This is a genomic window from Paraburkholderia gardini, assembly GCF_907164545.1.
GTDB classification, from domain to species: domain Bacteria; phylum Pseudomonadota; class Gammaproteobacteria; order Burkholderiales; family Burkholderiaceae; genus Paraburkholderia; species Paraburkholderia gardini.
The window spans coordinates 1-115,343 of record NZ_CAJQZB010000009.1; the positions used below are offsets into that span (position 1 = coordinate 1).

The 115,343-nt window shown below is 63.1% G+C and carries 95 protein-coding genes and 3 pseudogenes (1 of these 98 running past the window's edge); 26 read left to right on the plus strand and 72 right to left on the minus strand.

Annotated features, from left to right (window positions below):
* The 7 genes from LPA37_RS08750 to LPA37_RS08780 form a co-directional block, all read left to right on the plus strand.
* A partial coding sequence (locus LPA37_RS08750) for a helix-turn-helix domain-containing protein (RefSeq protein ID WP_229012301.1) occupies window positions 1-706 on the plus strand: 706 nt, incomplete at its 5' end.
* A gap of 218 nt (window positions 707-924) precedes the next feature.
* Window positions 925-2,802, plus strand: a complete 1,878-nt coding sequence (locus tag LPA37_RS08755; RefSeq protein ID WP_229012302.1) for a feruloyl-CoA synthase — start codon at window positions 925-927, stop codon at window positions 2,800-2,802.
* A gap of 45 nt (window positions 2,803-2,847) precedes the next feature.
* The gene (locus LPA37_RS08760) at window positions 2,848-3,987 is read left to right on the plus strand and encodes an acyl-CoA dehydrogenase family protein (protein WP_229012303.1); all 1,140 of its coding nucleotides are present in this window, start codon (window positions 2,848-2,850) and stop codon (window positions 3,985-3,987) included.
* A gap of 30 nt (window positions 3,988-4,017) precedes the next feature.
* Complete coding sequence (locus tag LPA37_RS08765) at window positions 4,018-5,202, plus strand: lipid-transfer protein (RefSeq protein ID WP_229012304.1); 1,185 nt, start codon at window positions 4,018-4,020, stop codon at window positions 5,200-5,202.
* A 27-nt stretch (window positions 5,203-5,229) separates the two neighbouring features.
* Window positions 5,230-5,670, plus strand: a complete 441-nt coding sequence (locus LPA37_RS08770; RefSeq protein ID WP_229012305.1) for a MaoC family dehydratase N-terminal domain-containing protein — start codon at window positions 5,230-5,232, stop codon at window positions 5,668-5,670.
* 12 nt (window positions 5,671-5,682) lie between these two features.
* Window positions 5,683-6,099: a MaoC family dehydratase gene (locus LPA37_RS08775; RefSeq protein ID WP_229012306.1), complete on the plus strand. Its 417-nt coding sequence runs from the start codon at window positions 5,683-5,685 to the stop codon at window positions 6,097-6,099.
* Window positions 6,100-6,125: 26 nt separating this feature from the next.
* Window positions 6,126-6,950 carry an SDR family NAD(P)-dependent oxidoreductase gene (locus LPA37_RS08780; RefSeq protein ID WP_229012307.1) on the plus strand — a complete coding sequence of 275 codons (825 nt, stop codon included), beginning with the start codon at window positions 6,126-6,128 and terminating at the stop codon, window positions 6,948-6,950.
* Between the two features lie 284 nt (window positions 6,951-7,234).
* On the opposite strand, the gene LPA37_RS08785 is transcribed toward LPA37_RS08780, so the two are convergent.
* The 23 genes from LPA37_RS08785 to ehuA (LPA37_RS08895) form a co-directional block, all read right to left on the minus strand.
* Entirely contained in the window at window positions 7,235-8,179 is a 945-nt protein-coding gene (locus tag LPA37_RS08785; protein WP_229012308.1) for an electron transfer flavoprotein subunit alpha/FixB family protein, read from the minus strand.
* 10 nt (window positions 8,180-8,189) lie between these two features.
* Window positions 8,190-8,939 carry an electron transfer flavoprotein subunit beta/FixA family protein gene (locus LPA37_RS08790; RefSeq protein WP_229012309.1) on the minus strand — a complete coding sequence of 250 codons (750 nt, stop codon included), beginning with the start codon at window positions 8,937-8,939 and terminating at the stop codon, window positions 8,190-8,192.
* A gap of 38 nt (window positions 8,940-8,977) precedes the next feature.
* Window positions 8,978-10,138: a CaiB/BaiF CoA transferase family protein gene (locus LPA37_RS08795; protein WP_229012310.1), complete on the minus strand. Its 1,161-nt coding sequence runs from the start codon at window positions 10,136-10,138 to the stop codon at window positions 8,978-8,980.
* Window positions 10,139-10,281: 143 nt separating this feature from the next.
* The gene (locus tag LPA37_RS08800) at window positions 10,282-11,838 is read right to left on the minus strand and encodes an acyl-CoA synthetase (RefSeq protein WP_229012311.1); all 1,557 of its coding nucleotides are present in this window, start codon (window positions 11,836-11,838) and stop codon (window positions 10,282-10,284) included.
* 63 nt (window positions 11,839-11,901) lie between these two features.
* Complete coding sequence (locus LPA37_RS08805) at window positions 11,902-12,696, minus strand: crotonase/enoyl-CoA hydratase family protein (protein ID WP_229012312.1); 795 nt, start codon at window positions 12,694-12,696, stop codon at window positions 11,902-11,904.
* A 60-nt stretch (window positions 12,697-12,756) separates the two neighbouring features.
* Window positions 12,757-13,758 (minus strand): acyl-CoA dehydrogenase family protein, encoded by a 1,002-nt coding sequence (locus tag LPA37_RS08810; protein WP_229012313.1) that lies wholly within the window; start codon window positions 13,756-13,758, stop codon window positions 12,757-12,759.
* A gap of 26 nt (window positions 13,759-13,784) precedes the next feature.
* On the minus strand, window positions 13,785-14,942 hold the full coding sequence (locus LPA37_RS08815; protein ID WP_229012314.1) for an acyl-CoA dehydrogenase family protein: 1,158 nt from the start codon (window positions 14,940-14,942) through the stop codon (window positions 13,785-13,787).
* A 43-nt stretch (window positions 14,943-14,985) separates the two neighbouring features.
* The gene (locus LPA37_RS08820) at window positions 14,986-16,554 is read right to left on the minus strand and encodes an acyl-CoA synthetase (protein WP_229012315.1); all 1,569 of its coding nucleotides are present in this window, start codon (window positions 16,552-16,554) and stop codon (window positions 14,986-14,988) included.
* A 36-nt stretch (window positions 16,555-16,590) separates the two neighbouring features.
* Window positions 16,591-17,526, minus strand: a complete 936-nt coding sequence (locus LPA37_RS08825; protein WP_229012316.1) for an SDR family oxidoreductase — start codon at window positions 17,524-17,526, stop codon at window positions 16,591-16,593.
* A gap of 72 nt (window positions 17,527-17,598) precedes the next feature.
* Window positions 17,599-18,786, minus strand: a complete 1,188-nt coding sequence (locus LPA37_RS08830) for a lipid-transfer protein (protein WP_229012317.1) — start codon at window positions 18,784-18,786, stop codon at window positions 17,599-17,601.
* Window positions 18,787-18,811: 25 nt separating this feature from the next.
* Complete coding sequence (locus tag LPA37_RS08835) at window positions 18,812-19,951, minus strand: acyl-CoA dehydrogenase family protein (protein WP_229012318.1); 1,140 nt, start codon at window positions 19,949-19,951, stop codon at window positions 18,812-18,814.
* Window positions 19,952-20,052: 101 nt separating this feature from the next.
* A complete protein-coding gene (locus LPA37_RS08840) occupies window positions 20,053-22,836 on the minus strand; it encodes a LuxR C-terminal-related transcriptional regulator (RefSeq protein WP_229012319.1) in 2,784 nt (927 codons plus the stop codon).
* A 226-nt stretch (window positions 22,837-23,062) separates the two neighbouring features.
* Window positions 23,063-24,379: an MFS transporter gene (locus LPA37_RS08845; protein WP_229012320.1), complete on the minus strand. Its 1,317-nt coding sequence runs from the start codon at window positions 24,377-24,379 to the stop codon at window positions 23,063-23,065.
* Window positions 24,380-24,452: 73 nt separating this feature from the next.
* Window positions 24,453-25,184 carry a ribonuclease activity regulator RraA gene (locus LPA37_RS08850; protein WP_228982316.1) on the minus strand — a complete coding sequence of 244 codons (732 nt, stop codon included), beginning with the start codon at window positions 25,182-25,184 and terminating at the stop codon, window positions 24,453-24,455.
* Between the two features lie 17 nt (window positions 25,185-25,201).
* A complete protein-coding gene (araD, locus tag LPA37_RS08855; protein WP_228982319.1) occupies window positions 25,202-27,010 on the minus strand; it encodes an L-arabinonate dehydratase in 1,809 nt (602 codons plus the stop codon).
* 98 nt (window positions 27,011-27,108) lie between these two features.
* Window positions 27,109-28,284 (minus strand): porin, encoded by a 1,176-nt coding sequence (locus tag LPA37_RS08860; RefSeq protein WP_228982321.1) that lies wholly within the window; start codon window positions 28,282-28,284, stop codon window positions 27,109-27,111.
* 213 nt (window positions 28,285-28,497) lie between these two features.
* Window positions 28,498-29,541 carry a LacI family DNA-binding transcriptional regulator gene (locus tag LPA37_RS08865; protein ID WP_229012321.1) on the minus strand — a complete coding sequence of 348 codons (1,044 nt, stop codon included), beginning with the start codon at window positions 29,539-29,541 and terminating at the stop codon, window positions 28,498-28,500.
* Between the two features lie 181 nt (window positions 29,542-29,722).
* Window positions 29,723-31,030: an MFS transporter gene (locus LPA37_RS08870; protein WP_229012322.1), complete on the minus strand. Its 1,308-nt coding sequence runs from the start codon at window positions 31,028-31,030 to the stop codon at window positions 29,723-29,725.
* A gap of 223 nt (window positions 31,031-31,253) precedes the next feature.
* Entirely contained in the window at window positions 31,254-32,045 is a 792-nt protein-coding gene (gene eutA, locus LPA37_RS08875) for an ectoine utilization protein EutA (RefSeq protein WP_229012323.1), read from the minus strand.
* Between the two features lie 3 nt (window positions 32,046-32,048).
* Window positions 32,049-32,708 (minus strand): ectoine/hydroxyectoine ABC transporter permease subunit EhuD, encoded by a 660-nt coding sequence (ehuD, locus tag LPA37_RS08880; RefSeq protein WP_228982329.1) that lies wholly within the window; start codon window positions 32,706-32,708, stop codon window positions 32,049-32,051.
* A gap of 4 nt (window positions 32,709-32,712) precedes the next feature.
* Window positions 32,713-33,372 carry an ectoine/hydroxyectoine ABC transporter permease subunit EhuC gene (gene ehuC, locus LPA37_RS08885; protein WP_228982331.1) on the minus strand — a complete coding sequence of 220 codons (660 nt, stop codon included), beginning with the start codon at window positions 33,370-33,372 and terminating at the stop codon, window positions 32,713-32,715.
* A 73-nt stretch (window positions 33,373-33,445) separates the two neighbouring features.
* Entirely contained in the window at window positions 33,446-34,288 is an 843-nt protein-coding gene (ehuB, locus tag LPA37_RS08890) for an ectoine/hydroxyectoine ABC transporter substrate-binding protein EhuB (RefSeq protein ID WP_228982333.1), read from the minus strand.
* 69 nt (window positions 34,289-34,357) lie between these two features.
* Window positions 34,358-35,260, minus strand: a complete 903-nt coding sequence (ehuA, locus tag LPA37_RS08895; protein WP_324251773.1) for an ectoine/hydroxyectoine ABC transporter ATP-binding protein EhuA — start codon at window positions 35,258-35,260, stop codon at window positions 34,358-34,360.
* A gap of 392 nt (window positions 35,261-35,652) precedes the next feature.
* Here ehuA (LPA37_RS08895) and doeA point away from each other — a divergent pair, with 392 nt between their 5' ends.
* Together doeA and LPA37_RS08905 are read left to right on the plus strand one after the other, a co-directional pair.
* Window positions 35,653-36,873, plus strand: a complete 1,221-nt coding sequence (gene doeA, locus LPA37_RS08900; RefSeq protein WP_228982334.1) for an ectoine hydrolase DoeA — start codon at window positions 35,653-35,655, stop codon at window positions 36,871-36,873.
* Window positions 36,874-36,934: 61 nt separating this feature from the next.
* Complete coding sequence (locus tag LPA37_RS08905; protein ID WP_228982337.1) at window positions 36,935-38,029, plus strand: alcohol dehydrogenase family protein; 1,095 nt, start codon at window positions 36,935-36,937, stop codon at window positions 38,027-38,029.
* A gap of 141 nt (window positions 38,030-38,170) precedes the next feature.
* Here LPA37_RS08905 and LPA37_RS08910 read toward each other — a convergent pair whose 3' ends face one another.
* From LPA37_RS08910 to ehuR, 7 genes are all read right to left on the minus strand, one after another.
* On the minus strand, window positions 38,171-39,568 hold the full coding sequence (locus tag LPA37_RS08910; protein ID WP_229012324.1) for an aspartate aminotransferase family protein: 1,398 nt from the start codon (window positions 39,566-39,568) through the stop codon (window positions 38,171-38,173).
* 41 nt (window positions 39,569-39,609) lie between these two features.
* A complete protein-coding gene (locus LPA37_RS08915) occupies window positions 39,610-41,118 on the minus strand; it encodes an NAD-dependent succinate-semialdehyde dehydrogenase (RefSeq protein ID WP_229012384.1) in 1,509 nt (502 codons plus the stop codon).
* A 143-nt stretch (window positions 41,119-41,261) separates the two neighbouring features.
* Window positions 41,262-41,753 (minus strand): Lrp/AsnC family transcriptional regulator, encoded by a 492-nt coding sequence (locus LPA37_RS08920; protein WP_228982345.1) that lies wholly within the window; start codon window positions 41,751-41,753, stop codon window positions 41,262-41,264.
* Window positions 41,754-41,760: 7 nt separating this feature from the next.
* The gene (gene doeB, locus LPA37_RS08925; RefSeq protein WP_229012325.1) at window positions 41,761-42,798 is read right to left on the minus strand and encodes a N(2)-acetyl-L-2,4-diaminobutanoate deacetylase DoeB; all 1,038 of its coding nucleotides are present in this window, start codon (window positions 42,796-42,798) and stop codon (window positions 41,761-41,763) included.
* An 85-nt stretch (window positions 42,799-42,883) separates the two neighbouring features.
* Window positions 42,884-43,912 carry a cyclodeaminase gene (locus LPA37_RS08930; RefSeq protein ID WP_228982350.1) on the minus strand — a complete coding sequence of 343 codons (1,029 nt, stop codon included), beginning with the start codon at window positions 43,910-43,912 and terminating at the stop codon, window positions 42,884-42,886.
* Complete coding sequence (eutB, locus tag LPA37_RS08935) at window positions 43,909-44,913, minus strand: hydroxyectoine utilization dehydratase EutB (protein WP_229012326.1); 1,005 nt, start codon at window positions 44,911-44,913, stop codon at window positions 43,909-43,911. The genes LPA37_RS08930 and eutB overlap by 4 nt, the downstream gene beginning before the upstream one ends.
* A gap of 164 nt (window positions 44,914-45,077) precedes the next feature.
* Window positions 45,078-46,475, minus strand: a complete 1,398-nt coding sequence (ehuR, locus tag LPA37_RS08940; protein ID WP_228982407.1) for a MocR-like ectoine utilization transcription factor EhuR — start codon at window positions 46,473-46,475, stop codon at window positions 45,078-45,080.
* A gap of 229 nt (window positions 46,476-46,704) precedes the next feature.
* Here ehuR and ehuB (LPA37_RS08945) point away from each other — a divergent pair, with 229 nt between their 5' ends.
* The 4 genes from ehuB (LPA37_RS08945) to ehuA (LPA37_RS08960) all read left to right on the plus strand — a co-directional run bounded on the left by ehuB (LPA37_RS08945) (window position 46,705) and on the right by ehuA (LPA37_RS08960) (window position 49,879).
* The gene (gene ehuB / locus LPA37_RS08945) at window positions 46,705-47,559 is read left to right on the plus strand and encodes an ectoine/hydroxyectoine ABC transporter substrate-binding protein EhuB (protein WP_229012327.1); all 855 of its coding nucleotides are present in this window, start codon (window positions 46,705-46,707) and stop codon (window positions 47,557-47,559) included.
* 105 nt (window positions 47,560-47,664) lie between these two features.
* The gene (gene ehuC, locus LPA37_RS08950) at window positions 47,665-48,324 is read left to right on the plus strand and encodes an ectoine/hydroxyectoine ABC transporter permease subunit EhuC (protein ID WP_228982359.1); all 660 of its coding nucleotides are present in this window, start codon (window positions 47,665-47,667) and stop codon (window positions 48,322-48,324) included.
* Complete coding sequence (gene ehuD / locus LPA37_RS08955; protein ID WP_228982365.1) at window positions 48,321-48,980, plus strand: ectoine/hydroxyectoine ABC transporter permease subunit EhuD; 660 nt, start codon at window positions 48,321-48,323, stop codon at window positions 48,978-48,980. Before ehuC (LPA37_RS08950) ends, ehuD (LPA37_RS08955) begins: the two co-directional genes overlap by 4 nt.
* Before the next feature lie 71 nt (window positions 48,981-49,051).
* Window positions 49,052-49,879, plus strand: coding sequence for an ectoine/hydroxyectoine ABC transporter ATP-binding protein EhuA (gene ehuA / locus LPA37_RS08960; protein ID WP_324251774.1), 828 nt, complete (start codon window positions 49,052-49,054; stop codon window positions 49,877-49,879).
* A gap of 28 nt (window positions 49,880-49,907) precedes the next feature.
* On the opposite strand, the gene LPA37_RS08965 is transcribed toward ehuA (LPA37_RS08960), so the two are convergent.
* From LPA37_RS08965 to LPA37_RS09015, 11 genes are all read right to left on the minus strand, one after another.
* On the minus strand, window positions 49,908-50,615 hold the full coding sequence (locus tag LPA37_RS08965; RefSeq protein WP_228982411.1) for a transcriptional regulator NanR: 708 nt from the start codon (window positions 50,613-50,615) through the stop codon (window positions 49,908-49,910).
* A 145-nt stretch (window positions 50,616-50,760) separates the two neighbouring features.
* Complete coding sequence (gene oiaK, locus LPA37_RS08970; RefSeq protein WP_228982366.1) at window positions 50,761-52,146, minus strand: 3-oxo-isoapionate kinase OiaK; 1,386 nt, start codon at window positions 52,144-52,146, stop codon at window positions 50,761-50,763.
* Window positions 52,143-53,387, minus strand: a complete 1,245-nt coding sequence (locus tag LPA37_RS08975) for a ribulose-bisphosphate carboxylase large subunit family protein (protein WP_229012328.1) — start codon at window positions 53,385-53,387, stop codon at window positions 52,143-52,145. Before LPA37_RS08975 ends, oiaK begins: the two co-directional genes overlap by 4 nt.
* A gap of 51 nt (window positions 53,388-53,438) precedes the next feature.
* Entirely contained in the window at window positions 53,439-54,269 is an 831-nt protein-coding gene (locus LPA37_RS08980; RefSeq protein WP_228982368.1) for a phosphogluconate dehydrogenase C-terminal domain-containing protein, read from the minus strand.
* A 41-nt stretch (window positions 54,270-54,310) separates the two neighbouring features.
* On the minus strand, window positions 54,311-55,681 hold the full coding sequence (locus tag LPA37_RS08985) for an MFS transporter (RefSeq protein ID WP_229012329.1): 1,371 nt from the start codon (window positions 55,679-55,681) through the stop codon (window positions 54,311-54,313).
* A 183-nt stretch (window positions 55,682-55,864) separates the two neighbouring features.
* Entirely contained in the window at window positions 55,865-57,886 is a 2,022-nt protein-coding gene (apnL, locus tag LPA37_RS08990) for a D-apionate lactonase (protein WP_229012330.1), read from the minus strand.
* Window positions 57,883-58,983 carry a Gfo/Idh/MocA family protein gene (locus LPA37_RS08995; protein WP_229012331.1) on the minus strand — a complete coding sequence of 367 codons (1,101 nt, stop codon included), beginning with the start codon at window positions 58,981-58,983 and terminating at the stop codon, window positions 57,883-57,885. Before LPA37_RS08995 ends, apnL begins: the two co-directional genes overlap by 4 nt.
* 3 nt (window positions 58,984-58,986) lie before the next feature.
* A complete protein-coding gene (locus LPA37_RS09000; protein WP_228982373.1) occupies window positions 58,987-60,054 on the minus strand; it encodes an ABC transporter permease in 1,068 nt (355 codons plus the stop codon).
* Between the two features lie 48 nt (window positions 60,055-60,102).
* The gene (locus LPA37_RS09005) at window positions 60,103-61,677 is read right to left on the minus strand and encodes a sugar ABC transporter ATP-binding protein (protein WP_229012332.1); all 1,575 of its coding nucleotides are present in this window, start codon (window positions 61,675-61,677) and stop codon (window positions 60,103-60,105) included.
* Window positions 61,674-62,330, minus strand: coding sequence for a DUF2291 family protein (locus LPA37_RS09010; RefSeq protein ID WP_229012333.1), 657 nt, complete (start codon window positions 62,328-62,330; stop codon window positions 61,674-61,676). Before LPA37_RS09010 ends, LPA37_RS09005 begins: the two co-directional genes overlap by 4 nt.
* A 61-nt stretch (window positions 62,331-62,391) precedes the next feature.
* Window positions 62,392-63,330 (minus strand): D-ribose ABC transporter substrate-binding protein, encoded by a 939-nt coding sequence (locus LPA37_RS09015; protein ID WP_229012334.1) that lies wholly within the window; start codon window positions 63,328-63,330, stop codon window positions 62,392-62,394.
* 521 nt (window positions 63,331-63,851) lie between these two features.
* Here LPA37_RS09015 and LPA37_RS09020 point away from each other — a divergent pair.
* The gene (locus LPA37_RS09020) at window positions 63,852-65,663 is read left to right on the plus strand and encodes a chloride channel protein (RefSeq protein WP_229012335.1); all 1,812 of its coding nucleotides are present in this window, start codon (window positions 63,852-63,854) and stop codon (window positions 65,661-65,663) included.
* 24 nt (window positions 65,664-65,687) lie between these two features.
* Window positions 65,688-66,710 carry an SAM-dependent methyltransferase gene (locus tag LPA37_RS09025; protein ID WP_229012336.1) on the plus strand — a complete coding sequence of 341 codons (1,023 nt, stop codon included), beginning with the start codon at window positions 65,688-65,690 and terminating at the stop codon, window positions 66,708-66,710.
* A 318-nt stretch (window positions 66,711-67,028) separates the two neighbouring features.
* Here LPA37_RS09025 and LPA37_RS09030 read toward each other — a convergent pair whose 3' ends face one another.
* The 6 genes and pseudogenes from LPA37_RS09030 to LPA37_RS09055 all read right to left on the minus strand — a co-directional run bounded on the left by LPA37_RS09030 (window position 67,029) and on the right by LPA37_RS09055 (window position 71,721).
* Complete coding sequence (locus tag LPA37_RS09030; protein WP_229012337.1) at window positions 67,029-68,654, minus strand: methyl-accepting chemotaxis protein; 1,626 nt, start codon at window positions 68,652-68,654, stop codon at window positions 67,029-67,031.
* Between the two features lie 112 nt (window positions 68,655-68,766).
* A complete protein-coding gene (locus LPA37_RS09035; RefSeq protein ID WP_229012338.1) occupies window positions 68,767-69,894 on the minus strand; it encodes a porin in 1,128 nt (375 codons plus the stop codon).
* A 194-nt stretch (window positions 69,895-70,088) separates the two neighbouring features.
* Window positions 70,089-70,202: pseudogene (locus tag LPA37_RS09040) on the minus strand (winged helix-turn-helix domain-containing protein); the annotation flags it as partial.
* A gap of 56 nt (window positions 70,203-70,258) precedes the next feature.
* Window positions 70,259-70,333, minus strand: a pseudogene (locus tag LPA37_RS27880) (hypothetical protein); the annotation flags it as partial.
* 42 nt (window positions 70,334-70,375) lie between these two features.
* Window positions 70,376-70,618: pseudogene (locus LPA37_RS09050) on the minus strand (ABC transporter permease subunit); the annotation flags it as partial.
* Between the two features lie 89 nt (window positions 70,619-70,707).
* Window positions 70,708-71,721, minus strand: a complete 1,014-nt coding sequence (locus tag LPA37_RS09055; RefSeq protein ID WP_228982389.1) for an ABC transporter substrate-binding protein — start codon at window positions 71,719-71,721, stop codon at window positions 70,708-70,710.
* Window positions 71,722-72,032: 311 nt separating this feature from the next.
* On the opposite strand from LPA37_RS09055, the gene LPA37_RS09060 reads away from it, so the two are divergent.
* Window positions 72,033-73,334 (plus strand): YihY/virulence factor BrkB family protein, encoded by a 1,302-nt coding sequence (locus LPA37_RS09060; protein ID WP_229012339.1) that lies wholly within the window; start codon window positions 72,033-72,035, stop codon window positions 73,332-73,334.
* A gap of 402 nt (window positions 73,335-73,736) precedes the next feature.
* A complete protein-coding gene (locus tag LPA37_RS09065; protein ID WP_229012340.1) occupies window positions 73,737-74,891 on the plus strand; it encodes a porin in 1,155 nt (384 codons plus the stop codon).
* Between the two features lie 186 nt (window positions 74,892-75,077).
* Here the strand turns inward: LPA37_RS09065 and LPA37_RS09070 are convergent, their stop codons facing one another.
* The 16 genes from LPA37_RS09070 to LPA37_RS09145 all read right to left on the minus strand — a co-directional run bounded on the left by LPA37_RS09070 (window position 75,078) and on the right by LPA37_RS09145 (window position 96,692).
* Window positions 75,078-75,965, minus strand: a complete 888-nt coding sequence (locus LPA37_RS09070; RefSeq protein ID WP_229012341.1) for a proteasome-type protease — start codon at window positions 75,963-75,965, stop codon at window positions 75,078-75,080.
* 138 nt (window positions 75,966-76,103) lie between these two features.
* Window positions 76,104-76,904, minus strand: coding sequence for a transglutaminase family protein (locus LPA37_RS09075; RefSeq protein ID WP_228982395.1), 801 nt, complete (start codon window positions 76,902-76,904; stop codon window positions 76,104-76,106).
* 13 nt (window positions 76,905-76,917) lie between these two features.
* On the minus strand, window positions 76,918-77,868 hold the full coding sequence (locus LPA37_RS09080; RefSeq protein ID WP_229012342.1) for an alpha-E domain-containing protein: 951 nt from the start codon (window positions 77,866-77,868) through the stop codon (window positions 76,918-76,920).
* 143 nt (window positions 77,869-78,011) lie between these two features.
* Complete coding sequence (locus LPA37_RS09085; RefSeq protein WP_228982400.1) at window positions 78,012-79,421, minus strand: circularly permuted type 2 ATP-grasp protein; 1,410 nt, start codon at window positions 79,419-79,421, stop codon at window positions 78,012-78,014.
* Between the two features lie 415 nt (window positions 79,422-79,836).
* Entirely contained in the window at window positions 79,837-80,280 is a 444-nt protein-coding gene (locus tag LPA37_RS09090) for an HU family DNA-binding protein (protein ID WP_229012385.1), read from the minus strand.
* A gap of 318 nt (window positions 80,281-80,598) precedes the next feature.
* On the minus strand, window positions 80,599-82,059 hold the full coding sequence (gene pdxR / locus LPA37_RS09095) for a MocR-like pyridoxine biosynthesis transcription factor PdxR (protein WP_229012343.1): 1,461 nt from the start codon (window positions 82,057-82,059) through the stop codon (window positions 80,599-80,601).
* A 41-nt stretch (window positions 82,060-82,100) separates the two neighbouring features.
* A complete protein-coding gene (panE, locus tag LPA37_RS09100; protein WP_229012386.1) occupies window positions 82,101-83,039 on the minus strand; it encodes a 2-dehydropantoate 2-reductase in 939 nt (312 codons plus the stop codon).
* 132 nt (window positions 83,040-83,171) lie between these two features.
* Complete coding sequence (locus LPA37_RS09105) at window positions 83,172-84,356, minus strand: thiolase family protein (protein WP_229012344.1); 1,185 nt, start codon at window positions 84,354-84,356, stop codon at window positions 83,172-83,174.
* A gap of 44 nt (window positions 84,357-84,400) precedes the next feature.
* Window positions 84,401-85,852, minus strand: coding sequence for an efflux transporter outer membrane subunit (locus tag LPA37_RS09110; RefSeq protein ID WP_229012345.1), 1,452 nt, complete (start codon window positions 85,850-85,852; stop codon window positions 84,401-84,403).
* 10 nt (window positions 85,853-85,862) lie between these two features.
* Window positions 85,863-87,452, minus strand: coding sequence for a DHA2 family efflux MFS transporter permease subunit (locus LPA37_RS09115; protein WP_229012346.1), 1,590 nt, complete (start codon window positions 87,450-87,452; stop codon window positions 85,863-85,865).
* A gap of 19 nt (window positions 87,453-87,471) precedes the next feature.
* Window positions 87,472-88,557, minus strand: coding sequence for an HlyD family secretion protein (locus tag LPA37_RS09120; protein ID WP_229012347.1), 1,086 nt, complete (start codon window positions 88,555-88,557; stop codon window positions 87,472-87,474).
* Between the two features lie 93 nt (window positions 88,558-88,650).
* Window positions 88,651-89,076 carry a MarR family winged helix-turn-helix transcriptional regulator gene (locus LPA37_RS09125; protein WP_228983659.1) on the minus strand — a complete coding sequence of 142 codons (426 nt, stop codon included), beginning with the start codon at window positions 89,074-89,076 and terminating at the stop codon, window positions 88,651-88,653.
* Window positions 89,077-89,139: 63 nt separating this feature from the next.
* Window positions 89,140-89,562 carry a MarR family winged helix-turn-helix transcriptional regulator gene (locus LPA37_RS09130; protein ID WP_229012348.1) on the minus strand — a complete coding sequence of 141 codons (423 nt, stop codon included), beginning with the start codon at window positions 89,560-89,562 and terminating at the stop codon, window positions 89,140-89,142.
* 136 nt (window positions 89,563-89,698) lie between these two features.
* A complete protein-coding gene (locus LPA37_RS09135; protein WP_229012349.1) occupies window positions 89,699-90,589 on the minus strand; it encodes a transglutaminase family protein in 891 nt (296 codons plus the stop codon).
* On the minus strand, window positions 90,586-93,171 hold the full coding sequence (locus tag LPA37_RS09140; protein WP_229012350.1) for a circularly permuted type 2 ATP-grasp protein: 2,586 nt from the start codon (window positions 93,169-93,171) through the stop codon (window positions 90,586-90,588). The genes LPA37_RS09135 and LPA37_RS09140 overlap by 4 nt, the downstream gene beginning before the upstream one ends.
* A 26-nt stretch (window positions 93,172-93,197) precedes the next feature.
* Window positions 93,198-96,692: a transglutaminase family protein gene (locus LPA37_RS09145; protein ID WP_229012351.1), complete on the minus strand. Its 3,495-nt coding sequence runs from the start codon at window positions 96,690-96,692 to the stop codon at window positions 93,198-93,200.
* Between the two features lie 289 nt (window positions 96,693-96,981).
* On the opposite strand from LPA37_RS09145, the gene LPA37_RS09150 reads away from it, so the two are divergent.
* Window positions 96,982-98,052 (plus strand): zinc-binding metallopeptidase family protein, encoded by a 1,071-nt coding sequence (locus tag LPA37_RS09150; protein WP_229012352.1) that lies wholly within the window; start codon window positions 96,982-96,984, stop codon window positions 98,050-98,052.
* An 82-nt stretch (window positions 98,053-98,134) separates the two neighbouring features.
* Here the strand turns inward: LPA37_RS09150 and phaP are convergent, their stop codons facing one another.
* Window positions 98,135-98,545, minus strand: a complete 411-nt coding sequence (phaP, locus tag LPA37_RS09155; RefSeq protein ID WP_229012353.1) for a phasin family protein — start codon at window positions 98,543-98,545, stop codon at window positions 98,135-98,137.
* A gap of 315 nt (window positions 98,546-98,860) precedes the next feature.
* On the opposite strand from phaP, the gene LPA37_RS09160 reads away from it, so the two are divergent.
* On the plus strand, window positions 98,861-100,291 hold the full coding sequence (locus LPA37_RS09160; RefSeq protein ID WP_228983673.1) for a cytochrome P450: 1,431 nt from the start codon (window positions 98,861-98,863) through the stop codon (window positions 100,289-100,291).
* Between the two features lie 36 nt (window positions 100,292-100,327).
* Here LPA37_RS09160 and LPA37_RS09165 read toward each other — a convergent pair whose 3' ends face one another.
* On the minus strand, window positions 100,328-100,864 hold the full coding sequence (locus LPA37_RS09165) for a carboxymuconolactone decarboxylase family protein (RefSeq protein WP_228983674.1): 537 nt from the start codon (window positions 100,862-100,864) through the stop codon (window positions 100,328-100,330).
* A gap of 221 nt (window positions 100,865-101,085) precedes the next feature.
* Window positions 101,086-101,397, minus strand: a complete 312-nt coding sequence (locus LPA37_RS09170) for a hypothetical protein (RefSeq protein WP_229012354.1) — start codon at window positions 101,395-101,397, stop codon at window positions 101,086-101,088.
* A 273-nt stretch (window positions 101,398-101,670) separates the two neighbouring features.
* Here LPA37_RS09170 and LPA37_RS09175 point away from each other — a divergent pair, with 273 nt between their 5' ends.
* Complete coding sequence (locus LPA37_RS09175) at window positions 101,671-102,294, plus strand: ABC transporter ATP-binding protein (RefSeq protein WP_229012355.1); 624 nt, start codon at window positions 101,671-101,673, stop codon at window positions 102,292-102,294.
* A 36-nt stretch (window positions 102,295-102,330) separates the two neighbouring features.
* Here the strand turns inward: LPA37_RS09175 and cynR are convergent, their stop codons facing one another.
* Window positions 102,331-103,242, minus strand: coding sequence for a transcriptional regulator CynR (gene cynR, locus LPA37_RS09180; protein ID WP_228983680.1), 912 nt, complete (start codon window positions 103,240-103,242; stop codon window positions 102,331-102,333).
* Window positions 103,243-103,296: 54 nt separating this feature from the next.
* Here cynR and LPA37_RS09185 point away from each other — a divergent pair, with 54 nt between their 5' ends.
* Window positions 103,297-103,563: a hypothetical protein gene (locus tag LPA37_RS09185; RefSeq protein ID WP_228983683.1), complete on the plus strand. Its 267-nt coding sequence runs from the start codon at window positions 103,297-103,299 to the stop codon at window positions 103,561-103,563.
* A 15-nt stretch (window positions 103,564-103,578) separates the two neighbouring features.
* Here LPA37_RS09185 and LPA37_RS09190 read toward each other — a convergent pair whose 3' ends face one another.
* The gene (locus LPA37_RS09190) at window positions 103,579-104,637 is read right to left on the minus strand and encodes a LacI family DNA-binding transcriptional regulator (protein ID WP_229012356.1); all 1,059 of its coding nucleotides are present in this window, start codon (window positions 104,635-104,637) and stop codon (window positions 103,579-103,581) included.
* Window positions 104,638-104,838: 201 nt separating this feature from the next.
* Here LPA37_RS09190 and LPA37_RS09195 point away from each other — a divergent pair, with 201 nt between their 5' ends.
* From LPA37_RS09195 to LPA37_RS09215, 5 genes are read left to right on the plus strand one after another with little or no spacing between them, the layout of a single operon-like run.
* On the plus strand, window positions 104,839-105,861 hold the full coding sequence (locus tag LPA37_RS09195) for a TRAP transporter substrate-binding protein (protein WP_228983687.1): 1,023 nt from the start codon (window positions 104,839-104,841) through the stop codon (window positions 105,859-105,861).
* A 40-nt stretch (window positions 105,862-105,901) separates the two neighbouring features.
* Window positions 105,902-107,785: a TRAP transporter large permease gene (locus tag LPA37_RS09200; RefSeq protein WP_229012357.1), complete on the plus strand. Its 1,884-nt coding sequence runs from the start codon at window positions 105,902-105,904 to the stop codon at window positions 107,783-107,785.
* A gap of 25 nt (window positions 107,786-107,810) precedes the next feature.
* Window positions 107,811-108,350 carry a VOC family protein gene (locus LPA37_RS09205; RefSeq protein WP_228983689.1) on the plus strand — a complete coding sequence of 180 codons (540 nt, stop codon included), beginning with the start codon at window positions 107,811-107,813 and terminating at the stop codon, window positions 108,348-108,350.
* Window positions 108,347-109,633, plus strand: a complete 1,287-nt coding sequence (locus LPA37_RS09210) for a ribulose-bisphosphate carboxylase large subunit family protein (protein ID WP_228983690.1) — start codon at window positions 108,347-108,349, stop codon at window positions 109,631-109,633. Before LPA37_RS09205 ends, LPA37_RS09210 begins: the two co-directional genes overlap by 4 nt.
* The gene (locus LPA37_RS09215) at window positions 109,630-110,982 is read left to right on the plus strand and encodes a four-carbon acid sugar kinase family protein (RefSeq protein ID WP_229012358.1); all 1,353 of its coding nucleotides are present in this window, start codon (window positions 109,630-109,632) and stop codon (window positions 110,980-110,982) included. Before LPA37_RS09210 ends, LPA37_RS09215 begins: the two co-directional genes overlap by 4 nt.
* A gap of 192 nt (window positions 110,983-111,174) precedes the next feature.
* Here the strand turns inward: LPA37_RS09215 and LPA37_RS09220 are convergent, their stop codons facing one another.
* The 4 genes from LPA37_RS09220 to LPA37_RS09240 all read right to left on the minus strand — a co-directional run.
* The gene (locus LPA37_RS09220) at window positions 111,175-112,545 is read right to left on the minus strand and encodes an MFS transporter (protein ID WP_229012359.1); all 1,371 of its coding nucleotides are present in this window, start codon (window positions 112,543-112,545) and stop codon (window positions 111,175-111,177) included.
* A 618-nt stretch (window positions 112,546-113,163) separates the two neighbouring features.
* The gene (locus LPA37_RS09225; protein WP_267478162.1) at window positions 113,164-113,931 is read right to left on the minus strand and encodes a phytanoyl-CoA dioxygenase family protein; all 768 of its coding nucleotides are present in this window, start codon (window positions 113,929-113,931) and stop codon (window positions 113,164-113,166) included.
* A gap of 433 nt (window positions 113,932-114,364) precedes the next feature.
* Window positions 114,365-115,006, minus strand: a complete 642-nt coding sequence (locus LPA37_RS09230; protein ID WP_228983312.1) for an alanine racemase C-terminal domain-containing protein — start codon at window positions 115,004-115,006, stop codon at window positions 114,365-114,367.
* A gap of 267 nt (window positions 115,007-115,273) precedes the next feature.
* Window positions 115,274-115,343: the final stretch of a hypothetical protein gene (locus LPA37_RS09240; RefSeq protein ID WP_228883678.1), read on the minus strand. Its footprint extends 116 nt past the window's final position; 70 of the gene's 186 nt are visible here — the last part of the coding sequence; the start codon falls outside the window, past its right edge; the stop codon is at window positions 115,274-115,276.

The window sequence follows — 115,343 nt, forward strand, 5'->3', positions numbered from 1 at the left end:
CGCGCGCCGCGATCATGTCGAGGCGCGCGAGGCCGCTACATCGTCGGGCACCGTCGCGGAAACCCACGCGATGGCGGAACGCTCGCATGTCAACTGGTGTATCGCCCACGAGGATTTCGACGGCGCCGCGAGCCGGCTTCAGGCGCTGATTCCATTCTGCGAAACGCGTGGCTGGCAGCGACACGTGGCGCATTTCCAGATGCAGGCCGCCGTTGTCGATGCGCGGCGCGGCCGGCCCGACGCCGCGCGTCAGGCGGTGCTCTCCACGTTGCGCCGGGGCCACCGGCTCGGTCTGGTACGCAGTCTGCTCGACGCCGATCCCGGTGCGCTGGATCTCATTACCGAAGTGGTGCAGGGCGAAGCGCACGATCCGGTTCTGTCCTTCTATGTCAACCGGCTGCAGGCTGCGCAGAACGCCACTGTCGCCAGCGTCGCGGAGCCTGCGGTACAACCCGGCAGCAGGAGCGCGCCCGCCACTGGCGCCGAGACGCTCAGCGAGCGCGAAACGCGGGTTGTCGGCCTGCTTGCGCAGGCGTTGCCGAACAAGAAAATCGCCCGTACGCTCGGCATCTCGCCGGAAACCGTCAAATGGCACCTCAAGAACATCTACGGCAAGCTCGGCGTGACGAGCCGTGACGAAGCAGTCGCGCGCGTGCGCGACCTCGAACTGGGCTCACCGGCCGCTGGCAGCGACGAGGCCGGCTGACGCGCCTGCGTCACTGCCAGGTCGGCCACCCGCGCCACCCGCGCGCCCGCCGTTCCGGTTCGGCTCCTGCCCGCTACCCACCTTGGGTGGTCCACTCCCGCCTCCGACCCACTATCCTGTAACTCAAGGGGTCACGCGTAGCCGTTGACGGCACGCACGCCCCACAAAACAAACGCTGGTGCGCCATTTCGCGCACTGAAGCTCAGGAGACAGGCGTAATGACTACGCTCATGGCGAGTGAATACACAGCAGCCCCTTACCGTCCCGTACGCTTTCCGGAACGGCGCCCGCGCGTCGAACGCCGCGCCGATGGCACGCTGATGCTCAGTTCCGCCAGTCCGCCCCCCGACATCGCGCAGAACAGCTTCGCGGATTTCATACCCGGGTGGGCCGGGCGCCGCGGCGACACGCCGGCATTCCGTGAACGCGATAAAAACGGCGCGTGGCGCTCGATCAGTTGGCACGAACTCTGGCACCAGGTGCAGACGGCTGCGGCCGGGTTGCTGGAAATGGGCCTCGGCCGGCAGCGCCCGCTCGTGCTGCTCTCGGGCAATTCGATCGAACAGGCGGTGCTGCTGCTTGCGGCCGAGTACGTCGGCATTCCTGCCGCACCGGTATCTCCGGCCTATTCCACGCTTAGCAGGAACTTCGCCCGTCTGAAAGGCGTGCTCGAACTGGTGCCGCCCGGGGCCGTGTTCGTCCAGGACGCGAAACAGTTCGAACGCGCGCTCGCGCTTCCCGAACTGGTGGTGCCGGTCATCGCCGTACGCAATGTCGAAAGCTCGCAACGCGCATGGACCGACCTGATTACCGCCGACATGACGCCGGCGCGCAGCGCGGCGGTTGCTGCCGCACACGCGGCCATTCGCCGCGACGACACCGCCCGCATCCTCTTCACATCCGGCTCGACCGGAACGCCGAAAGGCGTGCCGCTCACCTACAGCAACTTCAAGGCGGTCGCCGCTTACTATGCCGACAATCTCGGCTGGCTGGGCGAATCCCAGCCGGTGTTTCTCGACTGGTTGCCATGGCATCACGGCCTTGGCGGCGTCCTCAACATCGGGCGCTCGATCCAGTTCGGCGCGACCCACCATATCGACGACGGCCGGCCGCTGCCCGGCCTGATCGAGCGCACCGTGCGCAACCTGCGCGAAGTCTCACCGACGATCTTCACCAGCGTCCCTTCCGCATGGGCCGTGCTGGCGGGTGAACTCGAGCGCGACCCCGTGCTGGCCCGGAGCCTCTTTGCCAGCGTGCAGTACTTCGGATACGGCGGCGCAAGTCTGCCGACGGACGTGTGGCATCGCATCCAGCGCGTCGCGGTCGAAACCATCGGCAAGCGCATCGTCTTCTCGACCGGCCTCGCCTGCACCGAGACGAGCGGCATGGGTACCTACTGCGGCTGGCCTGCCCCGGATCTCGGCAACATCGGCGGCCCGGTGCCCGGCTCGGAAGTGAAGCTGCTGCCGCTCGAAGGCGGCGACGGCCGCTACGAAATCCGCATGCGCGGCGCGAACGTGTTTGCCGGCTACATCGGCAATCCCGCGCTTACCGCCGCCGCTTTCGATGAAGAGGGTTACTTCCGGCTGGGTGATGCGGTGCGTCTCGCGAATCCCGAAGACCCAGGCGATGGCCTTCTCTTCGCCGGGCGGGTGGTCGAGGACTTCAAGCTGACGAATGGTACCTGGGTGCGGACCGGCGCCGTGCGGCTCGGCCTGCTCGACCTGTGCGCGCCCCTTGTCTCCGATGCCGTGATCTGCGGTCACGACCACGAATTTCTCGCCGCGCTCGCATGGCCGAACGTGGCCGCCTGCCGGCGTCTCGCGCCCGAACTCGCCGAACTCGATGCGGCTGCGCTCGCCGGGCATCCGGTCGTCGTCGCCGCGCTGCGCGAACGTCTTGCCAGCCAGGAAGGCGGCGGCGCCAGCCGGACGATCGAGCGCCTGATGCTGATGGCCGAGCCACCTTCGATCGATGCCAACGAGATCGCCGAAAAGGGCTACGTGAACCAGGCCGTGACCCGCGCGCGCCGCGCGCATCTGATCGAGCAGCTTTACCACACCGAACCCGCAGCGCATATCGCCTGCACGCGATAACGCCATCCACGGACTTACGTGGCACTCACCATCAGGAATTTAGTGATGCAAATTACCCGTACCGTTTTTCGTGACGATCATGAAATGCTGCGCACCACGGTGCGTCGCTTCCTCGAACGCGAGTGCACGCCGAAACAGGCCGAGTGGGACAAGGCTGGCCGGGTCGACCGCGAAACCTGGCTCAAGGCAGGCCGCGAGGGTCTGCTGTGTCTTACGCTGCCGACGGAGTACCGAGGCGGTGGCGGCGACTTCGGACACGCGGCAATCCTCAACGAGGAAGTGAATCGCGCCGGTCTGAGCGGTCTCGGCTTTGGCGTGCACTCGGACATCATCGCCCCGTATATCGCGCGCATCGGCAATGAAGAGCAGAAGCAGAAATGGCTGCCGAAAACATGCACCGGCGAATCCATTCTCGCGATCGGCATGACCGAACCCGGCACGGGCAGCGATCTGAAGGCGATACGGACCACTGCCCTGCGCGACGGCGACGAGTATGTCGTCAACGGCAGCAAGACCTTCATCAGCAACGGCCTGAACGCCGACCTGATCATCCTCGTCTGCAAGACCGATCCCAGCGCGGGCTCAAAAGGCGTGAGTCTGATCGTCGTCGAGGCGACCCGCGAGGGATTCCGCCGCGGCCGCAAGCTCGACAAGATCGGCATGCATTCGCAGGACACGGCCGAACTGTTCTTCGACAACGTACGGGTGCCCGTCGGCAACCGTCTGGGTGAAGAGGGCAAGGGCTTCGCTTACCTGATGGGCGAACTGCCGCAGGAGCGGCTCTCGATCGCGATCGGCGCGGCGGCGAAGCTCGAAGCCTGTCTCGAGCACACGATCAACTACGTCAAGGACCGCCGGGCATTCAACCAGACCGTGTGGGACTTCCAGAACACGAAGTTCAAGCTGGCCGACATCAAGGCGCAGGCGACCGCCGTGCGTGTGCTGGTCGATCACTACCTCGCCGAGCACGTGCGCCGGCGTCTCACGCTGGAAGAAGCGGCCATCGCCAAGCTGTTCGCCACCGAATCGCTCGGCAAGGCGCTCGACGACATGGTGCAGCTGCACGGCGGTTACGGCTACATGCTGGAGTATCCGGTAGCCCGGGCGTTCGCTGATGCGCGCGTCAACCGTATTTACGGCGGCACGAGCGAGGTCATGCGCGACCTCATCTCCCGCAAGCTGTAATCCGAACATTCCATCACAAGGAGCAATGATATGACTCGTAATGTCTTCGTAGCCGGCGTCGGCATGATTCCGTTCAAAAAGCCCGGCACCAGCGATCCCTACGACGTGATGGGCGCGGGCGCCGTGCGCCAGGCACTGGCCGATGCCGGGATCGATTACGCGGACGTGCAGCAGGCCTACGCCGGCTATGTGTACGGCGATTCGACCTGCGGCCAGAAAGCGCTTTACCACGTGGGTATGACCGGCATTCCCGTCATCAACGTGAACAACAACTGCGCGACGGGTTCGTCGGCGCTGTTCCTCGCGCGTCAGGCTGTGCAAAGCGGCGCGGTCGACTGCGCGCTCGCGGTCGGCTTCGAATTCATGCAGCCGGGCGCACTGTCGTCGAAATGGAGCGATCGTGCGCCGGCGCTCGAACGTGCGCTGAATCTGGTCAATGAACTGGTCGAGCGCACCGATCTGCCGGGCGCGATTCGCCAGTTCAGCGGCGCTGGCCGGGCTCACATGCAGAAGTACGGCACGAAGCTCGAAACCTTCGCGAAGATTCGCGCGAAGGCGAGCCAGCATGCAGCGCGCAATCCGCTGGCGGTGTTCCGCACCGTCGTGACGCCGGAAGAAGTGCTGGCTTCGCCGATGATCTGGGAAGGCGTGCTCACGCGTCTGATGGCCTGCCCGCCGACCTGCGGCGCGGCTGCCGCAATCGTGGTCTCGGAAGAATTCGCGCGCAGGCGTGGCTTGCGTACCGATGTGCTGATCGCCGGCCAGTCCCTGACCACCGACCAGCCGAGCACGTACGACTCGCGCGACATGATCCGCGTGGTCGGCTTCGACATGACGCGCGCCGGCGCCGCGCTCGCGTATGAGCAGGCTGGCGTCGGTCCGGAAGATATCGACGTGATCGAGCTGCACGACTGCTTCGCGCAAAACGAACTGCTGACCTACGAAGGTCTCGGTCTGTGCGGCGAAGGCGAAGCGGAAAAACTCGTCAACGACGGCGACAACACGTATGGCGGCAAATGGGTGGTCAATCCGTCGGGCGGTCTGCTGTCGAAGGGCCATCCGCTCGGCGCGACCGGTCTTGCGCAATGCTACGAACTGACCCATCAGCTGCGCGGCACCGCCGATCAACGTCAGGTCGAAGGCGCGAAGGTCGCGCTCGCGCACAACCTCGGGCTCGGCGGCGCGTGCGTCACGACCGTGTACAAGGCAGCGTAATGCGCCGCTTCCGACGGAGTGTTCGACATGATCGATAAAAAACACATCGGCAAGGTCATCCCCGCGTTTCGCACGGTGGCCGAAGCGGGCCGCTTGCGGTTCTTCGCGAAAGCGACCGGCGAAACCAATCCGGTTTACTTCGACGAATCAGCCGCCCGCGATGCGGGCCATCCTGATCTGCCGCTGCCGCCGACGTTCCTTTTTTCACTGGAACTGGAGCAGCCAGACAAAAGGTGGCGCGACGAGATCGGCATCCAGGTCGCGCGCATCCTGCACGGTGAACAGTCGTTCACCTATCACCGGATGGCTTACGCCGGCGACGTCCTGCTCTTCGAATGCCGTATCGCCGACATCTACGACAAGAAGGGCGGCGCACTCGATTTCGTGGTGCGCGAAACACGCGTGACCAACCAGAAAGACGAGCATGTGGCCGATCTGCGCAGCGTGCTCGTACACCGCAACGGCTGAGAGGAAACAGAAATGAGCACCTTGAGCTTCGATGCCGTCAAGGTCGGCGACACGCTGCCGCCGCTGACGCTCGCGCCCATCGACCGCACGACGCTGGCGCTCTTTGCCGGCGCTTCGGGCGATCACAACGCGGTCCACATCGACCTTGACTTCGCGCGCCGCAGCGGCATGCCCGACGTATTCGCTCACGGCATGCTTTCGATGGCGTACCTCGGGCGTTTGCTGAACTGCTGGGTCGACCAGCGGCAGTTGCGGCAGTTCGGCGTGCGCTTTGTCGGCATCACGCATCTTGGACACCGGATTACGTGCAGTGGCCGGGTCGTCGACAAGTTCGAGGCCGATGGCGAACGCCGCGTGAAAGTGGAGATCCAGACGGCCAATCAATATGGCGAACCACGCGTCCTCGGCGACGCCGTGATCGCCTTGTAATCTGCATCAGACAAGGAGACGAAAACATGGGAAAGCTTGACGGCAAGGTGGCACTCATCACCGGTTCGGGTCGCGGCATCGGCCGCGCGATCGCCGAGAAACTGGCGAGCGAGGGCGCACGCCTCGTGATCAACGACCTCGACGCCGAACCGGCGCACGAAACGGTCGAGGTTTTGAAGAAGATGGGCACGCAAGCCGTGGCCTGCGTGGGCAACGTAGGTGCACCCGACTTTGCCGACCGCTTCATCGGCACGGCGATGAACACGTTCAAGGGCATCGACATCATCGTCAACAATGCGGGGTACACGTGGGATGACGTGATCCAGAAGATGACCGACGAGCAGTGGTACGCGATCATCGACTGCCATATGACCGCGCCGTTCCGCATCCTGCGCGCCGCCTATCCGCACGTGAAGGCGCTCCACGCGGCCGACAGGGAAGCCGGCCGCGAGGTATACCGCAAGATCGTCAACATCTCGTCGACGTCCGCGCTCAACGGTAACGCCGGACAGATGAACTACTCGTCGGCCAAGGCCGGCGTGATCGGCATGACACGTGCGCTCTCCCGCGAATGGGGACGCTTTAACGTCAACGTCAACTGCGTGGCGTTCGGTCTGATCCATACGCGCATGACGACGGCCGACGCCCATGCCGGCGCGACCGTGAAAATCGAAGGACGCGATATTCGCGTGGGCGTCAATCCCGAGGCACTCAGGTCGCACGCCCAGCGCAACCCGCTCGGACGCGGCGGCACGCCTGAAGAAGCGGCAGGCGGCGTCTACCTGTTCTGCTCGCCCGAGTCGAACTACATCACCGGGCAGACCATCGCGGTTGCCGGCAACCTGCAGTAACTTTTGATCCCCGGTTGTCCGCCGGGATGCTGTTTTCGCTGGCATGCGTCCTGACGCATGCCAGCGTCTGCTTTTCCCGGACTTGAGCGTGCAAGGCCGGCGAAGAGGATATGCCGCAGATGAGCCGCGCGTGCCTGAACGATCTGATCGGGCGTGGCGAAGTTCAGTGCGAACTTCGCGATGACGGGACGAACGGGTATTCGCTGGCGTCGTGGCAATGCGAAGGGGTCATCGCCGCGCGATGCAGCGATGACCCCTCTTTCGTATGCCTGCGTTGAAACCGCTCAGATCGCGCTGACCAGTTGCGGCACCGCTTCGAACAGATCGGCTTCCAGGCCGTAATCCGCGATGCTGAAAATCGGCGCTTCCGGGTCCTTGTTGATCGCGACGATCACCTTCGAATCCTTCATCCCGGCCAGATGCTGAATGGCGCCCGAGATGCCGCACGCCACATACAGTTGCGGCGCGACGATCTTGCCCGTCTGGCCGACCTGCCAGTCGTTCGGCGCGAATCCCGCGTCGACCGCCGCGCGGCTCGCGCCGAGCGCCGCGCCGAGTTTGTCGGCGAGCGGCGTCAGGACTTCGGCGAATTTCTCGCTGCTGCCGAGTGCGCGGCCGCCGCTCACGACGATCTGCGCATCCGCGAGTTCCGGCCGGTCGCTTTTCGCCACCACGCGCTCGACGAACGCGGAAAGGCCGCTGTCCGCTACCGCCTCCACCGCGTCGATCCGCGCCGCGCCACCTTCGGCCAGCACGGCATCGAATCCCGTCACGCGCACGGTGAGTACCTTCACCGGATCGCTGCTTTGCACGGTCACCAGCGCATTGCCCGCGTAGACCGGACGCTCGAACGTATCCGGACTCACCACCCGCACGATTTCGGAAACCTGCGCCACATCGAGCAGCGCCGCTACACGCGGCGCCACGTTCTTGCCCGCGCTGGTGGCGGGAAAGAGAATATGCCCGTAACCCGCGGCAAGCGCGACGACCTGAGCCGCGATGTTTTCTGCGAGACCGTCCGCGAGGTGCGGCGCGTCCACGTGCAGCACGCGGGCCACGCCCGGAATGGCAGCCGCAGCGCTGGCGGCGCCGGCAGCCTGATGACCGGCCACGAGCACGTGAGCCTCCACGCCACATTGCAGCGCGGCCGCTACGGTATTCAGAGTGGCGGATCTGATCGAAACGTGGTCATGTTCGGCCACGACGAGCACTTGACTGGATGCAGTCATATCGATTCCTTTAGATGACTTTGGCTTCGTTCCTGAGCTTCGCGACCAGCGCCGCGACGTCGGGCACCTTCACGCCCGCGCTGCGCCCGGCTGGCTCGACCGTGCTGAGCGCCTTCAGGCGCGGTGCGACATCGACGCCCAGTTGCCCGGGCGTGACGACGTCCAGCGGCTTCTTCTTCGCCTTCATGATGTTGGGCAGCGTCGCATAGCGCGGCTCGTTCAGCCGCAGATCGCTCGTGACCACCGCGGGCAGCTTGAGCCGCAGCGTCTCAAGTCCTCCGTCGATTTCGCGTGTGACGGTCGCGCACCCGCCCGACAGTTCCACCCTGCTCGCGAACGTCGCCTGTGCAAACCCCGCGAGCGCGGCCAGCATCTGGCCGGTCTGGTTACAGTCGTTATCGATGGCCTGCTTGCCGAGAATCATCAGTTGCGGTTGTTCCCTGTCGACCAGCGCTTTCAGCAGTTTCGCGACGGCGAGCGGTTGCAGCTCGGCATTGGTCTCGACCAGAATGCCGCGATCCGCGCCGATCGCCATTGCGGTGCGCAAGGTCTCCTGGCTGGCGTTCGTGCCGCACGACACCGCGATCACTTCGCTCACCACGCCTTTTTCCTTCAGGCGCACAGCTTCCTCGACGGCGATTTCGTCGAAGGGATTGATGCTCATCTTGACGTTCGCCAGCTCGATGCCCGAACCGTCCGACTTGACGTGGACCTTCACGTTGAAGTCCACCACGCGTTTGACCGCGACCAATACTTTCATCTGTTGCCTCCTTTGCCAGCTTTCTTTCCTGATGACGCTTACGCCTCTGGCTGATAACCCAGGCCATGTTCGCGCATGCGTTCGACAGCAGCTTCGTCGAAGCCCCAGTCGCGCAAGGCGGCGAGGCCACGTTCGCCGCGTTGCGGCGCGGGCTTTGCGATCGTCGAAGGCGTCGCGGAAAAACGCGGCGCAGGCGCAGGCTGAACCACGCCCGCCACCTCGACAAAGCTGCCGCGGGCGCGGTGCTGCGGATGCGCCGGTGCTTCCGAGAAACTCAGTACGGGCGCGACGCACGCGTCGCTACCTTCGAAAACCGCGCACCATTCATCGCGCGTACGCGTGAGAAATGCCGCTGCAAAGCGCTCGCGCAGCACCGGCCAGCCATTGCGGTCATGCTGTGCCGGCAGGCCCGCATCCGCGAGGCCGAGCTTCGCCAGCAGTTCCGCATAGAAGCGCGACTCGACCGCGCCGACCGCCATGTATTTGCCGTCTTTCGTGCGATAGCTGTCGTACCAGGGCGTCCCGCCGTCCAGCAGGTTGCTGGCGCGCTCTTCGCGCCAGTTACCCGAGGCGAGCAGTCCCCAGATCACAGACCCCAGTTGTGCCGCGCCCTCGATCATCGCGGCATCGACGACCTGACCTTCCCCGCCGCGCTGGACGTTGAAGAGCGCCGCCACCACCCCCAGCGCCAGCAGCATGCCCCCACCGCCGTAGTCGCCCACGAGGTTCAGCGGCGGCACGGGCGGCCCGTCGGCGCGGCCGATGCCCGACAGCACGCCTGACAGCGCGATGTAGTTCAGATCGTGGCCGGCCCGCTCCGCGAGCGGACCCGTCTGGCCCCAGCCGGTCATGCGGCCATACACGAGATGCGGATTGCGCGCGAGCGCCGCCTGCGGTCCTAGACCCAGACGTTCCATCGTGCCGGGACGAAAACCCTCGATCACGACGTCGGCGCGCGACATCAGATCCAGTGCCGCCTCGACCGCCTGCGGCTGCTTCAGGTCGAGCGTGACCGACCGGCGGCCACGCCCCGTGACGTCCGCACGCTTGCCATTCGTCTTCGGGCCCAGGTCCTGGGGTGGCAGCGGCCGGTCGATACGCAATACGTCCGCGCCCATGTCGGCGAGCAACATGGCGCCGAACGGACCCGGTCCGATGGCCTCGAATTCCAGCACGCGAATACCGCTCAATACACCCATCGTCCCTCCATTTTCTGTTTTTCCTGACCGCATGCGCGGCCGTCGCTGTTCATCGGCAATCGTCTTTCGACTGGAATTGCCCTGAATGGAAGTAAGCCAGAATGCGAGGAAAACCGGACCACCCCGGCCGGGTGGCCAAACGTTTAGTTGACGGCGCGTGTCCTGTCTGACCAGTACGGCGCGCGGATTTCGCGTTTCAGAACCTTGCCGGCAGCCGACAACGGCAGTTGCTCGCGAAACTCGACAGTCTTCGGGCACTTGTAGCCGGCGATGTGATGCCGGCAGTGTTCGCGGACGTCGTCTTCGCCGAGCGTCGCGCCGGGCTTGCACACGACGACCGCATGCACGGCTTCGCCCCACTTTTCGTGCGGAATCCCGATCACCGCGCACGCGGCGACCGCGGGATGGCGAACGATCACGCTCTCCACTTCGGCGGAATACACGTTCTCGCCGCCGCTGACGATCATGTCCTTGATGCGGTCCACGATGTAGAGATAACCCTGGGCATCCATGTACGCGCCATCGCCGGTATGGAGCCACCCGTCGCGGAGCGCCTGCGCGGTTTCCTCAGGCTTCTTCCAGTAGCCTGCCATGACGTTCGGCCCGCGCACGACGATCTCACCGACCGTGCCGCGCGGCACCTCGTTGCCGTCGGCATCGACCACTTTCACCATCAGCCCCGGCAAGCCGCGCCCGATCGAGCGATACAGCCCGCTCTTTCGTCCCGCTTCATCGTGGCTGGAAGGCGAGTTAGCCGAGATGCTCGGGCACGCCTCGGTCATGCCATACGAATGCGCGAGCCCGACACCGGGCAGGCATTCGATCACACGGTCCAGCAGCGACTCCGGGATCGGCGACGCACCGTATGTGAGGCGTTTCAGGCTGGTCAGGTCGGTGCGTGCGAAGTCGGGATGATTGAGCATCGCCTGGAGCATGGTCGGCACGAGGAGCGTTTCGCTGACGCGTTCTTCGCCGATTGCCTTCAATACATCGCCCGCGTCGAAAGCGGGGATGACCACATGCGCCTCGCCGGCAATGAACTGCACGAGCGCGCGTCCGAGTCCCGCTACGTGAAAGAACGGTGCCGCGTGAAGCACGGCGGTATCGGGTAATGGCGCGGACTCGGCGATCCGCATGATCGACGACGACCAGATGTTCAGATGCGTTTGCATCACGCCTTTCGGAAAACCGGTCGTGCCACCGGTGTACATGATGCACGCGAGATCCGCGCCACCGCGACCGGCATCCTCCACGGGCAACACCGCCGCAATCAGCGCGTCGAACGAGAGCATGCCAGGCGCCGCCGCGCCGTCGCCGGCATGAACGAGGACCGGCGCGATCCGCGTGAGCGCGCAAGCCTCCCGTGCGATCCCGATGAAATTGTCGTCGACGATCAGGATGCGCGTGTCGCAATCGTCCAGTGAATACGCGATTTCCGCCGCGCTCCAGCGCACGTTGACCGGGTTCAGGACGCCGCCTCCCCACCACACACCCATCACGTATTCGAGGTAGCGATCCGAATTGAGCGCGAGCATGCCGACCCGGTCACCGTCCGCCATGCCGAGACCGCGCAACGCGGCAGCAAGGCGCGCCACACGATCCGCGAATGCGCGAAACGTCTGTCGACGCCCCCTGAACGAAATCGCCACCCGGTCCGGGTTCTGCTGCAATGAGCGATGCAGGCCCTGAGTCAGATACATGCCTGTCTCCTTTGCTGTGTGCGCGCATTCAGGGGAACCGCGCACCGGACGATCGGCACGGCCTTATCCATTGAACGACGGCGGTCGTTTCTCGATGAATGCGGCGACGGCTTCGCGATGATCGGCTGTCTGATGCGAGAGCGTCTGATAAGCCGCTGACATTTCCAGCAGCGTATCCAGACGGCAATGCATGCCTTCGCGCAGGAGCCGCTTCGCAAGCCGTACCGCGTGGGGCGGATTGGCGGCGATCGAGCGCGCGAGGGCCTGCGCGGTCGCGAGCAGCGCGTCGGGCGGCACGACGCGGGAGACCAGATTCCATTCGAGCGCCTGCCGTGCATCGATCGTCTGACCGGTGAAAGTCAGCTCCGCCGCCCTCGACAGGCCGATGATGCGCGGCAGCAGCCACGCACCGCCGTCACCCGGAATGATGCCCAGCTTGACGAAACTCTCGGCGAATTTTGCCGATTCGGAGGCAATGCGGATATCACACATGCAGGCGAGATCAAGCCCCGCGCCTATCGCCGCGCCGTTGACGGCGGCGATGACCGGTACCTCCAGATTGAACAACGCCAGCGGCAATTGCTGTATGCCACGCCGGTAGTCCTGACGAACCTCCATTCCGGGCACACTCCCGGATGCATGCCGCTCCATGTCGCGGATATTGCCGCCCGACGAGAACGCGGTGCCGGCGCCGGTCAGGATCACGGCCCGCACCTGGCAATCGGCTTCGATCCGTCCGATCGCCGCCAGGAACTCCTCGACCGCCGTGTTGCCGGTGAGCGGATTGCGCCGGTCCGGTTCGTTCATCGTCAGCGTGACGATGTGCCTGTCCTGTTCGTACTTCAGAAATGCGCTCATAGGATGTCCAGATCGTCTCTACTGCTTTAAAGGGCTGCTGCCGATGGGTCCGTCGACCGCTCACGCAGCCGCGTCATATGGGGCGGTTCGTGCGAAGTCCGCGATCGTGGTGTGCTGCTGCGTGAGGACCGCGTTCCCCACCATGCGGTTCCAGAACGCCTCCGAGCCGTCTGCCATGCGCCATTCATGCAGCCTGCGCGTATAAAGCTGGAGATCGTATTCGGCGGTGACACCTATCGCGCCATGCAACGCATGCGCCGTCGACGCGACAAGCGGCACCGCCATGCTGGTGCGCGCCTTGGCGATCGCTGTCGCAAGCCCTCCAGGTACGATGCCCTCGCCGGAGAACGCCAGTTCGGACGCAATGCCGGCTGCCGCCACATGCTGGGCCATCACGCTCAACTGATGTTGCACAGCCTGGAATTTGCCGATCGATTTGCCGAACTGCGATCGATCGTTGCAGTACTGCAGCGTCATGCCGAATACGCGATCCATAGCGCCGGCGATAGCGGCCGCATGAATCGCCGCGCTGAACAGCAGCACCGCTTCGCCGTTCGCCGCAAGCGATGCGGGAACGGCGGCGGGACGCCAGCTGAGCATGCCGGAGGCGCTACCGTGCACGCCGCAGGCCGTGCGTTCGGCCGCGCCTGCATCGAGCAGAACGAGCTCGCCATCGACATTCGCCAGCACGTGATCACACCGCATGCCGAACGGCACGTGAGATGCTTCCAGTGCGCCGTCCTGATGGCGGCGACAGGTGCCGGCAAGCGTCGTCATGCCGGCCGGCACCGCGCCATCCGTGTCACGCAGCAGCGCGCGCGCCGCGATACTCTGCGCGAACGGCACCGGCATCGCATAGCGCCCAAGGGCGGTGAAAACGGGTGCGATCGCCGGCAGCGACAGCCCCGCGCCGCCCGCACTTTCCGGTGTCAGAAGCGCCAGAAATCCGGCTTCTTCCAGCGCATTCCAGACCAGCGACGGAGCGCCGCCTTTCTCGATCGCGCGAATGGCTTCGGGCGTGACGTGGTCGCGCAGGATGGCTTCGATGGCTTCGGTAAACATGCAGGTTTCTTCCTGATCCGGATGGGTTAGCGCAAACCGAGGCCACGCGCGATCATCCCGCGCAGCACTTCGCGCGTGCCGCCGCGCAGCGAGAAGGTCGGCGAAATCTGGCTGAGGTAAGCCACTGTGCGGTAGAGCCCGGGATCGATCGCCTTTCCGGGATCCGCGCTGATCGCGGCTTCCAGCTGCGCGGGAATCGCCTGCTCGAACTCGGTGCCGATGTCCTTGACCAGCGCCGCTTCGACGATCGGACTCTCGCCGCGCGCGAGCCTCGCCGTCACCGCGATCGACAGGCAGCGCAACGTGGACAGTTGCGTCGCGAAGCTGCCGAGCAGGGCCGTTTCGGCATCGTTCGCACCGTGGCGGCGCAGATGGTCGCGCCAGTAATCGAGCAGCACGACGCTCGAGTAAAGCCTTTCGGGGCCGCTTCGCTCGAAGGCGAGTTCGGCCGTCACCTGCTGCCAGCCGCCGCCCTCTTCGCCGATCAACGTATCGTCCGCGAGGAACACGTCGTCGAAGATGACTTCGGAGAAGTGGGCATCACCAGTGAGGTCCGTGATCGGTCGCACGTTCACACCGGGCAGCGAAAGATCGACGATGAATTGCGACAAGCCTTTCTGTCGATCCTCCGGTGCGCCCGACGAACGCACGAGCGCGATCATGTACTGGCAGTGCTGCGCGTTGGTCGTCCAGATCTTGCGTCCCGTCAGACGCCAGCCGCCCTCGCAACGCACCGCGCGCGTACGCACGCTCGCGAGGTCGGAACCCGAGTCGGGCTCGCTCATGCCGATACAGAAAAACGCGCTTGCCGCGCAGATTCGCGGCAGGTAGAAGTCCTTCTGTGCCTGCGTGCCGTAGCGCAGAATCAGTGGACCGCTCTGACGGTCGGCGATCCAGTGCGCCGCCACCGGCGCGCCTGCCGCCAGCAATTCCTCCACCAGTACAAAGCGACGGAACGCATCCATGCCCGCGCCGCCGTAGCTGCGCGGCAGCGTCAATCCGATCCAGCCGCGCGCCGCGAGGCGTCGGCTGAAGCCCGCGTCGAAGCCCATCCAGGATCGGGCACGCACGTCGGCCGGCGCCGCCGGCAGGTGCTCATCGAGAAAATGCTTCACTTCCGCGCGAAAGACTTCTGCCTCGGCGGGCAGCGATGTCAGGTGAAAAGCATCCAGCAGATTGTTCACGTCTCACTCCAGTTTCTTTTGCAGCAGGCGCAACCGCTACCGGCTATACGGGCGAACGCGTCGCCGGTACGCCGTACCGCTCGCGCAGCGCCTGCTTGTAGAGCTTGCCGGTAGGCAGTCGCGGCATCGCATCGATGAAGTCGATCGAGCGCGGCACCATGTAGCGGGCGACCCGCGTGCGCAGGTAATCCAGCAGCCGTTCCGCGAGCGCCTCCGATGGCGCCACGCCCGGCGCCGGTTCGACAATCGCCTTGACCTGCTCGCCCATCTCGGCGTCGGGCACGCCGATCACCGCCGCGTCATGCACGTCCGGATGCACGGCAAGCGCATCTTCGATCGCCTGCGGATAGATGTTGACGCCGCCCGAGATGATCATGAACGCCTTGCGATCGGTCAGATACAGATAGCCGTCGCTGTCCACGCGGCCGATGTCGCCGACAGCGGTCCATGCCGGGTGGCGTGAATGCTGTGCGGCACGCGTCTTGTCCGGATCGTTGTGATAGTGAAACGGCAACTGGTCCCGCTCGAAATAGACGAGTCCGCTCTCGCCCACCGGCAACTCATTGCCTTCGTCGTCGCAGATGTGAATGATGCCGAGCAGCGCGCGGCCCACTGAACCGGGATGCGCCAGCCACTCTTCGGTGTTGAGGGTGGTCACGCCGTTGCCTTCGGTCGACGAGTAATACTCCTCGATGATCGGCCCCCACCAGTCGATCATTTGCCGCTTGATCTCCTGCGGGCACGGCGCGGCTGCATGGATGGCCACCCGATGGCTCGACAGGTCGAACGCGTTGCGCACTGCCGGATCGAGCTTGAGCAGGCGGATCAGCATGGTCGGCACCCACTGGCTATGCGTGACGCGATAGCGTTCGATTGCCCGCAGTGCATCGAGCGGTTCGAACTTCTCCATGAAGACCACGGTGCCGCCACCGAACTGCGTCTCGAGTCCGTAGCCGAGCGGCGCGGTGTGATAAAGCGGCGCGGGCGACAGATACACGGTGTGCGCGTCGAAACCATAACGCGCGAACTGCGGACGACGCGCGGAGCCCGAGCCTTCCGTCACCCGTCCCTGAGGCTGCGCGCGGATGATGCCCTTCGGCCGGCCGGTGGTGCCCGAGCTGTAGATCATCGTCGCGCCCAGCCATTCGTCGGCAAGACGCTTCGCGGGATAGCGATGTGTGAGCGCCTCGTAGCTGTCCCAGCCGGCAATGGTGTCGTCCATCATCAGTCGCATGCGGCACGTCGGCATCGTGCTCGTCAGTTCCGCCGCGAGCTCGCGCATCGCATGCGAACTGATCACCACTTGCGCGTTGCTGTCCTCGATGATGCCGGCCGCTTCCGCTGCCGTCATAAACCGGTTGACTGGCGTGATCACGAGACCCGAACGCAGCGCGGCCCAGCACACCTCGAAGCAGCGCATGTTGTTCTCGAGCACCATCGCGATGTGATCGCCGCGCCGCAGGCCGGCTGCGTACAGACACTGCGCGAAGCGATTCGAACGATCGTCGAGTTCCCTGTAGGTCAGGATCTCGCCGCTCGTACTGTTGATCGCGGCAGGTTTATCGGGTGTCAGTTCCGCATGGTCGCCGAGGTACTTCGGGGTTCCGCTCATGCACGCTCTCCTCTGAGGCGAGACAGCTTCAAGTGCTCAGGCCACCGTCGCCGGTATCTCGCCGGAGGTCAACGCATTCGGCGCTGCCTGCTGCACCAGGCCCGGTATCAGCGTGCCGAGTTCAGTTGCGTTCCAGCGGCCGTCCTTTTCGATGCGCGGACCGGCACTCCAGCCTTCGGCCACCGTGATGCGGCCGCCACGGACGCCGAATACGCGGCCGGTGACGCCGCTGGATGCAGTGCTGCCAAGCCATGCCACCAGCGGCGCGACGTTACCGGCGTCCAGCGGATCGAATCCCGCGGGGGCGCCGGCCGTGAATTCTTCGCGCCGTGTCGCGAAGATGTCTTCGGTCAGGCGGCTCATCGCGGTCGGATAGATTGCGTTCACGGTCACGCCGTAGCGCTCCAGTTCGCGCGCCGCAATCACCGACATGGCCGCGATGCCTGCCTTGGCCGCACCATAGTTGGCCTGGCCCGGGTTGCAATACAGCCCCGACGACGAGCTCGTATTGATGAGTCGTGCCACCCGCGCGCGACCGGCCCTGGCCTCATCGCGCCAGTATGCGGCGGCGTGGCGTGACGGCGCGAACGTACCGCGCATGTGCACGCGAATCACCGAGTCCCAGTCTTCCTCGCTCATGTTGGCGAGTGTGCGGTCGCGCAGGATGCCGGCGTTGTTGACCAGCACATCAAGTCCGCCGAACACGGAGATGGCGGTGTCGATCATGTTCCTTGCGCCGTTCCAGTCGGCCACATCGTCGAAGTTCGCAACGGCTTCACCGCCGAGTGCCTGGATTTCCGCGACCACGTCGAGCGCGGGACCGCTCGCCGAACCTGAACCGTCACCCTTGCCGCCGAGATCGTTGACGACCACTTGCGCGCCCTGACGGGCGAATTCCAGCGCGTATTCGCGTCCGAGGCCCCGTCCGGCGCCGGTGACGACAACCACGCGATTCCTGCAAAGCTGCTGCATGAGAGATCCTCTGTCCAGTTTGCTGTGTATGTCTGCGCGAAGCACCGCGTAGACTCTGTTCGGTGTCTACGATCAGTGCTTGCCGTATAACGTGACCACGCATGCGCCACCCAGACCGAGATTGTGCTGGAGCGCAAGCTTCGCGCCCTGCACCTGACGCTGGTCCGCGGTACCGCGCAACTGGTGGGTCAACTCGTAACACTGCGCAAGACCCGTGGCGCCCAACGGATGTCCCTTGGAAAGCAGGCCGCCCGACGGATTGACCACCACCTTCCCGCCGTATGTGTTGTCGCCGTCGTTGACGAACTTCTCAGCGCCGCCTTCGGGACAGAAGCCAAGCGCTTCGTAGCAGATGACTTCGTTGTGCGCGAAACAGTCGTGCAGTTCGCACACGTCGATATCTTCCGGCCCGATGCCCGCTTTCTCGTAGACGTTGTTCGCGGCCGAGCGTGTCATGTGCGTGCCGACGTAATTGAGCATCGACGGCGGATCGAACGAAGCCGGTGGATCGGTGGTGAGGGACTGCGCAACGATCTGCACATCCGTGCGCAAGCCATGCTTCTTCGCGAACCGCTCCGAGACGAGGATCGCGGCAGCGCCACCGCAGGTGGGCGGGCAGGCCATCAGGCGCGTCATCACACCGGGTATCAGCACCGTGTCGTTCATGACGTCCTCGGTCGTCACCTGCCTGCGAAACAGGGCCAGCGGGTTGTTGGCCGCGTGGAGGCTCGCCTTCGCACGCACTGCGGCGAATGTTTCCATGCGTGTGCCGTAGCGCTGCATATGCTCGCGGCCGGCGCCGCCGAACGTGCGAAGCGCCTGCGGAAGATGCGCGAGGTCAGCGGTCAGGCCGTGCATGATCGGCACGAAACGCGCACGCGTCACGGGGCGATCGTCCCAGTGCGACTTCAGTGCGCCGGCCTGCATCTGTTCGAAGCCGACGGCCAGCACGCAGTCGGCATCGCCGGTGGCGATCGCCTGGCGCGCGAGATAGAGCGCGGTCGATCCCGTCGAGCAGTTGTTGTTGACGTTGACGATCGGAATGCCCGTCATGCCCACTTCGTACAGCGCGGTCTGACCGCAGGTGGAATCCCCGTAGACGTAGCCGGCGAATGCCTGCTGCACGAGGTCGTAGGCGATACCGGCATCGGCCAGCGCACGACGGGTCGCCTCGGCGCCCATTTCGGTGTAGCTCTGGCTCGCGCCCGGCTTGGCGAACTGGATCATCCCGACGCCCGCCACCAGTACTTTTTCGCTCATGATGCTTCCTCAAAAGGTAGAAGACTTACAGCTTGCGCGAGATGAGGTCCCGCAGCACCTCGCTGGTCCCGCCGAAGATGCGCGTCACGCGCATGTCGGCAAAAGCGCGGGCAACCGGATACTCCAGCATGTAGCCGTAGCCACCATGCAGCTGGACCATTTCGTCGATGCACTTCCACATCGCTTCGGTCGCGAACAGCTTGGCGATGGCCGCTTCCTGCAGCGTGAGCCTGCGCTCCATATGCTCGCGGATGTAGTAGTCGACCAGCGTGCGGACCGCGACGGCCTGCGCCTTCACATCGGCCAGCTTGAACTTTGTGTTCTGGAAATCCCATACCGTCTGATTGAACGCGTGGCGATCCTTCACGTATTGCAGCGTCAGTTCGAGTTGCCGTTCGAGCTTCGCTGCGCAATACACCGCGATGATCAGGCGCTCCTGAGGCAGCTCTTCCATCAGATGGATAAAGCCGCCGTTCTCATTGCCGATCAGGTTGGTCGCGGGCACGCGCACGTTGTCGAAGAAAAGTTCGGCGGTATCCGCCGCAGCCTGGCCCACTTTCTCAAGCTTGCGGCCACGGCGAAAGCCCGCGCGGTCGGTTTCGACCATGATGAGGCTCACGCCTTTCGCGCCAGCAGACGGGTCCGTCTTGCAGACCACCACCACCATGTCGCAGTTCAGGCCGTTCGAGATGAAGGTCTTGCTGCCGTTGATGACGTAGTCGTCGCCATCACGTACCGCAGTGGTGCGAATCGACTTCAGATCCGAGCCGGTGCCGGGTTCGGTCATCGCGATCGCGAGGATCTTCTCGCCGCGGCAGACCGGCGGCAGCCAGTTGCGTTTCTGTTCTTCCGTGCCGAGCCGCACGATGTAGGGCGCGGTGATATCGGAGTGCACGGAATAGCTGAAACCCGACACGCCCGCACGGTGCAACTCTTCCGCGACGATCGCCGAATGGCCGAAATCGCCGCCGCCACCGCCGTATTCTTCCGGCACGGTCACGCACAGCAGACCTTCCCGGCCGGCCTTAAGCCAGGTCTCGCGATCGACGCAGCCGGCTTCGTCCCACTGTGCCTGACGCGGCAGGCACTCGCGTTCAAAGAAACGCCGCGCGGTTTCGCGCAGCATCTCGTGATCCTCGCGATAGACATTACGCTTGACTTCCACCGCACGCTCCTCGTCGATTGATTGAGTTGGCAGCGCATACCGGGTTCATCGGTCCGCTGCTTCAATGAATCCATTGTGCGCGGTGGTGGGTGGGAGCGAGCCTACTCCTGTGGAGTGGGAACCGGCGGATGAGAAAGCGGCTTTCCGGCACCTGCCTCGCGCATTCTTGCGACGGCGCCGTCACGGCCTGACACGTCCAGCTTTCGGTAGATGTTCTTCAGATGCCATTTGACCGTGTCGAGCGAAACATCCATGACGCGCGCGATCTTCTTGTTGGGCAGCGCAAGTGCAAGCAGACCCAGCACCTCGTTTTCGCGTTCGCTTAGCGACTGGAACGTCACGTGCACTGCGGTGGTTTGCGATTCGCCCGGCGCGGTTTCCTGCCCGGCGTCGATCAGCCGCTGTGCATGGAAGGCGAGGACAGGGTCGAAGCCCTGTTCCAGCGGCAGCGCATCGAGGACCTGCCGGCCTTCGCCGAGTTCGTCCAGCAGGCTTCGCATCAGCCCCAGCCGATGGCCGAGGCGCAAAGCTTCGACCAGATGCTCGCGCGCAGCCCTATCGTTGTGCCGGCCCTTCTCCGCATTCGACATCTGCATGCGCAGGCGGGCCACGCGGCACCACCGTCCTCCTGCTTCGGATATCGCACTGAGCGGCTTCAGCCGGGTCATCGCGCCGTCGAAGTCGTTCAGATGCAGACACATGCGAATGCGCGCGAGCTCCGCGCAGACCTGGATCTCCCAGGCCGTGCTGCGCACGGCGCCGTCGTAGCGTGCTGCGAGCGCTTCGCACCGCAACAACGCAGTCCCGGCTTCGTCGAGCCTTCCTTCCTCCAGCAGCCAGCGCGATCGCAAACATAGCGCGTTGGCGAGGAGACGATCCACGCCATGCCCTTTCGCGTAATCCTCCAGCCGTTCAAGGCAGTCGTATGCCTCGATCCGGCGGCCCGCGAACCAGTGCGCGCTCGCGAGCACCACCAGAGCCCGCAGGACGGTGTCCGGAATCGACACACGTTCGAGCACCTCGATGCGCTCTTCCAGCAGCCGCAGTGAGGCATCGACATTGTTCAGTTCGTAGAGCGCCTCGCCAAGCAATGCCGCGGCCATGCACGCAATGCCGACATACGCCGGCCCCTGTTTCTCCGCCTCCGCCAGCACGTCGCAAAAGACGCGCTCGGCGAGCAGGACCTGCCCCTCGGCGGCGTGCGTCATGCCGCTCATGCAGCGACCGAGCAGGATGCCGCGCGGCGCGCCGCCGTGCAGCGCGCCCTCCTCCAGCACCTTGCGCGCCTGTTCATACTCGCCACGATGGATAAACATCCACGAAAGGATATTGCTGCGACCGGCATGGGTGAAATCGTCCGCGTCCGAAGGGGCACGCTGCAGTTCCGGCAGCAACGCCACAACAGAATCGGTATCGTCGCGCTGCAGCGCGAGGCCGCCGCGAAGCAGCGCGAGCGCGTAGCGCTGACGTGGATCGGGCCGCTCACTACCGGCCGCGATCTGCTGGATGCTCCGCATGAGCGCTCCGGTTTCACCGGCATACATCTGCAGATACGCCATGATCACGCGCAGGTCGAAGCGCGCGGCAATCTGCGCTGGCGGCAACCGGCGCATCAGGCCCGCAAGCTGTCCAAGTTCGCCTCGTGCAAGCAGATCGTGCGCGCACCCTTCCACCAGATCCGCGGCAGCATGCGCGTTATCTGCGAGGACGGCCTGATGCACGGCTTCGTCGACGTAACCTCGCTCGCTGAGCCATGCCCAGGCCGCTGCGTGCAGTTCGCGCCGCTCCACGCCCGGCAGGCCAGCGATCCGGCGCTGAAGCACCTCGCGCAGCAAGGGATGCAGGCGATACCATGTTTCGCCGCCCTGCCCGATGCCGGTCTGCGTAATGAACAGATTGTCTCCTTCCAGGCGACCGAGTCGGGACACGACGTCGCCATCGGCGCCGGCATATCGCATCAGGCATGCACACAGCGGCGCGCAAAATTGCTCGCATAGGGCCGCATGGGTAAGCAGAAGAAGATCGCCGGGTGCGAGGCGCCCCAGCACCTCGCGTTCAAAGTAATGCGCGAAGGTCTCGGCATCGCGCACCGTCGCAGGCGCGAAAGCTGCACCTTTTCTGGTCTTGATGTCGATGGCGAACAGTTGCAGGCCTGCCGCCCAGCCGTCGGTCAGTTCGTGCACGACCTGCGCATCACGTTTTGCAATGTCACCGAGTTGCTCGCGCAGGAACCGCTCGGACTCCTCGACCGAAAACCGCAAATCCCGGCGGTCGAGTTCTGTCGCCAGACCTTGCGAGCGCAGGCGCGCCAGCGACACCGGCAACGCCCGTCGCGAGGCCAGCACCACGTGAAGCTGCGGCGGTGCGTAGTCGAGCAGCCAGCGCAATGCCTCCAGGATCCGGGCGTTCCCGAGGTAATGAACATCGTCGAGCATCAGGACCAGTTCGCGTTTGCGGCGGGCAATGCCGCGCACGAGTGTGATCACACAATGCTCAACTGCGGTCTCGTCGCTGCCGCGGCCAGCGAGCAACTCCGCTTCGCGGACAATCGCCGGGTCCACGCTCGCGAGGCTTGCGAGCAGGCCGTTAAAGAATGAGGTCAGGTCGTCGTCCTCTGGCACCAGCGAAAGCCAGGCCACATCGAAGTCCAGCGTCAGCATGGCCTGCCGCAAGGCGATCATGGTGCTGGTCTTGGCACTCCCCGCCGGCCCCTGAATCACCACGCACCGCTGCCGCCGCGCTTCGAGCAGCCGCGTCAGCAGGGCTTCGCGCGGCATCAGTTGCCGCGTCCCACGGGGCGGGACCAGCCTCGTGCCGGTCACGGGCCCGATTGCAGGTCTGGGCGAGACGCGCACGTCTACTGAGTGTTCACCGGATTCGGACATGCTGGAAAAACGAAAGGGACCAAAGAACGTGGGCACGGTGTGACGACACGTACCGTCGCCACGGAGCGCACTGGCAGGAGTATAGGATTACGCCGCCGCACTTCGGGCCATTTCGCGGCCTACCCACCCAATGCGGGTGGGTAGGGTGGGGTGGGGGCAGACCGGTTTCGCCGCTCGCGAATCACGGTCCGGCAATCTCCTCGCCGGTCGCTGGACGACTACGACGTCACCGGCGCCCGGTCCCGGCCACGCTCGCGCCCTTCGCACGACACAGGATCGGCACCGTAATCGCCGCGAACAGCAGCAGGCATGACGCGGGAATCAACATGGGCGTCTTGACGCTGCCAGTGGTCTCGCGAACCCACGGCACCAGATTCTGCGCAATGAAGCCCCCGATATTGCCGAGCGAATTGATCGCCGCAATGCCCGCCGCGGCCTGCGCGCCGAACAGGAACTTCGAAGGCAGCGTCCAGAAACACGGAATCAGCAGATACATGCAGGGCGCGCCGAAACAGAGCGCGGCGAAACGCAGCGTATTGGTCGGCAGAAACACCGCGCTCAGGAAGCAGGCGACGCCGAGCAGCGCCGCGATCAGCATCGCGGTGATCGCCCGGTCACCGCCTCTTAGCTTCGAGGGCAGCCACGCCAGCACGATGGTCGCCATCAGCCACGGAATGATGTTCAGCAGGCCGTTGGTCGTGTTGCTGACGCCGAACCCCTTGACGAGCGTCGGCAACCAGTAGCTCACGCCGTACACGGAAATGGACAGCATCATGTAGTACAGCGCCATGCCGATCACGCGCGGCTGCACCAGCACACTGAGGAGGGAAGCATGGCCGGAGCCCGGTACATCCGCCTGCGCGCGTTCGGCGGCGAGCGTCTGGGTGAGCCATTGTTTTTCGTCGACGGCAAGGAATCTTGCCTGGTCCGGCGACGCGGGCAGCAGGAACAGTACGACGAACGTGAGCAGGATCGACGGCACGCCCGTCACGAGGAAGACGAGTTGCCAGCCGTGCAGGCCGGCGAGTCCACCCTTGTCGAGCAGCCAGCCGCAAATCGGCGCACCGATCATGTTGCCCAGACTGCTGCCGACCGTGAAATATCCGAGCATCCGTACCCGATGCCGCGCCGGAAACCACAGCGTCAGATAGTAGATCACGCCCGGATACAGCCCCGCCTCCGAGGCGCCGAGCAGGAACCGCAGCACGTAAAACATCGGCGCGCTGCGGGTGAACGCGAGCAGCACGGTGACGATGCCCCAGCTCAGCATGATGCGGGCCATCCAGCGCGGCGCACCGTACTTGTGAAGCATCAGGTTGCTGGGTACCTCGAACAGCAGATAGCCGATGAAGAACAGCGACGCGCCGAGTCCATAGGCCACCTCGGAGAGCCCGAGACTGTCGAGCATCTGCAGCTTGGCGAAGCTGATATTGGAGCGGTCGATGTACGCCACCAGATAAAGCAGGCCGAGGAGCGGCATCAATCTGAGCGCCAGACGATTAATCAGGCGCGCTTCGCCGATTGCCGGCGCAACGATATTCACGGTGCCTCCTGCGCCCGCGCTGTCCGCGCGGGCGATTGCTGTGGGACGGATCGAAAAGACCTTCAGCGTCCTGTTATTTTTGCGCGAGCCATTGTGCGTAAGCAGCCAGCGTTTCTTCGTTCGGCGGGTACGTGCCGCGTAACGGCCGGCCTTCGTCGATACGCTGCGAGATGAAAACCTCGAGCTGCTCCTGCTCGATCGAATCGCGCGCGACGCCTTCGGCCATCGCGCGCGGCACGATCACGACGCCATCCACGTCCGCGACGACGATGTCGCCCGGATACACCGCCACGCCGCCGCATGCGATCGGCACGTTCACGTCGACCGCATGATGTTTCGCCAGATTCAGCGGTGCACTCGCGCCGGCGCACCACAGCGGCAGACCGAGTTCCGCGATCGTGCCGCTGTCGCGCACCGGTCCGTCGGAAACCATGCCCGCGACACCCCGTTTCGCGAGCCGCAGCGCGAGAATCGAACCGACCGAGGCCACCGTGCGCTCGCCCCGGCAGTCCTGCACCAGCACGCTACCCGGCGGCGCGGTTTCGACCGCCTTGCGCTGCGGGTGGTCGGGGTCCTGGAATATCCCGACGTGGTCGATGTCCTCACGCGCGGGAATGTTGCGCAGCGTGAACGCCGGGCCCACCAGATTCGCCGCGCCCGGCGCGGGTTTGACGAGCGGCGCGACGCCCTGCAAAAACACGTTGCGCAGGCCACGTTTGAACAGCTGCGTGGTGAGCGTGGCCGTGCTGACATGCCGGAGCTGCTCAAGCGTGGCGTCGCTGACGGTGATATCGGATGCAGTCATGAAGTGCCCTGAATGGGTTAGTGAATTTCCGGCTCGTTGCGCTTCGCCGCTTGCGACGTGTCTTGCGGCGCATCTTGCGTGGTCTGCTGAAGAGATGCCGGGGCGGACTCCGCGGGAGGCCTCACAGGCTCTTCGAGGAAGTCGAAATCGCAGCCCTTGTTCGCCTGCGTCACGTGCAGTTGATGCATGACGCCGAAGCCGCGCTCGAACGGCCGTTTTGGCGGCATCCATGCGGCCTTGCGCGCCGCCAGTTCCAGCACGCTGATATCGAGATGCAGGCGGCGGGCCGACACGTCGAGTTCGATCATGTCGCCATCCTTCACCAGTGCGAGCGGGCCACCGACGAACGATTCGGGCGCCACGTGCAGCACGCACGCACCGTAGCTCGTGCCGCTCATGCGCGCATCGGAAATCCGCAACATGTCGCGCACGCCCTGCTTCAGGAGCTTCTGCGGAATCGGCAACTGGCCCCACTCCGGCATGCCGGGTGCGCCGATCGGGCCGGCGTGCTGCAGCACGATCACCGAATCGGCGGTCACGTCGAGTTCTTCCGTGTCGATGCGCGCCGCCATGTCGGCGTAGTCGCGAAATACCACGGCCGGGCCGCGGTGCTTCAGCAGATGTGCTTCCATCGCGGCCGGTTTGATGACCGCACCGTCCGGCGCGAGATTGCCGGTCAATACCGCAAGCGCGTCGCTCGCGACGAGCGGATTGCCACGCTTGCGGATGACGTCGTCATCGAAAATTTCCGCGCCCTCGATGTTGGCGCCGAGCGTCGAGCCGTTGACGGTCATCTGCGTGCCGTCGATCAGCTCGCCCAGTTCGGCGAGCAGCGCGCGCAAGCCGCCTGCGTAGAAAAAGTCTTCCATCAGATACTGGCCGGATGGGCGCAGATTGCCCAGAACCGGTGTAATGCGCGCGAGTTCATCGAAGCGCGCTGTCGTCAGGTCGATGCCGGCGCGGCGCGCCACCGCCACGAGATGGACGATCGCATTCGTCGAGCCGGACATCGACAGCACGGTGGTGATGGCGTTGTCGAAGGACTTCGCGGTCAGGATGTCCGACGGCTTCAGGTCGGTCCATACCATCTCGACGATGCGCTGGCCGGTCAGCGAGGCAAACTGCGCGTGCCGCGAATCCACCGCGGGAATCGACGAGAATCCCGGCAGTGTCAGGCCGAGCGCCTCGGTGGCGCTCGTCATCGTCGAGGCCGTGCCCATCGTCATGCAGTGACCCGGCGAGCGCGCGATGCCGCTTTCGATGCCCTTCCACTCTTCCTCGGTGATTTTGCCCGCACGCAACTCGGCCCAGTATTTCCACGTGTCCGAACCGCTGCCCAGCGTCCGGCCGTTCCAGTTGCCGCGCAGCATCGGCCCGGCCGGCAGAAAGATCGCCGGCAGGTTCATGCTGAGCGCGCCCATCAGCAGGCCGGGCGTGGTCTTGTCGCAGCCGCCCATCAGCACGCAGCCATCGAACGGATAGGACTTCAGCAGTTCCTCGGTTTCCATCGCGAGGAAGTTGCGGTACAGCATCGTGGTCGGTTTCTGGAACGGCTCGGCAAGCGTCATCACCGGCATCTCGACCGGAAAGCCGCCCGCCTGCCAGATACCGCGCTTCACCTCTTCGACGCGCTGCTTGAAGTGCGTATGGCAGGAATTGATCTCACTCCAGGTGTTGACCACGGCGATCACTGGCTTACCCATGTAATCCGACGCGTGGTAACCCATCTGCGCGGTTCGCGAGCGATGACCGAATGAGCGCAGATCGTTCACGCCGTACCAGCGGTAACTACGAAGCTCTTCGGGAAGTTTTCGGTTCGAGGTCAAGCTGAGTTCCACCTATAAGATAAAGATTGCCGGTTCCGGGGCGCTGGGGCACGGGTACAGCGAGGATGCGCAAGCGCACCCCCGTGCGCCTCACCCGGCTAGAACAGGAATGCGATCCCCACCATGCCGACGAATTGCGAATTTGTCGACGACGGTGTCGCGTTCTGCGAATCGCCAACCGAGGGCGTCGCGTCGATGATATTGCCTGCGCCATTCGCGCCCAGCGTCTGGCCGCTGGCACGCTGATACGCCTCCAGTGCATACAGCGAGGTGCGCTTCGACAGGTGATAGGCCTCCTTCAGCGAGTACTGCTGATAGCGCGCCGCACTGGAGATGCCGTTCGCCTTCGACGCCAGCGTGTACGAGAACGCACCAGCCACATCGAAAGCCGGCGTGAAGCGGTACGTGGCGAGCGCGGCGTAGGTGTTGAACACAGCGGTGTCGCGGAAAATCGAGTGGTTGCCCGACACGTATTCGACGTTCGTATACGTGACGCCCATCATCAGGTTGCCGATCGTGTAGTTGGCGGCGGCCGCGATGTGCTGGATCGTCTTCGCCGACGCGTAGCCCGTGTTCAGCGAAGACGTGCCGAAGCTGCCGGTGGACGCCGGATCGAAGCCCGTGGTCTGTTGCGCGTTGTCCATGCGCAGATAGCCCGCCGCGAGGCCGATGGGACCAGTCGCATACTTGACGCCCGCGCTGATCGTCTGCCCCTTGCCGGTGCTGCCCGCAATGCCGCCGAGCGCGTACATGCCGCTGGCCTGCAGGCCGTTCCAGGTCGGCGTCGTATAGACCAGCGCGTTGTTGATGCGAATCGTCGTGTCGAGCCCGTCGATGTCGCCAGGATGCGCGCCGGTCGCGCCGGTCAGCCAGGTACTCGACGCAAGCGGCCCGACGAACAGGTAGTACGGCGTGTACTGGCGGCCCATCGTGAACGTGCCGTATTGCTGGTTCTGCAAACCCACGAACGCTTCGCGGTTGAAGATCTGCGAGGACGACGACAGGGCGCCGCTATTGAGATCGAAGCCGTTCTGCAAATCGAAGATCACGCTGGTGCCGCCGCCGATGTCCTCCACGCCGCGCAGGCCCCACTTCGACGCATACAGATTGCCCTGGCGCAGATAGAAGTTCGAATGACCCTTCTGGTTGTTGGCGTAGACGAACGCGTCGTCCACCGCCCCGTACAGGGTCACGCTGCTTTGCGCATTCGCCGCGCCGGCACCCAGTGCCGCACCTGCGATCAGTAATGCCTTTATTTTTCCGTGCTTCGTCATCACGCGTCTCCTTCATCCTGTTTTTGTAAATGCAGGCGCTTGCCTGCGAGGTACGCGTGGCCCGCCCGCTCAATGACATCGATATCATCGTCAACGTCAAAAAAACTGCCGGAGCAGTTTAGAAATGATAACGCAATCATTTAAACAAAATACAAAGGGTAAACCCTTGGCATTACGTGAATCGTGTGTTGCAAGGTGAGCTGAACGCTCCCCTCAGGCCGTCTCGCGTCCGACCAGCGTGAAGCCGATATCGATCTTCGGCCGCGCCGGCGAGCCGTCGAGCCGGTCGATCAAACAATGCGCGGCGGTGATGCCGATGCGGCTGCCGTCCATTTGAACCGTGGTCAGGGCCGGCACCAGGTCGGCCGAGAACTCGAGATCGCCGAAGCCGCACACGGCGAGCCGCGACGGCACATCGAGGCCGCGGGCCCTCGCCTCGCTCAGTACGCCGAGCGCGAGCAGATCGGAGCCGCAGAACACTGCATCGACATCCGGGCGCTCCGCGAGAATCGTGGCAAACGAGTTATGCCCCTGCGCCACCGAGCTTGGCGGCTTGACGAGGACCTGCGCGACATTGTCGATGCCATGACGCGCCATGGTCTCAATGAAGCCCTCGCGACGGGCCATCGCACGTTCGTCGTTGGCCGAGATAATGGCTGGACGCCGCTTGCCGCGCGCCAGAAAGCGCTCCGCCACAGCGACCCCCGCGTCGTGGTGCGAGAAGCCGACCAGCATGTCGACGGGCGTGTCGGTCATGTCCCATGTTTCGACGGTGGGAATATTGACGTTCAGCAGCCGTGCACGCAGCGCTGACGAACGCGCGACGCCGATCAGCAGCATCGCTTCCGGACGCCGGCTCAACAACGCGTCCAGCACCTGGCACTCGTCGACGTCGCTGTACCCGCTCAGGCCCAGCAAAACCTGATAGCCGGCGCGTGACATCGCGTTGCTGAATGCCTGGATGGATGCCGCGAACAGCGAATGCGTGACGGTCGGCACGATTGCGGCGATGAGCCGCGACCTGGACGACGACAGGCTGCCGGCGAGCCGGTTCGGCACATAGCCGAGCTGCTGGACGGCAAGCTGGATACGTTTGAGCGTTTCCGGCGCGACAACCTGAGGATTGTTGAGCGCGCGCGACACCGTGATCGGCGATACGCGCGCCAGCGTCGCGACTTCAGTTAGACGGATCTCCCGTGATCCGCCACGCGGCCGTTTGCCGGCAAACGGCGCCACTTTTTCTTTTGGGCTGGGCATTAATAGTCTGATTCACGGTCTGCACAATTGTTACGCGGAAATTCCCGGAAGGACGGCCCGGTAACTTCTTCCCGGGCCGTCCTTCCAGATTGTGCGCGAATCAGAGTCTACCTTACGCCGCGGGCCTTCCCGCAACAAAACCAGGACACAACACAAGCCGTTGCCGGCTTCAACGCAGCGTTCAGGCCGACGTAGTGTGCTGCCCGCGCAGCTTCACCGGCGTCATGCGCGGCATCAGCAGATGAATGACACCGAGCGCGACCAGATAGGCCGACGCACCAACCGCGAAGAGCGCCCAGTACTGACCCGTGCGCTGCAACGTCTCGCCGATTACGCCTGAGTAGAAGAACGAGCCGACCATGCCTGCCACGCCGCCGATACCGATCACGGTGCCAACCAGCCGGCGCGGGAACACGTCGCCGACCGTGGTGACAAGATTCGCGGACCACCCCTGGTGAGCCGCGGCGGCCAGACCGACGGCGAACACCGCATACCACAGGCTTTGAAAATGCGAGAGCGTGGCAATCGGCAGGACGCACACCGCGCAGATGCCCATTGCGACCTTGCGTGCGACATTCGGCTTGCTGGAGCGCTTCATCAGACTGGACGACAGCCAGCCGCCCGCCACACTGCCGCCGGATGCCATCGCATAAATGACGATCAGCGGCAGACCCAGATTGCTGATGTCGATGTGCCGCGACTCGTTGAGCCATTTGGGCAGCCAGAACAGATAGAACCACCACACCGGATCGGTCAGCAGCTTGCCGAAAATGAACGCCCAGGTTTCGCGGTACTTCAGCACCGAAAGCCAGCTCACGGATTGCTCGACGCCTTCGTCCTGGTCCGCATTGATGTACGCCAGTTCGCCCGCCGATACCGACGGATGCTCCGCGGGAGGACGGTACACCAGCAGCCACACCGCCAGCCAGACGAAACCGGTCGCCCCTGCCACGACGAAGGTCGCACGCCAGCCCCACATGACCGCGGCAATCGGCACGAACGCCGGCGCGACGATCCCGCCGATGGTGGCGCCCATGTTCCACAGGCCGGTGGCCAGCGCGCGTTCCTTCTTCGGAAACCACGTGGCCGTGGTGCGGATGGCGACCGGGAAGTTCGCCGCCTCGCTGAAGCCCAGAAAACCGCGCACGGCCGCGAAGCCCGGGACGGTCGCCGCCACCGCGTGCAGCATCGCGGCGAGGCTCCACATCGCCATCGCACCACCGTAGACCACTTTGGTGCTGAACCGGTCAGCGATCCGGCCAAACGTCGCAAGGCCCACTGCATAGGTGACCGTGAACACCATCACGGTCTGCGCGTACTGGATCTGGTTCCAGCCAATATCCTTTTGCAGCAGTGGGGCCAGCAACCCCAGCATCTGGCGATCCATGTAGTTGATCGTCGTCGCAAAAAAGATGAGCGCGCAAATGGTCCATCTGTATCGTCCGCTGGCCGCTTTTCTGGCAACGGAAGTGGCTTCCATGATTTTCATCCGTGTCTCCGCAAGTTTTTTATCGATGGTATCGCTGTCATTTCAAATTAGCAGACAGCGCACCTCGCCGCGCAAGTATAGACCGGAATGGTATCGCTGTCATTTCATGTGGTCAACATGCCCCTGCTCCATGTCGACTCAGTGGTCGTGGTTAGCGGGTTCGACGTTGGGGATGGGACCGCGAGTATCTTGCATGGGACCGACCGTCCGCCTGGCGTAGCCTTCAGCGTTCCTGTCTGGCCTGACGTTCAACCAGTGGCAGCGTCATCAACCGCCCCCGCGCAGGTCTGGCCGCGCTGTCGCCGCAAAGACGCAGACACATCCAGGCAGTGGCGAGATTGCTGCTCACGACCGCCTTGCCGATCGAAGTCTCGATTTTCGCGATGACAGCCGCCGCCCGTACCGCCGTGCAGGAGATGAAGAGCGCGTCGGATTCTTCAGCCATTGCGTCAAGCGCGCACGCGACGATATCGTCGTGCGAAATCCGCGCCATCTCCCGGTCATCGGTCAAACCGAGGCACGTGAAGCGGTCGATGATGAAACCTTGTGCAGTGAAGTACCCGGCCATCGGCTGGCTGGTTTCAACGGTATAAGGCGTCAGCACGCTGATGCGGCGCGCGCCAAGCGCTTTTAGCGCGGTCACCGCGGCGGCCGTCGGCGTGACGACCTGTGCCTCGGGTTTCGCCGCATGAATCGCCCGTTCGATCTCCGCGTCGCCGATCATGACGGACGCCGACGTGCACGAATACATCACCACGTCGAGCGCTTCGCCGGGCAGGATCAGCGCGGCGCCGGCGGTCAGCGACGGCTGCATCGCGAGCAGATTCTCCCGTGTTACCGGGTTTGCATACGGCACGCGATTCACGTAGATACCGATACGCTCATTCGCGACGAGTGCCGCAAAGTCCGGCTCGGTCGTGTGATCGGTTGCGAGGATCACGAGGCCGATGCGCTTTTCGAGCGCACGCTCGTCGAGTTGCGGCGTTTTGCTTAACGGATGGATCACGGTCGGCATCGTCTAGTGCCCGAGATGGGGATAACGTTTTTCGAGCAGCCGTACACCGACCACCGCGACAAGGCTGATACACAGAAACAGCACGCCGACGAGCGTCATCGGTTCGAGGTAACGGTAGTCCGTGTTCGCGACGATCTTCGCCTCGTTCATCAATTCGAGAACCGTGATCGCCGATAGCAACGGCGTTTCCTTGAACATCGAAATCAGATAGTTCGCGAGCGCGGGCAGCATCGGCGGGACCGCTTCGGGCAAGATGATGTGCCGCCACATCTGCACCGGACTCAGGTTGCACGCCCGGGCGGCTTCCCATTGCCCACGGGGTACGTTTTCAATGCCGGTCCGGTAAACCTCGGCCGTATACGTCGCGTAATGAACGCCGAGCGCGAGTACACCGGCGGCGAGCGCCGGCATCCGGATACCGATATCGGGCAACACATAGAAAACAAAGTAAAGCTGCACGAGCAACGGGGTGCCACGAATAAAGCTCGCCACGGCCGTTGTGGTACGCGACACCGCGCGATTCGGCGAAAGCTTCAGGATCGCGAACGCCATGCCGGTCACCGCCGCCACCACCGCGCCAAGCAGGGTCGCGAGCACGGTGATCTTCAGGCCCTGCAGCAGGATCGGCATGATCTCGCGCGCGAAACTCCAGTCCCATTCCATACGGTTATCTCCTCATCCCGTCGAGACCAAAGGTCATCCGGCGTTCAAGCTTGCGCACGCCGAACGAAATCAGGCAGGCCATTGCGAAATACAGCGCGAGAATCGTCGCGAACGGTATCAGCGTATTGCCGGTTTGCGCGCGTACGACCTGCGCCTGGAACGTCATGTCGCCAAGCGAGATCAGCGAGACGACTGCCGTGCCCTTGAGCAGCTCGATCGCGTTGTTGCCAAAGGTCGGCAGCATCAGCGGCAAGGCTTGCGGCAGGATCACGTGACGCATGCGCTGATACGTGGACAGATTCAGCGCGACGCATGCACTCCGCTGCTCGTCGCCGATCGCGACGATCGCGCCACGTACTACTTCGGCGCCGTACGCGCCCACGTTCAGGCCGAGTGCGAGCACGCCGGCCTGGAGCGGCGTCAGTGTGAATCCGACCATCGGCAATACGAAATACGCCCAGAACAGCTGGACGAATACCGACGTGCCGCGGAAAAACTCGATATACGAGGTAGCGAGCGCGCGCACCGCAAGGAATCGGGACAGCCGCCCGAGTCCCGCGACGAAGGCCATCACGAGCGCAAGCACCGTCCCCATCACAGTGAGTTCAACGGTTGCCTCCGCGCCTTTCAGAATCAGCAGCAGATAGCCGGACCAGTCGTTCATGAGCGCACCTCGCAGGCAACGGAATGACCGTCTGGCGTGCTACTGCATAGCGTGCCAGACGGCCTGGGCAGATCTAGTTCTTCGCCGCGCACAACTTGTCGCGGGTCGTCGACATCGCCGCCTTTGCCGAGAATCCGTACGGCTCGACGATCTTTGCGAACTCGCCGGATTCCTTCATCTTCTTCAGTTCGACGTCGAAAGCATCGCGCAGTGCGGTGTCCTGCTTGCGAAATGCCACGCCGTCGCATTGCACGGGCGTGCCCTGCACCGGCGCGATCGATTCGAGGTTCGCGTCTTTCGCTTTGGTGAGCAGGTCGCTGATCGACAACAGCGGCAGTGCGAACGCATCGATGCGACCGTCCTGCAGCATCTTCAGTCCACTCTGACCGTCCGGCACGATGATGACGCGTTCGGTCGGAATATGCGCGGCGGTCGCGAGTTTCTGTTCGGTCGTGCCGCCTTCGACGCCGATCACAGCCGCAGGATCCCTGGCGATTTCCTCGTAGGTCTTGATGCTTTTGGTGTTGCCCTTCTTGACGGCGAACGCCTCCACCGCGCACAGCACCGGCTCCGAATACGCGACGGCGGCGCAGCGCTGCGGCGTCATGAAGAGACCCGCTGCGATCGCATCATGCCGTCCCACCGCGAGGCCCGGAATCATCGCGCCATACTCGGAGATCGACGCGACGATATCGTTGACACCCAGCTTCCTGAACACCGCACGCGCCACATCAGGCCCGGCGCCCGTCACCTTGCCGTCGGCGCCGACCGCGGTAAACGGCGGTTCGTTGGCGATCGCGATGCGCGCGAAACCTTGCTCCCTGAGTTGCGCCAGTTTGTCCTGCGCGGCGACCGCAAGGCCGGTCAAGGTCAGCAGCGACAACGTCCCCGTGATCAGAATCCCTTTCAATTTCATGATTTTTGGCTCCTAAAGCGTGGTGGTGTGCAACGACAGGCGTGTGTGGCGTGGTGTGGTATACGACGGTCAGATCCGGCGCCCCCCCGCGATGATCTTGCGAAGAAATGCCTTGGTGCGCTCATGCTCTGGATGACTGAAGATATCTTCGGGCTTGCCCTCCTCCACGATCCTGCCGCGGTCGAAAAACAGCACACGGTCGGCAAAATCGTGTGCGAAACCCATTTCATGCGTGACGAGCAACATCGTCATGTCGGTCTGTCTGGCGAGCCGCTGCATCACGTTCAGCACTTCTTCCACAAGCTCGGGATCGAGCGCTGAAGTCACTTCGTCGAACAGCATGATTCTCGGTGCGAGGGCAAGCGCCCGCGCGATTGCCACGCGCTGCTTCTGGCCGCCGGACAGTTGCGCCGGACGGCTCTTTGCCTTGTCGGCCATTCCGACCATGTCGAGTAGTTCCAGCGCACGCTTTTCCGCCGACTCGCGGCTCTCGCCCTTGGTCAGCATTGGCGCGAGCGTCACGTTATCGAGCACGCTCTTGTGCGGAAACAGATTGAAGTGCTGGAAGACCATGCCGATCTTCTCGCGCATCCTCTGCAGATGGCGCTCGTTCGCAGGCACCATCTGGCCGCCGCGCGGCATATGAAACAGCTGCTCGCCGTCTACTTCGATGTGGCCGCCATCGATCGATTCGAGCGTCATCAGAATGCGCAGGATCGTGGTCTTGCCGGAACCCGACGGGCCGATCAGCGCGAGCTTCTCGCCCGGCATCACGTCGAGCGAGAGTTCGTCGAGCACGGTCAGCGCGCCATAACGCTTCGTGATGCGATCAATACTGATCAACGGCTTCGTCATCGACGCCTCCCGGCGTGGCAAAAAGGTGTCGCCAGATGCGGCCGGGCAGTCCGGGGGAAGGGTCGCCGGGGCGACGCCTGAAACGCCCAGCATGTCGGTGACTCGCGCGGTGTTCATATCGATCCGGTTCCCGTTCGTCATACCTGACCTCATTGAATGGGGTGCTGCGAGAACAACTCTGCAAACGAGAATACAAAGCCATATTCGGTATCCGATTGCTCTAGAACAATTCTTTTCCCCGCGAAAACCGGGCCACGCCATAAGGCGAAAGGCTGTCCGGGCAAGAAGCCGGCGTGCGGGTCAGGGACAACACCTATAAGCGCAGCGCGAAAAAGCTGACGATGTCGCCAGGTTCCACGCCCCCGGTTCAGGTCGGTGGCGAAGATTGAACTAGCACATTAAAAGCCGTTTTTCGCGGCATTAGACTGCGGCCATCAAAGCCTGCAGGTGTCTCATTGCGTGCACGAGGCACCGCCTTTCGCAACGACGTCACGAAGAGAGAGGGGAAGATGTCAGATACAACGCAACAGGAACCGCGGACCACGGCGCCCGTCGTACGCCTGCCATTCGAACGTGCCGAATACGCCGCCCGTATCGGCAAGACGCGCAAGGCAATGCAGGCGGCAGGGATCGAATTGCTGATCGTCTCCGATCCGACCAACATGGCGTGGCTCACCGGTTATGACGGCTGGTCGTTCTACGTGCATCAGTGCGTGCTGCTCGCGCTGGACGGCGAACCGGTCTGGTTCGGCCGTGGCCAGGACGCGAACGGTGCAAAGCGCACCGTGTTCATGGAGCACGGGCAGATAGTCGGATATCCGGATCATTACGTGCAGTCGGCCGTGCGGCATCCGATGGACTACCTCGCGCGTGAGGTAATCGAAGCGCGCGGCTGGGGCGCGTTGAAGATCGGCGTGGAAATGGACAACTACTATTTCAGCGCCGCGGCTTATCGCTCGCTCGTCGCTCATCTGCCGAAGGCGAAATGGCAGGACGCAACCAGCCTCGTGAACTGGCAGCGCGCCGTCAAGTCGCCGCGTGAAATCGAATACATGCGCGTGGCCGCACGCATCGTCGAAAAGATGCATGCGCATATCGTCGAGCGGATCGAACCCGGCATGCGCAAGAACGATCTCGTCGCCGAGATCTACTCGGCGGGTATTACCGGCGTCGACGGTTACGGTGGCGACTATCCGGCAATCGTGCCGCTGTTGCCGACCGGCGCCGATGCCGCGGCCCCGCATCTGACCTGGGACGACACGCCCTTCGCCAGGGACGCGGGCACGTTCTTCGAAATCGCCGGCTGCTTCAAGCGCTATCACTGCCCGCAATCGCGCACCGTGTACCTCGGCAAGCCGCCGAAGCATTTCATCGACGGCGAGCGCGCGGTGGTGGAAGGCATCGAGGCAGGCCTCGCCGCCGCCAGACCCGGCAACACGTGCGAAGACATCGCCAACGCGTTCTTCGCGATGCTGCACAAATACGGCATCGAGAAAAACAGCCGCTGCGGCTATCCGATCGGTGCGAGCTATCCGCCTGACTGGGGCGAACGCACGATGAGCCTGCGGCCGGGGGACAAGACGGTCCTCGAACCGGGCATGACGTTTCACTTCATGCCCGGACTGTGGCTCGACGACTGGGGACTCGAAATCACCGAAAGCATTCTGATTACGGAGTCCGGTGTCGAGACGTTCTGCAACACGCCGCGCAAGCTGTTCGTCAAACCATAAGCTCACCTACCCCTGTGCCGCCGCGGCCGCGTCGCGCACAGGGACACGTTAAAGGGAAAACATGCTTCCCAGAACAATGAAGGCCGTCGTGCTGACCGACCACGGCGGCCTCGACAAACTCGTCTATCGCGACGACGTGCCGGTTCCCGCCTGCCAGGCCGGCGAAGTGTTGCTCGAAGTCACCGCTTGCGGGCTGAACAATACCGACGTATGGGTCCGCGAGGGCGCATACGGTACGGACGACGATCCGCAAGCCGTCTCCACCTGGCGGCGCGGCCGCTCGACGCTGTCGTTCCCGCGCATTCAGGGCGCGGATATTGTCGGACGTGTGGTCGCGGTGGGCAGCGGGGTCAGCGATGCCCGTATCGGCGAACGCGTGATCGTCGATGCATCGATTTATAACCGCGACGACGACAGCCTCGCCGATATCGACTACATCGGCCACGGCCGCGACGGCGGTTACGCCGAATACACCGCAGTGCCCGCGGAGAGCGCACATCGTGTCGATTCCACTTACTCCGACGCCGAACTCGCGACGTTCTGGTGCGCGTATCACACCGGCGAACAGATGATCGAACGCGCTGCGGTAAAAAGCGGCGAAACGGTGCTCATCACGGGCGCCTCCGGCGGTGTCGGCTCGGGAATCATTCAACTGTGCCGCGCACGCGGGGCGATTCCGTATGCCGTGGTCAGCAAGGGCAAGGAAGATGCGGTGCTCAAACTCGGCGCGCAAGGCGTGATGCTTCGCGACAGCGAGAATTTCGCCACGGAAGTAGAACGGATGACCGGTGGGCGGCCGGTCGATATCGTGGCCGACCTGGTCGGCGGCGCGCTGTTCGGCAAGCTGCTCAATGTGCTTCGGCCGGAAGGCCGTTACACCACGGCCGGTGCCATTGCCGGACCGGTAGTCCAGCTGGACCTGCGCACGATGTACCTGAAGCAGTTACAGCTGAACGGGTCTTCGCAAGGGACGCGCGGCGCCTTCAAACGCGTGCTCGGTTATATCCAGGCCGGCACGATCAAGCCCATTCTGGCTGCGATGTATCCCCTGTCGCAGTTCCATGAAGCGCAAACGCAATTCATGGCCAGGCGCTTCGTGGGCAACATCGTTGTGATTCCAGACCGGCACTACACGCAAGCCACAAAACAGGCCTGAATAGCGGGCCTGCATAACACACAGCCGGGCCAGCGATCATCCGCTGGCCCGGCTGTTTTCTACTCGCTTCCCATACGATCATCGACTGGAACACCGGTGTGTGCCGCCACTCGCTGCGGCACACACCGGCGCGTCGCTTCGTTACGCGGAGGCTGCTGGAGCCAGAACCTGCGACGCGACTTCATCCACCGCTTCACGTGCCAGCTTCACGATTTCGTCCACCTCATCACGCGTGGTGATCAACGGCGGCGCGAAGCCCAGGATGTCGCCGTGCGGCATGGCGCGCGCGATCAACCCGCGCTGCAACGCGGCAGCGGAGACGCGCGGGCCGACCTTCAGCGTCGCATCGAATGGTTGACGCCCGTCCTTGTCGGCCATGAATTCGAGCGCGGCCAGCATGCCCACGCCGCGCACTTCGCCGACCAGCGGATGAGAATCGAACGCCGTGTGCAACTGTTCGAGCAGATACGCACCGGTTTGCGCCGCGTTCTGCGTGAGATTCTCACGCTCGAGAATATCGAGGTTCGCGAGCGCCGCGGCGGCGCAGATCGGGTGACCCGAGTAGGTCCAGCCATGCCCCATCGCGCCGGATTCCTGCGATGCCTTGTCGATCACGTCCCACACGCCTTCGCTGACGATCACGCCCGACAGCGGCGCATACGCGCTGGTCAAACCCTTCGCCACGGTGATCAGATCCGGCGTGATGCCGTAGTGTTGCGCGCCCATCTTCGAGCCGAGTCGGCCGAAACCGCACACCACTTCATCGCAGATCATCAGGATGTCGTGCTTCTTCAGCACCTGCTGGATCGCCGGCCAGTAACCCGCCGGCGGCGGCAGGATGCCGCCCGTGCCCATCACCGGTTCGGCGATGAAGGCCGCGATCGTATTCGCGCCTTCCTTCGCAATCAGTTTTTCCAGTTCCTCCACACAGTACGCAACGAATTGCGCCTCGTTCATGCCGGCCGGCGCCTGCCGGTACCAGTGCGGACACACCGTATGCTTGACACGCTCGACCGGCAAATCGAAATACTGATGGAAGCTCGGCAAGCCGGTCAGACTGCCGGTGACGATTCCCGAACCGTGATACCCGCGCTGGCGCGAGATGATTTTCTTCTTGTCCGGGCGGCCCTTCACGTTGTTGTAATACCAGACGAGCTTGATCTGCGTTTCGTTCGCGTCCGAACCGGACATGCCGTAGTACACCTTCTTCATGCCCTGCGGCGCCCAGTCGATGATGCGCGACGACAGTTCGATGATCGTATCCGTCGAGTGACCGACGTACGTGTGGTAGTACGCCAGCTTCTTCGCCTGCTCGTAGATCGCTTCGGCAACCTCGGTGCGGCCATAGCCGATGTTCACGCAATACAGACCCGCGAAAGCGTCGATAAACGTCTTGCCTTGATGGTCTTCGATGCGAATGCCTTTCGCACCGGTCACGATGCGCCCGGGCAGTGCCCCGCTCGCATGGTCGTGAGCGTGCGTCGAGGGATGCATGAAGTGCGCGCGATCGGCGTCGAAGAGTTGGTCGAGCTGGGTCATGAGAAGCTCCTTTATATGATCGATGAGAGGACTGGATGGGCTCAGGCGGTCGCAGCCGCTGCGCGGTGAGCGGGAAGGCTGCCGGTTACCGGCAAACCGAGTTGGCCGAGGCAGAAATAACGGGTTTCGACAAACGGCTCGAAGCCTTCGACCCCGCCTTCGCGGCCGAGTCCGGATGATTTGATGCCGCCGAATGGAATCGGCGCGCCGGTGAATTTCGCGCCGTTTACCGACACCATGGCGAAGTCGAGACGGCGAATCAGTTGAAACACCGTGTTGAGATCTTTCGCGCAGACATACGCGGCGAGGCCGTATTCGGTGTCGTTCGCGCGTTCAATGGCTTCGTCGAGCGAGTCGAACGGCGAGACCGCCGAGATCGGCGCAAAGTTTTCTTCGTCGTAGATGCGCATGCCGGGCGCGGCGTCCGCGACCACGGTCGGTTCGAAAAACCAGCCTCCGCGTTCATGGGCCGCGCCGCCGGCCGTAATGCGCGCGCCCTTCTCTTTCGCGTCGGCAATGCGCTGCGCGGTGGCGTCGAACGCCGCCTGATGCATCAGCGGACCGACGTCCACGTCCGCTTCGAATGCAGCACCGACCTTCAGCGCTTTCACGGCTTCGCTATATTGCGCGACGAACGCTTCGTACAGCGGGCGGGCAACGAAGATGCGATTCGCCGCGCAGCAGTCCTGACCCGAAGTCTGAAACTTCGCCGCGATCGCGACGCGTACAGCCTGATCGGGATCGGCATCTTCGGTCACGATGAAGGGCGCGTTGCCGCCGAGTTCGAGTGCCGTCTTCTTGATGCCGGCCTGGGCCGCGGTCTGCATGACCCGCGCGCCGACGCGCGTTGAACCCGTGAAGCTCACCGAGCGCACCCGGGTATCGCGCACCAGCGTTTCCATCGCCATTTGCGGCTCGCCGAGCACGACATTGAATACGCCTGCGGGAAAGCCCGCTTCTTCCGCGAGTTGTGCGAGCGCGAGCGCGGAGAACGGCGTTTCATGCGCGGGCTTCACCACCACGCTGCAACCGGCGGCGAGCGCGGCGGCGGCCTTGCGCGTAATCATCGCGCAGGGGAAATTCCACGGCGTGATCAGCGCCGCCACACCGACCGGCTCGATCACCGTGCCCAGGTGCGCGCCGTCGATATGCGTGGGAATCGTGCGGCCGTTCAGACGTCGCACTTCATGCGCGAACCATTCGACGAAACTCGCGCCGTAGGCGATTTCGCCCCGCGCTTCGGCGAGCGGCTTGCCCTGCTCGAGCGACAGAATCGCAGCCAGGTCATGCTGATGGCACAGGATCAGCTCATGCCAGCGCAACAGCAGTGCCGAGCGTTTAGCGACCGGCAGCCAGCGCCATGTAGAGAACGCACGCTGCGCCGCATCGACTGCTTCGGTGATTTGCGAGGCGTCGAGCATCGGCACGTGGCCGAGCACCGCCTGATTCGCCGGATTCTGCACGGCGACACTCGCGGCGCTCGCGCTATGTACCCAGCGTCCGTCGACGTAACACAGCGATTTGAATAAAACCGGATGACCCAGCAACATGACGATCTCCTGCGTGCGATGTATGTCTGTCACTGTACTTCCGGTGGCGAGGCGGTTTTTCTGGTTGTGGCGTCGCAAAACCGGTGTTTTTTCTGGATTTCACCGCGACGCGTGGCGATTTTCTGGCGAGATCGCGATGCGCTTTAACTACCGTCGCCAATCGTTTGTTCCGCCCAGTCAGGCAAGCCTTCCGCGTTGCTCTTCACCACCTTCGTGACGATGTAGGTAAAGTACTTTTCGATACCCAGTTCGTCGGTCAGGAGCGAATCGATGAAGCGTTGGTAGTGGTCGATGTCGCGCGACATCACGTGCATCACATAGTCGACGCCGCCGCCTGTCGCGTGGCATTGCACGACCTCCGGTGCGGCGGCGATCCGCTCCTCGAAGCGCCGCATGTCGTGCGCGGTATGGCGCGCCAGCGTGACCTCGACCACCACGCGGCTGCCCTTGAAGGCGCGCACCCAGTCGATATCGGCGCGATAACCGCGAATCACGCCGCCCTCTTCCAGGCGTTTGACGCGCTCCCACGCCGGCGAGATCGACAGATTGATCTCCCCGGCGAGATGCGACTTGGTGATGCGTCCGTCGTGCGCGAGGATGCGCAAAATCGCCAGATCGTAGCGGTCGAGTTTCATCGCGAGATCAGACCGTCACCGGTATGCCGCGCTCGACGACATCGGCCACCACCGCCACCGTATCGCCGATCCGCACGAGGCCCGGAAAATGCCGGGCCGCGAGCAGCCCGCTGCGTCGCGCGCGATATTCGACGGGCGCGACGCCGGTACGCGAGGCGTCGTAGATCCGCGCGATCACTTCGCCGCTTTCAACGCTCTCGCCCAGGTCCTTGCACAACTCCAGCAGACCGTCGTGTTCGCTCGTCGTAAAGCAGGTACTGTCGGGCATGTCGAGCAGCGTCGTGGTGCGCGGGGTTTCATGCCTTGTCTGACGCATGGCCTCGTCTTGCCCGAGGATGCCCGCGTGCTGCAGGAAGCCGCGCACGCCCTGCTCCGCCACCGCCACGCTTTGCACCGTCGCCGTACCGCCGCCGCCGAGTTCGGTCGACACAAAAACCTTGCCCGCTTCTTCAACCGCTGTGTCGTACAGGCCGACGCTATCGAGTTCGAGCATCCGCATTGAATACGGTGCACCGAACGCATGCATCGCCGCTTCGCACCGGGCCTGCTGACCGGCATCCGGCAGCAGATGAATCGCGCCGAACGGAACGAAGTCGAGCGTGCGGCCACCGGCGTGCAGATCGAGCACGTAATCGGCGAGCGGCAACAGATAACGCTGAAAATAATCGGCGATCTTTTCGGTGATCGTGCCGTCCGGTTTGCCGGGAAAACTGCGATTCAGATTGCCACGATCGATCGGCGACGTGCGGCTGCCCGCGCGGAACGCGGGAAAATTCATGAACGGCACGATGATCACGCGCCCTTTGACGTCTTTGGCTTTCAAGGTCGCGGCCAGCTTCGACAACGCGATCGGGCCTTCGTATTCGTCGCCGTGATTGCCGCCGGTGAGGAGCGCCGTCGGTCCGTCGCCGTTGCGGATCACCGTGACCGGAATCATCTCCGCACCCCACGCGGACGTGTCGTGCGAATGTGGCAACTTCAGAAAGCCATGTTGTTCGCCCCCGGCGTTGAAATCGACCGTCGGCTGAATAGGTGATGCCCGCATATGTATTACTCCGTCACGAACAGCTTGCACGGCGTGCCATGGAACATTTCGATGCCGGAACACGCCCGTATCCCGTTCCTTCCCGTTATGTCGTTTCAGACGTCGTCCCGTCCTGGCGCTTCACGTCATTGCGAAAAACCGTCCCCGCGCCCGCGGCATGCGCCCGCTTCAATGCGAGCGAGGCAATCGCGGTGTCCTGCGCGCCGGTGCCGGTCAGGTCGCAGATCGTCACATCGGTTTCATCGACGCGGCCCGCGGCCTGCCGGGCAATCACCTGACCCAGCTCCGTTATCGCGGCGTCGGCGCGCATCACGCCAGCCTTCAGCGCGTGATGCAACTCGCCCAGCACGCGCGTTTGCTGCGCGCGGTCGCATACATAGCGTGCCGCCGCGAGCGCTGCCGGCGCGATTTCATTCTTGTGCTCGGTGTCGGAACCCATCGCCGTGATGTGCAGGCCTGGATGCAGGTCCCCGGCTTCGATCAGGGGCGTGCGGCTTGGCGTGGTGGTGATCGCGACGTCCGCTTCGGCGAGCGCATCGTGGACATCGCGTGCAACGTCGCAGCGCACGCCGAGCGAGGCGGTTATCTCCTGCGCGAAACGCTGTGCGCTAGCCGGATTACGCGCCCATACGCGCACATGTTCGACACGACGCACCAGCATCAACGCCCGCAATTGCAGATGTGCCTGCTCGCCGGCGCCAAGCACCGCGACTTGCGGCGTATGCCGCTTCGCCAGCCAGCGCGCGGCGACCGCGCCGGCGGCTGCCGTGCGCACGGCCGTCAGATAACCGTTGTCGAGCAGCACCGCTTCGGTCAGGCCGGTCCTTGCCGACAACACCAGCATCAGCCCGTTCAGACTCGGCAAACCGAGCGACGGATTGTCGAAAAACCCGGGACTCACCTTGATAGCGAAGCTGTCGAAGCGCGGCAGATACGCCGTCTTGACGTCGACTTCGCCGTTGTGTCCAGGCAGATCGAGACGCAGGATCGGCGGCATCGCGACAGCTTCGGTGGCGAGTGCGAGAAAGGCTGCTTCGACCTGGTCGACGGCGGCAAGATCGAGCGGCACGAGTTGGCGAAGCTCAGCTTCGCCGAGGAGCGTGATCGAGGTCATGAGACAGTGTGCGAGGCAGGTTGGGTCGACGCGGCATCGACGATGCGGCGGTGCTGGTCCATATCGATATTGGCGCCCGTCACGATGAGCACGAGCGGCCCGCGTTTGATGCGCCCGGCCGGCAATACGCCATCGAGCAAGGCGGCGATGCCTGCAGCGGCCGCGCCTTCCACGACGAGCCGTTCATGCCGGTATGCATGCACGATGCCGCGTGCGATCGACGCTTCGTCGAGCAATACGGTCTCGTCGATCAGATCGCGCGTGAGCGCATACGTATAGCGGTTTTCGAGTCCGATGCCGCCGCCGAGCGAATCGGCGAGCGTTTCGACCTCTTCCACGAGTACCGGCTGGCCGGCCGCAAGACTCGCATGCATTGCGGCGCCACGCGCCATCGTCACGCCGGTCAGGCCGATCGCGCGATTCGCGCTTTTGGCGGCGAACGCAATGCCGGCAAACAGGCCGCCGCCGGATAGCGGCACGACGATGTTCGCGACCTCCGGCAACGCCTCGACGATTTCGAGTCCGATGGTCCCCTGACCGGCGATCACGTGCGGATCGTCGAATGGCGGGACGTAGGCAAAGCCTTCTTCGCGCACCAGTCTCAACGCTTCATGTTCAGCTTCGTCCTGGCTTTTGCCGGCAATCCGCACGTGCGCGCCGAGCGCCCGGACCGCATCGACCTTATTCCCCGGCACCAGCGTCGACATGCAGACCGTCGCATCGATACCCAGCGCGCGGGCCGCATGCGCAACCGCGCGGCCGTGATTGCCCGTCGAGGCGGTCACGACTTTCCGGCAGCCCTGTTCGGCAAGTCGGGCGAGTGCGTTGGTGGCCCCGCGCAGCTTGAAGCTGCCGGTCGGCTGCACGGTTTCGAGTTTCAGAAACACCGGCGTGCCCGCCCTCGCCGACAAGCTTTGCGATTCGACGAGCGGCGTATGGCAGACGCGCCCCTCGATACGGCGACGCGCGCGGTAGACATCGGCTAACGACAGAACGGACATGAACGCGGCCCTGCACGAAAGGGTTCAATTCCGATGCTGTCGCACTTGCGTTGTTACGCTGGTTGCGGCCGCATCGTTTTCAATGCAGCCCAGTCTAATGTTCTAAAAAACGATTTCCATTGTCCTAGTTCATTTCATGCGAGCAGAGCGGAATCCACTTGAGGTCAGGTGAAATCGTGCACCTGCGGGTACTGCTCGAACACGTCGCGCATCGTTTCCAGTGCGCTTTTATAGGTCTCTTCGCCGACCTCGGCGCCGACGCACACGCGTACCGCATTCGGCCGGTCCGCGTCGCGCACGAGAAATGGATCAGGCGAAGTCACGGCAATATCGCGGTTGCGCAGTTCCCTCACCAGACGGTCGGTACGCCAGTGGTCGGGCACGCGCAACCAGGCAGACAGTGCCTGAGGATGCGCGCCGAGCACATAGTTGCCGAGCGTTTGCTGCAATTGCGCCTGACGCCGCCCCAGAAGCTCGCGCTGTATTTCCACGAGCCGTGCGGCAGTTCCATCGACGATCCAGCGCGTCGCCACCTCGGCCATCGGCGGCGTCGCCATCCAGCTGCTCACACGCAGCACGCTTTCCGCGCGTAGCGCGAGCCGCCGCGGAGTGGCGAGATAGCCGATCCGCAAACCGGCCATGACCGACTTCGTCAAACTCGTGCAATAGAACGACAGATCGGGAATCAGACTCGAAATCGGTGTGCCGGCTTTTGCCGGCAAGGGACCGTAGACATCGTCCTCGATAACGTACACGCCGTAGCGCTCGGCGATTTTCGCAATCGCGCGACGCCGCGAATCGGGCATCAGCGCGACCGTGGGATTGTTCAGGGTGGGCGTGCAGACAAGGGCCGTGATGCGCTCGCTATCGCACATCTCCTCGAAGTGTTCGGGGTGAATGCCGTACTCGTCGATCTCAAGACCCTTCAACGTGAAGCCCAGTACGTTCGCCGAGCCGATCACGCCGTGATCCGTGAGGCTTTCGCACAGCACCGTGTCGCCGGGTCCCACCAGCGAAGCCAGCGCCAGAAAGATGCCATGCGCGGCGCCGTTCGTGACCAGCAGCGTATCCGCCGAAGCCGGCATGCCCAACGACGCGAGCCACGCGATCCCGGCCTGCCGGTGATGCTCGAAGCCCGCGATGGGCCGGAACGCGCGAATCCAGGGCTGGTCGTCGAGCGTCGAGAGCGTCGCGCACACCTTGCGCCACATGGCGTCGTGTTCCTGCGTATGGATGATCCGCGCGATCGAGAAGTCGACCACCGAGCGCTCGGCCGTATCGAGCATATAGCTCGACATGGTTTCAGTGACGCGCGCCGCCACGAAGCTGCCGCGCCCCACCTCGCAACGGATCAGCCCTTGCCGCTCCAGCTCCTTATAGGCGTTAGTCACCGTCTGCACGCTGATCGCCAGTTCTCCGGCGACGTCGCGCTGCGGCGGCAGGCGCGCGCCCGCCAGCAACGCAGCACTTTCGATGTCGCCCGCGATCGCCTTGACCAGCCGCTTATATTTCGATTCCACGCCGTGCACCGCACGCACGGCTTCCCGCCATTGCTCGATCACCGCTGCCCTCCGCTGTTGTCGGGTCACGCATTCATACCTCGCTCCGATAGTGCGGCCAAACAGTGCATGAAAATTATTGTCCTAGAGCATTAGCAAACAAAAATATGGCTTTGTATCCTGCATTCACGGACGCGCTGCCGGCCGGGTCGGTCAGCAGCAACGCCGGCCTTTCACCCCGCTGCGGCGCATGATGCACCGCGACATTCAAACGCCACGGAATGGGATCGATATGAAAGCGAAGCACACTTCAGGATTGCTGGGAGCGCTCTGCGTCGCCGCGGCGGCTCTGGTGACGCAGGCTCAGGGCGCATCGGCGGAAACGACGTTGCAGCGCATCCAGCGCACCGGCGAAGTGCGTATCGGCTATGCAAACGAAGCGCCGTTTGCCTACACGACACCTGACGGCAAGGTTACGGGCGAATCGCCGGAGATCGCCCGCAAGATTTTCGCCAAAATGGGCGTGAAGAAAGTGGACGGCGTGCTGACCGAATGGGGTTCGCTGATTCCGGGCCTGCGCGCGGGCCGTTTCGACGTGATCGCCGCCGGCATGTACATCACGCCGGAGCGTTGCAAACAGGTGGCGTTCGCCGATCCGCAGTACCAGATCGAGGACACGCTGCTCGTGCTGAAGGGCAATCCGAAGAATCTGCATAGCTTCGGCGATATCGGCAAACAGCCCGACCTGAAGCTGGCCGTGATGGCCGGCGCGGTCGAGCTCGCCAATTCGCGCGATGCAGGCGTGAAAGATGCCCAGTTGATACAGGTGCCCGACACCACCGCGCAACTGCAGGCCGTGCGTGCGCGCCGCGCCGATGCGGCCGCCGGTACGACGTTGACGATGAAAGGCCTCGCCGCCAAGGACGCTGGCCAGGTCGAAGCGGTGGCAAAGTTCACGGACGATCCGAAGCACACCGGCTACGGCGCGCTCGCGTTCCGTCCCGAGGACACCGATCTGCGCGATGCGGTCGACAAGCAATTGCACGCATGGCTTGGCACGCCCGACCATCTGCAAACGGTCGCCCCGTTCGGCTTCGACAGATCGAATCTGACGACGCGTACCGCCGCGGACATCTGCGGCAAGTAGTAGCCCGCTACACGCCCGGCTCATCGGCAACGTGGTATCGAAGGCCGGTCATGAAGCTTAAGGCGCGCGCAACCGCGCGCGCCGTCATGCAAGCGAGGAACCGCCATGCGTGAACTGTTTCCCCTGCTGCTCCAGGGCACCCTCGTCACGATCGGGATCGCCGCGTGCAGCACCGTGCTCGCCATCGCCATGGCGTTCGTCGGGACGGCCGCGAAGCTCGCGCCGTGGGCACCGCTGCGCTGGCTCGGCAACGCCTATGTCGAGACCTTTCGCGGCACCTCGTTGCTCGTGCAACTGTTCTGGTTTTTCTTCGTGCTGCCCCTGCCGCCGTTCCGGATCGAGATGACGCCGTTTACCGTCGCGATCGTCGGACTCGGTCTGCACTACGGCGCGTACGGCTCGGAAATCCTGCGTGGCGCGCTGCGCTCGGTGCCGGGCGCCCAGTTCGAGGCGGCGCTCGCGCTCAACCTGTCGCCACTGACCCGGATGCGCCGCATCATCCTGCCGCAAGCAATGATCAACGCGTTGCCGCCCGCCACCAATCTGATGATCGAGCTGCTCAAGGGCACCTCGCTGGTGTCGCTGATCACGCTGTCGGACCTGACGTTCCGCGCCCGGCAACTCGATGAGGCCACCTTCAGGACCGCGCAGATTTTCACGCTCACGCTGCTCATCTACTTCGTGCTCGCGCAGATTCTCGCCACACTGATGCGGTATTTCGAACGCCGTGTGAGTCATGGCATCAATCAGAGGGCCGTTCGATGAACAGCTTCTTCGATCTGCATTACGCAGTACGGATTCTGCCCGCCCTGTTGCACGCGTCGATGTACACGATCCTCATCACGTTGATCGGTTTCTCCGTCGCGCTGGTGCTCGGACTCGTGTTCGCGGTGCTGCGGCGCAGCCCGATCAAACCGCTGGCGCGGACCGTCGGGTTCGTCGTCGAATTCATTCGCAGCACGCCCTTGCTCATTCAGGTCTATGTGCTGTTCTATGTGCTGCCTGTGTACGGCATCACGATGTCCGCGCTGACCGCGGGTACGATCGGTATCGCGCTGCACTATGCGTGCTACACGTCCGAGGTGTATCGCGCCGGCCTGAACGGCGTGGCGCGCGGCCAGTGGGAAGCGGCGTGCGCGCTGTCGCTGTCGCCGTGGCGCACCTATAGCGGCGTGATCCTGCCACAGGCGATTCGCGCGGTGATTCCGGCACTCGGCAATTATCTGGTGGCGATGTTCAAGGACACGCCCGTGCTGTCCGCGATCACCGTGGTCGAATTGATGCAGCAGGCCAAGAACATCGGCTCGGAAACGTTTCGTTATCTGGAACCGATCACGCTGGCGGGCATCTTCTTCCTGCTGATCAGCGTGAGCTTCGCGCAACTCGTGCGACGGCTTGAAAACGGATTGAGGCTGCCGTGACCATGAAGACCGACCTTGATGCCCTCGATGCTCACCCCCCTTCGCATCCGGATCCATCCGTGGAGAACCCAATGAAACGAGACGATCCCGCCGCCGTACTTGAGTCGCAGACCGGTGCGCGAGGCGATGCGCCAATGGTGCGCTTTACCGGCGTGACGAAGCGCTACGGTGCGCTGACGGTACTCGACGAACTCGATCTGGAAGTCGGCCGCAATGAGAAAGTGGCGATCATCGGCCCGAGCGGTTCAGGAAAATCGACCCTGTTGCGCGTGTTGATGACGCTCGATCCGCTGACCGACGGCATGATCGAAGTGGACGGCGAACCGCTCACGCACATGCGCAGGAACGGCGTGCTGGTGCCGGCCTCGGTCAAACATCTACGGCGCGTGCGCAGCAAGATCGGCATGGTGTTTCAGAGCTTCAATCTGTTTCCGCACATGACGGCACTCGCCAATACGATCGAAGCGCCGATTCAGGTACTGGGGCTCTCACGCAAGGAAGCGACTGGGCGCGCCCGCGACCTGCTCGCGCTCGTCGGCCTCGAGGACAAATGCAATCACTATCCATCGCAGCTATCCGGCGGTCAGCAGCAGCGCGTGGCGATTGCCCGCGCGCTGGCGATGCGGCCGAAGGTGATGCTATTCGACGAAGTAACGTCGGCGCTCGATCCTGAACTGTGCGGCGAAGTGCTGAACGTGATCCGGCGGCTCGGCAGCGAGCACGATCTGACGATGCTGATGGTCACGCACCAGATGGGCTTCGCGCGTGAATTCGCGGACCGTGTGTGCTTTTTCTCGCAGGGCAAGATCATCGAACAGGGTCCGCCGCAACAGTTCTTCAGCGCGCCCCGGCATGAACGGACGCAGCAGTTCCTGCGGGCTGTGAAGGAAGCGGTGTGAGGTTTGCGATGGTGTCGCAGTCCGACATTTACGCGCGGCTGAGAATCCGGTACAAGTCGTTTGCGCGATTCAAATGCGCACGCATCGCTTCAGCCGCGCCGTCGCCATCATGTTTCGCGATCGCATCGACGATTCGCTGATGCTCCGACAACGTTAATTCCTCGGCACCCGGCGCGCGCACTAGCGGCTGGTAGTACTCTCCCGCCCAGCGAAACAGCGATTCGACAATCGACGGAAAAATCGGATTGCCGCTGATCAACGCGATCTCGCGATGAAACGCCATGTCCCGCTCGATAAACTCCTCGAGATTGACCATTGAAGCGCGGTGCCGGGCGACACTGAGTTGCAGCCGGGCGACGTCTTCCTCCGTTGCCCGCTCCGCCGCCATACGCGCAGTACCCATCTCGAGAAAGACGCGCGCCTCTTTCAGGTGGACCAGCATGTCGGGATGGCTGCGCAGCAGATGCATCGCGCCGCCGGCAACCTGCGCGATCAGCCGGTCTGCCGTGGGAACGACGACCCTCGCGCGCTCACCGTGGACGATCTCGACGATGCCGGAGCGCTCCAGCGTTTGCAGCGCTTCGCGGATAGCCGGCCTGCCTACCCCGTAAATTTCCATCAACTCCCGCTCGGATGGAAGCTGGGCGCCCGGCGCAATTTCGCCCGAGCGGATGCGCTCCATGAGCCGGTCGACAACTTCCTGATACAGCTTTCTACGCTGAATGATCTCAGCCATGACATGTCCGCATAAAACAGGTGGTGTAATGACCTTACCACGGACCACCCGACAGATGGAAGCGTGCCAGGCGAACGGTGAGCGTGACACCGCAAGACCACTGGCCGCGGCGCAACCGTTCGCTGTTTCGACACGCGTCCCGACGTCACGCCCCCGACACCCGCCCTTCCCTGACTGCGCCAAAGAATGCCGCATCGCCCAGCTGGCCGCCTTTCAGCACGATTTGCAGACCATCGCGCCGCGCCTCGGCGGACCACGCGCGACACAGAGGGGCGCCTGGCGCAAGTCCTGCCACGACGCTCAGCGCATCGATACCGAGCGCGCCTGCCACTTCGCCCGAGCTGTCGCCACCCGCGACCACTACACGCGGCAGATCGAAGCGGTCGAGCAGCCGCCGCATCACCTCCGCCAATGCGTGCCCGACCATGCGCGCCGCGTCGTGGCGCGCAAGCCGTGCTGACGATGCAATGGCGTCGAAGCCGGTTACCGCCGGATCGTCCGGCCCCTCGGCGCTATGCACGATCGTGCTGATCCCCTGAGTCAACGCCTGTCCGGCCGCCGTCACGACGCGTTCGATCTCCGCGGCGCCATCGCGCGGATCGAGCGCCCTGTGCAAATCCAGGCGCTCCGCGTGAAAACCGTGCGCGCGCGCCCAGCCGATCTGCGCGGCCGTCACCGGCGAGCAGCTGCCGCTTGCTACAGCAATCGCCTGAACGGGTCCGGCGACGGGTAGCGATGGCGTCGGCGGTAACAGGCCGCACGCTCGCCAGTACGCCGCAAGCGCGTATTGCAAGCCCGACGACGCCGCCGTAAAGATCCCTTCACCGCGCTGCTCCCAGATCAAACGGCCCGCCGCCGCCAGCGTCTCTTCGTCGAGCACGTCGATCAGTGCCACCGGCGTGTCGGCTGCGCTCAGTGCGCGCACCCGGGTGTCGATATCGCTGCCGCGAAGCTGGATCATGTCGATCAGTTCGATGCGGCGCGCTGTCTGCCTCGCGAGATGCAGGCGAAGATCGGCCTCGTTCATCGGCGTGACGGGATGCCGTGACATCGTCGGATGCCGGTCGAGTCTGTAGCCGGCACCATCGACCGCGGCAAACAGGTTGCCGAACATCTGATAACGCTTCAGGCGCGGCGCACCCACCACCATCGGCGACCAGCTTCCGGGCATATGCTTCACGCCGATGTCGATCGCGCGGCCGATCGACCCGACCTCCGGGGACGAATCGAACGTCGAGCAAACCTTGTATTGCAGGATCGGCGCACCGAGCGCGGCAAGGCTTGCAAATGCCTCTGGCAGTTCGTCGTCCATCCAGGTGGTCGAACGTCCACGTGAAGAGCCGGCCATGCCCACGCATCGAACTTCTGGAAATCGCGCCAGCAACTCGCGCGTGGGCTGTTGCAGACACAGCACCGTCGGCACGCCGGCGGCCGACATGGCCTCCATCGCGTCCGTCGACCCGGTGAAGTCGTCACCGTAATAAGCGAGCAGCAGCCCATCGGGCCACGTCGCCTCGCTCGTTCCGTTCATTTCCAGAACTCCAGCGCGGCGTTCAGTGCGGGATGACGTGCAGCATGCTGCTTCAGCGGCACCCCTGCGATGGCCGCGACCCATGCCTCGCGCAACGCCTCGACGCCTGCCGCCACGCCGCCGGGATGACCGAAAATGCCGCCGCCGGCTGTATGAATCAGATCGGCGCAGCCGATCGCGGCGTACGTGTCCGCTGCCTGCAGGCCGGTCTGTCCCGAACTGAAGACGGGCATCGCCGGCATCGGCGCTTCGGGCATCACCGGCGCGAGCACCGCGCGCGCGGCGGCGATCACGCTGTCATCGGGTTCGCTGAACTTGTTGCGCAGTCCGTTCACATGCAAATGGTCGGCACCGGCAAGACGCCAGATCATTTGCCACGGCGCGTAGTCCCAGCCGAGTTCCGGGCAGCGCGACAGATACCCCCAGCCAGCGCGATGCGCGTGAACCGGCAATTGCGAGTGGCGACGCAGTTCATGCAGGCCGACGAGGCCGACGGAGTTCAGCACCGCCATCACGCACGTCCCGCCCTCGGCCAGCACGAGATCGTGGCGACGACGCATCTGGTCCAGGTCGCCGGTCAGATTGAACGCGACCATCGCCTTCTTGCCGGTGCGATCCGCCTCCCGGTTGACCACGCGCATGACCGCCCGCACGCGCTCGTCGAACGGACAATGCGGACCATCCGCCTGCAACTCGTCGTCCTTGATGAAGTCGATGCCGCCCGCGACGAGTTCGCGCACCTGCTGCGCGGTCTCCGCCGCCGACAGGCCCACGCTCGGTTTGATGATCGTGCCGATCAACGGTCCGTGGGTCACGCCGCTCAGCCGCCGCGTGCCTTCGATACCGAACGCCGGCCCCGGATAGGCCGCCGCGAACGACGGCGGCAGTCTGAGCTCAGTCAGACGCAGGCCCGACACCTGGCGCAACTCGAACAGATTGCCGGCAATCGTGGACATCAGATTCGGCAACGATGGACCGATGTTCCCGATCGGCCACGACAGTTCGAGCGTGCAACGCGTGTACGTGTCCGACGCGATTCCACCCGACAGGCTCGGCGCGCCAACCGTCTCCAGCACGGTGAGGCGCTCGACACGCGCGCCCGAACGGGCCTTCAGTTCCGGCGTTTCGTTGGGCAGCGCGACGAAGGTGCCGCTCGACTGTTCGCCGGCAATCACGTCGGCGGCGCGCTGTGGATCATCGCCCGTTTCGAGCCAGTAAGTGGCGTGGATACGTTCGCTCACGATATCAGTCCCTGTTCATAAATCAGCATGCAGGCATGGTTCTCCGGTCTGTCAGGTAATCCGGCGAATACTCTCGGCGATCTCCGCATGATCGAACACGTTCTTCCAGTCGTCGCGCATCAGCCGCGGCTTGCCGAATTCGATCGCCTTGTTGCACGCATCGGAGAACGCGCCGGGAATTTCGTTGAAGATCACCGCGCTCAGGATGTTCATGTGGCCGAGCAGAAAGTCGCGCGCGGCTTCCCTGGGCACGCCTCGCTTCACGGTCTCGTCCATCGCTTCGCGCATCACGTACAGCAGCGTCGCGCAGACCGTTTCCGACAGGCCGGGTTCGAGCAATGCCATCTGGTCGACACTCAGTCGATACGAGCGAAGAATCGGCGCGTAGATCACCTTCGCCACATCTTCACCGAGATCGAACGCTGCTTCCGGACCTTGCATCAGCGCGCTGGTGATCGACTGCTTCGCATACGCGCCCCCAAAGAAATCGCGGCGCGCCCTGGGATCGGCGTCGTCGTTGAAGATCAGCGGATGACACGGGTGCGCGACGAAATACGTCAGGTCGTCGCGCTTTGGCAGATGACCTGCAAACGGCGCCGCGGCATCGAGCGTCATCACCATCGTGCCCGCCGGCAGCTTCGGCGCGATCTCGTGACTGAGCTTGCCGATCAGCGTGTCAGGTACGGCGAGAATCACCACTTGCGCGCCGTCGAGCGCTGCATCGACCGATACGCACTCGACGTTCAATTCTTCCTTGAGGCGCTTCTGTCCTGCCTCGCTCACCTCGACGTGGGCGACGCGGTAGTCGGACTTCAACAGGTTGCTGGTGAGGCGAAAACCCATCTTTCCGCCAGCGCCGAATAGTGCGATCTTTTCTTTCATGGTGCGACCTCCTTGCATGGATTCATTGAAATGCGCGACAGCTAGCCTGAATGCGATTGGGGTTCGAGCGCCGCAGGTGCAGCGCCGTCGCCGGATTGCTGCAGCCGCGAGTTACTGCAGAACGCGAAAGCGAGTCCCGCGCTAACCAGCATCAGTGCGCCGACGACAAACATGGGCATGTGATAGGAACCCGTGGCGTCCTTGACTGCGCCAGTCAGATACGGCGCGACGAAGCCCGCGAGATTGCCGATGGTGTTGATCAGCGCAATGCCCGCGGCGGCGGCGGCGCCGGACAGGAAACGCGCGGGCAGTGCCCAGAAGTTCGGCAGCGCGGAAAAGATCGCGCAAGCGGTGACGGTGATCACCGCGACGGTGGCCGCCGGCGATTGCATGTACAGCGCGACCGGGATGCTCGCCGCGCCGATCAGCGCCGGCACACCGATGTGCCAGGCACGTACGCCGTGTTTCGTCGCGTTGCGGCTCCAGAAAAACAGTGCGATTGCGGCGGGCAGATACGGAATGGCCGTGATCAAGCCTTTCTGGAACACGTTGAAATGCGTGCCGAACTGGCCTTCGAAGCCGCCGATGATCGTCGGAAGGAAAAATGCCAGCGCGTAGAGACCGTAGATCAGGCCGAAATACATCAGCGCGAACATCCAGACGCGGCCGCTTCTGAGGGCGGCAAACGCATGCATCGAGTGCGGTGTGGAAGCGTCGGCGCGGACGCGCTCCTCCGCTTCGAGTTCGGCGGTGAGCCAGGTTTTCTCGGCGGGTGTCAGCCAGCGCGCCTGCGATGGACGGTCAGCCAGATAAAACCATGCCACGACGCCGATCACGATGGCCGGCACAGCGACACCGAAGAACATCACACGCCAGCCCGCGAGCCCGAGCACGCCATGCGCCTCGATCAGCAAGGCGGCGACGGGCGCACCGATCACGATCGTCAGCGGTTGCGCCAGGTAGAAGAGCGCGAGGATGTGGCTGCGATATCGCGCGGGCACCCACATGCTGAGGAACAGGATGGCGCCCGGGAAAAATCCCGCCTCGGCGACGCCGAGCAGGAAACGCAACGTGTACAGGCCGGGAATGCTGCTGACCCACGTGAACAGCAGCGCGACGATGCCCCACGACACCATGATCCGCGCCAGCCAGCGACGGGCGCCGAACTTGTGCAAGGCGAGGTTGCTCGGAATTTCCAGCACGATATAGCCGATGAAAAACACGCCGGCTGCGAGCCCGAACTGCCCGGCGCTCAAGCCGAGATCCTTCGTCATGCCGTTCGGACCGGCGAACGAGATCGCCGTGCGGTCGAGAAAATTGATAAAGAACATCAACGCCACGAACGGCACCAGCCGGATCGACACCTTGCGTATGGCCGATCGTTCGATGGGATCCACAGGTACGGTTTGCATCTCACATCCTCCAGGCTGGCCGCCTTTCGTGCACATCACTCATGTGATGAACTGGTATGATGAGTAGACCATCATGCTTGAAATTTAGACACTGGGGTATTCACCAAGTAAGTTTCATCAGCAAGAAAAGCGGGCATCGGTCGTTCCGCCATCACGCGTTTTCGCGTTGACGTCGACAGCCGGTCAGGAAGATGAACGTCGGGCTTCGTATGGCGGGAAATCCCGTCCAAAAGGTGTCAGCCCGGAAGCGATCTGGACGCAGGCAAATGGATCGAGGGCGAAGGTGTCGCACCCGGTGCTGATGGCGTCCGCCAGTACGCGCCCGACGCGCGCCTTCGCCGCCGACGATTCGTCGAGCGTCGCGACGCCCAGTTCACCCATCCTGTTCCCGCAACCGGAATCCAGCCGCACCGTGCGTTTCTCCGGCGTCAGGTTGGCGATGATCAGACGCAGGCGTCCCCCGGCGTCCCGCGCCCCGAAGCACGCAACGTCCCGAGGTCTTTCGGAGCGGCACTGCAACCGGCTTCTACCCGCCATCCGCGCCAGCGCAGCCGCGACATGAAATACCGGGTAGCGCGCCGGATCCGTGGCGCTATCGGCCAGCCCACCGGCCAGCCCACGCGGTCCTGTCAACGCGCCGAGAGTTAGACACTCGAGCGCGGCGCCTTCCAGCGCCATCGCATAACCCGCCAGCCAGGCGGCGCCAAACAGACCGCGCTGACGTGGGTCGTCACCGGCCATCGCCACGCGCGCACCTTGCGGGTTGGGCATCACGCGCGAACCATACGGGTTCTGTCGCATGCCGATCGATACCGGTCCGATCGCATACGGCTGCGTGCCGATCAACGCGCGACACGAGCGCGTTATATGCGGGATCGCCTCCAGCGTTTCCATTACGCTGCGATCGTCGGCTGCGTGAACGATTGGACAGGTTGCATGCGTGACCCAATCGACCCGATCCAGTGGCGGCCGCTTCCGGTTGAGTTCCGTGAAGTAACTCAGCATCCCGCCGCCCAGACGCAAATCCGGAAACGCCCGACGGCAGGCGCGGTACACATCGTCCAGCGACGGGCACGGCGGGCTGCTGCTCCCCGGCGGATTCGACTGCCGGTGTACGGACGGACTGACGACGATGCCGGTCAACGCGAGCCCGGCCTGCCGGATCTGTACCGCAATCGATTGCAATTCCTCTTCAGGAGCGCCGACGCCGGGCAGCGCGCATTCAAGCACGGCCGCAATCCCGGCGCGACGCTGGAATTGCGCGAACCGGTCGAGCTCCGCCTGACCGTGACCGGCGAGCGGATCGAAGTGCAGCGTCAGTTGCTGCGGCGCGAGTTCGGCCAGCAACGGCAGATTCGCAAACGCCGCGTCGATCTCATCGGGTGCAATCGCGACGCCGAGAGCGGGCATGGGTTCGTTCATGCCGTGCAGGTCGATCAGGACTTTGCATTCCCGATGCGGCACTGCCGGCAACGTCGGCGATTGCTCCCGCGCGGCTTCGATCTGAAGACGCACCGACTGCTCGTGCGTCGAGCCCGCTTCCATCGTATAGGGCCACGGCAGTTCGAGCGGCCGCGAGTAAGTCTTGAACGACGCGTCCGACCAGTTGCGCTGGTCTTCCATTTCGAAGACGTCACCCGTGAAAGAGCAGCGTACGTTCAGCCCTGACGCAGGCGAATGCTCGATCGTGCGGATGTCCTTGAACGGTTGCCACGGATCGATCAATGCGGGAAACGACGACGCGTCGACCGTGCCGTCACCATGCCCGACGCGCGCCGCCGCGCCCGCCACGCCGTCGACCGGATGCAGAACCACGAAGCCGCAGCGCGCGGCAAGAAAGTCGGTTTGCGCCGTCGCGCGCGCGCGGAATTCGAGCGCGCCGTCAGCGTCGCAATCAATCGTGACCGCACAGGTCAGGACGTGGCCGTCGGGATTCGTGCATTCGGCGGTGTACGAGACACGGAAGCGTTCCGCATGCGAGTCGACTTCGATGTCGCGTATCACGGGCCGGCAGGTGCCCCAATCCCGGTCGCGCACGAGCCAGGCGATCGCCCGTATGACTTCGGTGCCCCGATAACGGATATCGCGCAACGCGCCGTCGACGAGCATCGTGGACCACGGTCCGGTCGCCAGAGTCTGCCCTTGCGCTTCGATCTGCGAGGTGCCGTAATACACGTGCGCGAGCGCGGTCTCACGATCATTCATCGCGACACCGCGCTCAACGAACCGGACGTGTCCACGGTCGCTTCTTCTTCGAGCGACTTCAACGTCACCGTTCGACCTTCGCGCGCGGAAAGATAAGTTGCTTCGACCAGCGTGAGTGTCTTCAGATTGTCGCGGCCGCTCGTCGCCGGTTCGCATCCATTGCGAAGGCATTCGATCCAGTGCCGCTGAATGTTCAGGACGCTGCCCTGAATGGCCTCCCAGGGCGCGGATGCCCACGCCAACCGCGGCGGCGTCACGGTTTGCCTGTGCGTGCCGTCACGGTTGTGGATCTCCAGTTGATAGTCCGCCGACAATCGCAGCGTGCCGTCCGCACCATCCACTTCGATCAACGTCTGCGGAAACAGCTCCTGCACGCGCCGCGATGCATAGCTGCAGTCCACCACGCTCGTCACGCCGGACTCATGCGTCAGCAGAATCGTCGCGACGTCTTCACCGGCGATTGCAGGATTCACCCGCGAGGTGGTCGCACTGAGGCGTTCGACGTCGCCAAACAGGAACCGTGCAACATCGAGGACATGAATGCCAAGATCTTCGACGATGAAGCGCTCGTTCTGCGCGAGATACGGTTGTCCGCTGAACACGTCGAACGCTGAACGAAAAGACACCCTGCCCCAGAATGGCGCGCCGATCAGACCGTCTTGCAGCGCGCGGCCCACGGCCTGAATGGCAGGCTGCCAGCGAAAGTTCTCATGGACCATCAACGGCACACCGGCCTGATCGCACGCGGCAACCATCGCGCGTGCATCGGCTAGTGTCAACGCGAACGGCTTCTGGCAGATCGTCGCGACGCCTGCATGTGCCGCCATTTCGACGAGCAGGCGGTGGCTCGGCGCCGTCGTGGCGATGTCGACGAAATCCAGTTCCTCCGCGCTCAACATCGCCGCTGCATCCGTGTACAGGCGCTCGATACCGAACGCCTGCCCGGTTGCCTGCAACCGCTCGCTATCCGCATCGCACAGCGCGACGATTTCGGCAGCATCGATGTCCTGCCAGGCGTGCAGATGGTTTCGCGAGAAGAACCCGCATCCGGTCAACCCGCCCCTGAAGCGCTTCGCCCCCGCGTTTGTTGCATTCATCGTTCATGCTCCCGTCGCGGCCTGCTTCTGCAATGCGAAGCGTTGCTGTACGCGCCGCTGCACCTGGTCGACGACCACGGCCGCCACGATCACCACACCCTTGATGACCGTCTGCCAGAACGAGCTGACGCCCATCATCACAAGCCCGTCGGACAGAATGCCGATCACGAATGCGCCGATGATCGTGCCGCCGATCCGGCCCCGGCCGCCCGACATCGACGTTCCGCCCAGCACGGCCGCCGCGATCGCGTTGAGTTCGAATGTCTCGCCGCTCAGCGGATGCGACGCAACCAGTTCGGATGAAATGATCAGCCCGACGATCGCCGCGCAAAAGCCCGAGAACATATAGACGAACATCTTCACGCGATTGACGCGCACGCCGGACAGTTGCGCCGCGCGCTCGTTGCTGCCGATCGCATAGATCTGCCGCCCAAGCGGCGTGCGTGCCGCAAGATAGGCCGCGAATACGCCGACTACGACCAGCAGCCAGACCGTCAAAGGGATGCCGAGGATGGACGCGCTGCCAAGGATCGGAAAACCTGTCGTGCCGTAATCCGGATTGCCCGTGAGGTTGGGAAACGTCTCGCCACCCGATGACAGCAGCGCCGCGCCGCGCGCGATATACAGCGTGCCGAGTGTGGCGATGAACGGCGCGACGTTCAGGCGGGTGATCAGCAGGCCGTTCAACGCGCCGACCGCGACACCCGATAGCAACGCGACGCAGATCACCTCGGGCACGCTGAGGTAAAGGGTGTAGCTGCTGCCGACCGGAATGCCGTTCAGAATCAGGCCGCCTGCCACCATCCCCGAAAGACCGACAATCGAGCCGACCGACAGATCGATGCCGCCGGTCACGATGACGAACGTCATGCCGATCGCGAGGAACGCGTTGAGCGCTACGTGACGCGACATGATCAGCATGTTCTCGATGCTGAGAAAATTGTGCGCCGCGAACGAAAAGAAAATAACGACCGCAAAGAGCGCGATGAACGTCCGCAGCTTGAGCAGGACTAGAAGCGGCGCCTCTCCGAAATTCGCACCGGGTGCAGCGCTTTTTATGGCCAGGGTCATGAACGGGATCTCCATTAATACGGTCAGGCCGGCATGCGTCGCGCCAGATCAGGCAGCGGCAACTTGCCCGGCTTCATGCATGTCCACGCGGTGTCCGATCGCCGATGCCGCGACAAGCGCGTCCTGCGTCGCCCCGGCTGCATCGAATTCGGCCGTGATACGGCCGTTCGACATCACCAGAATGCGGTCGGACAGCGCCATCACCTCTTCGAGATCGGACGTGACGAACAGGATACCGAGCCCTTTGACAGCGAGGTCCCGCATCACCTTGAAGATGTCCGCCTTCGCGCCTACGTCGATGCCGCGGCTCGGCTCGTCCATCAGCAATACCTTCGGCGCCGTCATCAATGCGCGCGCGATGATCACCTTTTGCTGGTTGCCGCCGGAGAGCGAACTGACAGGCAGGTACGCGTCGGCCACCTTGATCGCCAGGTCCCGGATAAAACGCGTAATGGCGTTTTGCTCGCGCTGGCGCAGGATATGAAAACCCCGCGCGAAACCGGCGAGGCTCGACAGCGTCATGTTGCTGCCGATCGATAGAATCGGCAGCAACGCGTCGGCTTTACGGTCCTCGGGGATCAGCGCAAGACCGTCGGCCACGCGCTTTGCAATCGCCTTGCCGTTCAGCGGCTTGCCGTCGAGCACCACGTCGCCCGTGGCATGCGGATGGCAGCCGAGGATGCATTCGAACAGTTCGGAGCGCCCCGCTCCCATCAGCCCGTAGATGCCGACAATCTCGCCCGCGTGCAGCGACAGCGACACGTGGTCCACCAGCAGGCCCGTTCCCTTGCGCGGCAGCGACATATCGTGCACGGTCAACACCTCGCCGCCTCGCTCGTGTCCGATCGGGCGGGAAAAATCTTTCGTCTCACGCCCGACCATCTGCCGCACGATCCACGGCACATCCACCAGGTCCATTGGCTGATTGCCGGTGATACGGCCATCGCGCAGCACCGTGATGTAGTCGCCGATACGGATCAGCTCTTCGAGCCGATGCGAGATATAGACGATGGCAACGCCCTGTGACTTCAGATCCGCGATCACCTGAAACAGCACCTCGACCTCGGCCGCGCTCAGCGCGGAAGTCGGTTCGTCGAGGATCAGGATGCGCGCGTCATGAGCCAGCGCCTTGGCGATTTCGACCAGTTGCTGCTGCCCGATGCGCAGGTCCTCAACCAGCGTATCCGGACTGACGTCGAGTTCGAGCCGCTTCAGCAACTCGCGCACTGTGCGACGTTGCGCGCCGGCGTCGATGTCGATGCGCCCGCGTGTGATTTCGTGCGCAATGAAGACGTTTTCGGCAATCGACAGATTCGGGAACAGGTTCAACTCCTGAAACACGATGCCGATGCCATGCCGCAACGCGTCGGAACTGCTTGTCAGTTCAATGGGCTCGCCATCGAGCAGCAATCGCCCAGAGCCGGGTTGCTCCGCGCCGGCGATGATTTTCATCAGCGTCGATTTTCCGGCGCCGTTTTCGCCCACCAGCACGTTGACAGCGCCGCGTCGTACATCGAAGTTCACGTCCTTCAACGCGACGGTGCCCGGGTACATCTTCGTCACGCCTTCGACCTGAAGGATGATGTCGTCCGTGGCGTCGCTTTTCGCGAGGATTGCGCTCATGGTTTGCTCCCGAGCGCGAGCGCTAGCGGAACCACTTCCGGCTGGTCACTGGAGCTGTCATAGGAGAAAGCGCCAGTCACCGTAATCGTCTGTCCGTTGAGCCTGTCGCGCGGTAACGGTTTCATCACACGCGCTACGGCATATGCGTTGAGTGCGGTCCCGAACCTGGCGTACTCGATCTGATTGCGGAAATCCGTGAACGAGAGGAAGTCGAGCGAATCGCGCAGGGTCGTGCCCAGCACAGTCGGGCCGATGTCGACGATGACGTCGGCCTTGCCATCGCCATCGGTATCGACGCCGACGGTTCCCTGACTCGAATCGGTGTCGACCGACACGATCGTGCCGTGCACCTTCGTCGGGAAATTCCACGGGGCGCCGTCGTCCTTGCCGCGATAGCCGTACTTCCTGCCGGCCGCGTCGGGATCGGTTTTGATCGCGTCCAGCAGTACCCTGATATCGGTCGCGCGCTTCTCGACGTCGGGCACCACTTTCGTGCTCCACATCGAAGCGACCATCGCGTTCGGATCATAGCCCGCCGACGCATAGGCATCGCGTGGACCTTTGGCCGTCTGGGGGTCGTTCTTGACGAGTTTGCAACCGGACAGCGCACAGTTCGCGACCAGCAGGACCGCCGCGCATACAGAAGCTCTCATGAATGTCCTCGCTCTACGCCGGATGAGAACCTGGAGGCGTTCCACCCCCAGGGGCCTGCCTTTAGCGCAGGGCAAACATGTCGAGCTTGCCGGCGTTCGCTTTGGTAATCAATGAGCAGTTGATCAACTGTTTTTCAGGCTTGCCGGTCGAACCGGTCTTCATATATTTGTCTGCCTGCTCTACAGCTTCTGTTGCAGCCAGCGCGGCCGGTTGCAGGACTGTCGCCCGAATGTCATTGCGCATGATTGCGTCGCGAACGTCATTGCTGCCGTCGAAGCCGACCACGATCACGTCGCTGCGTTTCGCGGCCTTCAGTGCAGCCGATACCCCCATGGCCATCGTATCGTTGCCCGCGATCACGCCCTTGATATCGGGGTGGCTCTGCAGAATGGTCTCCATGACGCTAAACGCTTCCGTCTGGCTCCAGTTGGCCGATTGCCGCTCGACCATCTTCATGTTCGGGAACTGGTCGATCACATCGTGATAGCCCTTCGAACGGATACCCGCGTTGATATCGGCTTCGCGCCCAACGAGCTCGACGTAGTTACCTTTCTCGCCGAGCGCCTTGACGAATGCGCGGCCTCCAAGCTGCGCACCCTGATAGTTGTTCGATACGATCTGCGAAACGGCGATGCCTGTCGCGTTAATTTCGCGATCGATCAGGAACGACGGAATGCCCGCCGCCTTCGCCTTGCGCACCGCTGCGATCGATGCCTCGGAGCCCGCGTTGTCGAGAATGATGGCCTTGGCGCCGCGCGCGATGGCGGTGTCGACCAGATTCGACTGCTTGTTCGCATCGTCGTCATGCACGAGGACGATCGTGTCGTAGCCAAGCGCCCTGGCGCGCGCATTCGCGGTATCCGCTTCGGCCTTGAAGAACGGGTTGTCGTGCGAGGGCGTAATGATGGCGATCAGGCTGGCCGCTTCAGCAGCCCCCGCCGCGGTGAAAAGGGTAATCGTGGCTGCCGCCAGCGCGAGCCAGTGTTTTGAGGCCTTCATCGTTTGTCTCCTGTGTAAACGTCTGTGCACTGCAAAACCAGTCGCTCTGGACAGGCGCGTTTCTTCTTGTTGTCGCACTCGTCACTTATGGCGTCATGATGTCATCATACCAGTTGCATTCAGGCATGGAAGAGCGATTTGGCCAGGGTTTTCGCTAGCTCCGGGACGGCCCGTGGATAGCGTTTTCAAGTATGAATTCGACGAGCGCGGCTACAAGGCACCGCCACCGGATCTGCAGATGTTGAAGATCGTATTCGGCTACCCGGCCATTCTGCCGAACAGGAATCTCCCGATCTTGAAGCAGCGTACCCGGCCTGGTCTGGCAAATACGACGGCAAACAGGACCATACGAACAGACCGTGCCTGATCCGTGCGCTGGCGCCGGGGCCCGTATGCGTCCTGAAAGATCGGCCCGGTGACGGGGAAAGGACAGACTCATAACTATTTAGCGCAATACATCACATTGTGATATATATACGCCCCGGGCGTTATAGATCTTCGGCCGTCAAGCAAAGGGAACCATGAGCGAACACAAGGGCGATTTCGCAACAGATGTCCGACTTCTGCGTATCAGTGCCATCGCGGCGGTTGGCGGAGCGTTGAGCGCCGTCGTCGCCGATTTTCTGCTGCACCTTATCCGCCTGTTCACGAATCTGTTCTTCTTCCACACGATATCCACGGCGAACCATTCACCGTCGCAGAACACGCTTGGACTGTTCGTCGTGGCGGCTCCGGTGATTGGCGGCCTGCTGGTGGGGTTGATTGCCCGGTTCGGTTCGGAACAGATTCGCGGCCATGGCATACCCGAGGCCATCGAAGCGATTCTGTTCGGAAAGAGCAAGATGTCGCCCAAAGTGGCGATCCTCAAGCCGCTCGCGTCGGCGATCGCGATCGGCAGCGGCGGCCCCTTTGGCGCGGAAGGCCCGATCATCATGACAGGCGGAGCGATCGGTTCGCTCATTGCTCAATACTTCCATCTGTCGAGTGCCGAAAGGAAGACGCTGCTGGTTGCGGGCGCGGTCGCCGGCATGACCGCGGTGTTCGGCACGCCGGTTGCGGCCGTGCTGCTCGCCATCGAGCTTTTGCTATTCGAACTCCGGCCTCGCAGCCTCTTGCCGGTCGCCATCGCGTGTGCCGTGGCAGGCTTCACCCGGCCATTGCTGTTGGGAAGCGGACCTTTGTTTCCGCTGCATACGTTACCGCTCGGTCCGATCGGTCTCGTGTCGTCGGCCATTGCGGGATTGATCGCCGGTGCGCTGTCCTGGGGATTGTCCACGGTGCTCTACAAGGTCGAGGATATGTTCGGCAGGCTGCCGATCCACTGGATGTGGTGGCCGGCATTGGGCGCAATCGCAGTCGGTATCGGCGGATACTGTCAGCCGCGCACGCTCGGCGTCGGATACGACGTGATCGGAGACCTGCTGCAAAACCACCTTGCTGTGCGGGTCGTGATCGCGATCGTCCTGGTCAAGGCGATCATCTGGGTGATCGCGCTGGCCTCGGGCACATCGGGTGGCGTACTGGCTCCCTTGCTGATGATGGGCGCAGGCGTCGGCGCCGTTGCCGCCCCGTACATGCCCGGAGGCGAGCCCGCGGTCTGGCCGCTCATTTTCATGGCCGCGGCGCTCGGCGGCATGATGCGCGCGCCCGTGATGGCAGCAGTATTCGCATTCGAACTGACGGGCGACGCAAATGCCTTGCTTCCCCTGCTGGCGGCCGCCGCGGTCGCCTATGGTTTTACGGTCCTTCTCATGCGCCGCTCAATTCTGACCGAAAAAATTGCCCGCCGCGGCTATCACATTTATCGCGAGTACAGCATCGATCCACTCGAGAGACATTATGTCGACGAGGTCATGACTCGCACCATCGAAACGATCGACGCGAAAACGACGGTCGCCGAGGTGCTCAGGGACTATTTCGGAGCACAGCAGAAGTACCGCGCCTATCCGGTTGTCGACTCCGGAATCCTTGTGGGCATGGCAGACCGGACGCTGCTCGATCAGATTCCCCCGGAAAAAACCGATGCCCCGCTTGGCACATTCCTCGTGCAAACGCGGCCCGAAATCGCGCTGCCGCGAGAGACTTGTAGAAGCGTGGCCGCTCGCCTCGCAATTACCGGACTCGATCGTGTTCCAGTGGTCGAAGACGAGAACACGTATCGTCTGCTCGGCATCGTATCGCGGCACGACCTCGTCAAGCCTTCAATGTCGGTGTTCGCGGACGAGCATGAAGTCGAGCAATTCCGCCGCGTGTGGATTCCGCGTAGCACGCGCATGGCGCCGACCAACAAGCGGGAAGATGTGCCAGGCAAGCACGCCGACGTGAGGCGATAAAAAAACTGCACAACGGAGAGACAGATGCCTCAGGACGGAAAAGTAACCCGGTGGCTCGGCGAGGTTCGCACGCGGATGGGCAAGTCCGCTCACACCACGCCATCGGAGAGACAGCCATACGATGTTGACAGGCCCACACACCGGAAACTTTCCGCCGTCCTGAAGTCGGCTGCAGCGAATGCGCTGCTGGAGCGCGACAGGCATCTGCGCGACGTGCCGCACGAATACCACTCAATGGGACTGGATCCGCGGATGGTCTATTCGTGCGCCTGGTTCGAGAACGGCGACGAAGATCTCGCAACCGCGCAACTGAAAAAGATCGACCATGTCCTTGCGAAAATCGGTCTCAAACCGGGGCAAAGTCTGCTCGATGTCGATTGCGGGTGGGGAGCGTTGGTGATTCGCGCTGCCGCGAAGTTCGGAGCGCATTGCGTCGGCATTACACAGTCGAAGAATCAGTTCGACTGGGCCAACGAGTGCATCAAGGCAGCAGGTCTTGCCGACCGCGTCGAAATCCGTTTGCAAGCCTGGCCGGATGTCAAAGGCCGGTTCGACCGGATCACGAGCCTCGGCATGTTCGAGTTCGACAATCGCGGCAATCTTTCGGAATACTTCTCAGTCTTGCAGGAACATCTCACAACGGATGGCGTGCTCGTCAGTCACGGCATCATGTCGGCGGGGCCGGGCAGCGGCGAGTTCGGCTTCGACGGTGGCGAGTTTTCCGGCCGATATGTGTTTCCAGACGACGAACTGCCCGATCTTGGCCATGCGTTGGCTGCAATGCGAGAAGGCGGACTGGAAGTGTCGGACATTCAGAACCTGCGTCGGCATTGTGTGAGGACGCTGCATTTGTGGGAAGAGAACTTCAGGGCGAAAGCGATGGCGCTGCGGCAACTCGTCGATGACCGGAGCTTTCAGACCTGGTGCGACTATCTGAGTGGCTGGGCCACGGCATTCGAGCATGATGATGTGGCGATTTACGAAATTGTCGGGCACAAGGTGGGCACCCGCGCCAGTGCGCTACCGTGGCCCGGCGCGGCGGGTTGATCGCCTTTGGGCGTGTCTTGCGCGCCCCACTGGCCACATCATCTGGTTCGATGCGGAACGTCGTCGGGGAAAGGATAGGGTGCGTGCGGACCCGGCCATTCTGGCGCGGGCGGTCCGGTGAACGCGTCGCATCCCGCAAGGCTGGCCAGGAGCAGGCATGTGAGGAAACCGGCCCCAAGCCGCCACAACGTCTTTCGAGCGTCCATCTCGCCCCTCCTGGCACACCCACGCTGCTCTACTGATTGGACCGGCAGTCGGGGCACAGGTTGCGCTGCAATAGCCCTGGCCGCCGCACGGGTCCCGAAGTGTTCGATCACGTCATGCCCGGACGGTCGATAGTTCTGACGCCACCCAGTCCTGCCTGTGGGGTTCCTCGCTCTGCGGCTGGCGAGATTCATGCAGTCGGAACACGGCAACCGCATCGTCAAGGGCGCCCGCCTGATCTTCGAGCGACGCCGCCGCTGCCGCGGCCTGCTCAACCAGCGCGGCATTCTGCTGGGTCGCGTTATCCATCTGCGTGACCGCGCGGTTGATCTGCTCGATACCTCGCGACTGTTCTTCAGAAGCCACGCTGATTTCGCTCACGATACGGGTTACGTTGCGTGCAGCGCTGACGATTTCCGCCATGGTGGCGCCGGCGCGGGTCGCGAGTTCGGCTCCGTTCTGAACCTTTGCGACCGACCCACTGATCAGCTCCCTGATCTCTTTCGCCGCTGCCGCCGAGCGTTGCGCCAGTGCACGTACTTCGCCTGCGACCACCGCGAATCCACGCCCTTCGTCACCCGCACGCGCAGCTTCGACGGCGGCATTCAGCGCGAGTATGTTGGTCTGGAATGCGATACCCTCGATGGCGCCAATAATGTCGACGATCCTGCTCGACCCCGACGACATGTCCGCGATCACGTCGATGACCTGCTCGACAACGCCGCCGCCGCGCGCCGCGATCTCCGACGCGTTTTCGGCGAGCGCGCTGGCCTGCCGTGCGTTGTCGGCATTCTGCCTGACCGTCGAGGTCAACTCTTCCATGCTCGATGCAGTCTCCTGCAGCGTCGCCGCCTGCTGCTCGGTGCGCGTCGACAGATCGACGTTGCCGCTTGCGATCTCACGCGCGCCATGTCCGATTGCCGCTGTCCCGTGACGAACCTGACTGACCGCGGCAACGAGGCTCTCCTGCATGCGGGCAAGCGCAGCCATCAGGCGGCCCATTTCGTTGACGCGCGCGCTGGCGATGTGCCCGGTGAGATCGCCGGCGGCGATCCGTTCGAAGTGCTGGATCGCAGCGTTGATCGGCCGCACGATCGACGCTGCCACCATGAAGCGCGCGAACAGACCCAGTGCGATCGCGACAAGCCCGATGGCTCCAAACACCCAGCACAGCAGATGAAAATGCGCCTGGGCCAGATTGAAACGAGCCCCCTGTTGCTGCAGCTGGGCATTCTCCAACGCACGCTGGGCACTTTTATAGTCGCTGAACACCGCCTCAGGGGCCTGACGCTCCGTGGTCCGGAACGTAATGAAATCGTCCTGATCGAGTGCCGCGACTTCGGGGGCCAGCACCTGTTTCATCAACTGCTCACGCCTGGCGCGTAGCGCGTCAGCCAGACCCTTCTCCACATCGTCCGACGGCGGCTGCGACAGGTAGGCCGCCAGTTCACGATCACTGTCCGCCAGCCCGGTGTGTACGCGGGCGAGCACCGCCTCGGTGGGTTTTCCCTGCGCGATGAGCGTTTCGTAGGCGCCGAGATCAACCCGCACCTGCAAAATTGCTTCGCCGCTCGCGGCGAGGTGGCGCAAGGCGACCGTCTCTTCGGTGTACATCTTTTCGAGCGCCGCGTTGGCCGCCTTGAGGCCCGCGACAGAGGTGGCGATCACGAACACCAGTGCGGCCGTATAGCCGGCGATCGTCACTGTCAGGGCGACGCGGATAGAGGTATTTCTGAACATGGTAGTCATCCTCGACTCGCGAAACAGAAAAAAGCGGCAAACGGATTTATCCGTCGCCGCAAACAGGAGTATTTCCAGTCGATGAATCAGCCAGGAGGAGCAACTGCCAGGATCAGAAACGGGTGCGCACGCCTGTCGTCAGTTCAAGCTGGTTGGTCGAACCAAATGTGGTTCCGACCGTATAGCCGCCGTGAAGCTTCATATAGTCGCCGGCCAGATACAGTTCAGTACGCTTGGACAGGTGGTAGAACGTCGACCAGTACAGCGTCTCCTTATAGCCGTTGTGGAGACCGGACGTCGGATCGAAAACGCCAACGTTCGCGTTCGGGATGTCGCCGCCGCTGTCGTAGGCGGCGTTGTGCACGCGCATCTGCTGGTAACCGAGTTCGTAGTCGAGCGGCCCCTTCGGCGACAGCTTGAGCGACACCGTCCATGCGTTATCCTGACGCTGACCGAGCGCGCCCTGATTGCCGAGATAGCGGAAATAGCCCGCGTTGGCACGCAGGATGCCGAACGTATAGTTGCCGCCCACCGAATATGACTGGTTCGTGAAGCCGTCACGGTTGACGTGGCCGTAGAATCCCGCCACGTTGAACGGCCCGCCGTTGTAACCGAGCGCCACCTGATAGGTGGAATTCGAGCCAAAACTCGTGCTGTTGCCGAATGCGTATCCAGCGCTGGCGTAGATGCCGTTGCCAAACAGTTTCTTCCATGCGAGACCGTTGTTATAACGGGTGCCCGTTGGGCCGGCCGCATAGAAAATCATCTGTTTGAAGTTGTTCGAATTGGTAAACCCGCCTTCGTTGGTCGAAAGTCGCGGACTACCGTACGCATCACCGTAGATGGCCGCCGCATCGCGCGCGATCGTGTTCTGGAATCCTGCCGTAAACTTGCCGAACGTATCGTTCTGGATGCCGACCCACGCATCACGATCGAATATCTGGTTCGGATCTTCCATCTGCCCGTTCGCGACGACGTATTCACTCTCGAGCCGGAAGATGATCTTCGACCCGCCGCCGATGTCTTCCGCACCCTTCACGCCCCAGCGGCTGCCGCTGAACCACGGTTCACCGTCGTTACCCATGCCGACGGCGTGATTGCCGTTAGCGTCGGCGTGCGTCCGATAGCTCGGAAAGCTCAGGTCCATCAGGCCGTAGAGCTGCACGCTCGACTGCGCATGCGCGGCTGTCGCGCCGAGCGCACCTGCCGCGATAGCCACGGTTAAGTACTTTTTCTTCAAGTCCGTCTCCTCAGGTTGCTGCGTTGAAAATCTGATTTTTCTGCTCGCGGCTGCTGCAGTCCGCCTGATCGGATATCCGATCCCCGGCATGCGAATGAATGCAATCCTGGATACCTCAATCCTTCACCCTCCTTTCCCGTATCTTTTGTACAACTAAGTGCATTCCCTGATATACGTTACAGCGCCCCTGTTCGTTATTCGGAATCTCTTTGCCGGAGGATGTAGCCCAGACCCCGTAGCGTCATGATCTGTGCGCTTGACCTCGCGAGATGTTTGCGCAAGCGGTGGATATAGATGTCGATGGCGCGATTTCCCGCACGATCGACAGGCCCAGACCGGCTCCCTCGACGCCAGTCGCCCCGCGATAGAAACGTTCGAACACGTGGGCGCGGGCCTCGGCCGGAATGCGGGGACCGTGATCGATAACCTGCGGTACCACTTCGTCGTTTTCCTCCCGGCGAGTTGCGATAACTTCCGACGCTCAGAACGCAGCAGGCCTCCATTTCAGCAGGCGCTTTTTCAGCGTGGCAAGTAAATAGCCGGCCGTAAGCGCGACCACCGCGGCAAATACACCACTGGCGTTAAATGCTCCCTGCGCAGTCGAGATCAGCAGGCCAATGCCCTGTTTAGAGCCGGGAAATTCGCCAACCACCGCGCCAACCAGGGCGAAGCCGAAACTCACGTGCAGGCTTGCGAGAATCCACGACAGTGCGGAAGGAATCATGGGAAAAGGCGGAGCCACGAGGGTGGCACCGCGAGTGCAACGGAGTCGGACAGCACCCGTTGCACAAACGCTCTGAGGGCGCCAGTGACCTATCTGGAACTGACAAACTCGTTGGTGTAGGTTTTGCCCAACTCGATATGCTTGCCCTTGACCGACGGGTTGAATGCCGAGAGCACCTTGAGCACGGTCGCAGGACCATCAGCCGGCATCTTGCCGTCGACGGTGTACATCGGCAGCGACGCCTTCAGGGCGCTCACGTAAAGCTGCTTGTCTTTCTGATAGTCGTCGGGCATCTTCGCCGCGATCTCTTCCGCGCTATGCGTGTGGATGAATTGCATCGTGCGAACGAAGGCATGCGCGAGCCTGGCCGCTTCCGCCTTGTGCGAATCGGCCCACGCGGCCTGCACGTAGAGACTCGAGGCGGGGTAGGTGCCGCCGAGCGCCGCCTTCGTGCCCTCGACCGAGCGCATGTCGACGAGCACCTTCGCCTCGCCCGATTTCAGCAATGCCGACACCGTGGGCTCAGTGGTCATGCCAGCGTCGATACGGCTTTGCCTGATCGCCGCAATAAAGCTGGCATCGGCGCCCACCGGTAGCATCGTGTATTCCGTCGACTGGATGCCGTGCTGTCCCGCGAGGTATTGCGTGAGGAAGCTGGTCGACGAACCCAGGCCCGTCACGCCGAGCGTCTTGCCCTTGACGTCGCCCATTGATTTGACTGTATCGGCAGCTTTGGTCGACACCATTTCGACTTCGCCTGGCACCTGACCAAACACGACAATCGCCTTGACTTCCTTGCCCTTGGTCTGCAGATCGATCGTGTGGTCGTAGAAGCCCACGACACCCTGGACGGCACCGGCCAGCAGTTCGTTCTCTGCATCGACACCAGCAGGCTGCGACAGCAATTCAACGTCGAGCCCTTCGTCCTTGAAGTAGCCCAGTTGTTCGGTCAGGCGCGCCGGCAGATAGATCAGCTTCGTGATCCCGCCAACCATGATCGTGATCTTCCCGCTATCGGCTGCCGACGCATGTTGCGAGGCAAGACTGAATAGCAGGCTGGAAGCAAGAGCAATATGGCGAAACGCGCTGAGATTCGGTCGCATCGATAGTCTCCGTTATTGTTGGCAGCGGAATGCTGCCTGTCTGCATCGATGGCGCGATTATGGGAGGGTGCATCCTTCTTTCGGCTTTCACGGAAAAACCTTTTTCTTAGGGGATTTCCATGAGACGGGCGTCACTACCTGCGGAATCACAACAGCACCGGAATCAGCATCGCCCCGTCACCTGCCGCACTCCCGGGAAAAACAATGCGCCTTGACTGGGCACCATGGCATCGCGGCATGCGTTGATATAGTGGCAGGCATACGGCTTGCGGCAGCTGCAACGGGCAACGGTCTCGCGACGAAGGACAATCATGGATACGCTTTCCACCGACAAGCTGCAGACCGCGGCCCGCAAGCAGGCATCGTGGGCGGTTGGCGCATTCAAACAGTTCGCGGAAGATCGCTGCGCTGCGATGGCCGCGAGCATCGCGTTCTACGCGGCCTTTTCGCTCGCGCCGACGCTCGTCATGGTGATCGCGATCGCCGGCTGGTTCTTTGGCGCGGAAGCGGCGCGCGGCCAGCTCTTCAGCCAGGTGCATGGCGTGCTCGGCGACGACGCGGCAGCAGCCGTGCAAACCATCGTCCAGAATGCACATCACAGCGGCAGTGCGGGCGGCATCGCGGCGGCCATCTCGTTCGTGCTGCTTGCGGTCGGCGCGTCCGCGACGTTCTCGTCGCTCAACAGCGCACTCAATATAGTGTGGCCCGCCGTGGGGCCGCGCACGTCCAGCGTGATCGCACTCGTTCGCGTGCGGCTGATTTCGTTCGGGCTGGTGCTCGGCGTCGCGTTCCTGCTGATCGTTTCGCTCGTGCTCGATGCAGCCATCACGTTCATCGGCAACTGGCTGCTCGGCGATTCGCCCTACATCGTGATCGGCAACCTGTTGCAGCTCGCGGTCGGCCTGCTCGTGCTGGCTGTCGCGTTCGCCGGGCTGCTCAAGTTTCTGCCCGATGCGCCGGTCCGGTGGCGCGATGCGATGGTCGGCGGACTGGTTGCGGCCGTGCTGTTCTCGGCAGGCAAGAAGATGTTCGCGCTCTACCTTGCGCACGCCGGCATGGCCAACTCGTTCGGCGCGGCCGGCTCGCTCGCGATCCTCCTGATGTGGCTGTACTTCTCGGCGGCCGTGCTGCTGCTCGGCGCGGAGTTCTCGGCTGCTCGCGGGCGCCTGCACGATCCACGCGGCCCGTGGGCATTGCAGGACGACACGCCGCCACCCGGAAGCCGGGCAATGCTCGCTTCGGTGATGGCGGCTTCGACGAAGCCGGCCGTCGTGTCGAACGGCGCGCCGAACCGTGATGCATCGACTGCGACCATCGATGCACGCGTGGCCGCGCAGCACACGTCGGCCGGAAGCCCTGCTGGAGCGTCACGGATGACGCCACGACCCTCGACGGCCGCGGCGGCAATGCATATTGGCCGTTCGGTGGCGCACGCCGAAACCCAGGCGACGCGCGCGGCGGCCGCGACCATCGTCCGGGCGGAGCGCCATATCCGCCGGCATCCGTGGGGGTCGATGGTTCTCGTGGCTGCGGCGGCGTTCGCCGCCACGACATTCGCGGGGCGGCGCAATGACGCCGAAAACACCAAACCCGGTGCTGCCGACGACCGTTAATCAAGATAGATCGAGGCCGGTCGGGCCAGCGAAACCTGCCCGTCCGCCAGGCGAACAAAGCTGAACAGCATCCCGTCGACGCGCCCGCAAAAGCCGATCTTCCCCGCCCCACAAACCTGGAAAAAGGCGACAGACCACTCGATGTAATTAGACGACTTACTTACAATTCAACAATTATTTTGAGCAATTAGCCTCAATCACTGTCATTGAAACAACAATATTGCGTAGTCAACGATTCAATATTGCTATATCCGCAATATTCGCTGGCAAGCTTTATTTATAAGGCTTCTGGCCCTGTGTCACTTTTTAGAGACACTCATTTTTTTTCAGTTCTTACGTTCAGACACACTGCGTTATTCTCCAATCCGCAACAACTAAACCAATCATTTGCGTGGAGAAATGATGAAACGATTCGCACTTTCGACCCTCTCGCTGGCACTGCTCGGCACCGCAGGCGTCGCGCACGCTCAAAGCAGCGTAACTCTTTATGGCGTGCTGGACGACTCGATCCAGTACGTTTCGAACGTTGGTGGTCACAGCCTGTGGAACATGGCTGCAGGCAACCTGCAGGGCAATCGCTGGGGCATGAAGGGTTCGGAAGACCTGGGCGGCGGCCTGAAGGCGATTTTCCAGTTGGAAAACGGCTTTAACCCGAACAACGGCGCGCTCGGTCAAAGCGGCCGCATGTTCGGTCGTCAAGCGTACGTCGGCCTGACGGGCGACTCGTGGGGTACCGCTACCCTCGGTCGTCAGTACGATCCGGTGGTTGACCTCGTTCAGCCGCTGACGGCTGACAACTACTGGGGCAGCACGTTCACGACCGCAGGCGACGTCGACAACAACGACAACAGCTCGCGTACCAACAACTCGGTCAAGTACGCATCGCCGGTCTGGGGTGGCTTCCAGTTCGAAGCCATGTACGCACTGGGCGGCGTGGCAGGCTCGACGGGTTCGGGTCAAACGTGGGCAGGTGCCGCAACGTACGCAACGGGTCCGTTCTCCGTCGCTGCTGGCTACATCCGCATGGACAACACGTCGACGACGGTGCCGCGTGACGGCTGGAGCACTTCGGCAACGTCGGACGCTACGTACGACGGCATCGTGAACTCGGCCTATGGATCGGCCAAGTCGATCGGAATCGCATCGGTTGCTCTGCAATACGTGGCAGGTCCGTTCACGTTCGGCGGTCGTTACAGCAATGCGCAGTACAAGCCGGACGCACAATCGGGCTTCGGCTCGACCCAGAAGTACGACGTCGGCGCTGGCTTCGTGAACTACCAGCTGACCCCGGCAGCACTGCTCGGTCTGGGCTACACGTACACGCACGGCAAGGGCGACTCGAACGCGACATACCACCAGATCTCGCTGGGCGGCGACTACAACCTGTCGAAGCGCACGGACATCTACCTGGTTGGCGCATACCAGCATGCTAACGGCAACCAGCGCAACGATTCCGGCGACCTGCAGTCGGCGGTCGGTTCGGTGGCTGACTATGGCTTCGCTTCGACGAGCGACAACCAGACGATCGTCAGCCTGGGCATCCGTCACAAGTTCTAAGCACAGAACCTGTTACGTAGCTCTGGCAGAAGCTGTATGAAACCAGCCGCAGGCGCAAGCCGGCGGCTGGTTTTTTTACGTCTGCCCTCTGCCGAAGCCAGCAGCAGCAAAGCCAGCGCCATAAACGCAAAAAGCCGGACATCACATCGTCCGGCTTTTTGCGTTTGCCGCGTTACTGCCGCGTAACTAGCGCTGCTTCTTCTGCGCGTCTGCCTGTGCAAGCGTCTGCGCCGGCCGCACGTCGCCGCGTCCGGCCACCCCATCGTTCGCGTCCTGCTGCGACACCACTGGCGCCCGGCTACGCTGCTGATGCGGCACGTCGCCCGAGTTTTCCCACGCTGGATCGGGAATCGCGCCGAACACCTGACGCAACTGCTCACCCCACGTGCGGTGAATCATCTGATAGTACGCATTGTCCTGATCGACGCAGACGAACCGCGTCACCCGAAGTGTGTCTTTCTCATAGACCAGCAGATCCAGCGGCAGCCCGACCGAGAGGTTCGAGCGCAGCGTCGAATCCATCGAGATCAACGCGCACTTGGCGGCTTCGTCGAGCGGTGTGGAGGGAATCAGCACGCGGTCGATGATCGGCTTGCCGTACTTCGATTCGCCGATCTGGAAATACGGGCAGACGCTCGACGCCTCGATGAAATTGCCCGCCGGATAGATCATGAAAAGACGCGGCGTCGAAGGCGCGCCGCTATCGGCCGAAGCGACGATCTGTCCGCCCAGAATGAACGCGCAGTTGAAGTCGACGCCGAATTCCTGCAGCGCCTGCGCCTCGCGCAGATACACCTGGCGCACCGCGTCGCCGACCACGCGCGCGGCCTCGGGCATCGACGAAGCGGTCCAGAGCGTCGGTTTGCCGGCCTCTGGGGGCTCGCTGAGCGCCTGGAGCACCGCCTGGGTCAGCGAGAGGTTGCCGGCGCCCAGCAGCACGAGCACGCGCTCGCCGGGCTGTTCGAACACGGACATCTTGCGCGCCGTGCTGATGTGATCGACGCCCGCGTTGGTGCGCGTGTCCGAGAGAAACACGAGCCCTTCATCCACGCACATCGCCACGCAGTAAGTCATGGTTGCCAACCTGGAAAACGACAGAACGCCGCTATTGTAATGCGCCGGCACACCGCCTCTGACGCTTCCTCCGGTATGACGACGCCAACGCGGCCTTCATGAAGGCCGCGTCGTCCCAGGACATGGATTTCCCGCGCTCTACTGCGGTGTCTGTGCGCTGACCGTCACCGACACGCTGAGCTTTTCCTCGCGCCCGCCAATCCGTCTTCCACGCACAGGCGACGCCGCTTCGTAATCGCGCCCGACAGCAAGCCGGCAATAGATGTTGCTTGCGAACGCCGCGTGCGTGACGTCGACGGACGTCCAGCCCACGCCATCGATCCAGACGTCGACCCATGCGTGACTCGCGCCGTGCTCGACGTCGCCCGGTTCGATATAGCCGCTCACGTAGCGCGCCGGCACGCCGCGCGCGCGGCAGCAGGCAAGCATCAGATGCGCGTGGTCCTGACAGACGCCCTTGCCGAGCGCCAGCGCTTCCGCAGCGGTGCTCGTGACCTCGGTGATGCCGGACTGGAACTGCACGCGCTGCACGATCTGCTCCGACAACGCGATCAACGAAGCCGGCGTATCGAGCGCGGGCACCGAAGCCGCGAGTTCACGCACCGCGGCATCACAGTCGGTCAAAGGCGTCGAGCACGTGAAATGTTCGAGTGGAATCGGGCCGACGCCATCGGGCAACCGGCCATCGACGAGCGCGAACGTGTCGACCTCGCCCGAAACACGCACGCGGATCTCGCTGTGCGGCTTGTTCAGCACGAGCGTGTGCAACACGTTGCCGTAGGCGTCGAAGGTGGAGTCGAGCTTGCCAGGTGCATCGAGCGTCCAGCGGCGCACGACCTGCGCGCCGCCGCTCGCGGGCGTCAGGCGCAACTGCTGGATCGAATAGTGGACCGTTGATTCGTAACGGTACGAGGTGTCGTGTCGAATCGAGAGATACATAGGTCAGGCTCCATCAGGCAACCGGCAACATCAGATAGGTACGTGCCACCAGTCCGCCGAGTTCGAACACGCGGGCAAGGAACTGCGTCAGATACGCATGCAGTCCCGCCTCGAAAATCTGCCGGATGTCGGAATACACGAGTTCCGCACGCAGCTTGCCAGCGAAGCGCTCGCATTCGTTCGATCCCGACGTGCGCAGCATCGCGAGATTCGCGCACACGCCTTCGAGCGACGCGAGCAGCGAACGCGGCATCTGCTGGTTCAGGATCATCAGTTCGACCACGCGCGCGGGCGTCACGACATCGCGATAGACCTTGCGATAGATTTCGAGCGCCGAAACCGAACTCAGGATCGACGTCCAGTAATAGAAATCTTCGAGTTGTCGCGCTGCATCGCGCGAATTCGGCTCGACGTTGGCGAACCGCACGTCGAGAATCCGTGCCGTGTTGTCGGCGCGTTCCAGGAATGTGCCCAACTGTGTGAAGAAAAACGCGTCGTCCTGCAACGCGGTGCCGAGCGTCACGCCGCGCGACAGATGCGAGCGGAACTTGACCCATTCGAAGAGCGTCACCGGATGCGCCATCAATTGCCCGGACGACGCACGCTCATTGAATTCAAGCCATGTGTCGTTGATCGTCTCCCACCATTCCGTGGTCAACGTGCCGCGCACGGCGCGGGCGTTTTCGCGCGCCGCCTGCAGACACGAGTAAATGCTCGAAGGATTGGCGGAATCGGCCACCATGAAATGCAGCACATGCTCGCGCGAAGGTTCGTCGTAGCGCTCCGCGAACGCACCCTCGAGTTCGGAGATGCGCAGCACGGAACGTTGCGTACGCGCTTCCTGTTCGGGCGTCTGCGGCAGCAGCAGCGCCTTCAGGTTGATGTCGAGCATGCGGGCGGTGTTCTCCGCGCGCTCCATGTAACGGGCCATCCAGAAGAGATGATCGGCAGTGCGGCTTAGCATGGCGGCTTTCCGTTATCGATGAACGCATGACCCTGAATCTTCGAGGCCTGCGCTGGTTACCGGGCATTTTCCGTTTGTCACCTGTCACCGGCGATACGCGTCGCCGGTACGGTCCTCACTGGTTGCGGATGCAACCACTCATTTCAGTCGACCATCCAGGTGTCCTTGGTCCCCCCGCCCTGCGACGAGTTGACGACGAGCGAGCCTTCCTGCAACGCGACGCGCGTCAGGCCGCCCGCCACCATCGTCGTCGTCTTGCCGGACAGCACGAACGGCCGCAGATCGATGTGGCGCGGCGCAATACCCGATTCGACGAACGTCGGACACGCGGAAAGCGCGAGCGTCGGCTGCGCGATATAACCCACCGGCCGCGCGATCAGACGCTTGCGGAAGTCCTCGATTTCGGCGGCGGTGGATGCCGGTCCCACCAGCATGCCGTAGCCGCCCGCACCATGCACTTCCTTCACGACGAGTTCGGGCAGATGCGCGAGCGTGTAGGCCAGATCGTCGGGCTTGCGGCACTGAAACGTGGGAACGTTGTTAAGAACCGGTTTCTCACCAAGATAAAACTCGATCATCTCCGGCACGTACGGATAGATCGATTTGTCGTCGGCGATACCGGTGCCCATTGCGTTCGCGAGCGCGACGCGGCCGGCGCGATAGGCGGTGAGAAGACCCGGCACGCCAAGCGCGGAATCGCTGCGAAACGCGAGCGGATCGAGAAAATCGTCGTCGACGCGGCGATAGATCACGTCGACGCGCTTCGGCCCCTGCGTCGTGCGCATGAACACGTAGTTGTCGTCGACGAAGAGATCCTTGCCTTCCACCAGCTCGACACCCATCTGCTGCGCGAGGAACGTGTGCTCGAAGTACGCCGAGTTGTACATGCCCGGCGTCAGCACGACGACGACCGGATCGTCGACGCCTTCAGGCGCCACCGAGCGTAGCGTATCGAGCAGCAGATCGGGGTAATGCGCGACCGGCGCGATACGGTTCTGCACGAAAAGCTCGGGGAAAAGCCGCATCATCATCTTGCGGTTTTCCAGCATGTACGACACGCCCGACGGCACGCGCAGGTTGTCTTCGAGCACGAAGAACTGGCCGTCGTCGCCCGCGCGCACCACGTCGACGCCAGCGATATGCGCATAGACGCCGAGCGGCACGTTCACGCCCTGCATTTCCGGCCGGTACTGTGCGTTGGTATACACCTGCGCGGCCGGCACGATGCCCGCCCGCACGATGTTGCGGTCGTGATAAACGTCGTGGATGAACAGGTTGAGCGCCTGCACGCGCTGACGCAAACCGGTTTCGAGCGTCTGCCATTCGCTGCGCGGAATGATGCGCGGAATCAGATCGAAAGGAATCAGTCGCTCTGTGCCGGACAGATCGCCGTTGACCGCGAAAGTGATACCGACGCGCCGGAACAGCAGATCCGCCTCGGCACGCTTGCGGGCAATCGCATCCCCGCCCTGCTGAACGAGCCAGCGCTCGAACCGCGCGTAGTGCGGTCGCACGGCTTCGTCGTGATGACGCATCTCGTCATAGCATCGCATGTCACGCCCCGCTCTTTTGTCGGATAGAAGGCGAATGCGCTGCGCATTCGGTGTTCGACAGCCCTCTGTTTCAAGCAAGCGCTATGCCATTCGCTTCACGCTGAAATCGGGCGCTGGATGCACCCGAAGTGCGCATCCAGCAGGCATGGGCGACGTCCTCATCGTACCGCTGCGCCGGTCAATGCGCTACTGCGGTGCATTCGGGCGTCGAAGCGTCAATGTCCGTTTCGTGACGAAAGCGCTGTTCGAGGCAACGCGACGGCGAGCAAGCGTGCGCGCATTCCGGGATGCTCACAAGAACGCACCACGAAAAAAATCCCCGTGGGCTTGCGCCCACAGGGACTCTTTTTTTTACAGCGCGTTACGCGACCGGGCGGCACCGCCCCCCAGGGGCGCCGGCCACGACTCGAACCGCTCAGCCTGCCGCGTCTTTCAGCTTCTTCAGCGGGCGTGCCTTGATGCGCACGCTAGCCGGCTTGGCCGGGAACCAGCGCTCTTCACCCGAGAACGGGTCCTTGCCGAAGCGCCTCTTCTTCGCCGGCACGGCTTGAACAACAATCTTCAGAAGACCGGACAGCGTGAATTCGCCAGCGCCCTTCTTGTGCACCGCGCCGAGGATCGTATCTTCGAGCGCGGCCAGAACGGCCTTGGCAGCCTTCAGTTCGACAGCAGCACGATCTGCGACGTGTGCAGCCAGCGAGGCCTTCGTGAAGGTGTCCTTGATCGGCGACGGTGCGCCGGACGCCTTCACGGCGACCTTCTTAGCCGCTACTTTCTTCGCAGGCACTTTCTTCGCTGCAACCTTTTTGGCCGGTATAGTGGCAGCCTTCTTGGCCACCTTTTTTGCGGAAGTCGGCATGTTTCTCCTACCTGTTGTGGTCAGTGAATGCACTGAAGGGCACGCGGTATGCGCACGCTTCAGTGCCGGATTCTACAAGCGCTCCAGCGTTTCGCGCGAATCTTTTGTGCATGACGCCGCAGGTTTGTTGCGTGGCGCTGACTCCTCAACACATTTTGACGCCTGTTTTAGCGGGTAAAACGCATTTTTGGGATCACGGCGCACGCACCCTTGAGAGTGAGGTAAACACCAGGGGCGGCGCGAAACCAGCCACGTGACGACCGCCCCTTTCACGCGCCTTTACGCAAACGGGCACGCATATCAAGGGCTTTTTGAAGATCAGCGGGCAAGACCCGGCATCCGTTCCGCAAGCGCGGTGAGGGCCGTGTCGATCTGTTCGACGCCGATCCCGCCATAGCCGAACATCAGGCCAGGCCGCGCTTTCTCGCGCAAATGGAACGGTGCGAGCCCATAAAGCCCAACCGATACGGCACGTCCTGCCTCGACGACCGCCGCCTCCGCGAGCGGCGCCCTGATCCTTGCGGCAAGGTGAATGCCCGCGGTCGGCACGATCGGCTCGAACCACGGCGCAAGCCCGTTTTGCAGGTGTGAAAGCAGCATCGCGCGCCGCGCCGCATAGTGTTTATGCATGCGTCGAAGGTGTTTCGCGAAGTCGCCGTTGAGCATGAACGTGGCAAGCGCGGTCTGCGTCAGGGTGCAGCCGTGCCAGTCGCCGACCTGTCGCGCGTGCCGCAACGGACCCAGCAGCGAGGCGGGCGGCACCACGTAACCCATGCGCAGTTCGGGGAAAATCGTCTTTGAAAACGTGCCGACGTACGCAACCAGACCTGCGCGGTCGAGGCTTTTGAGCGGCTCCACCGGCCGTCCTTCGAAGCGGTATTCGCAGTCGTAGTCGTCTTCGATGATGACGGCGCCGCGCTGTTGCGCCCATTCGAGCAGTTCGACCCGGCGCTCCAGACTCATCGGCATGCCAAGCGGAAACTGGTGTGAAGGCGTCACATAGACGAGCCGTGCGTTCTTCGGCAGCCGGCTCACGACAAGGCCCTGTTCGTCGACCGGGACCGGCACGACCTTCGCGTCCAGCGCGGCGAAACACGCGCGCGCCGGCGGGTAGCCAGGATCTTCGACGGCAACGGTGTCGCCGCGACGCAGCATCACGCGGGCCACCAGATCGAGCGCCTGCTGCGCGCCCTGCGTGATGATGACGTCGTCCCAGTTGCTGGCGACCGCGCGGTTAAATGCCAGATAGCGCGACACGGCGAGCCGCAGTTCCTGCTCGCCGGCGGCGTCGTGATAGGTGCCGCGGCCGCGCGACTGCACGCGCAGCGCGTGATTGATGCAGGTGCGCCACACGTCGAACGGAAACAGCGATTTGTCCGTCACGCCACCGACAAAGTCGAGCGTGATCCGGGCGTCCGGCTGCGGCAACGCGAGCGAAACCGCGAGTTCGTCCCACACTTCGCGCGCCTGCGCCGCCGGTTGCACCTTCGCCGCTTCGGCGGCTTTCGCATGCGACGATTTTTCGCCGGGCAGGCGCTGCAGGCCGTCGGACACGAACGTGCCGGAGCCCGCGCGCGCCGACAGAAACCCTTCGGAAAGCAGACGCTCGAACACGTCGAGCGTGGTCTTGCGCGATACGCCGAGTTGCGTCGCCAGATCCCGCGTGGACGGCAACTGCACCCCGCCCGCCAGCCGCCCTTCGACGATGCCCGCCCTTAGCTGTCGATAGATCTGCCCCGCCAGATCCTGGCGCCCCTGAATCGTGATGTGGATATCCATCCGGCTGGCTACCTGAAATATGCCTGCGCGCGATTATGCCTCTATGCCTCGCGCGCCTGCCGCGCTTCGTAAGCCTTCAGATGGTTATACGCAAGACGCAGCAGCGACATATGCGCGTCATCGTGCTGCGCGGCGTCGCCCCGGCGGATCAGGTCGCCGAGAATGTGATCGGCCTCGATCCGTGAATGGTTCTCGACATCGCGCAACATCGAGGCCGTCATCGGCGAGCCCGCCGCGAAGAGCGTGCCGCTCACGCGCGCCACGAAATCCTCGCCCATCGGATAACCGTTGTACGCCGACACCGCGCGACATTCGGACAGCAGGCCTTCGATCACGCGTTTGCCGTCGGGCACCGCCAGAATGTCGCCGATGGAAGCGCGAAAGAGGCACGTGCTGGCCGCCAGCGTCGAGAGGAACACCCACTTCGCCCACATCTGCTGAAGTACCGCATCGCTCAATGCAGCATCGAAGCCCGCCCCCTGCAGCGTGGCATCGATGGCGCGGGCGCGCTCCGTCGAACCGCCGGCGAGCTCGCCGAACGTGATCGAATGCAGGTCGTTCAGATGCACGATTTCGCGTGCGGGGTTCAACGTCGCGGCGATCACGCACTGGCCGCCCAGCACACGCGCGGCGCCGAATTTCTCCGTCAGCGTATCGATGTGCGCCATGCCGTTCAGGAGCGGCAGGATCGCCGTATCGGGTCCGACGAACGGCTCGAATGCCTTCACCGCGTCGTCGAGGCTGTACGCCTTGCAGCTGAGCACGATGAGATCGAACGGTTTCGCGGCATCGCTTGCCTGAATGGTTTTCACATCATGCAGCGTGAGATCGCCGCGCGGACTGCGGATCACGAGACCCGTGCGCTTCAGTTCCTCCGCCCGTTGCGCGCGGACCAGAAACGTCACGTCGCGCCCCGCCGCGGCGAGACGTCCGCCGAAATAACCGCCCGTCGCACCTGCACCCACCACCAGAATTCGCATCATGTCTCCTTGAGATCAATCGTGTGGCGCGTGCGCGCCGTCCGTCTGTCCATCCGTGCATACGGAAAATACAGCAAAGTATCGTCGGATGCAGGGACGCGGCGCGCACGTTCCAAAGCGTTTAAAGCGGTCTTACAGCGCTTCGAGCGCAAGCGCGATGCCCTGGCCACCACCGATACACAGCGTGACGATACCGCGCTTCAGACCATCGCGTCGCATCGAGTGGATGAGCCGCGTCGCCAGCACCGCGCCGGTCGCGCCGACCGGATGACCATGCGCGATCGCGCCGCCTTCCACGTTGATGATGTCTTCGGCCAGGCCGAGTTTCCGCGCGACGGCGATCGGCACGGCGGCGAACGCTTCGTTGATCTCGATGCGTTCGATATCGCCCAGACTCCACCCGGCCCGCTCGAGCGCCATCTGCACGGCCGGCACCGGACCGAGGCCGAACATGCCCGGCTCGACCGCCGCGACGCCGTACGCCACGAGCCGCGCGAACGGTTCGATACCGCGCGCTTCCGCGAAGCCGCGTTCCGCGACGATCATCGCGGCCGCGCCGCTGTTCAGCCCGGGCGCGTTGCCTGCGGTGATCGTGCCGTCCGGACGAAACGCGGGACGCAGCTTCGCGAGAATCTCGACCGTGGTGTCGCCGCGCGGCTGCTCATCGCGGGCGAACAGCACGGGACCTTTGCGTCCCTTGACTTCGATGGCGGCGAGTTCGGCTTCGAACGCGCCGCGTTCCTGCGCCGCGACGAAGCGCTGCTGCGACCGGGCGGCCCAGCCATCCTGCGCGTCGCGTGTGATCGAAAGCTGCGTCACGAGGTCTTCGGTATGCCAGCCGGAATGCTCGCCGGAAAACGCGTCGACGAGGCCGTCGCGCAACATGCTGTCGTGAATCTGCGCGCTCCCCATGCGATAACCGTGGCGCGCGCCGTCCATCAGATACGGCGCGCGATCCATGTTCTCCATGCCGCCCGCGACCGCGACGTTGCCCAGACCCAGCGCGATTTCCTGGGCCGCGGAGACGACTGCCTGCGCGCCCGAACCGCAGACGCGGTTGACGGTCAATGCCGGCACGGCCACCGGCACGCCGCCGCCGATCGACGCCTGGCGGGCCGGGTTCATGCGGTTGCCCGCCTGGATCACATTGCCCATGACCACCGACGACAGCAACGCCGCATCGATACCGCCGCGCCGCAGCGTTTCGCGGACGGCAGCCGCGCCGAGGTCGGTGGCAGGCACATCCTTCAACGAACCGCTGAAGGCCCCGATCGGGGTTCTCACCGGATGGCTGATCACAATTTCGCGTGTACTCATGGTCGATTCCCTCGTTGAGGTGGAAAGTGAAGTTACGGGTCTGTTCAGGGGGTGCCAGACGACGTCGCGGTAACGCTGGCAACATCGGCGAAATTCTGCGTATCCCAGCCGCCGCCGAGCGAGCGATACAGCGCCACCGCGGCAAGCGCATGTTCGCGTTTCGCCTGGTTCAGCGATTCCGAGTCCTGCAGATACGCTTCCTGCGCGGCGAGCACGTCGAGGAAGCTCGACGCGCCGCCCTTGTACAGCTCACTCGAAAGACGCAGCGCCTGGCTGGACGCATCGAGCGCGCCGGAAAGCCGCTGCGCCTGCTCGGATGTGCTGACGAGATCGCTGCGCGTGTCCTCGATTTCCTTCAGCGCTTCGAGCATCGTCTGACGCAGGCCGAGTTGCGATTCGCGCATGCGGCTCTCGCTTTCGTCGATACCCGCGTTGACCCGGCCGGCGTTGAAGATCGGACTCGTCGCGCTCAGGGCCGCGCTGAACAGGTTGTCGGTGAGCGTCGGCAACCCGAGATACGACGCGGCGAGCAGGCCGTCCGAGAGCGTCAGCCTGAACTGCGGATAACGCTGCGCCTTCGATACGCCGACTTCCGCCGCGCGCTGCTCGACGCCGGCATACGCGGTGCGCACATCCGGGCGACGCAGCAGCGCCTCCGAAGGCAGCGTCTGCGGCACGCTCTGCGACGGCACGGGAATCGCCTGCGCGTTCGCGAGCAGCAGTCCGTCGACGCTTTCCGGCGTGCGGCCCGAATACACCGCGATCAGGCTGAGCTGATGCTGGATCGTCGACTGCACGCGCGGAATCTGCGCCTGAAGATCGGACAGCTGGTTCTGCGCACGCGCGACGTCGAGCTGCGTCGACAGTCCGTAGTGCAGGCGCTCCTGCGTCAGACGCAACGCGCGGCTGCGGATCTGCTCGTTATCCTTGACGATCTGCATCTGCGACTGCGCCCAGCGCAGGTCGATGTATGCGGCCGCCGTGCTGGCGGCGAGCGCGAGGCGCACGGCATTCAGCGCTTCCTTGCGGCCCGACACCTGCGCCTGTGCCGCGAGCAGCGCGAGATGCTCGCCGCCGAACACATCGGGTGTCCAGCTCGCGGCGAGACCGATACCCGCCTGGCGCACGTAACCGAGCGGCGGCGGCGTGTTCTGGCGCGTATCGGCAGCGCGTGCGACAGCGTCGAGTTCGGGCAGCAGATCCGCGTGACGTTGCGTCGCGATCGACTGCGCCTGTTTGACCCGTTCCGCGGCGGCCTGCACGTCGAGATTACCGTCCAGCACCGCTGTCACCAGCTCATGCATGATGGGGTCGCCGAAGTCGTTCCACCACGCGTCGGCGTTCACGGACGCCTGCGGCGCGTCGACGCTCCACGCGTCGGGCGCGACGGTCTGCACGGTCTTCGGCAGATCGGCGTGGGTTTCCGGCTGCACGGCGCAGGCGGCGAGACTCAGCGCGGCGATGCCCGCCAGAGCCTTTGCAATGATCGATTTCATGTCAGGTACCTTAGTGAGCGTCGGGAGGCGGCGCGGTGTTGCCGAACGGGCGCGAGAACACCACGCTCGCGAGTCCCACCACGAAACACAGCGCCACCGCGAGGAACGTGTCGGAGAAAGTGAGCACGAGCGCCTCGCGCATCAGCAACCCATGCAGAACGTCGAGACCGGCTGTCGCCGCGTTGAGCGCGTCGCCGCCCACCGCGGACAGATGCGCCGCCTGCTGCTGGATCACGGCTTCGATCACTGGACGACCCGCCGTCACGTGTTCGTCGAGACGCTCGTAATGCAGGTTCAGACGGTCGTTGAGCATCGTGCTGGCGACGGCAATGCCAATCGCGCCGCCGAGGTTACGCATCAGATTGAAGAGGCCGCTGGCGGATTTGAGCCGCGATGGGGGCAGTGAACCGAGCGCCATCGTGACGATCGGCGGAATACAGAACTGCTGACCGATGCCGCGCAGCGCCTGCGGAACCAGCAGTTCCTGCCAGCCCCACTGGTTCGTGAGCGGCACGTAGAGATAGAGGCCGACGCCGAAGCATACGAGCCCGAACACCATCAGCCAGCGCATGTCGACCACGCGTGCAAGCAGTGAATACACCACCAGCGCCACCAGCTGGAAACAGCCGACGGAAAGCAGCGCAAGGCCGATCTGCAGCGAATCGAAGCCACGCACGCGGGCGAGGAACACCGGCGTCAGATACACCGCGCAGAAGATGCCGATACCGGTAATGAACGACAGCAGACTGCCAATACCGAAGTTGCGGATCGCGAGCGCGCGCAGATCGACGATCGGTTCCTTCGCCGTGAACGCATGGACAAGAAACAGGAACCCGCAGATACCGCAGATCCATGCGCACGTCAGGATCACCTGATCGCCGAACCAGTTCTTGCGCGGCCCTTCTTCGAGCACGTATTCGAGGCAGCCCAGAAAACCCGACATCAGCGCGATGCCGGGGTAGTCGCCCTTTTTCAGCAGGGAGAGGTCGACATCGTCGATGTGCACGAACTTCGGCACCAGCACGGTCACCAGAATACCCGGCACGAGGTTCAGGTAGAACAGCCAGTGCCACGACCATTGCGACGTGATCCAGCCGCCGATCACGGGGCCGATCGTCGGCGCCAGCGAGGCGAGCGCGCCGATTGTCGTGGCCGCGATCAGCCGCTGTCTGCCGGGAAACAGCACGAATGCCGTAGTGAAGACCGTCGGGATCATCGCGGCGCCGAGCGCGCCCTGCAGTCCGCGGAACAGGATCATCGAGTTGATGTCCCATGCCATGCCGCACAACATGCTCGTGATCGTGAAGCCAAGCGCCGATGCCGCGAACAGCCAGCGCGTGGAGAACACGCGCGTAAGCCAGCCTGACATCGGAATCACCAGGATTTCCGCGATCAGATACGACGTTTGCACCCAGGAGAGTTCGTCCTGGCTGGCGGACAGACCGCCGCCAATGTCCCTGAGCGAGGAAGCGACGATCTGGATGTCGAGCGTCGCCATGAAGAACCCGAGGCACATCAGCGCGAACGCGAAGACTTTCGCGCGCATGGGCTGATCGGCGGGGTTCGCGGGGCGCGCTGCGTGCGCGTGGTCAGGGTGCATGATCGGCTCGCCTCAGGATTTACGCGTGCGCTGAGAGATGAACCTTCACCGTCGCCGAGAGCCCCGGGCGCAGCACGCCCTGCATCTCCTTCGGCACGTCGAGGCGGATGCGCACCGGCACGCGCTGCACGATCTTCGTGAAGTTGCCGGTCGCGTTTTCCGCGGGCAGCACGCTGAACGTAGCCCCGGTTGCCGGCGCAAGGCTGTCGACGACGCCATGGATCTCGCCGTTCGATGCGTCCAGTTCGACGTCGACGCTGTCGCCGACGCGCATCTTCTTCAACTGGTCTTCCTTGAAGTTGGCGTCGATCCACAGGCCGCTCGAAGGCACGACCGTCAGCAGCGAAACACCGGTATTGGCAAGCAGGCCGACGCGCGCGGTGCGATTGCCGACGTAGCCGTCGATCGGCGAGCGGATCGTCGTGTATTCGACGTTGAGCGCCGCGACGCGCTGCGCGGCCTGCGCCGTCGCGATGCGCGCTTTTGCATCGCCGATCTGCGCGTCCAGCACAACCAGTTGACGCTGCGCGGCGATAAACGCGGCATTGCTGCGATCAACGGCGGCGTGCGCCTTGAGCAGATCCGCTTCGGCGCGCTCGACGACCTGGCTCGACACGGCGTCATCTTTCACGAGCTCCCGGTAACGCGTCTGGTCGGCTGCGCTGCGCGTCAGTTCGGCGCTGGACGCACGCACTTCGGCGCCCTGTTCGTTGATCGTCGCGAGCTGGAGCGATTTCTTCGCCTGCAACTCGGTGACGGCGGCTTTCGCGCTGTCCACTTCAGCGTTTGCCTGCGCGAGACGCGCGTCGTAATCACGTGCGTCCAGACGGATCAGCACCTGGTTTTCGTGAACGTGTTCGTTGTCTTTCACCAGCACGTCGGTCACGAAACCGTTCACCTTCGGCGCCATGACGGTGACGTCGCCGCCGATATACGCGTCATCGGTACTTTCGACAAAGCGCCCGACGAAAAACCAGTACGACCCGGCTGCAACCAGCACGACGAGAACCGCGGTGACCGCAAGCAGCATCCACGGGATGCGTCGGGCAGAATTGGCACGATCCGCCGCGCTGGCGGGTGCGATAGTCGAAGGAGTAGTGGACATGTTGATATGTGCGTATGCACTTCGTTACCTGAAAAAATCGGCGCGGAAAACGCGCCGGCCGATGCTGCTGCCCGCGTCACGCGGGCTTCGAATCTAGTCCCGGGTCATCGCAAACAGTTCGCGTCGCAGCGCTTCCGCACGCTTCGGGCCGAACCGCTTTTCGAACTCTTCCTGTGCCGCGTACCAGTGCTCACGTGCGGCGGCGAGACGCGCCTCGCCCGCTTCGGTCAAACCGATCGACAGCTCGCGCCGGTCCGGTTCGAGTGTCTCGCTGAATACGAGTCCGTCGCGCCGCAGCGGCTGGATGGCGCGCACGAGCGTCGTGCGCTGCATCACCATCTGGTCGGCGAGCCCCTTCATCGTCGCGCGGCGGGCGCGCCGGATCCGGCCCATGATCGAGAACTGCGTCGTCGTCAGGCCGACCTGGGCGAGATGCCGGTCGTAGAGCTGCGAGACATAGCGCGCCGCCTGGCGAATCGCGAAACAGTCGTCTTCTGCCGGAAATAACGTGGATTTCATTTATAAGTGCGTATGCACACATTAAGACGCAATAATGGCAGGCGCAATACATCGCACACGTCGTTATTCCGTGATGTCGAACAGTTCCGAGCGCAGCGCCTGCGCGCGCGCCCGGCCAAAGCGGTTTTCGAATTCGTCCTGCGCGGCGCGCCATGCGATAGCGGCCTCGTCGAAGGTTTTCTCGCCCTTGCCGGTCAGGCTGAACAGAAACGTGCGACCGTCATGCGCGGCCGGTTCGATGGACACGAGACCGTCGCGCTGCAAGGGCTTCATTGCGCGAACCAGCGTGGTGCGGTCCATGACCATCGCGTCCGCCAGATCCATCATGGTCAGGTTCGGTGTGCGCGCGAGCTTGGCAAGAATCGTGAAATGCGCCGCCGACAAACCCACTGCCGACAGATGCCGCTCGTAAATCTGCGTGACATGCCGCGCCGCCTGCCGCAGCGCAAAGCAGTTGCATTCGTCGTAGGAGAGAGGCCGGTTCATGCAGATCATCATATATGTGCATACGCACACTGTCAAATTTTTTTGCTGGATGACGGATGACCGCGCGCAGTCGGCATCGGCGGATTCGCGAGACTGAATGGCTTGCCGGGGCGCGCGCAGGTGCGTTCGCGCGCGCTCAAAGCGCGAGTACGCTCACGCCCACCTCGACGCGGTGCGCGCCGCCGCCAAGAATCATGCCGCGCAGCAGCGATACGTCGCTGTAATCGCGGCCCGTTGCGAGCGTCACGTGATCGGTGTCGGCGAGCACGTCGTTAGTCGGGTCGAGATCGATCCAGCCGCTACCCGGGCAATAGACCGACACCCATGCGTGCGACGCGTCCGCGCCGATCAGCCGCGCCTGCCCGGGAGGCGGATCGTTGCGCAGATAACCGCTGACGTAACGCGCGGGCAACCCCAGTGAGCGCAGACAACCGATCATCACCTGCGCGAAGTCCTGGCACACGCCGCGCTTCAATTCGAACGCGCGTTCGGCGGGCGTATCGAACATCGTCGCCGACGGCTTGTACTCGAAATCCGCGTGAATGCGATGCATCAGATCGACCGCGCCCGCCGCGACCGGCCTGCCCGGCGGAAAACTCCACAGTGCGTATTCGCGCAACGCGGGGCGCAGCACGATATTCGGCGAAGCGAAGCAGAACTCCGTCTCCGGCCTGAACGTCCCGCCGATGCTATAGCGCAGCGCGTCGGCCACCGCGTCCCACGCAGGCGTCGATTGCGGATCGAGCGACGTCCAGCGCGGTGTCAGCTGCACCGTCGTTTCGCTCACGAGTTGCAGGCGTTCGTGCGGAGTATCGAGTGCGAAATAGAGTACGTCGTTACCGAACGCATCGATGCGGCTATGCGCATACGAAGGCGTCGGCTCGATGCGTTCGGTGTGGTTCACCACGCGCTGCCATGCGCACGCGAGCGGCCGGATGGTCGCCAGATGCTGCGCCGTTTCGACGAACGTCGAATAGCGATACGTTGTGCGGTGCGACACCGACAGCACGGTATGCGCGGCCGTCATGACGACACCCGCAATGCGAGCGTATTCGCGTGGCTGAAATAACGCGCGCTGATTTCATTGGCCGCGAGCGCGACCAGCGCGTTCAGTTCGTTGCACACTTCGATGAGTTCGGTATAGCCGCCGTCCGCATCGGTTGCGCACAGGCGTTCGAGAGACGGCAAGGATTCGACGGGACGCATCAGGCCGGCAAACGTCGCGTGGCGCGAACTGCCGGCGGCGACGGTGATCTCGTCGAGCTTGCGGCACAGGCGTTCGTAGACGCCGTACAGCCCGCGCGGATTGGTTGGCTCGACCACCAGCAGATCGAGCAGCGCGGGCACTTCGAAGCGGCCCGGATAAAGCGAGCGATACGTCAGCGTGCTGTCGAAGAGCTGCAGCAGCAGATCGAAGCCGGCCGGCGTCGCAAGCTGGCGACCTTCGGCGACGACGCGCAGATATGCGGTCATCGCCGACACGCGCTCGATATGGCGCCCGACGAACAACAGGCGCCAAGCTTCGTCGCGCGTCATCCGGTCGCCCTGCGCGCCGCTGATCGCACAGAGTTGCGTCGACAGATGTTCCAGCGCGTTGATCAGCGTGACGCGGTCGTAACGATCGTGCCGCGCAGGCGCAGGTGCCGAAGGTGTCAGCATGATCAGCGCATCGCGGAAATCGTTGCGCGCCGCCACGATCGTGCGCCAGTGATCGCTCGAAAGACGGCCGCGAATCTCGCCGCTCGCGCGCGCCTGCGAGGCCAGGTTCTGGCCGATGCTGGCCGCCCCCGTGTGCTCGTTCAGGTTCGCGACCAGCGTGCGCTCGAACGTCTGTGGCGATTGCTGCCCGAGCATGTCGACCTGCGGCGCGAGGCCGTTCTGCAACGCCAGTTCGACGAGCGTCGAGAACATCGCGTCGCTGTCGCTGTTTTCCAGCGAGCCGAGAATCAGGCGCAGGAGGCGTACGTTGTTTTCGGCGCGCTCGCCGTAGCGGCCGGACCAGAACAGGTTCTCCGCCGCGCGGCTGGAAACGGTGCGATGCCTGCGCGCGAGGTCGCCGGGTTTGAGCGGCGAAGGCAGCAGCGAAAACGTCGAGAGCGGCTGGCTCGACAGCACCCAGGTATCGACGCTGCTGCCGCCGAACTGCATCGATACCGTGCTTTGCCGTTCAGCCGCGAGGCGCGTGAAGCCGCCTGGCATCACGTGCCAGCCGCCGTTGAAATCGGCGATCGCGAAGAGGCGCAGCACCGAGGGCCGGTTGCCGATCGTGCCGCCTTCATAACGCGGCGTGCAGGAATACGGCAACGGCTGCTGGACCGTGAACGCGTCCGGCATCGTTTCGATGCGCTCGCGCCAGGCGTCGAGGCACTGCGCGCCGGGCGCCATGCCGGGCGCGCCGTCGCGCTGCGATTCGGGCCACGTCGGTACGAGAAACGCCGAATCCTGCCGCGCGAATGCGTTCGCACGCGCGGCGTCTTCGCCACACCACCACGTCGGCACGTCGGGCAACACGAGTTCCTCGTCGAGCAGCGCGTGCGCGATGCCCGCCATGAAGCCGTGCAATGCAGGCGACTCCGCGACACCCGCGCCGGGCACGTTCGAGACCACCACGTTGCCCGCGCGCATCACCTGAAGCAGGCCGGGTACGCCGATTGTCGAATCGGCACGCAGCTCGACCGGGTCGCAGAACGCGTCGTCGAGGCGGCGCAGCACGACGTGCACGCGCTCCAGCCCCGCAAGCGTCTTCAGATACAGCATGTCGTCGCGCACCGTGAGGTCCTTGCCCTCGACCAGCGTCACGCCGAGATAGCGCGCGAGGAACGTGTGCTCGAAGTAGGTTTCGCTATACGGCCCGGGCGTGAGCAGCGCGATATGCGGCGCTTCGTCCCGCGCGCCGCTCATGGTCGCACGGGCCAGTTGCGCGAGCGTGCCGACGAGTTGCGAGAACGACGGCGCGAGACGGCTCACGCGCATTGCCCGAAACGGATCGGTGAAGAGACCCGACACGATCATCCGGTTTTCGAGCGCGTAGCCGAGGCCGGACGGCGCTTCGGTGCGATGTGCCATCACGGTCCAGCCGCCGTTGGGCGCGCGCGCGAGGTCGATCGCGACGAACTGCAGATACTGCCCGCCAGGCGGCACGTAATCCTTCACCGCCCGCAGATACCCCGGATGGCCGAACACCAGCGCGGGTGGCAGCAGGCCGCGCTGCAACAACGTCTGTTGACCATAGACGTCCGCCACGATCGCGTTCAGCAGATGCGCGCGCTGCATCACGCCGCGCTCGATTTCAGTCCATTCGTCTTCGGCGATCAGGAACGGCAGCAGGTCCAGCGACCACGGACGCGACTCGCCGTTGTCGGCATACACGTTGTAGCTGATGTCGTTGTCGCGGATCTGCTGGGCGACTGAAGCGGCATCCTGATCGAGATCCGCGACGCCATCTTCGCCAAGCAGCTCGAAAAACCGTCGCCACGGCTCGCGCAGCGCACCCGACGCGTCGTGCATCTCGTCCCAGTGTCCGTCGCGAACGGGCAGCGCGCGCAGGAGCGCGAGCGCGTCGGCGAGACCCGCGTTCGGCTCGAAGGGAAAAGTCGATTGAAAAGCCAAGATCGTGTCGCGTGTTGTTTTTCAGGTCACCAGTAGCGTAGATCCAGCGTGAAGGGAAATTCCAGGCTGCGCTGCGGCGCTTCGACCGAAAGCGGCCCAGGCGTGTGGCCGATCGTGAAGAAGCGCGCGCGCCGCCGGCTCTCGGCTTCGTACGCGTTCACCGGGAACGTCTGGTAATTGCGTCCACCCGGATGAGCGACATGATACTGGCAACCGCCGATCGAGCGCCCCGTCCACGTATCGACGATGTCGAATGTGAGCGGCGCATCGACGCCGATCGTCGGATGCAGCGCCGACGGCTGCGACCACGCGCGAAAGCGCACGCCGGCCACCTGCTCGCTGGCGCGGCCGGTCGGCTGCATCGGCAACGGCACGCCGTTCACCGTGATCACGTGACGGTTTTCGTTGAGTCCGAGCGCGCGCACCTCGATCCGCTCCACCGACGAATCGACGTAACGTACGGTGCCGCCGGGCGAGCCTTCTTCGCCCATCACGTGCCACGGCTCCAGCGCGCTGCGTATCGTCAGCGCAATGCCGTTTGTCGTGATTTCGCCCACCAGCGGGAAGCGGAACTCGAAATGCGGCGCGAACCACGTCGTATCGAACGCAAAGCCAGCCGCGTTGAGGTCCGCTATCACATCGTCGAAATCCATCTGCACGAACGTGCCGAGCAGATAGCGGTCGTGCAGTTCGGTGCCCCAGCGCGTGAGGCGCGTCGTGTACGGCTTGTCCCAGAAGCGCGCGACGAGCGCGCGCAGCAGCAACTGCTGCACGAGGCTCATGCGCGCGTGCGGCGGCATTTCGAAGCCGCGCAGTTCCAGCAGGCCGAGGCGCCCTGTCGGACCATCGGGCGAATACAGCTTGTCGATACAGAACTCGGAACGGTGCGTGTTGCCGGTCACGTCGATCAGGATATTGCGCAGCGCACGGTCGACAAGCCACGACGGCAATTGCCAGCCGTCGCGGCCACCAAGCCGGTCGATCTGGCGTTGCAGTTCGAGAAATGCCAGTTCGAGTTCATACACCTGGTCGTTGCGCGCTTCGTCGACGCGCGGCGCCTGGCTCGTCGGCCCGATAAAGAGGCCGGAAAACAGATACGACAGCGAAGGATGGTTGTGCCAGTACGCAATCAGGCTTGCCAGCAGATCGGGGCGCCGCAGGAACGGACTGTCGGCGGGCGTCGCGCCGCCCAGCACGAGATGATTGCCGCCGCCGGTGCCGGTATGGCGGCCGTCGAGCATGAATTTCTCGCTCGACAGCCAGGTTTCGTGCGCGGACTGATACAGGTATTCGGTGTGATCGACCAGTTGCTCCCAGTTCGACGCCGGATGGATGTTCACTTCGATCACGCCCGGATCGGGTGTCACCTGCAGCATCTTCAGACGCGCGTCACGCGGCGGCGGGTAGCCTTCGATGATCACCTTCATCTGTAATTCAGCCGCCGTGGCCTCGACTGCGGCGAGCAGGTCGAGATAGTCGTCGAGCGCGGTGAGCGGCGGCATGAAAACGTGCAGCAGCTTGCGGCCGCTGCCGAACTTTTCCGCCTCCACTTTCGGCCCGGCTGCGCGCGCCGGATCACGCGCCTCGACGCACAGCGCCGTGCGCGAAATCCAACTCGCGGATTCGCCACGCTCCGGCATGCGCGCCGCGTCGCGGGCCCAGCCGGCCGTGTCGCTGTCGCGCAGACCCGCGGGCCCGCTGGCGGCGCTGCCCGGCGAAGCGCCGTTGTCCGCGCCGAATGCGACGGCTGCGGCCGCCGTGGCGGACGTTGCAGGCCTGAACGTCGAGCCTGCCTCGTACTGCATCCGCAACTGCGCGGCCGGGCGCAGCGGCGCGGGCGGCGCAAACGGATCGTGCGTGTGCTGCCACGGGTAGTCGTTCGACGAAACCCACGGCAGCGATTCGAGCGGCAGCCGGTAGCCCATCGGCGAATCGCCGGGGATCAGATACATGCGCTCGTCGCGGAAGAACCACGGGCCGCTCACCCACTTCGGTCCGTTCAACGGCGTGTGGCTCGCGCGCGCGAGCGGCAGCACATAGCCTGTCACGCTCGACAGCCCGGCATCGAACACGCGACGCAGACGGACACGTTCAAGTTCGTCGTCGAGTTTCGATTCGAACGGATCGACGTTGACCGGCAGACGGCGCTCGCGCCACAGGTAGTACCAGGTGTCCTCAAAGCCCGGCTGGATTGTGTCCGTATCGAGCGAAAGCTTGCTGGCGAGATGATGGATGAAGCGCGCTGCGTCTTCCGCTGTGTAGCGGCCGGGGTCGCGCTCATCGGCGAAGCGCGACGGATCATGCCAGCACGCCTCGCCGTCCGCGCGCCAGTAGAGCGACATCGCCCAGCGCGGCAGCTGCTCGCCCGGATACCACTTGCCCTGCCCGATGTGCAGAAAGCCGTTCGCGCCGTAGCGCGTGCGCAGCCTGTCCATCAGCGCGACTGCATAACCGCGCTTGGTCGGGCCGAGTGCGTCGGTGTTCCATTCGGCGGCGTCGCGATCGCGTACGGCGACAAAGGTCGGCTCGCCGCCCATCGTCAGGCGCACGTCCATGTCGGCGAGCTGACGGTCGACCTGCGCGCCCATCTCCAGCACGTCGGACCACACTTCTTCCGTATAAGGCTTCGTCACGCGCGGCGTTTCCAGCACGCGCTGAATCGACATCGTGTGCTCGAACTCCACTTCGGATTTGTCGACCGCGCCCGAGATCGGCGCGGCACTTCCCGGCTCCGGCGTGCACGCCACCGGAATATGGCCTTCGCCCGCCAGCAGTCCGGAGGTCGGATCGAGCCCGATCCAGCCGGCGCCCGGCAGGAACACCTCGCACCAAGCGTGCAGGTCGGTGAAGTCGACTTCCGTGCCGCTCGGGCCTTCGAGCGCTTTCGTATCGGGTGCGAGCTGCAGCAGGTAGCCGGACACGAAGCGCGCGGCGAGACCCAGTTGACGCAGCGTTTCCACCAGCAGCCAGCCCGAATCGCGACACGAGCCCGACGCGTTGACGAGCGTTTCCTCGGGTGTCTGAACGCCCGGCTCCATCCGGATCAGATAGCGGATGTCGTGCTGAAGACGCTGGTTCAGTTCGACGAGGAAATCGGCGGTCGCACGCGGCGTGCGGTCGATGCTCGCGACGAATTCAGCGAAACGCGGCGTCGGCTCGCGCTTGACGCGATACGGCGCGAGTTCGAGCGCGAGGCCCGGATCGTATTCGAAGGGAAACTTCCCGGCGGCGGGTTCGAGGAAGAAATCGAACGGGTTATAGACGGCCATTTCCGCGACGAGATCGACCGTGACCTTGAACTCGCGCGTTTTCTCGGGGAAAACGAGCCGGGCCTGATAGTTGGCGAACGCGTCCTGCTGCCAGTTCGTGAAGTGCTCCTCTGGCTCGACGCGCATTGAATATGACAGGATGGGCGTCCGGCAGTGTGGCGCCGGACGCAGGCGCACGACCTGCGGCGAAAGCGCGACCGGACGGTCGTAACGGTAATGTGTGACATGGGTCAACGCGACACGTATGGACACACCGGACTCCTGCGCAAAGGATGGCAGCCGCAAAAAGCAAGCTTCATGCCGTTTGTTGTGAGACGTCCTCGGCACGCCGGTCGAGGCGAGACGGCTTGCCCGGACGAATCCGGACATTACGGCCGGCGCATTTGCACGTTACGCACCAAAGCAGCGCAGCGCTCATGCCCCATCATGCACATAATGCGTGAGAAAGAAATGTTCGGCGACACGTCGCGGCACGGAGATTGCGTCGAATGGCGCGTTCTGGTTTACCGCTCCGTCTTCCATTCCTCTGCCGTAAAAGCATATGAAAACCTTTCATTGCAACCGATGCTCGCAGTTCGTGTTCTTCGAGAACGTGCTGTGCGAGCGCTGCAACGCGTTGCTCGGTTACGTGCCCGAACTGACCGAAATCAGCGCCTTCGAGGATGCCGGCAACGGCCAGTGGCGCAGCCTGCATCCGCGCGCCGGGCGCACGTTATACCGCCAGTGCCACAACTTCGCGGTCGAGAAAGTCTGCAACTGGATGATCCCGGCCGGTTCCCCCGATACGCTGTGCGCCGCCTGCCAGCTGACCCATACCATTCCCGACCTGAGCGCGCCGGACAACCGGCTGTACTGGTTTCGCCTCGAAACCGCCAAGCGGCGGCTGCTGTACACGCTGGCGTCACTGGGGCTCACGGTCGAATCGCGGCAAAGCAACCCTGATCATGGCCTCGCGTTCGAATTTCTCGAAGATGGCGGCGACGGCAAGCGGGTCATGACGGGCCACGACAACGGCCTGATCACGCTGAATATCGCCGAAGCCGACGACGCCCATCGCGAGCGCGTGCGCAGTGCGATGGGCGAGCCGTATCGCACGCTGCTTGGGCATTTCCGGCATGAGAGCGGGCATTACTTCTTCGATCGCCTGATCGAAGGCACCCGATGGGTCGAACCATATCGCGGACTGTTCGGCGACGAGCGGGCCGACTACGGCGAAGCGCTCGGCGCCTACTATCGGAACGGGCCGCCCGCCGACTGGAGCAACGCGTATATCAGCGCGTACGCCACCATGCATCCATGGGAGGACTGGTCCGAGACGTGGGGGCACTATCTGCTGATCGTCGATGCGCTGGATACGGCCGCTTCGTACGGCCTTGCGCTGCTGCCCGACAGCCCCGACGAACCGACACTCAAGGACACCACGCCCGTCGAGGATGCAAGCTTCGATAACCTCGTGAAGCGCTGGTTTCCGCTGACGAACGTGCTGAACAGCCTGAACCGGAGTGTGGGCGTGGCGGACGGCTATCCGTTCGCGCTGGCGACGCCCGTCATCGACAAACTGCGCTTTGTGCATCGCGTGATTGCATCGCACGTGGCTAACCACGCGTCGTAAGCGGTACATGCAAGAAAGGCCGCGACAGTCAGACTGTCGCGGCCTTTCTCCGTGTGACCCGCGCGATGACGGATGCGCGCGATTACTTCTTCTGTTGCATCAACGTCCTGAGTTCCTCGACGTTTTCCTCGACACGCTTCTGGATTACCGCATACGACTCCGCCTGCGACTGATAGGCGGCCTGCGCAAGCTGCTGCATGTTCGCGAGCGCCTTATGCAGCGTCTGCTGCACAAGTTCGGCTGACTGCGGCGATGCGGCACCGCCCGCGGAAGCCAGCGCCTGCAATTCGCCCAGCGTCGTGCGCAGCATTTCGCCCTGCTTCTGCGCGAGCGACTGCATGCCCTGAAACGCTGTCTGGTTGGCTGCGACGAGCGCCTCGACGTCCTTGCGCCGCGCTTCCATGATGGCGGGCACATCGAAGCCGGGCAGCTTGAACTGCTCGAGCATTTTGGTGAATTCGCCAAACGGATTGGCGGCGTCGAATTTTTCCATGCTGGATCCCTCCCAGGACGTGTGAACATACAGCCGGTGCGCGGACATTGAACCGACCCGCCCGCGCATAACGGCCGACCTTTGACATGACATGGCGCGCCACTTCGATATCGCTGTACCTGCCGGGTAACGGCGATATGTCCGCGGCCACGTCCTGGGATCATGCGCTTTCTGCCTGCATTGCGCCAGCACACGTTCGCCGCGCGCCGGCACGCGGTGTTCCGAAGACCATCGGCAATCGTGGTTCAATGTTCTATTCTCTTTAACTGGAGCGATGCGCCCGATACGCAGGCGCCGCCATGAGAGGGCTACAACATGGATGTGGATGCAGCGACGGGTCACACGACCCGCATGCGGCAGATCGCCGATCTGCCTTGCCCGAAGGGCCTGCCGTTGATCGGCAACCTGCATCAGCTCGCGCCTGCGAAGCTCCATCTGATCCTGGAGCGCTGGGCCGAAGAGTTTGGCACGCCGTTCAGATTCCAGATAGCCGGAATGCCCGTTACCGTCTGGACCGATACCGAGCTTTGCCAGACCATCATGCGCGAGCGGCCGCACCGCTATCGCCGGTATGCGACGCTCGAATCGGTGCTGGAGGAAATCGGCTGCAATGGCCTTTTTTCCGCCGAAGGCGCCGCATGGGAGCCGCAACGGCGGCTCGTCATGCAGGCGCTGTCGATTCCGCATATCAAGGCGTTCTACCCGACGCTGGCCGCGATCACCGAACGCCTGCGCGTGCGCTGGGCACGCGCGGCTGAGCAGGGCAGCGTCGTCGAGATGACGGAAGACCTGAAGCGCTACACGGTGGACGTGACAAGCGCGCTCGCGTTCGGCGAAGACCCGCATACGATCGAAAAAAACCGCGGCGTGATCCAGGAGCACCTCGCGCTGATCTTCCCGATGCTGATGACGCGCATCAACGCGCCCTTTCCGTACTGGCGTTACATACGCCTGCCGCGCGACCGGCGCGTGGACCGCGCACTGGTCGAGGTGCATCGCTATGTCCGTCAGATGATGGAACGCGCGCGCGCCCATATGCGCGACGACCCGTCGGAAACGCCGCGGCATCTGCTCGAAGCGATGCTGATGATGCGCGACCAGCCCGACTCCGGCATCACCGACGACCAGGTCGCCGCCAACGTACTCACGTTGCTGCTCGCGGGCGAAGACACCACCGCCAATTCGATTGCATGGGCGCTGCTTTACCTCGCCGACGACAAGCCGCTGCAACAGCGCATGGCCGGTGAAGCCCGCGCGGCGCTGGGCGCATCGCCCATCTGTCCGGACTACGGCGCGTTGAAGTCGCTGGATCTGTTCGAAGCGGTATGTACCGAGGCAAGCCGCCTGAAACCCGTGGCCGCGATCAATTCGTTCGAGCCGCTGGAAGACGTGTGCCTGCAGGATGTGTCGCTGCCAGCGGGTAGCAAACACTTCTTTCTGAACCGGCCCGCGATGCTCGATGCACGCAATTTCGCCGAGCCGCTGAAGTTCGACCCGGATCGCTGGCTGCGTCAGCGCGATGCCGCGCACGGCGCGCATGAAATGCGCGCGTATCTGCAGTTTGGCGCGGGGCCGCGTGTGTGTCCCGGACGGCATCTAGCCAGCGTCGAAATGCGGCTCGTGCTGTCGATGCTGATGGCGAATTTCACGGTCGACCTCGCGGTCGACCCGGACACCATCGAGGAAATCTCCGCGTTCACGATGGTGCCCAGTTCGATGCCAGTGAGGCTCGCCGTGCGGCCTTGACGGCTGCGACCGTTGTGCCGTTACGCCGTTACGCCGTTATGCGACGGCCGGGAAATCGAGCGTCGTGTCGTTCACGCGGTTCACGAGGTTCGTGAAGGTGATCGATGCGACAGCCAGACAGATTTCGATGACCTGGCGCTCGCTGTAGCCTGCGTCGCGCACGGCGTCGAGTTCAGCGGCCGGCACCGTGCCGCGCGTATCCACCAGCGTGCGAACGAAGCGCACCAGCGCGTCGCGCCTTGCGTCGCCGGTTGCATCGCCGGCACGGACCTGCTTCATCGCTTCCTGCGAAAGCCCTGCAAACTTGCCCATCAGGGTGTGCGCGGCAATACAGTAATCACAACCCGCTACTTCGCTGACAGCGAGCTTGATGGTTTCGATGTCGGCCTTTTCGAGGCTGCCATGCGAGATGACAGCGTCGACAGCAAGCATCGCGCCAAGACCTTCGGGGCTATGCGTACCGATCGTGGCGTACGCGTTCGGCACCTTGCCGGCGGCCTTCCTGATGGCAGCGAACAGGTCGGCGGTAGCACCGGTTGCTTCGGCGGGGTTGAGAGTGGAAAGACGGGACATGATCGACTCCTTGAGTGTTGGGTTTCATCTGCTAGCCATGTCGTATGGCATGGGAGTCAGTTTAGGCAGATGAAGTGAGTTTACTAATGCTTCAACACATCAATTTCATGCTCAATCGTCTCACACCACTCAAAATTGAATTGACCCCGTCATTTCGGCTGGATCGAAAAAACCGGCGCGGCGTCGCCCGTCGAGGAGCGGGCCGCGCCGGCTTGCGCGCTTCATTTCACGCGTCGTCGCGCCTTGAGCCACGACGCCAGCGCAATCAGTAACGCGCCTGAAAGAACAATGAAAAGTCGATGCCGGGGGTCGAACGCATCGGTCATTCTCCACTCGAAGAGACCGTGACCGATGCCCCACAACAGCACCAGCGTGCCGGCGAAATCGATCAATGTGATCCATACGGGGGTTTGGGCATCGCGAGCGCCCAGAGCCTTGACATGTCGCATCAACCTGAACGGAAGCACACACAGAAAACACACCAGACCGATGAGTAGAAAGGATGCAAGGGCCAGCTTGATGAGCAGCAACATGACGTTGGGGATGTCCAGAACGAACGACTGATTAAGGGTCGGCCCATTCTAGCGGAACAGACTGCGCTGCGCGCTCATCGGCTTCAGCGGGTTCAGCCAGTGTGCTGCGCACCACGCCTTCGGGCGTGGTGCCGGAGAATCAGGATTGCATTCGCGCGACTGTTACACTCACGCGGATACGGCCCGCCACAAAAAACACGCGCCGCTCCAGTGCGAATCGCAACGGACGTCAGTCGCGCACCGCAAATTTCCGTCTGACAGACATCGCAACTCATGCTTCGATTCGAAAACCTCTGCAAGCGCTACGATGAGCGCATCCTCTTTCAGGGGCTGCATTTCAGCGCCGGCTCAGGATGCATCGCGCTGGATGATGAAAGCGGTAGTGGCAAGTCGACGTTACTGGGCATCCTCGCCGGCACGATCCAGGCCGACAGGGGCGAAGTCTGGATCGGCGGCCATTCCATGCGCGACTCACCCGTCGAGGCGAGATCCGCAATCGCCTGTATCCCCGAAGACTGCATGACGTATCCGGATCAAACCGGGCACGCCTGGCTTGAGGGCATTGCTTCGACGCGCAAGACGGCGCTCACCGTCCACGCACTCGAACTCGCCGGTCGCTTTGGCCTGACGACACATCTCGACAAGCGCTTCGAGCAGATGTCGTTTGGCACGCGGAAGAAAATGTTCCTGACGGCGGCCGCTTTGGGCGACGTAAAAGTCGTCATCGCGGATGAGCCCGTCGGAGGACTCGATGCCGCCGCGCGTGCTGTGCTGATCGATCTCTTCAAGACGCTGTCGCAAAGCCGCACGGTTTTCTTCTCAAGTTACGACGTGGATTTTTCCCGTGCCTGCGAAGCAAGAACGATCAGCTTCGCGGCACTTGGGAAGAACGCCTGAGGCCGGCCACGCGAAAGCGTGAGCAGATCGATGAACTCAGCTCGCCGTGGTTAGCGAAGACAGGGCGCCCGTCTCAAGCAACGCCTTGAGCGTGGCGGAAAAGGCGGTGGCGGTCGCGGTCTGGTAAGCGCCTTTGCGCCGAAGCAGCGCCACGGTTCGCGAGGGAAATTTCGGCTCGATCGTCACGTATTTCAGATCGCGATGCTCATATTGAAGCGCGCCGGGCAGAAGCGTCGCGACCTTGCCTCTGCGTACGATCTTCAATAACGCACTGATCGAATTCGCCTGCATCACGACGTTCGGTTTGAATCCGTGCGACTCGAAGTAGCTGTCGACGAAAAAGCGCGACACGAACTGTCCGCTGAGCAACGCCAGCGGAAGTGTCGCAAGCTTTCGGCCTGTAATGGGCGAACGTTGTTGCGCGACGGGATGATCGTTGCTCACGACCAGCGTTATCTGCTCCTGGAACAGCGCTTCCGATTCGATATCGTCCGAGCGGATGTCCGTAAATCCGATCGCCAGATCGATGCGGTCATCGCTCAAACCGCCTTCGATGGCCTCCTGCGACATTTCCGCCATCTCGATCGTGATACCTGGATACGACGCATGAAAACGCTCGATCACGGGCGTCACCAGATATTCAGTGAACGTTGGCGTGAACGCGAGCCGCAAATGGCCTCGCGACAGATCGCGCACGTCGTGCAACGCACGCTGCCCGGCTTCGAGGTCCAGCAGTGCGCGGCGCGCGAATTCGATGTAGGCGCTTCCGAAGTCGGTCAGTTGAACCACGCGGCCACTGCGATCAAACAGCTGGCCGCCGATCTCGCTCTCCAGCTGGCGTATCTGCTGCGACAGCGCGGGCTGCGAAATATGCAGGCTGTCGGCAGCGCGCGTGAAATTGCGATGTTCGGCGACCGCAAGCAGATAGCGGATATGACGGAGTATCACGCGCGTCCTATAAGTTTTACTTATTGACGTGATTCTAAACCGGACTTGGACTCTATGGGCGCGTACGACCACAATGAGCCAAAACCAATGGGATTTCGTATGCAACTACTTATCGTCGCCTTGATTACCGCGCTGTCTTTTGGCGCGATGACAACGTATCTGATTGCACAGCTTCTTTCTGATGACGTCATGTTGAAAAGTGCGCGCCACGGTCGCTACGCGTATCTCGGCGAAGACGACGGAGAAGCGACGCCGTGGTCGAGCCAACGTCAAACCGGTCAGACGGTCGTGTCGACGCGGCACGTTGGCGACGCCCGGTAGGCAAACCACGATCCGCTAGGGCAAATTCTCGCGCAGCACGATACTGAAATGAATGGGCTTGACGCCGTTCGCGGTGTCGCGTCCTTCGCGCACGTTATTGAAAATCCTGAGACAGTTGCCAACGATCGCCTGAGGCGTCTGGGTAATAAGCGCGTCCATGGTTCCATCGATTAAAAGTGCGCGCGTATCGGGCGTCAGCCCGTGTCCGATGAACAGAATCTTCTGCTCGGGCCGGGCTTCCACGATCGCCCTCGCCACGCCCTCAGAGCCGCCACCGCTGTTGTAGATTCCCGCCAGATCGGGATGCTGCGCGAGCAGATTGCGCGTCTGATCGTAATTGCGCTCGCTGTCGTCATGCCCTTCCCTGAGTCCCAGCACGCGTACGTTCGGAAACAAAGATTCAATCAGGTGAAGGAAGCCGATCTCCCGCTCCTCATGCCCGCGGTAATTCAGACTACCCGCCAGCATGGCGATCTTGCCGCTCGGACGCGGCCCTAAAAACCGGCCAAGCAACAGTGCAGCGGTACGTCCCGCCGACCGGTTATCGATACCGACATAAGCCAGCCTGCGAGCGTTCGACAGATCCGAAATCATCGTGATAGCGGGCACGCCTTGCGCAGCAAGCGTATCGACGGCATCGCGCACGAGCGGATGTTCCAGCGCCATGAACACCACGCCGTCCGCGCGCGGCCCATAGTACAGAAGACGATGGGCGAGCTCCGCCGGGTTGAAGCTTTCGACGTAATGCACCCGGCACTTCATGCCCTGAGCCGCCCATTGTGCCTGCGCAAATTCAATGTAGTCGCCCAGCATCCGCAGATAGGGATTCGTCCCGGCCGGCATCAGGAACACGATGCGCATCGGCTTGGCAGCCTCGCTGGCGGGCTTGTCCGTCTCGATCAGGTAACCCGCATTCGCGGCCGCTTGAAGCACGCGTTGCGCCGTCACGGGGCGCACACCGTCGCGGCCATTCAACACGCGATCGACGGTTGCCGTCGACACGCCGGCGGCCCCCGCGATATCGGCAATTCGCGCGCGCGCGTTGACAAGCGGACTCGATGACGCGTCTGACATAGGCGTTGAATGATCCTCAGAAACCATCAAAAACCATCATTTTGTGAGTTTGACAGCGATGGACGCCGTCCTTAGTCTTGCCGCAAGGGTAAGCCAGGTACCCATGAAAATTCAAGCCTGCACGACAAGAAACCATCGGGCTTGATGGGATTTGATGGGATCCGGGTTTACATCAAATATCAAATAATCGGAGACAACCGGATGACCCATCTCACCCGCCGCGCGCTGCTGCGCGCCGCAGTCGCCGCACCGCTCGCGGGCCTGGCCGGCACGTCACTCATCGCGCGCGCCGATGCGCCGCAATTCGTATTCAAGTACGGCAACAACCTGCCCCTGACGCACCCGCTGAACGTGCGCGCGCAAGAGGCCGCGAACCAGATTCGCGAAGCATCGAAGGGACGGATGGAGATCCGGATATTCCCGAACAATCAGCTGGGCGGCGACACCGACATGCTCGCGCAGGTGCGCAGCGGCGGCATCGAAATGTTCACGCCGTCCGCGCTGGTGGTGTCGACGCTCGCGCCGGTCGCGGCGATCAACGCCATCGGTTTCGCGTTCAAGGACTACGATCAGGTCTGGGCCGCGATGGACGGCAAGGTCGGCGCATACGTCCGCGCGGCGATGCAGAAAGCCGGCCTCGAATCGTTTCCGAAGATGTGGGACAACGGCTTTCGCGAGACGACGACGAGCACGCGTCCGATCACGACTGCGGCCGACATGCACAGCCTGAAGATTCGCGTGCCCGTGAGTCCGCTCAGCATCGACATGTTCAAGGGTCTCGGCGCCTCGCCCACGAGTTTGCAGTTCAGCGAGGTGTATTCGTCGCTGCAGACCCATATCGTCGATGCGCAGGAAAACCCGCTACCGATCGTCCAGGTCGCCAAACTGTACGAAGTCCAGAAGTATTGTTCGCTGACCAATCACATCTGGGACGGCTTCTGGTTCGTCCTGAACCAGCGTGCGTGGCAACGGCTTCCCAAAGACCTCCAGTCGATCGCATCGGATGCGTTCGATCAGGCGGCACTCAGGCAACGCGACGATGTGCGCAAGCTCAACGAAGCCGCCGTCGCCGATTTGCAGTCCAAAGGCCTCGCGATCAATCGCCCCGCGCCCGATACCTTCCGTGCAGCGCTGCGTCAGGCGAATTTCTACACTGAATGGAAAGGCAAGTTTGGCGATCAGGCATGGTCGCTTCTGGAGAGCTATACGGGCAAGCTGGCTTGACCATGCCCGGTTGCCCGCTATCCTGCCGGAGAAAAAAAACATGGCGAACCACGTTTTGACGGCCGGTTCCGCGTCCGCTGACGTACTGGCCAGCAGCCCGCGTCGCTGGCTGAAGCGCTTCGATCGCGCATTGATCGTGCTGGTCGAAGGGGTGTGCGCAATCCTGCTCGCGACCGAAGTGCTCGTGCTGTTCGCGGGTGTGATCTGCCGCTACGCGCTCCACCAGCCGCTAGTCTGGTCCGACGAGCTCGCCGGCATCCTGTTCCTCTGGCTGTCGATGTTCGGTGCCGTCCTCGCGCTGCGGCGCGGAGAGCATATGCGGATGACGGCGTTCGTCAGCCGTTTGTCACCGCAGGGGCGTGCGTTCGTGGACACGCTTGCGATCACCCTATCGGTGGCGGTGCTGGTCCTTGTGTTCGTTCCGGCGCTCGACTATGCGACGGGCGAAGCGGCCATCGTCACGCCTGCCCTGCAGATCAGCAATGCGTGGCGCGCGCTCGCGTTGCCCGTCGGCGCCGCACTCATGCTCCTCGTCGGACTGATCCGGCTGTTCGAGGTCAGCCGCATGCGCGACATCGCCATTGCACTGGCTGTCTGCGCCGTGGCCGCCGCGGGGATCGCGCTGGTCGCGCCTGCCCTGCTCGAACTCGGCAAAGCGAACCTGATCATTTTCTTTGTCGGCGTGGTGGCGATCGGTATTTTTTCCGGCGTGCCAATCTGCTTTTCGTTTGCGCTCGCAACCTTCGGTTATCTCGGTCTCACGACCTACACGCCGCTCGAAGTGATAGTCGGACGGATGGACGAAGGCATGTCGCACCTTGTCCTGCTCGCCGTGCCGCTGTTCGTTTTTCTGGGCCTGATGATCGAAATGGCCGGCCTCGCGCGAGCCATGATCCAGTTTCTCGCCAGCCTCGTCGGTCATGTTCATGGCGGGCTGTCTTACGTTCTGATCGGCACGATGTACCTTGTTTCAGGCATCTCCGGCTCGAAAGTCGCCGATATGGCCGCGATCGCTCCGGTCCTTTTTCCTGAAATGAAAAAGCGCGGCGCGAACGAAGGCGATCTTGTCGCCCTGCTGGCGACGGCGGGTGCCCAGACGGAAACGGTGCCCCCCAGCATCGTGCTGATCACGATCGGCTCGGTGACCGGCTTGTCCATCTCCGCGCTTTTCACGGCCGGCATGCTGCCTGCCATCGTGCTCGCGGTCACGCTGTGTTTCGTCGTGTGGATGCGCTACCGGAAAGAAGATCTGCGTCACGTACAGCGCTTCAGCCGCCGTGAAATGGGGCGAATGTTTCTCGTCGCATTGCCGGCGCTCGCGTTGCCGTTCGTGATCCGCGCGGCTGTGGTCGAAGGGATCGCGACGGCAACCGAGGTATCGACGATCGGCATTGTCTACGCCATGGTCATAGGCGTATTCGTGTATCGCCAGTTCCAGTGGTCAAAACTTCCGCGCATGCTGGTCGATGCAGCCACGTTGTCGGGTGCGATCATTTTCATCATCGGCTGCGCGACGGCGATGGCGTGGGCGCTCACGCAGTCCGGATTCTCACAGGATCTCGCGGATCTGATGATGCATCTGCCCGGGGGCGCGTATGCATTCATGGCGTTGTCGATTGTGGTGTTCATTCTGCTGGGTAGCGTGCTGGAAGGCATTCCCGCCATCGTATTGTTCGGCCCTCTTCTCTTTCCCATAGCGCGGCTCGCGGGTATCAACGAGATCCACTACGCGATCGTCGTCATTCTTTCGATGGGCGTCGGCCTCTTCTCGCCGCCCTTTGGCGTCGGCTACTACTCGGCCTGCGCGATCAGCAAGGTCAACCCCGATGCCGGCATGCGGCCGATCATCGGCTATATGGGCGCGTTGATTGCCGGCCTGATTCTGGTCGCCGCCGTGCCGTGGCTGTCGACCGGCTTTCTCTGAAGCCTTAATTCTCCGGAGTATTTTCATGAGTCGTTATTTTGGCGAGATTCGCCAGGCGGGCTATGTCGTGCGCGATATCGAAGCGGCGATGGATCACTGGAGCCGCGTGCTGGGCGTCGGCCCCTGGTTCTACAACGAGCGTGTGCCCATCGAAGACTATGTGTATCGCGGAAAGTCCTACGACGTACATAACTCGGTCGCGCTCGCCAATTCCGGGAGCCTCCAGGTCGAACTCATCCAGACGCGCAACGACGCGCCGTCCATGTATCGCGATTTCCTCGCCGCCGGCAACACCGGCTTGCAGCACAACGCTTACTGGACGACGAATTTCGATGCCGATCTCGAACGCCTGGAACGCCAGGGCTTCAAGGTGGCGATGAGCGGCAATGTCGGCAGGAACGGGCGCTTCGTGTACTTCGATACGGAAAGTCATCCGGGAACGGTGATCGAACTGTCGGAAATCGCCGGACCGAAGGGCAAACTGTTCGAACTGATTCATGCAGCGTCGCTCGACTGGGATGGACGTGATGCCGTGCGGCCTTTTCCTGAATTGAGCAGGCTATGAACGCAGCGCACGGGGATGACGGATTGATCGAGGCCGACTACCTGATCGAGACGCCGCTCGATCCTGCGCGCGTCGCCGAAATCATGGCGGGCGAGCAATCGAGCGGCACGTTTGTGCGTGTGGCAAATGAAACCGATGCACTACGCGCCCGCAGTCGTGCAGGCGTCACGCGCGTGGTCGAGCTCGGACCGGCGCACCGCCCGAGCCTGCCGAGCGCCGCGCTGGCCCGCCAGGGCGTGACGGGACCATGGCGCCGGGCGCAGGTCACGCTCGCTTTTCCGGTGGCGAACATCGGCGCCAATCTGCCGACGCTGGCCGCGACCGTCGCGGGCAATCTATACGACCTCGGTGAAGTCACGGGCATGCGATTGCTGGCAATCCGGCTTCCCGCTGCGTACCGGAAGCGTTTCGACCTGCCGGCACAGGGCATTGCCGGAACGCGGGCGTTGACGGGTGTGGCGAGCGGCGCGCTGACAGGAACCATCATCAAGCCCAATGTCGGCATGAGCGCGGACGAAACGGCGGGTCTGGTCAAGACCTTGTGCGAAGCGGGCGTCGACTTTATCAAGGATGACGAAGTCTGCGCGAACCCGGACCATGCGCCGCTGGACGAGCGTATCCGGGCGGTGATGAAGGAAGTGCGCGCGTATCGTGACCGTACCGGCCGCAACGTCATGGTCGCATTCAACATTACCGACGATCTCGACGCGATGCGCCGCCACGCCGATCTGGTTGAACGCGAAGGCGGCGGTTGTGTGATGGCGAGCGTCAACTGGTGCGGATTCTCGGCTATCCAGTCGTTGCGGCGAGCTACCCCGCTCGTTCTGCATGCGCATAGAAATGGGTTCGGCATGATGTCGCGCGATCCATCGCTCGGGATGTCATTCCAGGCGTATCAAACCTTGTGGCGGCTTGCGGGGGTCGACCATATGCACGTTCATGGTCTGAGCGGAAAATTCGCGCAGGCGGACCGCGAAGTCATCGACTCGGCCAGAGACTGCGCGACGCCGCTCGCCGAAGGTGTCGACGATGCGGTGTTGCCCGCGTTTTCATCGGGACAATGGGCCGGAACCGTGCCTGCCACGTTCGACGCAATGGGTTCAGACGACCTCCTGTTCATGTCAGGCGGAGGCATTCTTGCGCATCCGGATGGTCCCGCTGCGGGCGTCCTGAGCGTGCGTCAGGCGTGGTCGGCGGTGCAGAACGGTGTGTCGCTCGAACGCTTTTCACACGACGCGCCCGAATTGCGGACCGCGCTCGAGTTCTTCGGTGCGCGTGTATGAGTGACGGTCCGGCCTACGGCTTTTATGGCGACGACTTCACCGGCGCGACGGATACGCTTGCCCATCTCGCGCGCGCGGGCTTGAGAACGATGCTGTTTTTTCAGCCGCCGACCGATGCCCAGCTCGATGCCGCCGGCCCGCTCGACGCGATCGGCGTAGCCAGTGCCGCGCGCGCGATGGCGCCGCCGGCGATGAAACCGGCGCTGATGCGGGCAGGCGCCCGCTTCGCGGAACTGGGCGTGCGCATCCTGCATTACAAGGTCTGCTCCACGTTCGATAGCAATCCGGATCTTGGCAGCATCGGTGCAGCCGTGTCGACGCTGCGGGGTTTCTTCCCGAATCCGCTTGTGGCTGTCATCGGTGGGCAGCCCGGACTGCAGCGCTATTGCGCATTCGGCAATCTGTTCGCCGCCGGTTCTTCGACGGGAGGTGGAGAAGCTCCGCCCGTCCTGCGGATCGATCGCCATCCGACGATGAGCCGTCATCCCGCGACGCCCATGCTGGAGGCCGACCTGCGACTTCATTTGCAGGATCAGGGGCTGCCCGGCATGGGCCTGATCGACTGGCGCCATTACACCTCGACGTCCGGCCGTCTCGACGCGCAGGTGAACGGGCACATCGAATCGGCTTGTCCGGCCGTGCTCTTCGACGTTCTGGACGACGCCCATCTCGCCCCGATCGGCCGCTTGCTGGCTGAACGATCGGCCGGCGTTCCCTTGCTCGCGGTGGGTCCCAGCAGTGTGGCGCAGGCGTGGACCATGGCGACGCGTAGCGCGGACAGCAGCGTACCCATTGCATCGCCGGCGGCGGCACTCCAGGTTCAGCGTTCGACCGGTCCGGTGTTTGTATTCGCAGGCAGTCTTTCGCCCACGACGAGCAGGCAGATCGACGCCGCCCATTCGTATTCCAGGGTTGAGATCGATCCAGCCCAGGTGGACGCCGATTCGCTCGACCGGTATCTCGACGACATCGTGACGCTGTTGCGAAGCGGAAAAAACGTCCTGACGTTTACCAGCCGGGCGTTCGATCAGACTTCGAACCGTCGCGACGACACGACTCGCGCGTGTGCGGCACTGGTGCGGCGCGTTGTTATGTCGATGACGTTAAGGCGAATCTGCATCGCGGGAGGCGACACTTCCAGCTTTGCGGTACAGGCACTCGGGGGATGGGGTTTGTCTTACATCGGCGCAATCGCGGAAGGCGTCGCGATGTGCCGGTTACATGCCGACGCCGAAGAACTGGATGGCATCGAGATCGCACTCAAAGGCGGTCAGATGGGCGGCATCGATTTCTTCGAACGTCTTCTCGACGAAAGCGCCCGTCGAACGACAAATAAACCGAACCTGTGATCTGCCCCGGGATTCCCTGACCGAAGCGAACTGGAGATCATGGCATCCGAGGCCGGAGGCCGATCTCTTCACCAGCGTGCACAACAAGGCCAGGCTCGTGGGCCGCCACGTCAACGCCACCAGGCGGGCGCGCTGAACCCGGCCTGACGACTTACCTCGGCGTATGGACGTACGCTGCGGCAAACGGGTTAATCATGCGGCCGGCCTGGCGTTCTCGCTATCGCCCATGGCCCGCGCATCGTCGTATTCGCGCGAGATGTCCTTGTTCGTGTGATCACCCAACATCGATGCGGCAATCAGGCTGAGCACCGCACACGCCAGAACATAGACCGCGATTGCATAGCCCGAATGGTAGTAAGCGAATAGCGCGGTCGCAATCAGCGGTGCCGGGCCGCCGGCAATGACCGAAGCCAGCTGGTAGCCCATTGACGCACCGCTGTAACGCAGCCGTCCCGTGAAGGATTCAGCGATCAGGGCGGCTTGTGGACCGTACAACATCGAATGCGGTACCAGCGAGAGCACGATGGCGGCGAAGATCCACATCGGGTCCCGGGTGTCGACCATCGCAAAATAGAGGAAGCCGAATACGCCCACGACGGCGGCACCGATCATATACATCCGACGCCGCCCGATCAGATCGGACACGTGGCCAAAGAACGGGATGGTGAAGAATTCGAGCACGGAAGCCGCCAGCACCGCCATCAGCAACAGGTCGCGTGACACGCCCAGCGTCGTGACGCCATAGGTGAAGACGAACGCCGTGAAAATATAGAAAGGCGCCTGTTCGGCCATACGTGAAAAGGCCGAGAGAAGGATGTCTTTCGGCTGGCGGCGCAACACTTCGAGCATCGGCGTCTTCTCGATTCTGCGCTCAGCCAGGAGCCGCGCGAAGATCGGTGTCTCGAGAATATTCAGGCGGATGTAGAGGCCAATCGCGACCAGTATGATGCTGAGGAAGAACGGTACGCGCCAGCCCCACATGAGGAAACCGCTGCCGGAGATCTGACTCATGGCCAGCACGGCCAGGTTGGCCAGGAATAGTCCCGCCGGCACCCCGAACTGCGGCCAGGAGGCGACGAAACCGCGATGCGCGTTCGTGCGCGCCCATTCCATCGACATCAGGACCGAGCCACCCCATTCGCCGCCGACACCCACCCCCTGGATGAAGCGCAGCACCGTAAGCACGACAGCGCCCCAGATGCCGATCGTCGCATAGGTCGGAACAAAGGCCACGGCAAACGTGGCGAGTCCCATCAGTAATAGCGTCACGATCAGCGTGGCCTTGCGGCCGATGCGATCGCCGTAGTGGCCGAAAATGGCGGCACCCACCGGTCTCGCTATGAAGCCGACGGCATAAATCAGAAAAGCCTGCAGTGTGCCGACGAGTGGGTCCGAACCGGGGAAATACAGCTTCGCGAAAACCAGGCCGGTCACAGTACTGTAGAGGAAGAAGTCGTACCACTCGATCGTGGTACCCACCGTGCTTGCGATGACGGCGCGGCGCAGCTGGCGCCGGGAGTCCTCATCGGAGAGGGGCAGCGCCCCTGATTGCGTGGCAGCCATTTGAGATCCCCCACAAAAAGGGCGACATTCTGATATAGACAATTTTCGCAATGCGTGGTTCCGGCGGCGGCAAGGTGCGGCTGGCAGAGAACGCGGCACGATGATTCGGACGTTGCGTCCAGACCGGCCGCCGATGCGGTTATCCGGCAACCAGTGGGTGCCGCGGCGCTTAGCTTACGGACTCTTTAGGAATCTCAAATAGAAGGCGGCAAACACCAGGACAATGCCGATGTTCACTATCAGCCGTTCCCAGAATCGATTCTTAAAGAACAATAAATCTACGCTAACGACAACGGCTATCAACGTCACAATGCAAAGTGCGACAGACGTGTTCCTTGTCATTCCAATCACCAGTTCAAATATATGAAGAACTGATTACCTGTGCAGTTCGCGGATTTGTCTCCAGGAGTCCATTGAAGCACAAACAGGGCAAGAGCGAGGATCACCGGGTAATCCCCCACCTGGAGTCAGAGTGATGCGACGCGACGAGCGAAGCTCAGGCGAAGTCATTGTCAACGATTTGAGTCGCACGGTCGGACGACCGGTTGTTGGCTGCGTAATGTCGGACAGGCTGAGGCATTACAGAATCGACCTGCTCGCGTGGCCGTATGACGCCAGTCACGCGGTCGCTTTCCTTACCCCCAGCCTGGACATATCAGTCAGGCATCCATCGTCGAGTGCGGTCACGGGCGTAACGTCACGATGATGGATATGTTCTGGTCGCTTGTCTTTCGTATAACGGTTGGCGACAGGATTCAGGATCAGCGAGAAAATAGCGCGCGTCCAGGGCGAGAGGTTGGGCGGTGATCCGTGGATAAGGCTATCGCCGAAGATCAGCGCAGTGCCCGCCGGTCCTGTCGCAGAAACCAGATCCCGCTTCTCTCCCACCTTCCTGACCACTTCGGTCGGAACCACCCACAACGGGTGACTCGTGGTGACCGTATCGTAATGCGCGTCTGACGCACCAGCACGATGCGAGCCCCGGATGAAGTACAAAGGCCCGTTGAATTCATTCACGTCATCGAGAAAGACATGCAGGTTGAGCGCCAGCGGTTCCGGCACACCGTCATCGCGATGGTGGGTCGCGAAATCCTGATGCCACTGCCACATTTCTCCAGTGATCGCTTCCTTGACGTTGATCTTCGACTGCATGACATAGAGATCCGGGCCGGCTATCTGCTGTGCCGGTTCCACGAAGCGCGGGTGCCGCACGAGCTTGCCGAAGACTTCGTCGCGCAGGTGAAGACCGAACGCCGTGCGCACGACGTTACTGTTTTTCTCCTTGACGTTCGCCGCGCTTTCCTCGCTGAAAACGCGGTCCATGGCGCTTCGCAGGACTTCGACCTCGTCGGTGGAAAAAGAGCTTCGGGAGAATGAGAAAACCATCCTCGTTGAATTGCCGAAGCTGCTCTTGTGCTAGCTGCATGGTGGACCTCCGAATAAGACGATATGAGTATGCGAGACAGACTCAGCTGTGTTCTGTCAGTGCCTTGATGTGCATCGATTAAAGGATAGCCGCCGGTTCAATTAAATAGAAACTAATACTGTTTAATGAAGGTATAAGTGATGTTGATGTCATATTTCGTGAGCGCCTTAAGTTGCCGGCATCTACGGATAAGCGTCCATTGCGGTGCTAATGTCGATACGCGTTCAGGCAGGTTTCCCCAAAGCGTATTCAATGAGCCGGACGCCCGCGGATGAGAAATAGCGCGACCCGATTCCCTCTCAAGGTCTGCGACCTGAAAAAGGGTATTCCTTGCGGCGAACGCAGCGTCCTGCGCGAGGACCTGAAAATGACGGCGACGGCAACCCGGAAACGTCACTCGCTCGTGTGATACCGGAAATCGAGATCGCGCAGCCCGATACTGAAATCCAGCGGCGACGAGCCCTGAGCCCTCACTGCATCCTGGATACTCAGGTTCGCTCCACCATCCTCGCCCACGATCGTGGCCATGTCGCCTGGCGATACGTCGGGATGGCCCGACAGATCAACGACGGTATATTCCAGCGTGACGGAAATGATGCGGGCGAGTCGCCCAGCGATCAGGACGTGAGCGTCGATGTCAGGACGTGAGCGCGGCATACCATTTGTCCGTCCAATCGCAAGCACACCGGTTCGCGCAACACCCTCGAAGTTGGACCCGTATGGATCGTTATCGGCTCTGATCGAGCCTGGATCGATCGGCCGTACCTGGATCAGGCGCGCCCTGATCGCGCGAAGAACGGGAGCCGACTGCGGGGTGATCCCGTTGTCGGCCGAAAATGAGCGCAAGCCATACAGGAAATGACCCGCACACACCGCAGTGAGACTGTCGTCGATATTCGCCAGCACGTGCGCGCTCGCGCGGGCCTGCGTCACGCGCAATGCCAGTCCTCGTTGTGCGAGACGTCGAACGAGCGCTTCGAACGCGCGGATTCTGTCTTCAGCCCAATCGGCGTGACCCATGTCAGCGAAAGGCACTGCGGATCCTCGGGCCCAGATGCAAGCTGCCGCTGTTGCCTGCCCTCGGCATCACCATTGCGTTCGATCGTGCGCGGCCGTCCGCGCTTGTCGTGGCGTTCGCCGCTCATATCCGGGCCGTTTTGCCGAAGATCCAGCTGACGCGACGAGATGTCGAGTTGAGGCGAAACGGTCGGTATCGGGGCAGCGCAGATAAAGTCACCGGAAGCGAATTCAAAGAGGCCCCTCGTTGGCGGGGCCTTGAGCTACGAAATCACCGTGTTTCTGTTAGTACGTCACAGAGGTCCCACTGCCAGTAAAACTGTGCTGGGTAGGAGCGTCATTTGCATAGTCGGAA

Bases quoted from the DNA above. Each gene is read 5' to 3' on its own strand.
- LPA37_RS08755 (WP_229012302.1), top strand. From the start codon at position 925: ATGACTACGCTCATGGCGAGTGAATACACAGCAGCCCCTTACCGTCCC.
- LPA37_RS08760 (WP_229012303.1), top strand. From the start codon at position 2,848: ATGCAAATTACCCGTACCGTTTTTCGTGACGATCATGAAATGCTGCGC.
- LPA37_RS08765 (WP_229012304.1), top strand. From the start codon at position 4,018: ATGACTCGTAATGTCTTCGTAGCCGGCGTCGGCATGATTCCGTTCAAA.
- LPA37_RS08770 (WP_229012305.1), top strand. From the start codon at position 5,230: ATGATCGATAAAAAACACATCGGCAAGGTCATCCCCGCGTTTCGCACG.
- LPA37_RS08775 (WP_229012306.1), top strand. From the start codon at position 5,683: ATGAGCACCTTGAGCTTCGATGCCGTCAAGGTCGGCGACACGCTGCCG.
- LPA37_RS08780 (WP_229012307.1), top strand. From the start codon at position 6,126: ATGGGAAAGCTTGACGGCAAGGTGGCACTCATCACCGGTTCGGGTCGC.
- LPA37_RS08785 (WP_229012308.1), bottom strand. From the start codon at position 8,179: ATGACTGCATCCAGTCAAGTGCTCGTCGTGGCCGAACATGACCACGTT.
- LPA37_RS08790 (WP_229012309.1), bottom strand. From the start codon at position 8,939: ATGAAAGTATTGGTCGCGGTCAAACGCGTGGTGGACTTCAACGTGAAG.
- LPA37_RS08795 (WP_229012310.1), bottom strand. From the start codon at position 10,138: ATGGGTGTATTGAGCGGTATTCGCGTGCTGGAATTCGAGGCCATCGGA.
- LPA37_RS08800 (WP_229012311.1), bottom strand. From the start codon at position 11,838: ATGTATCTGACTCAGGGCCTGCATCGCTCATTGCAGCAGAACCCGGAC.
- LPA37_RS08805 (WP_229012312.1), bottom strand. From the start codon at position 12,696: ATGAGCGCATTTCTGAAGTACGAACAGGACAGGCACATCGTCACGCTG.
- LPA37_RS08810 (WP_229012313.1), bottom strand. From the start codon at position 13,758: ATGTTTACCGAAGCCATCGAAGCCATCCTGCGCGACCACGTCACGCCC.
- LPA37_RS08820 (WP_229012315.1), bottom strand. From the start codon at position 16,554: ATGAGCGGAACCCCGAAGTACCTCGGCGACCATGCGGAACTGACACCC.
- LPA37_RS08825 (WP_229012316.1), bottom strand. From the start codon at position 17,526: ATGCAGCAGCTTTGCAGGAATCGCGTGGTTGTCGTCACCGGCGCCGGA.
- LPA37_RS08830 (WP_229012317.1), bottom strand. From the start codon at position 18,786: ATGAGCGAAAAAGTACTGGTGGCGGGCGTCGGGATGATCCAGTTCGCC.
- LPA37_RS08840 (WP_229012319.1), bottom strand. From the start codon at position 22,836: ATGTCCGAATCCGGTGAACACTCAGTAGACGTGCGCGTCTCGCCCAGA.
- LPA37_RS08850 (WP_228982316.1), bottom strand. From the start codon at position 25,184: ATGACTGCATCCGATATCACCGTCAGCGACGCCACGCTTGAGCAGCTC.
- LPA37_RS08860 (WP_228982321.1), bottom strand. From the start codon at position 28,284: ATGACGAAGCACGGAAAAATAAAGGCATTACTGATCGCAGGTGCGGCA.
- LPA37_RS08865 (WP_229012321.1), bottom strand. From the start codon at position 29,541: ATGCCCAGCCCAAAAGAAAAAGTGGCGCCGTTTGCCGGCAAACGGCCG.
- LPA37_RS08870 (WP_229012322.1), bottom strand. From the start codon at position 31,030: ATGAAAATCATGGAAGCCACTTCCGTTGCCAGAAAAGCGGCCAGCGGA.
- eutA (WP_229012323.1), bottom strand. From the start codon at position 32,045: ATGCCGACCGTGATCCATCCGTTAAGCAAAACGCCGCAACTCGACGAG.
- ehuD (WP_228982329.1), bottom strand. From the start codon at position 32,708: ATGGAATGGGACTGGAGTTTCGCGCGCGAGATCATGCCGATCCTGCTG.
- ehuC (WP_228982331.1), bottom strand. From the start codon at position 33,372: ATGAACGACTGGTCCGGCTATCTGCTGCTGATTCTGAAAGGCGCGGAG.
- ehuB (WP_228982333.1), bottom strand. From the start codon at position 34,288: ATGAAATTGAAAGGGATTCTGATCACGGGGACGTTGTCGCTGCTGACC.
- ehuA (WP_324251773.1), bottom strand. From the start codon at position 35,260: ATGAACACCGCGCGAGTCACCGACATGCTGGGCGTTTCAGGCGTCGCC.
- doeA (WP_228982334.1), top strand. From the start codon at position 35,653: ATGTCAGATACAACGCAACAGGAACCGCGGACCACGGCGCCCGTCGTA.
- LPA37_RS08905 (WP_228982337.1), top strand. From the start codon at position 36,935: ATGCTTCCCAGAACAATGAAGGCCGTCGTGCTGACCGACCACGGCGGC.
- LPA37_RS08910 (WP_229012324.1), bottom strand. From the start codon at position 39,568: ATGACCCAGCTCGACCAACTCTTCGACGCCGATCGCGCGCACTTCATG.
- LPA37_RS08915 (WP_229012384.1), bottom strand. From the start codon at position 41,118: ATGTTGCTGGGTCATCCGGTTTTATTCAAATCGCTGTGTTACGTCGAC.
- LPA37_RS08920 (WP_228982345.1), bottom strand. From the start codon at position 41,753: ATGAAACTCGACCGCTACGATCTGGCGATTTTGCGCATCCTCGCGCAC.
- doeB (WP_229012325.1), bottom strand. From the start codon at position 42,798: ATGCGGGCATCACCTATTCAGCCGACGGTCGATTTCAACGCCGGGGGC.
- LPA37_RS08930 (WP_228982350.1), bottom strand. From the start codon at position 43,912: ATGACCTCGATCACGCTCCTCGGCGAAGCTGAGCTTCGCCAACTCGTG.
- eutB (WP_229012326.1), bottom strand. From the start codon at position 44,913: ATGTCCGTTCTGTCGTTAGCCGATGTCTACCGCGCGCGTCGCCGTATC.
- ehuB (WP_229012327.1), top strand. From the start codon at position 46,705: ATGAAAGCGAAGCACACTTCAGGATTGCTGGGAGCGCTCTGCGTCGCC.
- ehuC (WP_228982359.1), top strand. From the start codon at position 47,665: ATGCGTGAACTGTTTCCCCTGCTGCTCCAGGGCACCCTCGTCACGATC.
- ehuD (WP_228982365.1), top strand. From the start codon at position 48,321: ATGAACAGCTTCTTCGATCTGCATTACGCAGTACGGATTCTGCCCGCC.
- ehuA (WP_324251774.1), top strand. From the start codon at position 49,052: ATGAAACGAGACGATCCCGCCGCCGTACTTGAGTCGCAGACCGGTGCG.
- LPA37_RS08965 (WP_228982411.1), bottom strand. From the start codon at position 50,615: ATGGCTGAGATCATTCAGCGTAGAAAGCTGTATCAGGAAGTTGTCGAC.
- oiaK (WP_228982366.1), bottom strand. From the start codon at position 52,146: ATGAACGGAACGAGCGAGGCGACGTGGCCCGATGGGCTGCTGCTCGCT.
- LPA37_RS08980 (WP_228982368.1), bottom strand. From the start codon at position 54,269: ATGAAAGAAAAGATCGCACTATTCGGCGCTGGCGGAAAGATGGGTTTT.
- LPA37_RS08985 (WP_229012329.1), bottom strand. From the start codon at position 55,681: ATGCAAACCGTACCTGTGGATCCCATCGAACGATCGGCCATACGCAAG.
- apnL (WP_229012330.1), bottom strand. From the start codon at position 57,886: ATGAATGATCGTGAGACCGCGCTCGCGCACGTGTATTACGGCACCTCG.
- LPA37_RS08995 (WP_229012331.1), bottom strand. From the start codon at position 58,983: ATGAATGCAACAAACGCGGGGGCGAAGCGCTTCAGGGGCGGGTTGACC.
- LPA37_RS09000 (WP_228982373.1), bottom strand. From the start codon at position 60,054: ATGACCCTGGCCATAAAAAGCGCTGCACCCGGTGCGAATTTCGGAGAG.
- LPA37_RS09005 (WP_229012332.1), bottom strand. From the start codon at position 61,677: ATGAGCGCAATCCTCGCGAAAAGCGACGCCACGGACGACATCATCCTT.
- LPA37_RS09010 (WP_229012333.1), bottom strand. From the start codon at position 62,330: ATGAGAGCTTCTGTATGCGCGGCGGTCCTGCTGGTCGCGAACTGTGCG.
- LPA37_RS09015 (WP_229012334.1), bottom strand. From the start codon at position 63,330: ATGAAGGCCTCAAAACACTGGCTCGCGCTGGCGGCAGCCACGATTACC.
- LPA37_RS09020 (WP_229012335.1), top strand. From the start codon at position 63,852: ATGAGCGAACACAAGGGCGATTTCGCAACAGATGTCCGACTTCTGCGT.
- LPA37_RS09025 (WP_229012336.1), top strand. From the start codon at position 65,688: ATGCCTCAGGACGGAAAAGTAACCCGGTGGCTCGGCGAGGTTCGCACG.
- LPA37_RS09030 (WP_229012337.1), bottom strand. From the start codon at position 68,654: ATGTTCAGAAATACCTCTATCCGCGTCGCCCTGACAGTGACGATCGCC.
- LPA37_RS09055 (WP_228982389.1), bottom strand. From the start codon at position 71,721: ATGCGACCGAATCTCAGCGCGTTTCGCCATATTGCTCTTGCTTCCAGC.
- LPA37_RS09060 (WP_229012339.1), top strand. From the start codon at position 72,033: ATGGATACGCTTTCCACCGACAAGCTGCAGACCGCGGCCCGCAAGCAG.
- LPA37_RS09065 (WP_229012340.1), top strand. From the start codon at position 73,737: ATGAAACGATTCGCACTTTCGACCCTCTCGCTGGCACTGCTCGGCACC.
- LPA37_RS09070 (WP_229012341.1), bottom strand. From the start codon at position 75,965: ATGACTTACTGCGTGGCGATGTGCGTGGATGAAGGGCTCGTGTTTCTC.
- LPA37_RS09075 (WP_228982395.1), bottom strand. From the start codon at position 76,904: ATGTATCTCTCGATTCGACACGACACCTCGTACCGTTACGAATCAACG.
- LPA37_RS09080 (WP_229012342.1), bottom strand. From the start codon at position 77,868: ATGCTAAGCCGCACTGCCGATCATCTCTTCTGGATGGCCCGTTACATG.
- LPA37_RS09085 (WP_228982400.1), bottom strand. From the start codon at position 79,421: ATGCGATGCTATGACGAGATGCGTCATCACGACGAAGCCGTGCGACCG.
- LPA37_RS09090 (WP_229012385.1), bottom strand. From the start codon at position 80,280: ATGCCGACTTCCGCAAAAAAGGTGGCCAAGAAGGCTGCCACTATACCG.
- pdxR (WP_229012343.1), bottom strand. From the start codon at position 82,059: ATGGATATCCACATCACGATTCAGGGGCGCCAGGATCTGGCGGGGCAG.
- panE (WP_229012386.1), bottom strand. From the start codon at position 83,039: ATGCGAATTCTGGTGGTGGGTGCAGGTGCGACGGGCGGTTATTTCGGC.
- LPA37_RS09105 (WP_229012344.1), bottom strand. From the start codon at position 84,356: ATGAGTACACGCGAAATTGTGATCAGCCATCCGGTGAGAACCCCGATC.
- LPA37_RS09110 (WP_229012345.1), bottom strand. From the start codon at position 85,852: ATGAAATCGATCATTGCAAAGGCTCTGGCGGGCATCGCCGCGCTGAGT.
- LPA37_RS09115 (WP_229012346.1), bottom strand. From the start codon at position 87,452: ATGCACCCTGACCACGCGCACGCAGCGCGCCCCGCGAACCCCGCCGAT.
- LPA37_RS09120 (WP_229012347.1), bottom strand. From the start codon at position 88,557: ATGTCCACTACTCCTTCGACTATCGCACCCGCCAGCGCGGCGGATCGT.
- LPA37_RS09125 (WP_228983659.1), bottom strand. From the start codon at position 89,076: ATGAAATCCACGTTATTTCCGGCAGAAGACGACTGTTTCGCGATTCGC.
- LPA37_RS09130 (WP_229012348.1), bottom strand. From the start codon at position 89,562: ATGAACCGGCCTCTCTCCTACGACGAATGCAACTGCTTTGCGCTGCGG.
- LPA37_RS09135 (WP_229012349.1), bottom strand. From the start codon at position 90,589: ATGACGGCCGCGCATACCGTGCTGTCGGTGTCGCACCGCACAACGTAT.
- LPA37_RS09150 (WP_229012352.1), top strand. From the start codon at position 96,982: ATGAAAACCTTTCATTGCAACCGATGCTCGCAGTTCGTGTTCTTCGAG.
- phaP (WP_229012353.1), bottom strand. From the start codon at position 98,545: ATGGAAAAATTCGACGCCGCCAATCCGTTTGGCGAATTCACCAAAATG.
- LPA37_RS09160 (WP_228983673.1), top strand. From the start codon at position 98,861: ATGGATGTGGATGCAGCGACGGGTCACACGACCCGCATGCGGCAGATC.
- LPA37_RS09165 (WP_228983674.1), bottom strand. From the start codon at position 100,864: ATGTCCCGTCTTTCCACTCTCAACCCCGCCGAAGCAACCGGTGCTACC.
- LPA37_RS09170 (WP_229012354.1), bottom strand. From the start codon at position 101,397: ATGTTGCTGCTCATCAAGCTGGCCCTTGCATCCTTTCTACTCATCGGT.
- LPA37_RS09175 (WP_229012355.1), top strand. From the start codon at position 101,671: ATGCTTCGATTCGAAAACCTCTGCAAGCGCTACGATGAGCGCATCCTC.
- LPA37_RS09185 (WP_228983683.1), top strand. From the start codon at position 103,297: ATGGGCGCGTACGACCACAATGAGCCAAAACCAATGGGATTTCGTATG.
- LPA37_RS09190 (WP_229012356.1), bottom strand. From the start codon at position 104,637: ATGTCAGACGCGTCATCGAGTCCGCTTGTCAACGCGCGCGCGCGAATT.
- LPA37_RS09195 (WP_228983687.1), top strand. From the start codon at position 104,839: ATGACCCATCTCACCCGCCGCGCGCTGCTGCGCGCCGCAGTCGCCGCA.
- LPA37_RS09200 (WP_229012357.1), top strand. From the start codon at position 105,902: ATGGCGAACCACGTTTTGACGGCCGGTTCCGCGTCCGCTGACGTACTG.
- LPA37_RS09205 (WP_228983689.1), top strand. From the start codon at position 107,811: ATGAGTCGTTATTTTGGCGAGATTCGCCAGGCGGGCTATGTCGTGCGC.
- LPA37_RS09210 (WP_228983690.1), top strand. From the start codon at position 108,347: ATGAACGCAGCGCACGGGGATGACGGATTGATCGAGGCCGACTACCTG.
- LPA37_RS09215 (WP_229012358.1), top strand. From the start codon at position 109,630: ATGAGTGACGGTCCGGCCTACGGCTTTTATGGCGACGACTTCACCGGC.
- LPA37_RS09220 (WP_229012359.1), bottom strand. From the start codon at position 112,545: ATGGCTGCCACGCAATCAGGGGCGCTGCCCCTCTCCGATGAGGACTCC.
- LPA37_RS09225 (WP_267478162.1), bottom strand. From the start codon at position 113,931: ATGGTTTTCTCATTCTCCCGAAGCTCTTTTTCCACCGACGAGGTCGAA.